Genomic DNA, 112,397 nt, shown 5'->3' with positions numbered 1-112,397 from the left:
AGCAACGGTTAAGGGTGCTTCCGCTTGGGTGATCGGGCGACCAACCACCAGGTAATCACTGCCAGCAATAATCGCCTGTGCCGGGGTCATGATCCGACGCTGATCTCCCTGCTCGGCTGAAGCGGGACGTATTCCGGGTGTCACCAGCGCAAAATCGCCTGTGACAGCCGCCCGAATTGCAGCAACCTCCTGTGCTGAGCACACAACACCGTCCAAACCACTGCTGTGCGTCAGCCTGGCCAATCGCACCACCTGCTCCAGCGGGTCGATATCCAGACCGACCTCGGCCAGATCACCCCGCTCCATACTGGTCAGAACGGTCACTGCGATCAGCAGGGTACTGGCACCATTGACCTTGTCCAGCGCCTCGCGCGAGGCCTCCATCATGCGCCGGCCACCGGAAGCATGCACATTGACCATCCACACGCCCAGTTCGGCTGCCGCCTGCACGGCATGTGCCGTTGTATTGGGGATATCGTGAAACTTCAGATCCAGGAACACATCAAAGCCAAGTTTCTGCAAGGCCTCTACGATGGATGGACCACAGCGCGTGAACAGTTCCTTGCCTACCTTGACGCGGCATAGTGCCGGATCAAGCTGTTGCGCCATCTGCAGGGCAGCCACCCGATCGGGATAATCAAGGGCCACGATGATTCTGTTGGTATCGAGGGTCATGCTCTTCTCTCTTATTCGCCTTCCAGTCCCTGGATCGGCCGAGTGCTACTCCACTGCTTGCAGGAGGGACACTGCCAATGCAGCGTACGACCGGCAAAACCGCAGTGGTTACATTGATAAACGGGCTTGCTTTGCTCCAGCTGGCCAGTCAGGCCGCGCAACACTGTCAGGCTTTGACGTGCACTGCTGGAACCATACTCAATATGCATGTCGATCAGGCGGTTAAAGCCCTTTATCGAGGGACGTTTCTTCAGCTCTTCTGTCAGAAAGACACCAGCCGCAAACACGTCCTTCTGGCTGCGAATGCGATCGGCCAGTGCAATGATTACACTGGCAGAGGGTGCCTTGCTGAGACAGGCACGCAGATAGCCTTCAAACTCTGCCAGCGAACCCAGCTCACTGTAGCAGCGCTGTAACAGCGGTATTGTTTCGGAAACCAGCAACACATCCTGTTCAAGTACCTGCTTGAGACTCTTGATCGCATGTCGCCAGCGCCCGGCCTCGATTTGAAGTTTCGCTCGTATAAGACTGGCTCTGGCACAATTCGGGTCATACAACAGGGCCTGACGCAGGAAGCGTTCGGCTTCGGCATCACCCTGCCGTGACAGGCGCTGAGCCAACTCACAGCAATAATGCGCAAGCTCATGCCTGATTTCGCGCAACTCCTGAGTCTGCAACTGGCTGGCGGTATCCAGTGCCTGCCGCCACTCACCCTCTTTTTCGTAAAGCTTGATCAAAAGCGTTTGCGCCTTGCGCTTCATCTCTTGACCGCCAGCCTGACGAATAATATCCGACAACAGGTTTTCAGCCCGATCGAGCAGGCCGATGGCATCATAGTCGCGCGCCAGGGCCATCTGGATACGCAAAAAGTCCTGCTGACTCAGGTCAGGCCGTGCAAGCAGCTTTTGGTGAATGCCGATCGCACGTTCAACATCGCCCTTGCGTCGAAACAGCTTCGCCAGAGTGAGGTGTGCCGGAATGGTATCGGAGTTGATTTCAAGGGCACGGATGAAGCTCTCGATCGCCTCATCGGTTTTTTCGCTGATCAGGTAATCGAGGCCGATGAAGTACTCGCGACTCAGATTAACCTTGCGTTCCTGCTCAAGCTGCGCCGAACGGTTTTGGGATCGCCCCAACCACCAGCCAGCTCCCACTGCCAGAAACAGGGGAACAATAAGCAGATAATCCGCACTCATTTCAGGTACTGTCTTTCAGGCCAGCCGTGCGCAACTGGTCCAGCTCCTTGCGAAAGGCAACCACCTTGCGTTGAGAAGAGTGGAGCCTCGTTTTAAGGGACAGAATGGTCAAAATGCTCAGCACAATGCCGCACAGGGCGCCCAGAACAAAAGTCGCAATCAACCAGAGTGACAGACTTGCCTGCGGCAGCTGAAAGAACACCAGATCAATGGTGACCTGATCTGTGTTGTGAATGGTGAACAGAATACCGACACCGATAACGATCAGCCCCAGCACTATGGTAATCAGGTTTTTAAGCCAGTTCACTCGTAATTCCTCTGCGTTGTACCGCCCCGGTACAAGAGATCAATAGCCGGTCTTGAGTCCTTCATTGACCTGATCTCTCAGTTCCTTGCCAGGCTTGAAGTGGGGAACGTGCTTGGCCGGCAAGGGTACCGCTTCGCCGGTTTTCGGGTTCCGCCCCATTCTCGGTGCCCGATAGTGTAACGAGAAGCTGCCAAAACCGCGAATCTCAATGCGCTCACCGGTAGAGAGTGCATCGGTCATGTGATCCAGCATGGTTTTCACTGCCAGCTCCACATCTTTCACAGACAGCTCAGGATGCGCGTCTATCAAGCGCTCGATCAACTCAGACTTGGTCATAACACCTCCGGTTGAGACCAGGTTCCGCACCCGGCCCCGGGTGCGGAGTCGAACTTGAGCCGTTGGCTCAGGAGTCCTGTTTTTTCATCTGTTCCTTGATCAGGTCACCGATGGTCTTCGGACCTGCGTCCTCAACCGGCTGCTCCTGAACGGACTTCATCGCCTGACGGGTCTGCTCCTGTTCCAACTGACGCACCGACAGGTTAAGTGTTCGGTTACGGCGATCGACACTCTGAACTGCCGCTTCGAGTTGATCACCTGATTTAAGCTCAGTAGTCAGATCAGCGATGTGGTCATGCGAAAGCTCCGCGACCTTGAGCACACCTTCAACACCCTCGGCAAGCTCTACCAAAGCCTGGCGCGGCGTTACCTCACGAATAGTACCCCTGACACGGCTGCCCTTCGGATGCTGATCGGCATACTCTGTGAAGGGATCGGAATCGAGCTGCTTGATACCCAGCGCAACTCGCTCACGCTCCGGATCAATCGACAGCACAACGGCTTCGACCTCATCCCCCTTGTTGTACGCCTTCATCGCTTCTTCGCCCGGCAGGTCCCATGACAGGTCGGAGAGATGGACCAGACCGTCAATGCCGCCATCAAGCCCGATAAAGACACCAAAATCGGTAATGGAGCGCACCCGCCCCTTGAGCCGGTCACCCTTGGCAAACTGACTGGAGAAGGCTTCCCAGGGGTTCGGCTGGCACTGTTTCATACCCAGTGATATACGCCGGCGCTGCTGATCGATATCGAGGATCATGACTTCGATCTCTTCCCCTACCTGAACTGCCTTGGAGGGGTGAATATTCTTGTTGGTCCAGTCCATTTCGGACACATGCACCAAACCTTCAACGCCGGTACTGATCTCCGCGAAGCAACCGTAATCGGTCAAGTTGGTAACCCGCGCCTTGACCTTGCTGCCAACGGTATATTCCTTGGTCAGCTGATTCCAGGGATCTTCCTGCAGCTGCTTCAGACCCAGAGAAACGCGCTTGCGCTCAGGATCGTATTTCAGCACCTTCACATCAATTTCATCACCGACGTTGAGTACTTCGCTCGGGTGCTTGACTCGCTTCCAGGCAATATCGGTAATATGGAGCAGGCCGTCGATACCACCCAGATCGATAAAGGCACCGTAGTCGGTAAGGTTCTTGACGATCCCTTTGACCACCAGGCCTTCTTCCATTTTTTCCAGCAGCTTTTCACGTTCCTTGCTGTAGACCTCCTCCAGCACGGCACGGCGAGATACCACCAGATTGTTGCTGCGCTGATCCAGCTTGACGATGCGGAACTCCAGTTCCTGACCTTCAAGGTGAGAGGTATCACGCAGCGGGCGAATATCTACCAGAGAACCTGGCAGGAAGGCATTGAGGCCATTGACCTCGACCGTGAGGCCACCACGCACCCGACCAACGATATGACCATGCACACTTTCGCCTGCCTCGTAGGCCTGCTCCAGCACTCCCCAGGACTCGGCACGCTTGGCACGCTCACGCGAGAGGACAGTCGAGCCAAAGCCATCTTCCAGTGCTTCGAGGGCAACACGTACCTCGTCACCCACCTTCAGATCGACTTCTCCCTTGTCATTACGGAACTGTTCCAGAGGGATAACCCCCTCGGACTTAAGTCCGGCATTGACGATCACAAAGTCATTCTCAATCGCCACAACAGTGCCGGTTACAATGGAACCCGGCGCCATATCCAGCTCTTTCAGACTCTCTTCGAACAGCTCCGCAAAACTTTCGCTCATTACTGATCCTTCCCAGGTTTCGGCTACATCAACGTAGGCCTCTGTGTCTTGCCTCATCCAATACGGCTTGTAACACCTCTTTAATGCTCATCAAGGTGGAATCCAGTATCACCGCATCCGGCGCCGGCTTAAGGGGCGCAACTGCACGATTCATGTCGCGTGCATCACGCGCCTTTATATCGTTCAATATATCACCAAGGCTAGCACCGGGTTCCTTGCTAATCAACTGCTTATAACGTCGTTGTGCACGCTCTTCGGCACTGGCATCAAGGTATATTTTCAAACCGGCCTGGGGGAACACCACCGTGCCCATATCACGACCGTCAGCCACCAGTCCCGGCGCAAGCGCAAAATCACGCTGACGGCTCAACAAGGCCTCACGCACGGGTCCCAGCGCCGCCACTACAGAAGCATCCTCTCCTACCCGCTCGTTACGGATGGCATGGGTCACTTCTTCGCCTTCAAGGATAATCTGAGTATCCCCCCCATCTGTCGCCTTGAAACGCACATCAAGGTGAGCCGCCAGTACTTCCAGCGCCTCTACATCATCCAGCTCAACCCCATGGTGACGGGCAGCCAAAGCGGTTACGCGATACAGCGCACCACTGTCCAGCAGGTGCCAGCCCAACTCGCGTGCCAGCAACTGACAGACTGTTCCCTTGCCCGACCCACTGGGGCCATCCACCGTAATGACGGCGGCCTGTTTTTCCTGGCTGGACATCAGCCCTCCTCCTTATGCACATTCAGACCCAGTCTTTGCATCAACTCGATCAGATCGGGGCATGCTGCCAACAAACAGCCGCCTCCGCCAATTTTGAGTGTATTTTTGCCGCAGAGCCCAGCCGCCAGCGCCGCCATGGCAACCCGGATCTGCCCATTCAACATGATCTCACCACCCTCGATGCACCCACCGGTTACTTCGATTCGGTCATTATCCAGCTTTAGCCGCACACCCAATTGCTGTAACAGCTGCGCTGTTTGCGCCACCGGATCTTCCTCCTTGCGACGCAATCCATCCAGCCCGGTAAATCGGCTGTGTCCCACTGCACAGGCTGCAGCCACCAACAACAGAGGTACCTCGTCGCTGGCCGTGGCAAGATCTGACAGATCCACTGTCACTGCAGACAGTGGCCGCCCCGCCTTGACATGAATATCGGCTACCGGTTCCCCTGCCTGGAGGTGCTGCTCAGACAGTGTAATGACAGCCCCCATGCGCTCAAGCACGCGCAGCGCACCCGCTCGACTGGGATTAATACCCACCCCTTTGAGCAGCAGGTCAGCCCCAGGGCTGAGACTGGCTACCAGCATGAACAGTGTCGCCCAGGACAGGTCGCGCGGAACTTCGATAGGTGTAGCTCGCAGCGATTGAGCAGGTTTAAGGCAGACCTCCCCGGCGTCACTGCTCATATCAACTCCAAGCGCTGACAGCATCCGTTCGGTGTGATCACGTGTCGCCACCGGCTCAACCACTCGGGTTTCACCTTCCGCCCACAACCCTGCCAGCAGCAGCGCTGATTTAACCTGTGCACTGGGCATCGGCAGGGTATAGCGAACACCCCGCAACCTGCGCCCCCCTTTTATTTTCAGTGGCGGGCAGCCGCCAATACCGGTTTCAATATCCGCCCCCATCAGGCGCAGCGGCTCCGCCACACGTGACATATTACGTTGACTCAGGGACTCGTCACCGAACAGCTCGGTATCGAACGGCTGAGCGACCAGCACACCCGCCAAAAGACGCATCGAGGTAGCCGAGTGACCCAGGTAGAGCGGCCCGGGTGGCGGTTTAAGCCCATGCAGGCCAACTCCGTAGATTCTGACCCTGCCCTGATGCGGACCTTCAATGACTACGCCCATATCACGCATTGCCTGCAACGTCGCCAGGCTGTCTTCACTTTCGAGAAAACCACTGATATCCGTTACGCCATCGGCTATGGCCGCAAGAATAATCGCCCTGTGTGAAACCGACTTATCACCCGGCAATACCAGTTCACCTACTGGTGCAGCATCACTGCTGACACGCAAGCTTACTCCAGCCGCATGATCATTCGATGAATAGGCTGACCCCGTCAGTAATCGGGTAAAGTGATCTCGAGCCGCCTTGGCTCGCGTGAAGATTCCCAGCATCGTCTGGCTATCGCCAGTGTCAATGGCACTGCGCAGACGAGTCAGACCGGTGGTATAACGATCAATCTGCGCCAGCACCGCACTTCGATTGGCAACACAGATGTCATGCCACATGGTTGGGTCGCTGGCAGCAATGCGCGTGAAGTCACGAAAGCCGCCTGCGGCATAACGAAAAATATCCAGATTTTCCTCTTCACGCGCCAGTGTATCGACCAACGAAAATGCCAGCAGGTGCGGCAAGTGGCTTGTTGCAGCCAGCACTTCATCATGCCGTTCAACTTCCATCTGCAATACTTCGGCACCTACCGCCTGCCACAGGCGTGCCAACTCAAGCGTGGCATTTGGATCGGTCTCGGGCAGCGGTGTTAGGATCACCTTATGTCGCTCGAACAGGTCAGCATCGGCAGCACGCACACCGCTTTTCTCGGCACCGGCAATGGGGTGCCCAGGAATAAAGGTCGGTGGCAATTGCCCGAACAGACGACGTGCGGCTGCTACCAGGCTTCCCTTGGTGCTGCCGACATCCGTCACCAGTGTGCGCAAACGCAGCCAGGGACGAATCTGTTCAAGCACACTTTCCATCGCCTTGACCGGAACGGCCAGGACGATCAGATCAGCCGCTGACACTTCCGCTTCAAGGTCAGTGGCAACACGATCAATCACACCCAGCTCGAGACCCAGCCGGCACTCCTCCTCACTGCGATCGGCACCCACGATTTCACGAACACAGGAACGAATCTTCAGTGCCTTGGCAAAAGAGCCACCTATCAGCCCCAAGCCAATGATCAGCACTCTGTCGAGCTGGTATTGCGACTTACCCGAGTAGTTCAGCACGCCAGCACCTGTTTGAGTGCCCGCAGGAACCGGTCATTTTCATTTGTCAGACCGATACTGATACGCAGATGCTGAGGCATCCGGTATCCGCCCAATGGCCGCACGATCACGCCTTCATGCAGCAGTGCCTGAAACAGGGGCTGGGCCGGGCGTGCCATATCGGCAGTGATGAAGTTCCCGAACGAGGGGATATAACCGACTCCAAGCTGTTTCAGCCCCTGCTCGAGCTGAGCCATTCCCCTGCGATTAAGCTCGACACTGCGAGCCAGGTAATCACCGTCATCAAGAACAGCCTCAGCAGCCGCAAGCGCGAGATGGGATACATTGAACGGTTGCCGTACACGGTTAAGCAGATCGGTAATCACTGTACTGGCGGCAGCAAAACCGACGCGCAGGCCGGCAAGCCCCCAGGCCTTGGAAAATGTTCGGGTTACCACCAGATTCGGGAACTGAGGCAGTAACTCCAGCCCATCCGGAAAGTCTCCAGCCTCAACATATTCCGTATAGGCTTCATCCAGCACGACAATGACATGCTCCGGCACGGCTGCCAGAAATGCTGTCAGCTCGTCACGCATCAAGGCGGTGCCGGTTGGGTTATTCGGGTTGGCAATGAAAATCAGGCGGGTACTTTCTGTAATGGCTTCAGCCATCGCCTGAAGATTGTGACCATAATCACGAGCGGGCGTGATGACCGCCTTGGCACTACAGGCCTGAGTCACAATGGGGTACACCGCAAAGGCGTATTCGGAGAAGATAACCTCATCTCCGGGTTGAAGAAAGGCACGCGCGATCAGCTCAAGCACGTCGTTGGAGCCGTTACCCAGCGTCAGCTGTTCTGGCATCAGTCCATAATATTGATGCAGCGCCGCCTTGAGACGAAAGCCATTACTGTCTGGGTAACGGGTAGCTTCGGCCAATGCTTTCTGTATAGCTTCAATCGCATACGCACTGGGTCCCAGCGGATTCTCATTGCTGGCAAGCTTGATGATATCGTGTATCCCCAGCTCACGCTCCAGCTCCTCAACCGGCTTGCCTGCTTCGTAGGGGTGCAACCCCTGTACTCCAGGTGTCGCCAGTGCCATAAAATCACATGACATCCCTTGGCATCCTTATACTGTATGAACTCAGAGCACCGCTTTCGGGTAGGATCCGAGAAATTTTACCTCGATATCGAGACCACCCAGTTCCGTCAGCAATTCGATAACTGCGGGATCTTCACGATGACCTTCGAAATCAATATAGAACAGCATTTTCCAGTCGTGCTCACCGCTGCTGCGTGTTTCCAGACGCGTCAGACTGATATTGCGTCGGTGAAAAGGCGACAAAAGATCATGCAGCACGCCAGGCTCATCACGGCAGATGAGCAACAGTGAGGTTTTGTCATCACCGCTGGGACCAATCGCTTCACGACCAACGACCAGAAAACGGGGGCAACGATCAGTGGCCTGCGCTGCCGCTTCGGGAGCCAGCTCCACTTCACCGCATATATACAGGCCGAAGCGGCGAAACAGATCCAGCGTATGCCGGATCAAACCGGCATCCTCACTCTCGATGGGGACAACAGCATAGTGAGCACTGCCCTGCTCCACCTCACTGAACACCTGCTCCAGGCTTGGCAACGCCTGACAATGAACAGCCTGCCCGAAATGCTTCTGCGCTGCCTGCTGCGTAAAGGTGCCTTCAGGACCGAGGAACACCGCACGCATCGGCTGCTCAAGCGCAAGGCAGACCGACATGATCTCGCGAAACAGGCGTGCAACGGCCTGATCGGGCAACGGCCCTTCGTTGCGGGCCATTACGGCTCTCAACACCTGCGCTTCACGTTCAGGTCGGTAAAATACCGGTGTCTCGCCCCCTTCGCGATAGCGCTCCTTCACTTCAGCCACGCCCTGTGCCAGCCGGGCGCGATCATTCAGCAGCTGGTGGATCTGACGATCCACCGTATCGATGCGATCACGCAACACCCGCAGTTCCGCTTCCTGCGCATCTGCCGCACCCTTGTCAGTCGCCTTCATACTCAGGCCTGCTCTTTTTCGAACCGCTGCATGAAGCCGATCAACGCATCCACCGCCGCTTCTGGTACCGCGTTATAGATGCTCGCCCGCATGCCACCAACAGAGCGATGCCCCTGAAGATTGAGCATTCCTTCTGCTTCTGCCAGTTCAAGGAAACGTTTTTCCAAAGCGGCATCGGCCAGCGTAAACGGCACATTCATGATGGAGCGGTTGTTGATCGCTACCGGATTGCCGTAGAAATCGCTGGCATCAATGGCCGCATAGAGCTTAGCGGCCTTGCGGCGGTTCAGTTCGGCCATCGCCTCTACACCGCCCTGGCGCTTGAGCCACTGGAACACCAGCCCGGCCAAATACCAGCCAAAGGTCGGCGGCGTGTTGTTCATGGAGTCAGCGTCAGCGTGGATCTTGTAGTCGTACATGCTCGGCGTACCCGCCAGCGTCTGGCCGATCAAATCTTCACGCACGATCACCACCGTCAGGCCAGCAGGACCAATATTCTTCTGTGCGCCGGCGTAGATCAGGCCAAAGCGGCTGACATCCACAGGGACAGACAGAATATCGGAAGACATATCAGCAACCAGTGGCACATCGCCGCAGTCGGGAATGTAGTCAAACTCGACACCACCAATGGTTTCGTTGGTGGTGTAATGCAGATAGGCTGCCCCAGGTGTCAGCTGCAGTTCTGACTGCGCCGGCGCCGAGGTGTAATTATTGCCTGCGGTGCTGGCAGCCACATTCACCTGTGCATAGCGCCGGGCTTCCTTGACCGCCTTGCCGGACCAGATGCCGGTATCGATATAGTCCGCGCAGCTCGCACCACGCAACAGGTTCATCGGCACCATGGCAAACTGGGCCGTTGCACCACCCTGCAGGAACAGCACCTTGTAGTTGGTCGGGATGCCCATCAGGTCGCGCAGATCCTGCTCGGCCTGGGCCGCAACGCCAACATACTCGTCACTGCGATGGCTCATCTCCATAATGGAGAGCCCCTGACCGTGCCAGTCCAGCAGCTCAGCCTGTGCCTGTTGCAGAACCTCTTCCGGCAGAGCCCCTGGCCCTGCACTGAAATTGTATTTACGTGTCATTTCAGCTTTGAATTCCAGTTAGATAAAGGGAATCAGGCATCACTGCCGGTATCATCAGCCTGAGTATCCTGCGCATCATCGGTAGCCTCTTTCGGTACCTCGGTGCGTGCTTCGGCACTGTCTTCTGCCGCTTCAAGATCCTCTTCGTCAGGCTCTTCAATACGCGCAATCCCCACCAGCGCCTCTTCTTCAGCCAGGCGGATCAGCATCACGCCCTGAGTGTTGCGGCCCAGACTTGAGATTTCACTGCTGCGCGTCCGTACCAGAGTGCCGCGGTTGCTGATCAGCATCACATCGTCGCCTTCGAACACCTGCACCGCACCGGCCAGCTGGCCGTTACGCTCGGTACACTGCATGGCGATCACACCCTGACCACCACGACCGCGCAGTGGGAACTCGTCCACACGGGTCTTCTTGCCGTAACCGTGCTCGGAAGCGGTCAGTACTTCGCCTCCTGCCTGCGGCACCATCAGGGCTATGACCTGGACATCATCATCCATGCGCACACCGCGAACACCGCGTGCCGTGCGGCCCATGGCGCGAACATCGTTCTCGTTGAAACGGATCGCCTTGCCGGCACTGGTCACCAGCATGACATCATCCTGACCACTGGTCAGAGACGCGCCGATCAGGCGGTCACCTTCCACAATATCCAGTGCAATCAAACCGGTACTGCGCGGACGCGAGAAGGCATCCAGCGGTGTCTTTTTCACGGTACCGTTGGCAGTTGCCATGAAAATGAATCGGTCAGGATCAAACGCCTGCACCGGCAGAATGGTGCTGATCCACTCGTTTTCGGCCAGTGGCAGAATGTTGACCACTGGGCGACCACGGGAGGCACGACTGGCCGGAGGAATTTCGTAAACCTTAAGCCAGTACACCTTGCCCATGTTAGTGAAACAGAGAATGGTGTCGTGGGTATTGGCAATCAGCAGGTGTTCGATGAAGTCTTCATCTTTCATTGCCGTCGCTGATTTGCCCTTGCCACCACGGCGCTGAGCCTGATAATCGGTCAGAGGCTGAGTTTTGGCGTAGCCGGCATGAGAGATCGTCACCACCATATCCTCTTCGGTGATCAGATCCGCCACGGTCAGATCCTGCATGGAGGCCTGAATCTCGGTACGGCGCTCATCGGCATACTCTGCCACCAGCGCTTCCAGCTCTTCGCGGATCACTTCCATCAGGCGCTCATAAGAGCCCAGGATATGCAGCAACTCGGCGATCTTATCCAGCAGCTCGCGATATTCAGCGATCAGTTTTTCGTGCTCAAGGCCAGTCAGGCGGTGCAGACGCAGGTCGAGGATTGCCTGGGCCTGAACCGGTGACAGGTAATAACGACCGTCGCGCATGCCATACTGGGGCTCCAGATCTTCAGGCCGGCAAGCGGTTTCACCTGCACGTTCCAGCATGTCGGTCACATTACCCGGCACCCAAGCGGTTGCGATCAGACGTTCTTTCGCTTCGGCAGGCGAAGGAGACTGCTTGATCAGTTCGATGACCGGATCGATATTGGCCAGCGCAATTGCCAGACCTTCCAGTACATGCCCACGTTCGCGTGCCTTGCGCAGTTCAAAGATGGTACGGCGGGTCACCACTTCACGGCGGTGACGAACGAAACATTGAAGAATCGTTTTAAGGTCCAGAATCTTCGGCTGACCATCAACCAGCGCCACCATGTTAATCCCGAACACACTTTGCAGCTGAGTCTGGGCAAACAGGTTATTGATGATCACTTCGGGCACTTCACCACGGCGCAACTCGATCACGATGCGCATGCCGTCCTTGTCAGACTCGTCTCGAAGCTCGCTGATTCCCTCTATTTTCTTCTCTTTGACCAGCTCAGCGATTTTCTCGATCAGACGCGCCTTGTTCAGCTGATACGGGATCTCGGTGATCACCAGCATCGGCCGGCCGTTTTTGGGATGGTCTTCGATATGGTGGCGCGCACGCACATAGATGCGGCCACGACCGGTACGGTAGGCCTGCAGGATACCGGCTCGACCATTGATAATGCCGCCGGTGGGGAAGTCAGGCCCCGGAATGAACTCCATCAGCTCATCGATACTGATATCCGGGTTATTGATCAACTCCAGGCAGCCCTTGACGATTTCGCCCAGGTTATGCGGCGGGATATTGGTCGCCATACCCACGGCAATACCGGACGAGCCGTTCACCAGCAAATTGGGAACCCGCGTCGGCAGCACGGCCGGGATACGCTCCGTACCGTCATAGTTGTCGACGAAATCAACGGTTTCCTTTTCCAGATCGGCCAACAGCTCATGGGAAATCTTGGCCATTCGGATTTCGGTATAACGCATGGCCGCAGCCGAGTCGCCATCGACTGAACCAAAGTTGCCCTGACCATCTACCAGCATGTAACGCATGGAGAAGTTCTGCGCCATACGCACGATAGTGTCGTATACCGCACTGTCACCATGAGGGTGGTACTTACCGATTACATCACCCACCACACGGGCAGACTTTTTGTAAGGCTTGTTCCAGTCATTGTTCAGTTCGTTCATGGCGAAGAGTACACGCCGATGAACCGGTTTAAGGCCGTCACGCACATCCGGCAGAGCACGCCCGACGATGACGCTCATGGCATAATCGAGATAGGACTGTTTCAGCTCATCTTCGATGTTGACTGGCAGAACTTCTTTGGCTAAATCACCCATTCGCTCAGCTTTCCTTGATCCGGTACCTGGGCACACCCTGATGGCGCGCTTTCAAACCGCGGGAGTATACCACAGCTGAGCGGATTTCACGCTAACCGGCCGACTCCCTGACAGGGATCAAGCATCATCGAGCATCTGCTGCAGCGCCTTGGGCAGGGCACTTCGGCGCTGACGAAGCAAAGGCTTGACCTTACGCTCCCAGACCTGCTCTGCCGTAGCCCCCTCCCAGCCCACGTGCGCCAGATACTCCTGCAAAAACAGGGGCTCATCGACACTCCCTCCCTGCTCTCGCCAGTCCAGCAACCAGGCTGAAAGGTGTAACAACGCAACCCGATCCTGCATCTCGGCTGGCAGTCGGCGCGGCTGAACAAAATCAGGGTAGTGCTGCAAGGCGATACTGCTCCAGACCGGCTCAGGCAGCTGCCAGGCCTTAAGCAGCTCAGCCCCCACCACACCGGGATGTATCTGACCAATCATCGCTTTGAAGGCCGGGTTTTGGCGCTGCAACAGTTCGATTACGATACGGCCCACGTCATGCAGCAGCGCGATGGTGGCCATTTCGGCGGGCCGCGCTCGACCACTGGCCTGTGCAAGGGCAAACACAAGATAGGAGAGCAAGAGCGCACGATGATAGCTGACACGAAAACGATCCGTATCCGGCAGGCTTTTGCGCATGCTTTCGGCCATGATGATCTGATATACACCCTCAAAGCCCAACAGACTCACCGCATGGCTCAGATCGGTAATTTTCTGGTCGAAATTATAGCGTGATGAATTGATCGCTTTCAGCAGAGTTGCCGTGAGGGAGGGGTCCTGGCGCACCAGCTCGGCAATCTGAGAGTGTGTTGTTTTTTCATCGAGCAGCCGATTAAGCAGCTCCACACTGGAAACCGGCAAGCGCGGTATACGGGCAATGATTTGCTGTACCGGCTCCGAACCTGCAAAGGCTTCAGCTGCATCGGCGGCAGAGGTAAACAGCACCGAAGACAGCCGTTCATAACGTTGCTGCGCCCGTCGATAATGATCCAGCAACTGCAGAAATCGCTCTGCGGCCGAGTGCTGCGCCATCTGCAACAGCACCAGCTGCGTGGATTCCTGCAGCTGACTGAACGCAGCATCATTCAACAGCAACAACTGCCCGTCACTCTGGGCCTGCACGCTGAAGCGAGACAGGATTGCTCCCTCAGCACCTACAAGATTCAGCGCCGTAGTCACTTCCAGACTGATCGCTTCTTCGGTTTCAGCGGGCGCCACGCGAACTGCACCCGACTGCACCAAAATATAACTGCTGGCCAGCTCCGGGTGCACCGCCAGCAGGTCATCACCGGCAGCAAAACGAACAACACTCGCCCGATTGAGCAGCTCCACCATGGCAGTCTCGGAGAGTTGCGCCCGTCCCGTCAGCAGCGGCGGTTGTTTCCGCACCTCTGATGCTCGAGGCTTGTCTTCTGCACCCGTATCATTTCGCTTCCAGAAACCGATCATCCTTTTACCCCCGGCGTGTATTCCCTGATGTATTGAAAGAGGTGAATTTCCGACCCTCAAACCATAGTGCTAGAATGCGGCATATCTGATTCTGGACGCAAGGGCAAAACTGATGAGTGACGAGCGTACGCCGAATATTGATCCGGCCGAGATTGCCAAATTCGAGGAGCTGGCCAGCCGTTGGTGGGATCGCAACAGCGAGTTCAAGCCTCTGCACGACATCAACCCTCTGCGGGTGGATTTTATCGATCGAATCGGCTCCCTGGCTGGCAAGACCGTTCTGGATGTGGGTTGTGGCGGCGGCATACTGTCCGAGGCAATGGCACACCGTGGCGCCGAGGTTACCGGCATCGACATGGGCGAAGCCCCACTCAAGGTTGCCAAACTGCATGGGTTGGAGAGTGGTGCCCGCGTCAGCTACCGTCGCATCACAGTCGAGGATATGGCCGATGAGATGCCCGCCAGCTTTGATCTGGTAACCTGCATGGAGATGCTGGAACACGTCCCTGACCCCGAGTCCGTGGTACGCGCCTGCGCCCGTCTGGTCAAACCCGGCGGGCAGGTGTTCTTCTCCACTCTGAACCGCAACCCCAAAAGCTACCTGTTTGCCATTCTGGGCGCCGAGCGCATGCTTAAACTGGTCCCTGATGGCACCCATGACTTCAACAAGTTCATTCGCCCGGCCGAGCTGGGTGGCTGGGTAAGGGGTGCCGGCCTTAACATGGGGGAGATGAGCGGTCTGGTTTACAACCCATTGACCAAGGTGTACCGCCTTGACCCGAATGATGTTGGCGTCAACTACATGCTGGCCTGCAGCCGGAGTCCGGAATAATGGCAACCATCGAGGCAGTGCTGTTTGACCTGGACGGTACTCTGCTCGACAGTGCTCGTGACTTCCACCGCATTATCAACCGCATGCTAAACGAAGCTGGGCGCGAGCCCATTGAATTCAATGAGTTGCGCACCCAGGTTTCCAACGGTGCCCGTGCCATGGTGATGCATGCGTTCAAGCTGAAGCAGGACGCGGATGCTTTTCCTGCGCTGCACCAGCAACTGCTCGATTACTATGGCACCGATACCTGCCAAGACAGCAGACTGTTTGACGAGATAGAGCCTCTGCTGAGCTGGCTGGAAGAAAGAGGGATTCGCTGGGGCATCGTCACCAACAAGCCACAGCGCTTCACCCTCACCTTGCTTGATAGCCTCAATCTGACCGAACGCTGTGCCAGCCTTGTCTGCCCGGAAGATGTCAACGCCAGCAAACCCGACCCAGAGGGCCTCTGGCTGGCCTGCCAACAGCTGGAGGTCGACCCGACCAGGTGCATCTACGTGGGTGATCACAGACGGGACATCGAAGCAGGTCACGCCGCAGGCATGATCACCGTTGCGGCAGCCTGGGGCTACCTGAACGCCGGGGAACAAGCCGAAGACTGGAACAGTCACTATATTTCACATCAGCCATCAGAGCTGCAGCCGCTGCTAAACTCATTATTGTCACAGGCTGAAAACATACTCCCGGAAAAGCCGGGGAGTTTAAGGAGCTAAGGATGTTTCACTACGATGCACCGGCCGACCTGCTCAGGGATCGGATCATTCTGGTTACCGGCGCCGGCGACGGAATTGGCCGTGCCGCTGCCTGGCACTACGCCAGACACGGCGCCACCGTGGTACTGCTTGGCCGCACCCTGGAAAAGCTTGAATCACTGTATGACGAAATCGAGAGCGCCGGTCTGCCCAAGCCCGCCATCGTACCCATGAATCTGGATACTGCGGTCGAGCATGATTATATCGAGCTGAGCAACCAGCTGTATGATGAGTTCGGCCATCTGGACGGGGTACTGCACAATGCCGGCATTCTTGGCATGCGCACCCCGATCGAGAACTATGATCCGGTTACCTGGGAAAAGGTCATGCGCATTAACGTACACGCCCCCTTCCTGCTGACTCAGGCGCTTTTACCATTGCTGCACAAGTCCAGCGATGCATCCGTGATCTTTACATCGTCAGGAGTAGGACGCACAGGCCGTGCCTACTGGGGGGCCTATGCGGTATCAAAGTTTGCGACCGAAGGGATGATGCAGGTACTGGCAGACGAGCTGGACAACGATCCAGCCATTCGGGTCAACGCCATTAATCCGGGCGCGACCCGCACCCAGATGCGCAGCTACGCCTACCCCGCCGAGCCACCCGAGACCAACCCCACCCCGGCTGAAATCATGCCGCTGTACCTTTACCTGATGGGACCGGACAGCAAGGGGGTCAATGGCCGCTCCATGGAAGCCCAGGGTCAGGAATCCGCCTGACCCCGGAACTCAGACCCGACGCCCGCGATTACCGGTGTTTCGCTTACCCACCGAGCGGGCCTTGGTTTTGCCACTGCGACGCTTCTCTTCCACCGCAGCAGGCTGCCCTTTGATCACCGCCTGACGCACTTTCTGGCGCTTGTACAGGCGCTGCTCTTTTTCTGCCTCATTTGGTGTCGGGCGATGGGTACGAGCGGTATCCAGCTCCAGCTCACGTGCCAGCAACTCAACCTCTTTGGGCGGCAGTTCACGCCAGGTGCCTACCTTGATATCGCTGGGCAGGAACACAGGACCAAAGCGCACCCGCTTGAGCCGGTTAACCTGCAGCCCCTGCGATTCCCACAAACGACGCACTTCACGGTTACGCCCTTCCATCACAACACAGTGATACCACTTATTGGCGCCTTCACCGTCGAAGTAACGCACATCAGTGAACCTGGCCATGCCGTCATCCAGCAAAACACCCTGCTTCAATCGCTCCAGCATGTCATCGTCCACATTCCCAAGCACCCTGACCGCATACTCGCGGTCGATCTGCATGGAGGGATGCATCATACGATTGGCCAGCTCGCCGTCAGTGGTAAAAATCAGCAGCCCCGTGGTATTGATATCGAGTCTGCCAATGGCAACCCAACGCCCCTGTTTGAGGGGAGGCAGATTATCGAAAACCGTCGTCCGCCCTTCAGGGTCATGCCGCGTACACACTTCACCCAGCGGCTTGTTGTAAATCAGAACACGACGCTCTGCCATCGAGGCAAAGGTCAGTGTGACCGGTTTGCCATCCAGAATGATTTTGTCAGCAGCGCTGACCCTGTCCCCCAGCTTGGCTGGCTGATCATTCAGGACAACACGACCTTCTTCTATCCAACGCTCCATCTCACGACGTGAGCCAAAACCGGAGCGCGCCAAAACCTTTTGCAATTTTTCATCTGACATTTTGACGTCTCTTTTCGGGGCACCTGACGACTGCCCTGTTGATATAAATCGGCGAAAAACCAAAAAAAGCCCCTTCGGGTTTCCCCGAAGAGGCTATCGCCACATGCATGATGCCCGATCAATCAACGGTGGGCAACTGCTCCTTGGTCAGATTATTCGCGTCCATATATTCACGGAAGGCAACCGGTGTACGGCCACGACCAGACCAAGCGTGCTCATTACCTTCGCTATCCTTAATAACGTATTTGGCCTTGACCGCTTTTTTACGCGCAACCGGCTCAACATTCTGCTTCAGCTCTTCCAGCCCAATACCGGCTTCGCGCATCAAACGCTGGATTTCTTCTACCTGATGCTTTTTGGCCTGCTGCTCCTGCTCTTCACGCAGCTTAGCCTCTTCAAGCTCCAAGCGAATATCGTTAAGGTCAGTAATAACCTTGTCGATTTCGGCCAGTGTCATCTCCTGGCAGTGCTTACGCAGAGAATTTTTGCGAGTCAGAATCTTGTTAAAATCAGTCATATTTTGCCGCCATAAATTAATTGAACAGGTGAATGTGCTTAATTATCGCTACAAAACTTTTTTTTTCAATACTGACAGCAAAAAATCCTATTTAAAATGTGAAGTATCAGCAGCCCCTTCACGCACAACAACCGGCACTTCATCGACCATATTAATCACACTGGTTGCTTCCATACCGCAATATCCACCATCAATGATCAGATCAACCTGATGTTGAAGCAGGTCTCGCATTTCGTATGGATCCGTCATTGGCAACTCCTCACCCGGCATAATCAGGGAGGTACTCATAATGGGCTCGCCAAGCTGGGATAAGAGCGCTGCAACGATCGGATTATTCGGTACACGAATACCGATCGTGCGACGCTTCGGATGCAGCAACCTGCGTGGCACTTCTGTAGTGGCAGGCAGGATAAATGTATACGCCCCAGGGGTATGCGCCTTCAAGAGACGAAAGGTCTGATTATCCACTTTGGCATAGGTACCTATAGAGGAAAGATCGTCGCATACCAGGGTAAAATTATGTTTATCATCCAACTGCCGAATACGCTTGATACGATCAACCGCCTTTTTATCTCCCAAATGGCAACCCAGCGCATAGGCACAATCAGTGGGGTAGATGACAACCCCGCCTGAACGAATAATCTCTACCGCCTGTTGAATCAGGCGTGCCTGGGGGTTTTCCGGGTGTATCTGAAAAAACTGGCTCATTTTCAAGCCTCCTGTCGAATCAGCACTGAACTGCTTCAGCGCCTGATAAAGTCATAAATAAGATGCCTGTCGCTTTCGACGGCAGGGAAACGGCCAAGTCGCGTCCAGGTCATATCCGGATTGTGAAAATCACTGCCGGACGAAATTTTAAGGTCAAGTGTATCCGCTATTCTCAACAACAGACCTACTTGGTCTCGGCTAACATTGGGACAACCAATCTCAATACCATCAATTCCAGACTTGGCAAGCTCAGCAATCAGCAACCTCAGCCTTGAAAAGGTTAAACTGTACTTTGTTGGATGGGCCAGAATGGAAAAGCCGCCGCTTTTGCGAATAATATCAATCGACTCAACGATATCCGGCCATTCCGCCTTCACATCACCGGGCTTGCCCTGTCCAAGATAACGATCAAACGCTTCATTCTCACTGCTTACAACTCCTGCCGCCAGCAATGCACGCGCAAAATGAGGCCTGCCGATTTGACCATCCCCTGCCTGTGCTCTGGCAAGTTCAATAATGTTATCCGGCACACCACGAGCAACCAGCTTGCGTGCGATTTTATCAGCTCTGGTAACACGCAACTCTGCCAGCCGGGCTTCATAGTCTTTCCAACCCGGGTAGTCAGGATCAATCCCCAAGCCCAGCAGATGCAGCACACGTCGATTCCACAGGCAGGTAAGTTCCACACCAGGTATCAACGTCAAGCCGGCATCGTTGGCCGCCTGCTGCGCCTCCGCAAGCCCTGCCAGCGTATCGTGGTCAGTCAATGCCATATACTCGACCGCTGCATCCACCGCCCTTGCAACCAGCTCTGACGGGGACAGTGCGCCATCAGATGCGGTACTATGCATGTGGAGGTCAAACCCTGGCAGGCGTGCCACTTTTGTGGACTCAGTCACGATAAGCTGTTTACCTCTGTTGAAATGAACCTTTCACCAACCATATTAGCGGCCCGATGAAACTATTACTCGACTTTCTTCCTGTCATTATATTCTTTGCGGTATATAAATTCAGTGGTGACATCATTTTGGCCACCGCTGTGCTAATTCCGGCCACGCTGGCCCAGATGGCATACACCTGGCTCAAGACTCATCGGATCGAGAAAATGCAACTGGTCACCCTTGGTCTGGTTGTGATTCTCGGCGGCGCCACTGTGTTACTGGACAACAAGGCATTCATTCAATGGAAGCCTACTGTTGTTAACTGGCTTTTTGCAGCAGCCTTCCTGCTAAGTCAGTTTATCGGCAAGAAACCCATCGTACAGCGCCTGATGGAGAGTAGCATCGAACTGCCATCCAAAGTCTGGAGCAATCTTAATATTGGCTGGATAGGCTTCTTCATTATTATGGGAATAGCCAACCTGGCGGTGGTCTACACCCTGAGCGAGGAAGCCTGGGTCAATTTTAAGCTGTTCGGCATGCTCGGCTGCACCCTCGTTTTTGTCATTAGCCAGGGCATTTATATATCCAGGCACATGCCCGAACAGGAAGAGAACAGCGGAGAAAGCTGATGTATTACGCTATCATTGCAGAAGATATTGAAAATTCACTTGAAGCCCGCATGGCCGCACGGCCTGAGCACCTTGCACGGCTGGAACAACTCAAAGGTGAAGGGCGTCTGCTGGTTGCAGGCCCCCACCCTGCCATTGACAGTCAAGATCCAGGGCCTGCCGGATTCACTGGAAGCCTCGTCATTGCAGAGTTTGCATCGCTTGAAGCCGCCCGCCAGTGGGCCGATGACGACCCTTACTGCAAGGCAGGCGTCTATCAAAAGGTGACTGTAAAACCATATAAAAAAGTTCTACCCTAAGCTAATATAGCTGTTAGCTGCATACCGGATTCAGGTTACGGCTGCTTAACGGACTCAAGTTGCCTGTATGGGTGCCGTTAAGGAAAAACCTGATTGAATGTTCTATACTTGTACACAATTAAAAAACATCCACCTGGCACACAAGGATATGATGATGAAGAAAATTGCAATTGCTGCTGGACTGGCGATGGCACTGGGTACCTCAGCTGCGGTACAGGCTCAGGTTCCGGGTTATGCCGTAAACTCTGATGATACCATCTGGCGCACCAGCTTCGGCGAATGCTGGCACACCGGTTTCTGGACTCAGGATCAGGCAGTAGAAGGCTGTGATGGCGCTGTTGCCAAAGCTGAGCCGGCCGCCCCTGAAGCCGCTCCGGTTGCCACCATGGCTGATGTTGAGAAGAAGTTCGCTCTGTACTTCGACTTCGACAGCACTCAGGTTGGTGATGTAAGCAACATCGTTAACTACATCGGTTCACTGGCCAGCCTCCAGAGTGTGAAACTGGTAGGTTACGCTGACTTCATCGGTTCAGCTGCCTATAACGAACAGCTGTCCAAGCGTCGTGCTGAAGCCGTTGCCGCCAAACTGGGTCAGGCCGGTGTTGACTCCAGCAAAATGACTATCGGTTACATGGGCGAGTCCGCTCCGGTTGCAAACTGCACCGGTCGTGGCGCAGAACTGATCGCATGCCTGCGTCCGGATCGTCGTGTAGACGTTGAAATCATGGGTCAGAAGCGCGCTCAGCAATAAGAACCCTTCTGCTCTAATAAAAAGCCGGCCTTTGTGCCGGCTTTTTTGTTGGATGCTGTCTGCCAGCGTTTATCCAACACCAACAAAAACGGCAGCCGAAGCTGCCGTTTCTAAATTCAAGCCATTACCCGATCAACCGACCCAGACACGCGCATTGCGGAACATGCGCATCCAGGCACCATCCTCGGACCAGTCATCCGGCGCCCAGGAGTTCTGCACACCACGGAAGACACGCTCAGGGTGCGGCATCATGATGGTGACGCGGCCATCCGGCGTAGTAAGACCGGTGATACCCAGAGGCGAACCGTTCGGGTTAGCCGGGTACACAGTGGTGGCATCACCACGGTTATCCACAAAACGCAGAGAGACTGTACCGGATTCATTCAGCATGCGCAGCTGCGCATCGTCTTCAAACTCGGCACGACCTTCACCGTGAGCAATCGCGATCGGCATGCGGGAGCCGGCCATGCCCTGCAGGAAGATGGACGGGCTGTCCTGTACTTCCACCATCGCTACACGGGCTTCGAACTGCTCCGATTGGTTACGCACGAAATGCGGCCAGAGATCGGCACCCGGAATCAGTTCATGCAGGTTGGACAGCATCTGACAGCCATTGCACACGCCCAGCGCAAAGGTATCTTCACGCTCGAAGAATGCGGTGAACTGCTCGCGCGCCACCGGGTTGAACAGAATGGACTTGGCCCAGCCCTCGCCAGCACCCAGAACGTCACCGTAGGAGAAGCCGCCACAGGCGACCAGACCACGGAACTGATCCAGCGTAATGCGACCGGACAGTATATCGCTCATGTGCACATCGATGGCATCGAAGCCGGCACGGTCAAAGGCTGCCGCCATCTCGACCTGACCGTTGACGCCCTGCTCACGCAGGATCGCAACCTTCGGACGCACACCGGAGGCGATCAGGTCGGCCGCCACGTCTTCGTTCTGGTCAAAGCTCAGGCTTACATTCAGGCCCGGATCTTCACGATCCAACAGACGATCAAACTCCTGCCGTGCACATTCGGAGTTGTCTCGCAGCGCCTGAATACGGAAGGAGGTTTCGCTCCACCAGCGCTGCAGCTGAATCAGATCGGCACTGTAGACCTCTTCGTCATCGAAGAAGCAGTTCAGCTGCAGATCTGGATTCAGCGTACCGATCACCTTGGCCACATCACCCAGGCCTGCCGCGTTCAGTTCGTTCAGCACGGTTTCCATATCGTCGCGACGGATCTGAATTACCGCACCCAACTCTTCGTTGAACAGGGCGGCGGCCAGCTCAGAGGTGTCTTCGGCCAGCAGATCCAGGTTCAGATCCACACCGGTACGACCGGCAAAGCCCATCTCGGCAACAGTGGCCAACAGACCGCCATCGGCGCGATCGTGGTAGGCCAACAGCAGGCCCTGCTCGTTAAGCTCCTGAATGGCGGTGAAGAAGTGGGCCAGCAGCTCGGCGTCATCCACATCAGGTACGCTGTTACCGACTTCGTTGTAGACCTGCGCCAGTGCCGACAGACCCATGCGGTTCTGGCCGTTGCCCAAATCCAGTAGGATCAGGTCGGTCTCACCCTTATCGGTGCGCAGCTGCGGCGTCAGTGTCTTGCGCGCATCCAACACCGGCGCAAAGCCGGAGATGATCAGCGACATTGGTGCAGTCACGCTCTTCTGCTCGCCGTTGTCATTCCAAACGGTACGCATGGACATGGAGTCCTTGCCCACCGGAATGGTGATGCCCAGCTCCGGACACAGCTCCATACCCACCGCCTTGACGGTGTCATACAGTTTTTCGTCTTCACCCGGGTGGCCGGCAGCGCACATCCAGTTGGCGGACAGTTTGATGTCGGACAGCTTACCGATACGAGCCGCGGCCAGGTTGGTGATGGTCTCACCGACCGCCATGCGGCCTGAGGCCGGTGAGTCGATCAGCGCCAGCGGGGTACGCTCGCCCATCGCCATCGCTTCACCGGCATAGGTGTCGTAGGACGCGGTAGTCACGGCACAGTCAGCCACCGGCACTTGCCAGGGACCAACCATCTGATCACGGGCAACGGTGCCGGTGATGGAGCGGTCACCGATAGTAATCAGGAAGCTTTTCGAAGCAACTGCCGGCAGTTTGAGTACACGTTCGGCTGCATCCGCCAGTTCGATTTCAGCGGTATCAAATTCAGGTACTTCGTAAGCCTTACGCTCAACGGTGCGGTGCATCTTCGGCGGCTTACCGAACAGCACACTCATCGGCAGGTCGACCGGCTTGTTCTCGAAGTGGGTATCACCCAGGGTCAGGTGGTGCTCTTCGGTAGCCTCACCGACCACGGCAAACGGGCAGCGTTCACGCTCACAGATCGCTTCGAAGCGGGCCAGATCTTCCGGCTTCACCGCCATCACATAGCGTTCCTGAGCTTCGTTACACCAGATCTCCAGCGGCGACATGCCCGGCTCGTCGTTATTGACGTTGCGCAGTTCGAAGTTGCCGCCACGACCACCATCCTTCACCAGCTCGGGGAAGGCATTGGACAAACCACCGGCACCCACGTCATGAATGAAGGCGATCGGGTTATCATCGCCCAGCTGCCAGCAGCGGTCGATCACTTCCTGACAACGACGCTCGATCTCCGGGTTGCCACGCTGTACGGAGGCGAAATCCAGATCGGCCGAAGAGCTGCCGGAAGACATGGAGGACGCCGCACCGCCACCGAGGCCGATCAGCATCGCCGGGCCACCCAGGCAGATCAGTTTGGCACCGACAGTGATTTCGCCCTTCTCCACATGGTCTTCACGGATGTTGCCCAGACCACCGGCGATCATGATCGGCTTGTGGTAACCGCGCACTTCATCGCCATTGGCACCTGGCACCTGCTGTTCGAAGGTACGGAAGTAACCGGTCAGATTGGGACGACCGAATTCGTTGTTGAACGCGGCACCGCCGATGGGGCCTTCGATCATGATATCCAGCGCAGACGCGATGCGCTCCGGCTTGCCATAGCCGGATTCCCAGGGCTGCTCGAAGCCTGGGATGTTCAGATCGGATACCGTGAAACCGGTCAGGCCCGCCTTCGGCTTGGAGCCACGGCCGGTAGCACCTTCATCACGAATCTCACCGCCAGAGCCGGTCGCGGCACCGGAAAACGGCGCGATGGCGGTCGGGTGGTTGTGGGTTTCCACCTTCATCAGAATATGGATCGCTTCCGGGTTGTAGCCATACTGGCCGGTGGCCGGATGCGGGAAGAAACGACCCGCCTTGCTGCCCACGATTACGGACGCGTTATCCTTGTAGGCAGACAGGACGTTTTCACCACCCAGGTTATAGGTGTTGCGGATCATGGCGAACAGGGAATGCTCCTGACGCACGCCATCAATATCCCAGCTGGCATTGAAGATTTTGTGACGGCAGTGCTCGGAGTTCGCCTGGGCGAACATCATCAGCTCTACATCGTTGGGGTTGCGCCCCAGACCGTTAAAGCTTTCAACCAGATAATCGATCTCATCGTCTGCCAGCGCCAGACCCAGCTCTACGTTCGCTTTGGCCAGGGCATCACGACCACCGCCGAGAATGTCGACCTGAGTCATGGTTCGTGGCTGTTCGTGGCGGAACAGGGACTGCGCCTGATCCAGGTCAGTCATCACCGCTTCGACCATGCGATCATGCAGCAGCTCGGCGATGTGACCGCGCTGCTCAGCAGTCAACGGCCGTTCGCTGCGCACATGGTAGGCGACGCCGCGCTCAAGGCGCTCGATTGCATTCAGGCCACAATTACGGGCAATATCCGTGGCCTTGCTGGACCAGGGCGAGATAGTGCCGGGACGCGGAACAACCAGGAAGAGTTCTCCGACCGGTTCTTCCGCACTGGCCTTGGGACCATAACGCAGGATACGATCTAGAACCTGAGACTCCTGTTCCTCCAGATCACGCTGCAGATCTGCAAAATGAGTGTATTCTGCGTATAGACCTGTAACGGACGAAACCTGCGACCGGATCGAGGAAAGCAGTTTGGCATGACGAAAAGACGAAAGAGCGGGAGCTCCACGCAGTACGAGCATGTTGATATCGAGCCTCTTGATTCTACCTGCAGACCAGGCATGGGAGAGCGAAAGAATGAAAGCTGATTTTACCCGATCGGGCGACCGAGATACAGAATAGCCGAGCCTATGTTTAAAGAGCGGAAATCACCCCACCTGCGCGAACTGATCTATTCGGGCGCTCTGATCAGTCTCACGCTCGTGCTCGCCATAATCGGGCTGAAAACGCCTACCCAGCTCGATGCGATTCGCAACAACGGTGTTCTGAGGGTAGCCACCACCAATACTCCCATGACCTATTTTATTCGCCGCTCCGAGCCGGCAGGGTTTGAATATGAACTTACCAAGGCATTTGCTGACCACCTGGGGGTGGAGCTTGAACTGGTCCTGCCATCCAGTTTCTCGGGGCTGTTTCAGGTCTTGCAGGAGCGTAACGCCCATTTGGCCGCTGCCAGCCTGACCGTCACCCGCGAGCGCCAGCAGCGCTTTGAGTTTTCGCCTCCCTACCGCCAAAGCGCACCCGTGTTGATCTACCGAGTACGACAGGGAAATCCGGCGCCCAAAACCCCGTTGGACCTTTACGGACGCAGCATCGGTGTCCTCAAAAGCTCAAGTTATGAAGAACTGCTGGATCAACTGCGACAAGAATTCCCCAAGCTGCGGTGGTTCAGTAACCCGGATGATACGGTTACCGACCTGCTCGACCGAGTCCATGAGGGCAGCCTCGACTACACCATTCTGGATTCAACCGTTTTTGATGCACAAAAATCATTCTATCCCGGCCTGAAAGCCGCATTTGAACTGCAACCACCCCAGCCCATCGCCTGGATGCTAAATCGCCATCATGACGGCACTCTCAAGGCAGCTTTGCAACAATGGTTTGCTCTGGAAGAAACAGCACAATTGATCAAAACCCTCGAGGAACGCTACTTTTCACGCACCAACCCGCTTAACTTCTTCGATACGGTTTCATTTCGGAGGGACCTGGAAGAACGTTTTCTACCACTTTACCCCTGGTTCCGTGAAGCAGCAGACGCAAGCGGGATCAATTGGCTACTGCTGGCGGCCATCGCCTATCAGGAGTCACACTGGAGAGCCGATGCCGTCTCACCCACAGGCGTTCGAGGCATTATGATGCTGACGCAGGCAGCGGCAGCTGAGGTGGGTGTTGATGACCGTACCGACCCGAAGCAAAGCATTCTCGGCGGTGCTCAATACCTGGTCAATGTGAAGCAGAAGATCCCTGAGCGGATCCCTGAGCCCGACCACACCTGGTTTGCACTGGCAGGCTACAACGTGGGGTTTGGTCATCTTGAAGATGCCCGCATCCTGACCCAGAAAGCCGGCAAGGACCCCGACAAGTGGCAACATGTCCGCGAATACCTGCCTCTATTGAGCAACCCTCGCTACTACAACCAAACGCGCTACGGCTACGCCCGAGGGCATGAGCCGGTGCAGTACGTCAGCAACATCCGCAAGTATATGGAGCTGTTGCGCTGGGAAGTGGAGACCGCCGGGGCACGCAACCTGAACCCGGACCTTGAAAGCGACAGCGATGCCGCTGACTCGAATGAAAGCAGCTCGGAAACACGCCCTCTGCCCTTGAGTAACCTGCCCAGCTCACTCTAAACCTGTGCTGTCTGGGATCTGGCCGCCTGTAACCTTGAGCCGTTTCTTTTGTGCTCTGCGCGAGCGGAAAAAATCACTGATCTGCTCACTGCATTCTTGTGCCAATACCCCACCCTGATACTCCGGACGATGATTGACCCAGGTCTGATCAAACACGCAGCCATTGCTTACCACAGCCCCTGCCTTGGGCTCAGTGGCACCAAACACAACCCTTGCAATACGTGCGTGAATGATGGCACCGGCGCACATAGTGCAGGGTTCGATGGTGACATACAGCTCGGCTCCCACCAGGCGATAGTTTCCCACCTTGTCTGCAGCATGCCTTAACGCCATGATTTCAGCATGAGCTGTCGGATCATGACTGCTGATCGGTCGATTCCAGCCTTCGCCAATCACAACGCCATCCAGCACCACCAGCGCTCCTACCGGCACTTCTCCCAGCTCGGCTGCACGCGCCGCGAGCACCTGAGCATGACGCATGAAAGCCTGATCCCGTGTTTCTTGGTCCATCTCGTTACTCTGCCTCACCGTCCCGTCTCGGCATTCATGCTGATCCCAACCGCCATAGAGCCGCATACCATACCCGTTTTCACATCAGACGTTCTCTTCGCCGCCTATTCCCACTTTATCACTAAAAATATAACTGTTGAGCCTGCCCTGCGGATATGAGATTTGTCCGAGCCGAGCAAACCGGGCACGATGTCGGCATGCGCTAATCTCAGGCAGAGTCTTTGCGCATGTCAGTCAGCAGGAAAAACACCAACACCGCCAGCCCCCCGATCAATGCGGCAGACGTCAGCAGCAGCACTGAGTGTGTGGTCGAAAAAGCCGCCTTGCCCGCAGCAACCAATGCGGCGGCCTGATCGTCGGAAAGCTGCCGCGCGACCAGATACGTATCGCCCATCGAAACCGCAGCCTGATCTGCGAGATCAGGGGATAACCCAGCAGGGGTCGTGAGGTTACGCCTGAAAATAACCGACATAAACACACCAAATAGAGTGATGCCGAGACCAGTGCCAAGCTCATACCCGGTCGCTTCCAGCGAACCTGCAGCACCGCCCTTACTTGCATCGACTGAGCCCATAATAGCGATGGATGACGCAGTCAGGCCGATACTCAGCGCTAAACCCAGCAGTGCCAACAGTAGCGGTACAATCACTCCCGGAGCATGAAAATTCTGCACGGCAAGCCAGCCCAGCGACAGCGCTGCGACGACCATCGACAGGCTGGCCACTGGCCGTAGTCCATACCGGGCAGATAGCCAGCCCGCAACCGGACCGCCCACTGCTGCCGCAGCCATGATGGGAATCATGAATATCCCGGCCTGAAGCGGTGTTTTGTCCAGGACGTATTGCAGCTCCTGCGCCAGAGTCAGTTCGACCCCGGCCAATGCGCCGCTGGCGACCACCGCCATGATGATGCCAGCGACGATGGCAGGGTGTGCCAATAAGGAAAGATCCAGCATCGGCGCAGCAGCGCGGAACTGCTTACGAGCAAACAGCACCAGCATTGCCAATCCGAAAGCCAACGTCAGCAACACCACTGCAAGGGGTTGCTTGCCACCAAAACCCGTCTTGGCCGCATACACCACCGCAATCATACCCATGACCAGCAGCAAAGCCTGACCAATCGGCCAATGACCGGGTACGGTCTGCTCCTGACGCGGCAGCAGTAGCCAGCAGGCCGGAGCTACAACGAGCATCAGAGGCACGTTGATCAAGAACACCGAGCCCCACCAGAAATGTTCCAGCAGCGCACCACCTATCAACGGGCCAACCGCCGCACCGGCAGCCCCCACCGTACCCCATAATCCGAGCGCCAGTCCTCGCTCCTTATCGTCCTCAAAGGTACGGCGGATAATGCCCAGCACGCACGGCATTATCATTGCCCCCCCCAACGCCAGCATAACGCGCGCACCAATCAGCATCTGTGCAGTAGGCGCAAAGGCCGTCGCGGCTGAGGCAGCCCCGAAGATCACCAAGCCGATCAGTAAGATGAGTCGGTTACCTACCCTGTCGGCCAGAGTACCCATAGGCACCAGCAAGCCGGCCATCAACAGCGGATAAATATCGATGACCCACAGCACTTGGTTATTTGTTGCTCCCAACGCCTGGGTTAACGTGGGGACCGCAACATGCAGAATGGTCATATCGAGAACAACCGGCAGGAATGCCAGCATTACTGCTATCAGAATCAGCCAGCGCCTGGGGTTTAGAAAGTAGTAAGACACAGGTTCACCCCTGATTTGCGCGTCATTTAAAATATAAATACAATCGTATTTAAAAAGATAATAGTGGGGGTAAACAAGAAAAACAATGGGCAGAAAACCAACTATTACCCGTGACGGGTTGCTGGATGTGGCCGAAGCACTTGTACGCGAACAAGGTGGTTCAGCGCTGACCATTGGTGCTTTGGCAAAGGCTGCAGGCATTTCCAAGGGAGGCATACAGTACTCGTTCTCCAGCAGAGATGAGTTGGTAAGCAGCCTAGTTGACCGCTGGACAAGTCGGTTCGATGCGATGCTGGACGAAACACCGACAAATGATCCGCTCGGCTTTGTTCGAAGTTACATTGAGGCAATGAGAACCGCACAAAAGGCTATGGATGCCAAGATTGCAGGCCTGATGGTCAGTTATCTGGAAAACCCTGAAAACTTAAAGGAAACACGCGACTGGTACCGGGGAATTTTTAACCGTATGACAGGCGCATCTTCAAACGCCCAAGCAGCCCGCGTTGCCTTTCTGGCCGTTGAGGGGTTATTCCTCTTGCGTATCAATGGCATTGACGAAGATGGTGATTGGACGAGTTTTCTAGATGATGTAGATGCAGTGCTAACGCGCCTGACGTGATCGTTCGAATCTCGGTCTTGCAGTGCGGACCCAGCATGGCATGCCTAAAGACATCAGGTGTATTGGCGAATAATTTGATCTACCAGAGCTTCCACCAATTGCCCTTAGCCTGCTCTGTGCTTCGAATGCTAGCCCAGCAGCGCAAGATCTATGCGAAATTCTGTACCATGAGACGATCAATCAGGTCGCTCCAGGCGGAATAAGACAGACCTACTAACCTGGCACTGCGCCATTCGATAATGCCTGATATGCTTCTCAATACCGAGGGGTCACCCACCCAGGGGCTGAGATACTGTTGGCAAGAATGCAGCACAGTGACCCTTTGAGCCTGAACCGGATCATGCCGGCGAAGGGACAGGTTTTGACACCTCATGCCTTCGCTGGCCTCGCAAACGAGGCTGACATGTTATCAACGACAGAGAACACCCCCACCATTCGACCAATCGCCGCTACGATTGCCGCCGTCTATCATAAAGAAAAGATACTCTTGGTACGCCGGGCCAACCCGCCGGACGCAGGCCGCTGGGGCTTCCCCGGAGGGAAAATAGAGGCTGGCGAATCGATTGAACTTGCCGCCGTCAGAGAACTATTGGAGGAAACCGGGGTGCAAGGTCGTGCACGTCAGGTATTCACGGCGGTGGACGCCTTCGACCAGGACGAAAGCGGCCGGATACATCAGCACTTCGTGCTGATTGCGGTCCTTTGTGAATGGATTGCCGGAGAGCCCGTAGCTGGAGACGATGCGCTTGATGCGAAGTGGTTTAGCCTCGACGAACTGACCGATGCCGGCCTTGCCCTGAGTCTCGATGTCGCCAAGGTCGCCCGTCAAGCAGCCGCTATCACCCTTGAACAAGCGAACGGCTCATGACCTCCAGTATTCTCACGATTGCTGGCACAGATACAGATGGCAGGCCTGCTTCAGCTTCTTTCAGGATCGGGATGATCTATTCTTCAGTGAATCGCTTCTTCATGTTCATCGTCCTTCTCTGTGATGAACATTACTGACAGCTTCATGGATTAGAAAGTGGGGAGCTGGTCACAACTACTTTAAACCTTGCATCCAGAACTGGCTGAGTTCAGTAGCAGAAATATGGGATGCCGGCAGCAGCGGCTCAGGTTGTTCAGAAAATATCTTCTTAGCTACCTGTCTTCCAACCAATTGGGCTGCAGAAGTTTTAACATTCCTCTGTTGATAGAAGCCTTGCAAAGCGACTTCCAGCTCATCGGTCTCCATCAGTAAGAGGGCAAGGTGCCATGCATCTTCCAGCGCCTGACATGCCCCCTGACCAGAGGTCGGCAAGGGAGCATGGGCCGCGTCCCCGATAATTATGACATTGTCTTGATGCCAATAGGGAAGAGGATCAATGTCATGAACAAAAATGCGATTAACCGATGCTCTATCACAGGACTGCAACACATTTTGCACTGGATCGGGCCAGTCCCGGAAACGCTGATTCAACTCCTCGTACCAATGGGCCCCGGACCGCTCCCTGTCGACAGCGGCGTTCCAGGCTCCTGCCCAATAGCACCACCCATCATTCACCGGGACAATTCCAAAACGCTCACCTAGACCGCGGAAGTCATGAATAGCGTTATCCAAAGCACCCTCTCGCTGCCTGCTCACTCCTACGACATTTACAAACCCGTGATAACGAGGAGTCACTTTCTCCGCATACAATGCCTGGCGCACGACCGACTTCATCCGCCCATCGGCCCCGACTACCAGGTCAAACTCCTGGCTCAACTTCGTCACATCCGCGGCTGTGATTGAGCAGTCAAACTTGATCTTCACCCCTAGGTCATCGAGCGCACCGGCCAGTAGACTCATCAGCTCACGCCGCAATACCGTCACACTGGGAAAGCCGCAGAGCGAGTTTACTGCCATGATATCGAACTCAGTTTGCAGGACCCCATGCCGGTCAAATTGACGCATAGTGCCTGGCGCGCCTCCCATACGCTTGACCTCCTTGTCCAGCCCAATCTGCTGCATGACAAACATGGCATTGGGCCATAGCGTAACACCAGCACCCATGGATGAGACAGTACTGCCACGCTCAAATAGGCTGACCTGACAGCCCCGTTTCATGGCGAGTATTGCCAGTGCTATCCCGGCAACACCGGCACCTACTATGGCAATTTTACTAGTTCTGATCATCGACTCTCTCCTGATTTATGCAACTTGATAGTGACTGTAATGAAACCCAAATTCATGATAAATATGATTTTATAGTTTTACTAATCTCATATTTTGGGATAACCAATGATAGAGAAAGTCGAAATTCAGTGGTTGCTGTGCTTCCAGGCTGTCTATGAAAGGCTGAGTTTTAAGCTCGCAGCTGAGCAACTACAGCTGCCAACATCCAATGTCAGTCGGCACGTCGCTTTGCTAGAACGACAACTTAATGTGCGGCTGCTGGAACGTACAACGCGTAGGATGACTCCAACAGCAGCCGGTAAGCAGCTGTATCGATCCATTACACCACTCACTCAAGCCATGGATCATACTTTGGAAGAGGTATCCCTATTTGGAGATTCCCTATCCGGCCACTTGAAGATCATTACACCAGATCTCCCATTCATGGCTGATATTCTCGCGGACTTTTGCATTCGACATCCTCAAATACAGCTCAGTTGTGACACCCAACTGGACCCAACAGACGGACTACTGGAAGGATTCGATTTGGTGTTACGTTTTGGACGTGGACCCCTGGAAGATTCTAGCTGGGTCGCCAAAGAAATCCTGCGATGGCCGAGCTGTGTGGTGGCTGCACCAGAACTTCTGAAACATCATCCATCGCCACAATCACTGGATGAACTGACCAAAGCCCCCTGTATTACCAGTATGTCGGTACTCCAAGGAACGCCTTGGCGGTTTAAACAGAACCAAACCGTCCAAGTTAGATCCAACTACAAGGTGAACAGTGGCCAAATGGCCAAGGCCGCTGCACTGAAAGGGCTTGGCTTCGCCATTTTGCCCCTTCATGCCTGTCAATCAGACATCGACAACGGATCCCTTGTTAAAATTGACTGTAACCGCGAACCAGAGGATTTAGTGCTATATGCGCTTTATTCCGGAAGAAAGTACCCACAGAGCAAAGTGAAGGCGTTTCTGGAACACCTGCAGTTAGCACTCGCTCATTTGAGTGTACACAAAAAAGAAGACACCTAACTGACTGAGCATCCGACATTGTGGACCGCGTGAAAAGAAATGCGGATGAAGTGCTTCATGGACAGAGTTCCTTTCCATGCAGCTGGATCCAACGATACTACACACGCCGACTCTACCCGTAATCGGTGCGAGCTCAATCGGATACAGCAGGAATTAGCTCATGCAGCGGACTTATTCGCTGCTTCCCCGCGAATTCAACTCCGAAGTGCGACACCCGCCTATGCAGCCTGAAGGTATTCTTGGAACACCATTTCTGGCTGCCTGAATCCGAGGCATTTACGCGGCCTCAGGTTTAACCTCTTCTCTGCCCACCGCACATCTTCATCCGTAATCAGCCTCAGATCCGTACCCTTCGGGATGAACTGCCGCAGCAGCCCGTTGAAGTTCTCGTTCAGTCCACGCTCCCATGAGGAGTACGGGTGTGCAAAGTAGAACTCCGCCCCCAGCGCTTCCGCTACGGCCTTGTGTTCGACGAACTCGCTGCCGTTGTCCGCCGTGATTGTATGTACATGGTCGGCATAGGGCATGAGCATATCGATGATCGCATCCCGCACGTCCGTAGCCCGCTTGGCGTCGACCCTGCGGACCAGATACAGGCGACTCTTGCGCTCCGCCAGCGTGACCAGCGCACCGCTACCATGCTTGCCCAGAACGGTATCGACCTCCCAGTCACCAAAGCGCTCTCGCGTGTCCACGATGGCCGGACGATCGTCGATCGAAATCGGCTCCGGGATGACCGCACGCTTGCTGTTGCTGCCCTTGCGGTACCGTTTGTGTCCTTGGGCGCAATGTCTTGTAGAGCTTGCCGCCACGGGCCTTATCGGCAGCGACATGACGGTATATCCACTCATGGCTTACCAGCAGACCAATGAGCTTGCCGATACCGCTGATCTGTTCCGGACTCCAGTGCCAGGACAACGTCAGCTCCACATACATGACGGTCTGCTCCGGCACTCTGTATTTGCGTGCCATGACTCGACGTGCGCGGCTTCTGGCATGTGCCTCCTCGGGCTCATACACCCCGTCATGACTGTTACGCTTCATCTCCCGGTAGACCGTGGAGCGATGAACATTAACTACAGTGGCGATCGCTGCCGGCGAATATCCCTGCGTAAGGAGAGCCGATATCTGGTATCGTTTCCCCTCGGTCAACTGCTGATAACTCATGGTGATACTTACTTTGACTTTGGCGAGCTGAAGCGTACCACCTTCGGCAGTTGGCCACCTCTCGCCGTTCAACCATGAGTGTCGCACTTATTATCTGAATTCCCGCCCTAGCTGATTGACTCATTGATGTATATTTTTCCCACACAACACTGCGCTCATCCTCGATCAATTTTTATTTATCTCAATGTCCTGTGAGCTATCCTGAATTAATAGTCACCGAAGAGCACCAATTCTTTTCCCATTTCTTTATTCGGTTTTTTACAGGAGCACCATCATGATTAATCCTTAACGGCGTTGCGAAAGCCAGCTCATCAGGAAAACAGTCACGGCTAATCGCCCCATAAACTTTTCCACCTGATTCAACAGTCACACAAACCAACATTCCGCATTTTCGACATTCATGAAATACGGCAGTCTTCGTTCCTTGCTGGACTTGGCCATAGAATGAAAAATCCCTTATGTGTATTTCCACGGCAGTGCCAGCCTGGAATACATACTGAGCATTGTGGGCTGTGCAATATTCACAATCACAAATGACGGGATGAACTTCGCTGGCACGGTCAAACTGCCACTCCACTTTCATATTCGTACATCTACAGTGCCCAATCACGCTGCCCCCTCCAAATCATTCCTTACAAATGGATCCCCGTACCAACTAGTCCAGACCTTCAGAGGAGCAAAGTGTCACGCCAACATTTTTCATATCTTTTTCTCCCTTGGGATAGAGCTGAGAAATCGCATCTGTGACCAGCATAATCCTGAAATCGCGCTCACAAAGTCGTTTTGTACATCGATGCTGATCAACGCACCGTGGTTTAGGTCAAGGTTGTGTAGCGATTCATTATTCTTTCCTGCTGACTCCTCAATTTTTATGATTGCAACATTGTCATGATAGTTGCCGTCATCGTCGCTACCGGTTTTTCTTCGCCATATTCCGAGCTGTACAATGCAGCTTCCACGACAGAAATTGTTTTGCCTGGCTTGACCACAGTTGCCTTCGCAACAAAGTTATCCCCCTTGGCTGGGCGCAACAGGTTTACCTTGAATTCCACGGTGAGCACATCCGCTCCTTGTGGCATCAGTGTAAATGCAGCATAGCCACAGGCACTGTCCAGAATAGTCGCGACAATGCCTGCATGGATATAGCCGTTTTGTTGCGTAAACTGAGATTGGAAGGGAAAGCGAATGGAGACGATTCCTGCCCCCTGGATACTCAGCTCCGCCTCCAGGGTTTGCATCACTACCTGGCGGCCAAAGCTCTCGAATGTCTTGGATTCATAGCCTGTATCTTGTGCTTCCACCTTGTATCTCCCTACCTAATTTTTATTTGAAAAATTACTGCGTTTGATTCGATGCCTGTCTCTCGAAAATAATGAATATACAAAAGAGAAAGGGTTTAATGTCGTCAATTCTCATCAGGCATAAAGATCAAGTCAGTCACCCCGAAGTCCACACCTTGTTGGGACAGCGCCGCTGTCACCTGTCCACGATGGTGGGTTTGGTGATTGAAGAAATGCACGATAGCCTGAGCGAAGTCCACACTCCGCTCGGTATTGCTCGACAAACTGACATAGTTCAAGCGTTCGGGCGGCGGGGATAACGCAAGGCTTTGTGCCCAAGCAATAATGTCCTTGTCAGTTTGCTGCCGAGCTTGTCGCAACTGGGCATAATCACCGAACAGCTCCTGGGTCAGGCTGTTCACTGTGACAGACTCCTTTTTGAATCGAGCCAGCCACATCAGGTCGCAAACCAGCAAGTGATTGAGGGTGTTGTAGATGGAGCCGAAGAACAAGCCGCACTCCGACCGGCGCTGCTCAGGGGGCAAGGTCTCCGCAGCCGAATACAGACCGCCATTTATCCATTGGTTGTAGCGAGCCATGTTGTTTGCGTAGCTGGCCAAGTCAAAGGTCATTGTCTTTTCTCCCCACATTCGTCATCAATCAAAGCCTGGTGGGCAACTGACAGACGCTGATATACAGGCCCAGGACACTGGGCGATCTGCCGACCATCGATTGTTTTAACTGGAATCAACCGCGCACCGCTACCGCAGATAAAACACTCCTCGGCAGTGTAAAGATCATAGCTGGTGAGGGACTGCTCGCAAGCCTCCAATCCTTGTTGAGACGACAGCTCCAAAATGGTTTCGCGGGTAATTCCTTCCAATGCACCGTCCTGAACTGGCGGCGTTAGCAGCGATCCCGCGTTGACGACAAAGATATTCTCGGCGCTGCATTCCGCCACATGACCAAACTGGTTGAGCAAAATTGCTTCATCAACTCCGGCGGCATTCGCTTCCGCCCTGGCCAAAACCGAATGCAGGTAATTCAGGGATTTGACCCTTGCATCCAGCCCCGTACCGACTGCTCGCCTGATACTGCTGGTGATCAGGCTAACCCCTTGGTTCCGGGCTTCATCACTGACCAACGACAGTGATGTCGGAATGATAAATACGTTGGGCGCAGTGCAATTAAGGGGGTTTAGTCCCATATCCCCCTCCCCCCTGGTCACCAGAATCCGCAGGTAACCGTCGGCCATGCCCGAGCGAGCGATACAAGCCATGACTGCTTCTGCGAGAGCATCATCGCTATAGGGAACAATGATCGCCAGTGCACTGAGGGAACAGCGCAGCCGCGCCAGGTGACGATCGAGCCGGAAAGGATACCGGTGATAAAATCGCAGTCCCTCGAAGCAGCCGTCACCGTATAGCAAACCGTGATCATAGATCGAAACAACTGCTTGATCAGCGCTCACAAGCTCACCATTCTTCCAGCAAGAATACTTCGTTTTTGTATGACACATGGGTTGGGCCTGCATCCGGTATCACCTCACAGAGTTGACGTTCTTGTGCTGCCTGAAAGATAACGATGCCATTGATGGTCTCATCCGGTTCAGGCTATTGAGGGAGCAATGCTGGAAGTGTAATCTTTCCAAGAAAAGGGTACAGATACAGTTTATATGAATTTAAACGGGTACAGATTTTGGACACTACACGCTTTCAACTCCATCGCTACGAGCAGCTTGCCGAACAGCTGACCCGGGAGATTCAGGCAGGACGCTACAGTCCAGGAGAAAAAATCCCCGGAACGCGTGTGCTGGCGGAAACCCATGGTGTCAGCATCAATACTGTCCTCCAGGCGCAAAAACTTTTGGAAAATCAGGGCATGATTGAAGCGGTTCCGCGCTCGGGGTTTTTCGTCAAATGGTGCGGCGAAGACTCCGCACTGCTAGTAAAAAAACCTGCCAAGGCCACGTTGAGACCAATATTGGTGAAGCGCCAGCGACTGGCGCTGGATTTGATCCAGGCCACTGGCAGCAAGACCATGGTGCAACTGGGAGCGGCCCTGCCCCACGAAAGCTGCTTCCCCGGGCAGGAGCTGCAACGAATCGCTGCCCGAATCAGTCGAGCCGACGGTACCGGATTTATGCGCTACGAAGTTCCGCCCGGATTGCCATCACTTTGCGAATCCCTGGCGCTGCGGATGCTGAGCTACGGCTGTGATGTGAGTGCCGCGGACATCCTCGTCACCAACGGCTGTCACGAAGCACTGATTATTGCCCTCAAGTGCGTGGCCGAACACGGTGATGTGGTATTGCTTGAATCCCCCACCTACTATGGTTTACTGCAGGTGATCGATACCCTGGGATTACGCGCGGTGGAAATCCCCTGCCACCCCGAGTCCGGCATGGACCTAGACAAGGTCGAGGACGCCTGCCGGCAGTGGGACGTAAAGGCCTGTATCGTCGTCAGCAACTTCAGCAATCCACTGGGGAGCTGCCCAGACAACAATCAAAAACAGGCGTTACTGTCACTGCTCAATAGCTTCGATGTGCCGTTGGTGGAAGACGATATTTATGGTGACCTTGCCTTCGACGGTCATCGCCCGGCCCCTTACAAACACTTCGACACGACCGGGGAGGTACTCTATTGCAGCTCTTTCTCCAAATCGGTTTCCCCAGGCCTGCGGGTAGGGTGGCTATCACCCGGTCGCTATACGGAGAAAGCCGCCTACCTGAAATTCACCCAGAATATTGCCAGCGCTACATTGAACCAACGGGTACTGGATGAATACCTGCGTAATGGCGGTATGGACAGGCATGTCCGGAAAATACGCCGCCGTTATGCCGTGAATATAGGACAATGTATTGACCTGATTAAGACAACGTTTCCACCCGGCACCCGCACCTCCCAACCTCGCGGCGGCTTTGTATTGTGGGTGCAGTTGCCTGGGGAGTTCGATACCACCGAGCTTTATCAAAAAGCACTGGAACACAATATCAGCATCGCCCCTGGATATTTATTTTCCAGCGATCAACGATTCAAACACCATTTCCGAATAAACTGCGCATTGCCGTGGGAATCGATGCTGTCCCCAGCCTTGCAAACACTGGGATGCTTACTGGATTGAGTGCGACAAGCAATACCATCACGGCAACTAGTAATCCAAAGCATCTACTTCCCGGGGACAGAAAATAAAATATTCTGGAGTGTAATCGGTTGTCGGTGACTTCATGAGGGATACCTGAGTGAGGTAATAGCTGCCATGGAGGGGGTAATATAAAGATTGATCAGTAGGTATCAAAAATTAATCGGCCGCTAGTTCAACGACCAACTCTCGTAGTCATCGGTGAGCTGTGTCACGCTCTCGGTGAGCATGCCAGATTTGCTCGAAACTAAATTTCGCCTGTTGCCGCTGAGGAAACCTTAAAATACTGTCCGGGACTGGTTGACCACTACAGATTTGCCACAGTACGTGGAAACACCTCCGCTTCCCTTCCGTCGAACCATCCGCCGACGTGAACTTCACCAGATGATCCCCTTGGCGGAAACAACCATCTACGATATGGAACGTCGCGGTGAATTTCCCCGTCGTTTCAACCTGACGCCCCGTTGCGTGGTGTGGGACCTGGAGGAAGTGGAAGCCTGGATCGAGGAGCGCAAACAGCAATCCCGCTCAGGCAAATCGTCCCCCGCTCCTGGGCCGGACGTGAACCAGCGTATTACCCGCCCAGTACGTTCTCGCAACCAATGAGCTGACGGCTAGGCCGTCAGCAACTCTGTATTATTCTGCCCACTCACCGGGTGCCGAATCGCCTCCTTGGTGACATTGACCTCCAGCACCACTCTCGCAGCCTCCAGCATTCCACTATCAATCCGGTAACCCCCGCGCGTTTTCAGCCAATCCAGCACCTCCGCCAGATGCCATATCGAGGCGCTACCTTCGTGAACCGGCATCGGAAACGTCGAGCGGTGGGCCAGCATGAGCTTGCGCATTGCCTGACGGGAAATCCCCACCACATCAGCCACATCCGTCAGACCGACCAGATCGGGCGAGGCTTCGATCAAACGCGCGGTGGGCACAGCGCTTTTGACATCGGCCAAAGCGGTCCGAACCGCCTCCACTGCACTGTCCGCCTCACGGGAGAACTCCAGAGCCAGGCGACCTGGCTGCCCGACACCGACAAGCGCGTCATCACAACCGGCGGCACCTAGGCGCTCCACCAGCGCGTCCGGGTCGCAGTCTTGCTCAGACAATTGGTATTTCAGTGTAAAGATATATTCCACGTCTCAATCCTCCGACTCCGTATCTTCCCGGCGCTGGTGAGTGGAGCACTTGTCCACCACCCTGCGCAGCGCCCGTGCGTGGCTGCCGGGATTTCTCGGTGTGCTCCACACACTGGCGATACAGAACTCACCACAGCGGCATTCATCGTCATTGTAGGGGCAGTAGATCTTGCCCCAGGCATGACTACCACCCACCTCGACTCGCCAGCCCTCCTCTTCAGCATGCTTGAGCGCCGCTTCAATTTCTTTCTTCGGATGCGATGATCGAGTCATTCCTTGTCTCCAGTATGGGCATGGCACCCAAGGTTGTCAAGTGACAACCTTGGGTTATGGAAAGTGTTCTGTTGGCCATGCCCAAACGACCGCAAGCCAACAATCACCATGACCACGACACTCATACCGATGCCTTTAATACAGGCACCGACATTGTCGACGGCATCAAGGTTGGAATGTAGCTACCCCCTTCCGCCCAAGCCTCAATCATATTGGCCCACTCTTGCATCATGTGCCGACGCTGCTCGGCATACTCCGCTTTGTTGTACACCGCCCGAGAGGAGCGACCGTCCTCGTGGGCCAAGGCCTTTTCAATCCAGTCGCGATTGAAACCGACTTCATTGAGCAGTGTGGAACCGGTACGGCGCAGGTCGTGAACGGTAAATGGTTCCAGCGGCAAGCCTTTTTCCCGGGCCCGCTCTGATACCTTCAAGGTCACTCGGTTCAGCGTGCCCATGGACATGCACTGGTCACCATCATAGCGAGCCGGAAACAGGTACTTGGATCCACCGGCACAGGTCTTGAGCGCCACCAGGATGTCGAGCGCCTGTCGGGACAGATAAACATTGTGAGGGAAGCGCCGCTTCATCCGCTCCTTGGGAATGCTCCATACCCCGGTCTCGAAATCCACTTCATCCCAGGTCGCCTTTAGCAACTCGGCCTTCCTCACCAAGGTCAGCAGGATCATGCGCAGCCCCAGGCGAATGGTCGGCGACGTGGGTATGGTATCCATCTCGTGGACCATCAGCCGGATTTCAGCGGGTGACAGCGCGCGGTCCTTGGGCGCAAAAGTGGCAATGGATGACGGCATCACTTCATCGGCCGGATTGGTCACTTTCTCGCCGTGCATGATGGCGTGTGCGTAGACCTGCTTGACAATATCGCGGACGTGGATAGCGGTTGCCGGTGCTCCGCGCTTTTTCACCTTCATACACAGGGCCCGGAGGTCGTCGGGTGTGATTTCAGCCAGCAGACGGTTCTTGAAGACCGGCAGGATGTCGCGGTCGATGATGTGCTTGCGCATGGACCTGGTGCTGTCAGCCATGCCGGAAGCTACCATCCACACCTCGGTGAATTCCGCGAAATTCCTGGCACGGGACAGGCGGCGTTTTTCCCGCTGTTTCTCCTGGGCAGGAGAATGCCCGTCGGCCACCGCCTTGCGGGCATCCAGCAGGCGCTCCCACGCCAGGGCCAGGGAAATACCACCCGGCCCGTATCGGCCCAGGGTGAGGGTTTCACGCCGGCCATTGAGACGGTAATCGTAACGAAAGGTGATGGTGCCTGTTTTCGAGACGGTCACATACATGCCGTCGCGGTCGGCGACCTTGTAGGTGGCGTCATTGGGCTTGAGTTTGCGTAGCGCTGTATCGGTCAACATATCAGGTTTCTCCTGTGTTTGCGGTTTGTTACCGTCAAGGGTCAGGAGCCCTGATGATATCCCTAAGTTCTTGATATCAAAAGAAGTCAGGGCGTAGTTTTACCGTCATGCCGAAAAAAGGCATGACGGTAAATGGGAGAGTCTTAATCCGGGGAATTCGCGATACCGTCGCTTTTACCGACAAATGTTCCTGCTTGCCGCCGGTAGCCACCGATAGGTAATGAGACGTAAATTTAGATAAATCATAAACTTACGTCATTTTTCCGATTGCAGCTGATAGTCCCTGAAAGACCTTATTTCACTCCCACTCAATCGTGGCCGGCGGCTTGCTGGAAACATCGTAGGTCACGCGCGAAACCTTGACGACTTCATTGATGATACGGCTGGATACGGTTTCCAGCAGCTCATAGGGCAGGTGAGCCCAACGGGCTGTCATGAAGTCGATGGTTTCAACGGCACGCAGGGCAATCACGTACTCATAGCGACGACCATCGCCCACAACACCCACGGACTTCACCGGCAGGAAGACGGCAAATGCCTGGCTGGTTTTGTGATACCAGTCGGCCTTGTGCAGCTCTTCGATGAAGATCGCATCCGCTTCACGCAGAATTTCTGCGTATTCCTTCTTCACTTCACCCAAGATACGTACACCAAGCCCCGGCCCCGGGAAGGGGTGGCGGTAAACCATGTCGTACGGCAGGCCCAGCTCCAGACCGATCTTGCGCACTTCATCCTTGAACAGTTCACGCAGCGGTTCAACCAGCTCAAACTTCATGTCTTCCGGCAGGCCACCCACATTGTGGTGCGACTTGATGACATGCGCCTTGCCGGTCTTGGAAGCGGCAGACTCGATCACATCCGGATAGATGGTTCCCTGTGCAAGGAAGCGGCAATCTTTCAGTTTTTCAGCTTCGTCATCGAACACTTCGATGAAGGTGTTACCAATGATCTTGCGCTTGGCTTCAGGATCAGCTTCGCCCAACAGGCGGCCCAGGAACTGATCTTCGGCATCGACACGGATTACGTTGACACCCATGTTACGGGCGAACATCTCCATCACCTGGTTGCCTTCACCCTTGCGCAGTAGACCGTTGTCCACGAACACGCAAGTCAGTTTGTCGCCTATCGCCTTGTGCAGCAAGGCTGCAACCACGGACGAGTCCACGCCACCCGACAGGCCCAACAGCACTTTCTGGTCACCGACCTGCTGCTGCACCTTTTCGATCAGGTCCTGAATAATATTCGCTGCCGTCCACAGTGCATCTGTGTTGCAGATCTCACGTACAAAACGTTCCAGAATGCGCAGACCCTGTTTGGTATGCGTCACTTCCGGGTGGAACTGAACACCATACAGGTTACGCTTGGGATCACACATGGCGGCAACCGGCGCAGAATCCGTGGCCGCAATCATGTGGAAGCCATCAGGCATTTCAGTCACCTTGTCGCCATGGCTCATCCAGACGTCCAGTGACAGAGTGCCGTTGTTTGCGATGTGGTCTTCAATACCTTCCAGCAAACGGCTCGGGCTATCAGCCAGACGCACACGCGCATAACCGAACTCACGCTTGTCGGAACTGGCGACTTTGCCGCCCAGCTGCTCGGCCATGGTCTGCATGCCGTAGCAAATGCCCAGCACCGGCAGACCCATGTCAAATACGCATGCCGGAGCCCGCGGTGAATCCAGTTCAGTGACGGACTCAGGACCGCCTGCCAGAATGATGCCGTTGGGGGCAAATTCACGAATCGCCGCCTCATCCATATCAAAGGCATGGATCTCGGAGTAAACCCCGATCTCGCGTACCCGACGAGCGATCAACTGGGTGTACTGGGACCCAAAGTCCAGAATCAGGATGCGTTGCGCGTGAATATCTTTGCTCATACTCAGTGACTCCACCGAATGCTGGCCGCCAGGCGGCACAAACAAAAAGTGGGGCAGTCCACCGCCCCACTTGTCAGTTAGATATTGGTTGTTCAGCCCACACGATAGTTGGGGGCTTCCTTGGTAATACTTACGTCATGTACATGGCTTTCCGTGATACCCGCGTTGGTGATGCGTACAAACTTGGGCTTGTTGCGCATCTCCTCGGTGGTGGCGCAACCCGTATAGCCCATCGAAGCGCGCAGACCACCCATCAGCTGATGCACGACACCCGCCATCGGCCCCTTACAGGGCACACGACCTTCGATGCCTTCCGGCACCAGCTTCTCGGCACCGTCTTTCGCATCCTGGAAGTAACGATCGGAAGAGCCTGTCAGGCCAGACATGGCACCCAAAGAGCCCATGCCACGATAGGATTTGAAGGCACGCCCCTGGAACAGCTCGACTTCGCCCGGCGCCTCATCAGTACCGGCGAGCATGGAACCGACCATTACCGCAGAGGCTCCGGCAGCAATCGCCTTGGAAAGGTCGCCGGAGAACCGGATACCACCATCAGCGATCAAGGGAACACCGTGCTCGCGCAGTGCAGCTGCCACATTGGCAATCGCCGAAATCTGCGGCACGCCCACACCGGCAACAATTCGTGTAGTACAGATGGAACCGGGACCGATACCCACTTTCACGCCATCCGCACCTGCTTCAGCGAGCGCAATGGCAGCTTCTGCCGTTGCGATGTTGCCACCCACCACTTGCACCTGCGGGAAGTTCTGCTTCACCCAGGCCACACGATCAATAACACCCTTGGAGTGACCGTGTGCGGTATCCACCACAATCATATCAACACCGGCTGCTACCAGAGCCGCCACACGATCAGGGGTTTCGGGGCCGGTACCCACTGCGGCACCAACGATCAGACGACCACGACTGTCCTTGGCAGCATAGGGGAACGCCTGAGCCTTACTCATGTCCTTCACGGTCATCATGCCGCGCAGAGCGAACTTGTCGTCAACCAGCAGGATCTTTTCGATGCGGTGCTTGCGCAGCAATTCGCGAATAACGTCAGGATCTTCGCCTTCGTTGGCTGTGACCAGTCGATCCTTGGGTGTCATGATAGTGGAAACTGTCGCATCCATATCATGCTCAAAACGCACATCGCGACTGGTAACAATACCCACCAGCTCGCCGTTATCTACAACCGGGAAGCCGGAGAAGCTCAGCTTGCGCGACAGCTCAATGATTTCGCGCACGGTGGTATCGGAACTGCAGGTAACCGGATCCAGCACAACGCCAGACTCGAACTTCTTGACCCGGCGCACTTCTTCGGCCTGCTGTTCGAGGGTGAGATTCTTGTGGATGATGCCGATACCACCTTCCTGTGCCATCGCGATGGCCAGACGGGATTCGGTAACGGTGTCCATGGCCGCCGAGACCAGCGGAATATTCAGTTCAATACCCTTGGTCAGGCGGGTCTTCAGTGAAACGTCCTTCGGGAGTACTTCCGAGTATCCCGGAACCAGCAAAACATCATCAAAGGTTAGCGCTTCTTCAACGATTCGCAACATACTGAACCAGCCCGTTTTCTGTGAAAAATTAAACAGGAAATTATACACAAAACCTGCGCAGACAACAATCAGCGATCACGATGGATGCCAGCCTTGCCGATGTCGTTTATCATGCCGGCATGAACCGATCTGAAGCCACACACTCTACCGCCATCAGCGTCAGTGAACTGAACCGTCAGGTGCGTTCACTGCTGGAAAATTCCTTCATGAGCCTGAGGGTCGAAGGCGAGATCAGCAACCTCGCCCGTCCTTCCTCAGGACACTGGTATTTTACGCTGAAAGATGACAAAGCGCAGGTACGCTGCGCCATGTTCCGCAACCGCAACCAACAGGTTCGCTTTCGCCCGAAAGAAGGGGACCAGGTGGTGATTCAGGCCAAGGTGAGCCTGTACGAAGGACGCGGAGACTTTCAGCTGATTTGTGAGCAGATGCAGGAAAGCGGACTGGGCAAGCTGCAGCTGGCTTTTGAAGCATTGAAACAGAAACTGGCCGGTGAAGGCCTGTTCGAGATCGGCCGTAAACGACCACTTCCCTCCCCTGCACGCCATATTGGCGTGATTACCTCCCCTACCGGGGCGGCGATCCACGACATACTGACCGTTCTGCAGCGACGCTGCCCGGCACTGCCGATAGCGCTTTATCCGGTCGCGGTTCAGGGTAACGAGGCTGCAGGCCAGATTGTACGCGCCATCGAACTGGCCAACCGTGATCAGCGCTGTGATGTACTGATTGTGGGTCGCGGCGGCGGCTCTCTGGAAGATCTTTGGCCCTTCAACGAGGAAACTGTGGCACGCGCCATTGCAGCCTCCCGCATACCTGTTGTGTCTGCGGTAGGGCATGAAGTCGACGTATCGATCAGCGACCTTGTGGCTGACTTGCGTGCACCTACGCCTTCGGCTGCGGCTGAATTAATCAGCCCGGATCAACAGGTGCAACTGCAGCATCTCGCAAGCCTGCAGCACCGCCTGCAGCGGCAAATGCATCTACAGCTGCAGCGCTGCCGTGAGCGTATGGATCACCTTCGACTCAGGCTGCGTCACCCCGGTGAACGCCTGCGTGAGCAGAGCCAACAACTCGACCAGCTGGAACTGCGTTTGCAGCGTGCGCTTCAACAGCAGCTGAACAGACGCCAACAGCGGCTGGATACTCTGGAACAGCGACTGCGTCAGGTTTCGCCATCTCGCATGCTGCAGCAAAAGGCACAGCAGCTGCAGCCACTGCAACAGAGGCTGCAGTCTTCCATTTGCCATTTGATTGAACGTCGCCAGCTCAAGCTGCAGGGACTCATGCGCGAATTGAACAGTGTCAGCCCTCTGGCAACACTGGAGCGTGGTTACGCCATTGTTCAGTCCAGCGATGGTACCGCCATTACTGCAAACACACAGGTCAAGTCGGGCGAGCAGATCCAGGCCCGATTGCACCGGGGTGCTCTGATCTGCCGCGTCGAGAAGATCAGCGACTGAAGCCCCGTCAAAGCTGCAGTTATGTTAGCATCGCCCTCTTTAACCAACCGAACGACAAGCGGGTTTAATATGTCTGAACAGGTATTCGAAACAACAGAACAGCGCGCCAGCTATGGCATTGGCCGCCAGATGGGTGACCAGCTGGCTCAGGGCAGCTTTGATGGTGTCGATGTGGAAGCGGTGATCACCGGTTTGCGCGACTCCTTTGGCGGTGAAGGCCTGCGGGTACCTGCCGAGCAGATTCAGGCCGCGTTCAACGAGATCACTCAGCGCATGCGCGAAGCTCAGGAAGCACAGGCGCGCGCAGCGGCAGCCAAGGGCGAAGCGTTTCTGGCAGACAACGCCAAACGTGAAGGTGTCGTGACGCTTGAATCAGGCCTGCAGTACGAAATCATCGAAGCCGGTGACGAAAATGGTGAAAATCCGACCGCCAGCAGCAAGGTGCGCACCCACTATCACGGCACTTTCATCGATGGCAAGGTGTTCGACAGCTCCTATGAACGCGGCCAGCCGGCCGAATTCCCGGTCGGTGGCGTGATCGCAGGCTGGACCGAAGCCCTGCAGCTGATGACCAAAGGGGCCAAATGGCGCCTCTATGTACCTTACCAACTGGCCTACGGTGCCCAGGGCTCTCCCGGTGGCATTCCGCCCTATTCAACTCTGGTATTCGATGTCGAGCTGATCGACATTCTGTGATCCTGTCGCCGCACGTAGCCAAGCATACGTGCGGCCTGCTCATTTCGGGTATTCATCATGCAACTGAATTTTCATCGCAGTGGCAAGGGAGCGCCGCTGGTCATTCTGCACGGCCTGTTTGGCACGCTGGAAAACTGGGGTGCCAAGATTAAACAGCTCAGTGAACACTTTGATGTCATTGCCGTCGATCTTCGCAATCATGGCCGCTCCCCACACGATTCGCGTATGGACTATACCGCCATGGCAGATGACGTGATCGAGCTGATGAACCGGCTGGGGCTTGAAAAGGTCAATTTGATGGGGCACTCAATGGGTGGCAAGGCCGCGATGCAGCTGGCGATGGATCATCCAGGCAAAGTCGAGCGGCTGATAGTGGTTGATATTGCCCCGGTCGAGTATCCACCACATCATAACGATGTGTTTGCAGGCCTTAAATGCATTAACCTGTCGCAGCTGAAAAGCCGACGCGAGGCTGACGATATACTGAGCCAGTATGTGAATTCAGAGGCAACCCGCGCATTCCTGCTGAAAAACCTCTACCGCAATGAAGACCGACATTTCGCATGGCGCATGAACCTGCCCGCACTTGAGCAGCAATATCGCCAGATAGCGGCTGCGCCCGAGGGCACGCCCTACGGAGGACCTGTTCTGTTCATCAAGGGCGGGGAGTCAGGTTATATCCAGGCAGAGCATCAGCAGGCCATTCTGTCACGCTTTCCTGCCGCTAACTTCAAGATTATCGCCGGTGCGGGACATCTGCCGCATGTCGAGAAACCTAGCGCATTTACTCGGCTGGTCGATAAATTCCTCAGACCTGATAACTGAAAAGAGTGCCGGGCGGATACATCCGAGCAAAAACACCGGCCTCAACCAGCTGCCGCTGCAGCCGCCCCATGGATTCTGCCTGCGCCTCACGCATCTCGGCGCGCCTCTCGTTACCGGCACCGTCTTCCTGACGCGTTTCAGCTGCGGCACCCGTTGTCTGCTCCGGTTCTTCACCGCTTTCTTCGCTCGCTTCACTCTCCTCCATTTGGGCCAGCTCAGCACGTGCTTCGGCGGCCATGGCACGAGCACTCGCTGCAACTCTATAGTCCTGAGACGAAGGTTCAGCCGGCGCCATCGCCGCACGAATAATCGCTTCCGCCTTCTCCAGGGTCGCACGCGGGTCTCCGCTGACGGCAGAGGTATCAATACTCACCTCACCGCCAACAGCATACATCTGGCCATCAGGGCCACGTTCGTAACTGTAGGAAACAGCACCGGTAATACCGGCGCCGGCAGCCTGATGCGCCATTTCATGCTGCCGTACCTCCCGGTCACGGGCGCTTAGCTGCTGTAAAACGCGCTGCTCCTGACGCTGCTCAACCGACTGTTGGCGTGAACTTGATCCAGTGTCTTTTGGAGTCGAGGATGAGCCTTGCGCAGTGTCGCTTGCACTGCCTGCCTGCGCTTGCGCAGACGAATCAGGCTGGCTTGCCCGGGTGGCAGGCTGTGAATAGGTGCCGGAAACAGGAACCGACGGGGGTGAGATACTGGAGAGTGCTGTGCTCATGGCAGAAGAGGGAGGATCACCCCTCCCTTCCTGTATCAGGCCATGGTATCGATCAGGTTACCCAGCACCTCATCCGTCGCATTAACCACCTTGGTAGCGGCAGCTTCGGTGGTTTCATTGACGGTAGAGTTGGCAACAGCCTGATTAATTTCACGCCCGGAAGCGACTTCTGCCAAGTCCGGACGACCGCTGCCCTGAGTGTCACCGGATACTTTCGGTGTGTTGTCCAGAGTACGGTTTACGTTGAACATGCCACTGTTCTGAGCTGATGTAATGTTCATGGGGCACCTTCCATTTTCAATTGCAGTTCAGGCGACAAAACAGCGCGCGTCAGGACCTTAGTATCCTGACGCTCGGTACGCCTTTGATTGCATCTGGTAGCAGTATAGAACAACTGCACCCATTGGTCACTTTTTACTCATCCAACAGTGGAATCAGATCAATATGGTCGGCAACTCGCTCTGGGTCAGGATCATCCAACCAGGGAATCCGCCCTAGCAGAGGCGCGCGGAACAGCCGCTCCAGCGTGGCCAGATTTTCATCCGGGCAACTCATGTCCGGGTCGATATGGTTGGCGACCCAGCCGGCCAGGCGCAGGCCATCGCGGGCGATCGCCTCGGCGGTCAGAATAGCGTGGTTGATGCAGCCCAGCTTCATCCCCACCACCAGGATCACATCCAGCTCCAGCAATTGTGGCAGCCGCGCCAGGCTTTCACGCATGCTCAGCGGCACGCGCCAGCCACCGGCACCTTCCACCAGCACCAGATCTGCCGGTTGCATCATGGTGCCACGGCAATAGGCCGCCAGTCGGTCGGCGGTCAAAACTCGCCCTTCCTGTTCGGCGGCAATGTGCGGTGCGATCGGTGGTTCGAAAGCGATCGGGTTGACCTGCTCATAACTCAGCTTGATGCTGGCAGCCTGTTGCAGCAGCAGCGCATCGGAGTTGCGCAGTCCATCCGGCGTCTGTTCACACCCGGCTGCCACCGGTTTCAGGCCTATGGTTCTCAACCCTCTGCGGCTTGCAGCCGTGAGCAGTCCGGTGGTCACCAGAGTCTTGCCTGCATCGGTATCGGTACCGGCGATGAAAAAGCGCTTTTTCACTGGGATTCCTTGAACAGTTCCAGATAATAAACTTCATAGGTAGCGGGAAGAGCACCATCGGCTTGACGCTGCCGTTCATAGGCGTCCAGCAGCCTTATCAAGCGTTGACGACTGCTCAGCCCTTGATCGCGACGACTGTTCACATTATGAGCACCCAACGCCTTGAGCTCGTGCATCAGCTCCTGCAGGCGATTGTAACGGAGCACCCTGTATTCAGTCTCGCACCGCGCCAATGTCAGGCCGGTGTTGTATGCCAGTAGCCGTTCGAGTGCTGTAAAGCAGTTCACATGCACATCGTCATCCACCGCTGCCCATGCCCGCTTCAGCTCATGCAGCGTATCCGGTCCCAACGTGGCCAGCAGACAACGACCGCCCGGTTTCAGCACCCGCGCCAGTTCGGTCATCAACCGGTCCGGCTGTTCGCACCACTGCACGGCAAGGCTGGACCAGATCAGCTCAATGCTGGCGTCCGCCAGTGGCAGTTGTTCGGCATCACCACAGAGATAGAATGCCCCCGGCACCGACCGCTGTTCGCGGGCAAAGGTGAGCATGCCATGGGCCAGATCCAGATGCAGCAGCGATGATTCTGGATAACACGCATGCAGATGCGGCGCGGCATATCCGGTGCCACAACCAAGATCCAGCAGGTTGCCTTCGACCTCCTCGGGCAGCCACTGCAGCAGACGGTCGGCGATAGCGCGCTGCAACTGAGCAACGGAGTCGTAACTCTCGGCCGCACGACTGAATGCCTGGGCAACCCTGCGTTTATCCCGCTGCATCGGCACCATCCACCTGGCGCACCAGCGCATTGAGCATGTTCAGCGCTTCATCGGCATGGCTGATAAAAGGCAAATGTGCACTCTGCGCCAGTACACTAACCTTCAGCTTCGGGCTCAATGCCTGTACCTGCTTCGCCAGACCTACCGGTACCAGCTGGTCTTCAGCACCCAATATCAGCTGGGCTGGGCAGTTCAGAGTGGCCAGGGCCGAGCGCAGGTCGGATTCCAGCAGCATCAGCGCTGATGCCAGTGCCTGAGGCTCCGCCGTTGCCATAACACCTTTAAGTCGTTTCAACTCATCACGGGCGCTGGCTGAACCACGCGTCTGCAGGGCGGCAAAGCGCTGCAGGGTTTTGGCCTCGTTGTACGCCAGTGACTCAACAAAGGCGTTGAATACGTCCGACGCCATGGCGCAGGACCAATCCTCACGGGCGACAAAACAGGGGTTGGCGGCAATCAGACTCAGACTTTTCACTTGTTCCGGCGCCTGTTCGGCACAGGCCAATGCCAGCTGTCCGCCAAGCGACCAGCCCACCCAGTGCGCCTGCTCGGGTGCGGCTTCAAACAGAGCCCCAACCACGGAGCCCAACGACATATCGCCTGCGGGTGCAGAACGTCCCAACCCCGGCAGATCAATCAGCGTTACACGATAACGCTCGGCCAGGCGGTCGGAAAAGTCACCCCAGATGCCAGAGTTCAGTCCCCAGCCATGCAGCAGCACCAGATCAGGGCCAGTGCCACGGGTTTCATGCCACAGACTCATGCCACGCCTCCGGTACGAACCTGATTCAGCGCTTCCAGCAAGCGATCCACCTGCTCTTCGCTGTGGGCCGCACTGAGGGTCACTCGCAGGCGCGAGCTACCAGCTGGGACAGTGGGCGGACGGATGGCACTGATAAAGATACCGCGTGCTTCCAGTGCGGCACTGATCCGCATCGCCTCACCGGCATCGCCGATCAGAATCGGCTGGATAGGCGTTGGCGAATCCATCAGCGCATAACCCAGCTGCTCACAGCCACTGCGAAAGCGCTGGATCAGCTGCGTCAGCTTGTCGCGGCGCCAGCTTTCGGACTGCACCAGCCTGAGACTGGCACGGGTGGCCTGAGCCACCGCCGGCGACATGCTGGTGGTATAGATGTAAGTGCGGGCAAACTGGATCAGGGTTTCGATCAGCACCTCGGAACCGGCTACAAAAGCGCCGGAGGTACCGAAGCCTTTACCCAGAGTGCCGATTAGTACCGGCACCTCTTCATTGCTCAGACCGAAGTGCTCGACGCAGCCGCCGCCCTTGGCGCCCAGACAGCCAAAACCATGGGCATCGTCCACCATCAGCCAGCCGTCATGCTCGCGGGTTACTCGACTCAACTCTGGCAGGTCGGCAATATCGCCATCCATGCTGAACACGCCATCAGTGACCACCAGCTTGCGGCGCGCTTCTGAGCGACTCAGCCGCTGAGCCAGGCTATCGGGGTCGTTGTGCAGGTAACGCTGGAAACGAGCACCACTGAGCAGGCCCGCGTCCAACAGGGATGCATGATTGAGACGGTCCTGAAACGCCGCATCCTGTTTGCCGATCAGGGCATTGACGGCACCAATGTTGGCCATGTAGCCGGTTGAGAACAGCAGCACCCGCTCACGGCCGGTAAATTCCGCCAACTCTTCTTCCAGCGCATGGTGAGCCTGCGAATGTCCGTTGACCAGATGAGACGCACCGCCGCCCACGCCGTAGGTATCGGCACCCTGCTTAAGCGCAGCGATCACCTCTGGGTGGTTGGCCAGCCCCAGATAGTCGTTGGAGCAGAACGCCAGATAGCGACGGCCATCAACGCTGACTTCCGGCCCCTGGGCCGACTCCAGCACTCGGCGCTGGCGATAAAGGTTATCCTGCCGCCGTACTTCAAGCGCGGCGGCCAGATCATTGAAGGACATGGATCTGCCTCAGTGCGCGACGGTGGCGTCGACGAACAGATCAGCATCCTGCTGGGCCTGAATCTCGGCGGCCAGTTTCTGCTCCTGGTCGGCATCGGAGTCTTCGATGCGCTGTTCCGGGCGAATACCCAGACGTTTGAACAGCTGCAGGTCGCGGTTGGTTTCCGGGTTTGGCGTGGTCAGCAGGCATTCGCCGTAGAAGATGGAGTTGGCACCGGCAAAGAACGCCATGGACTGCAATTCGTCGGACATCTGCTCACGACCGGCAGACAGACGCACATGGGATTTGGGCATCATGATACGCGCCACGGCGATGGTACGGATGAATTCCAGAGGGTCGAGGTCTTCCACGTTTTCCAGCGGCGTGCCCTGCACCTTCACCAGCATGTTAATCGGCACCGACTCTGGCTGCTGCGGCAGGTTGGCCAGTTGCATCAGCAGGCCATAACGATCCCTGGCAGTTTCACCCATGCCCAAAATGCCGCCGCTACAGATTTTCATGCCGGAATCACGTACATGCTGCAGGGTATTCAGACGATCCTCGTAGCTGCGCGTAGTGATGATCTTGTCGTAGAACTCCGGCGAGGTGTCCAGGTTGTGGTTGTAGTAATCCAGCCCCGCCTCGGCCAGCTGTTGCGCCTGCGTTTCCTGCAACATGCCAAGCGTCATGCAGGTTTCCAGCCCCATCGCTTTCACGCCCCTGACCATCTCGATTACGTAGGGCATGTCACGCTCGGTGGGGTGTTTCCAGGCCGCGCCCATACAGAAACGGGTTGAGCCGGATTCTTTCGCCTGCCTGGCCTTGTTCAGCACCGCTTCGACTTCCATCAGACGCTGTTTTTCCAGACCGGTATTATAGTGGGCGCTCTGCGGACAGTATTTGCAGTCTTCCGGGCAGGAGCCGGTCTTGATCGACAGCAACGTGCTGACCTGTACCTCATTGGGATTGAAGTGCTGGCGGTGTACGCTTTGAGCCTGAAACAGCAGATCATTCATCGGCAATTCAAACAGGGCGCGTACTTCCTGTTCGGTCCAGTCGTGGCGCACTTCAGCCTGGCTTAGCATAACTCCAATCCCCTTGTGACATAATCATGGGACATGCACGGATCGCATATCAATTCCCAGCATCTTAATTAGACAGAAGGAACTGTCAACCTATGTTTAAATACATAATCAACAGCTGTTTATATAATACACAGAAGTGCTCGCTTTGCGGTGCGTCAGACCACCGGTTTCACGGCCTGTGCGAAGGCTGCCACGCAGACCTGCCGTGGTTGATACATGCCTGCCCTCGTTGTGCTCTGCCTCTTCCCCGCCACCTGTCCGGCCTGTGCTCACATTGCAGCAATGAACTGCCAGCCTTTGACAAGGTACAGGCCGCTTTCACCTATTCATTCCCACTCAGCCAATTAATTCCGGCGATCAAGTATCACCGCCAGCCTGCGCACCTGGGGTGGCTGGCGGCCACGCTCAGCGATTTTATTCGCCAGCGTCACGAGGGCCGCTGGCCAGATGCATTGATACCGGTCCCAATGCACCCCTTCAGCCAGATATACAGAGGCTACAATCAGGCCGAGCTGCTGGCACAAAGATTGAGCCATCAATTACACATTCCGCTTCAGCTCAGCCTGCGCAAGCATCGTCGAACCCCCAAACAGATGTCGCTCAGTCTTGAAGCCAGGCGCCGTAACCTGCAAGACTCATTTACTGTGCGCTCAACCGCTCCTGAGTACGTTGCACTGATCGACGATGTCATGACCACAGGTACCACCGTATCAACATTGGCGCGACTGCTGCGTGAGCATGGCTGTAAACGGGTCGATGTCTGGGTTCTGGCAAGAACACCCGAGAACCGTTAAAAGCCGATAAGCATAGGATTCGGCTACCGATCCATATCGACGGATGTCCGGGTTTTTGCTAGCTTGAAGCTTATTTTCTGCCTGGATGGAAAGGCGATGACATTTGAAATGCTGGGACAGCTGTTTGGTGGTATCGGTCTTTTTTTGCTGGGCATGCAACTGCTCACCAATGGCCTGAAACAGGCAGCCGGGCGCTCCTTGCGCGCAGCACTTGAAATGGCAACAGGCTCACGACTGCGAGGGCTTGTATCAGGTACACTGATTACTGCACTGGTTCAGTCATCCAGCGCCGTAACCGTCGCGACCCTGGGGTTCGTGAACGCAGGCCTGCTGACACTGACCCAATCGGTTTCGATCATCTATGGCAGTAATATCGGTACCACCATGGTCGGTTGGCTGGTGGCACTGATCGGCTTCAAGTTCAAGATCAGCGCCTTTGCGTTACCCATGATCGGGCTCGGCATGGTGCTGCGCATTACAGGCAACAACAATCGGCTGGGCCATATCGGTACCGCAGTGGCCGGCTTTGGCATCTTTTTTATCGGCCTGGATTTCCTGCGCGAGGCGTTCGACGGCCTGAGTTCTTCGGTTCCCCTTGCCGAGCTGGGTGCAGGCCCGTTGGCACTGGCGCTGTTTGTTTTGGCCGGTATTGTGATGACCTTTCTGATGCAGGCCTCCGCCGCCGTCATTGCGATCGCGTTGTCGCTGGTGTACACGGGCAGCATTTCTCTTGCGGCAGCCGCTGCACTGGTTATCGGCGCCAACGTGGGGACCACAACCACCGCCCTGCTGGCGTCCATTGGCGCCACATCCAATGCCAAGCGAATCTCAGCGGCACATGTCATTTTCAACCTGCTGACAGGGCTGGTCGGTCTGACGCTGCTGATGCTGCTGGGGGGCTTCCTCAACCGGTTGGACCCGGCCCAATTTGATCTGGTTGCGTTACTGGCGATGTTCCACACCTTGTTCAATTTACTGGGGGTACTGCTGATGTGGCCTCTGACCGACCGCATGGTCACGTTTCTGAAGCAACGTTTCCGCACCCAGGAAGAAGATGAAGCAACGCCCCAGTATCTGGACAAAAACATCATCACGACCCCCTCCCTCGCGGTTGAAGCGATTAATATGGAGCTGGCCCGCGTCAGCCGTATCTGCAGTCGAATGGCTCGTGAAGCGATCAGCGCTGAACGCGGCGCTGCCACTCGGCTGCAACAACAGTCCGACAGCGTGAACCTGCTGATCAGCCGTATTGGTGACTTCAACCAAGAGCTGGCACGACAGAACCTGAGTATTGAGATCAGTGAAACGCTGCCAATCTCACTCAGGGTTGCGCGCTACTTCAGTGAAGTCGCACGCCTGTCAGCGCGCCTTCCGGAATACTACCCTGTACTGGAGCAGCTCAAGGACCCCGGTGTGCGCACGAGCGTGCAGGAGTTTCAGCAGGCGGTCATCCATCTCATCGACGCCTGTGAAGTGCGCGAAGATCAGGCCATTCAGGGCTACGAAGCACACCAGATGATGCGCCAGGTACAGCGTGAATATCAGTACCTCAAGGGCAGCCTGCTGAACCAGACCATTTCCAGCCTGCTGAACACGGCTGACTCTGTTGCACTGATGGATGCTCTGAGCCACATTCATCGTCTGGCCGAGCAGGCCGAGAAAGCATCGCGTCACTGGAGCAGTACAACGCCGGTACAGAAACGAGCACCACTGGTTGAGGCGGCCTGATCGGGTATACTGCCGGCTGAATCCTGCGGAGTAGACGATGACCGTCCCACACAGCCACAGCATGACACCGATCGGCTTTATCCACAGCCCGTTTGACCAAAAGTTCGGCATCCCGCGCCAGCCGGGGCTGGCCTCTATTCGCGCCCGAATTGAACTGGTTCCCCCCTATTCAAATCCTGAATCGGTACGCGGGCTGGAGCAGTGCAGCCATATCTGGCTGCTGTTCCTGTTCAGTGCAACCTCAGACCAGGGCTGGAGCCCCACTGTGCGGCCACCTCGACTGGGTGGCAACCAGCGTCTGGGAGTATTTGCCACCCGCTCACCGTTTCGCCCCAACCCCATAGGCCTGTCGCCTGTCCGTCTGTGCAGTATCGAGCAAAGCGGAGATAGGGTCTGGCTGGAAGTGGAAGGGGCAGACCTGCTTGACGGAACTCCCATTCTCGACATCAAACCCTACCTTCCCTACGCCGACAGCCTGCCTGAGGCGGAATTTGCTCTGGCGTCACGCATCGAGCGGTTAACACTTCCTGTGCATTTCAGTCAGTCGGCGCAACAGGCTTGCCAGATTCATGCAGGCCGCCTTGGCCAGCCACTGGCGCGACAGATCACCGAAGTCCTGCTGTGTGACCCGCGCCCGGCTTACAGGAAACAGGATGAGGCAAGAGAATACGGTATCAGCCTGTATGGTCTGAACATTCGCTTTCGTATCACGCGGGACCGGGTCGATGTAAACAGTATCACCCTTCAGACTGATCAGGATTGATCCCGACTGATTACGGCCCTAGAATATTAGAACAAACTAAATAAAGGAGCCGCCGCCATGACCGAGCAGCCCAGCTCAACGCTGTCTGCCCCGCAACGCCTGCAGCACTTCCCCATTGCGTTGATTGCAATGGTAATGGGACTCGGAGGCCTCACGCTAAGCTGGCAGAAAGCAGCCTACACACTGGGGATGTCACCACTTGTCGGACAGATCCTGCTGGTAGTAACTGCCTGTGTATTGCTGATGATTACCAGCATCTACCTGCTCAAAACCGTGCGCTTCAGCTCTGAAGTGATAGATGAGTTCAACCACCCGATCAAAATCAGTTTCTTTCCGGCTTTTTCAATCAGCCTGCTGCTTATCGCCACCGCCACCCTGGAGCTTTCACCGGGTCTCTCACGCTATCTGTGGATCAGCGGTGCCATCATTCATCTGCTGCTGACGCTGCATGTGATGAGCCAGTGGATACACCACTCTCGGTTCAAGGTTCAGCACAGTACGCCTGCCTGGTTTATCCCTGTTGTGGGGAACATCGTCGCGCCGATTGCCGGTGTACAGCACGGCTACACCGAAGCCAGCTGGTTCTTCTTCAGCATCGGTCTGCTTTACTGGCTGGTACTGAAAACACTGATTTTCAACCGGGTGCTGTTTCACGACCCCTTGCCTGAAAAAATGCTGCCAACACTCTTCATCATGATCGCACCGCCTGCGGTTGGCTTTGTCTCCTACCTGCAACTGAATCAGGGAGTGGTCGACAGCTTTGCACGTATTCTCTACTACAGCGCGATGTTCATTACGCTGCTTCTTTTTACCCAGCTGCCGCGTTTTTCACGCATTCGTTTTTTCATCTCCTGGTGGGCCTACAGCTTCCCACTGGCAGCATTTTGCATCGCGACCCAAATCATGTTGATGAAGACAGGCAGTGAGTTTTTTCTGCTGCTCTCCTGGCTTTCACTGATTGTGGTGACATTTGTAGTCTGTCTGCTGCTGCTCAAAACCCTGCGCGCAATTACCAGCGGTGCTCTGTTCCAACCGGACTGAGCCCGGGAAGAGGATGCTTTGTGCCCGTCAGCAACGGGTGCTAAGCTGACTCTAAGCTCTCCTTAATGGATCTTGAGCCATGAAGGGCCGAACTATGCGCAAGGGTCTTTATGTATTACTGCTTTCCGGCCTTTTCCTGCTGACAGTGCTGTTCCTGCATCAGGTCCGCCAGGACAGGGTGCAACAGTATCTGGAGCACGCTTCCACTCTGCTGCAGGCAACCTATGACGCCAGCCTGGAGCGATACGCGCTGGCAATGGATACATTTTATGCGGATCTGACCCGCCAGCCTGAACTGATTCACCTGTTTGATCTCGGCATCAATGCCGATAATCATTCAGAGCGCGCACTGCTGAGAGAAGAGCTGTATCAACGACTACTCCCACACTATCAGGACCTGGTGCGACGCGGCATTTCTCAATGGCAGTTCCACCAGGCAGATGGCACCAGTTTTCTACGTTTCCATGCTCCCGGCGTTCATGGTGACTCTCTGGCCGAAATAAGGCCTTCACTTCGACGCCTGCAGGAGCAGCCCAAGGCCTGCTACGGTTTCGAGGTAGGACGCTTTTTCATTGGTTTCCGCTTCATTCAGCCACTCATGCTCGATGGCCAGATGATCGGCAGCATGGAAACAGCCGTTTCCTTTGCCCGTATCCGCCAGACACTGGCATCCCTTTCGCCACGTCAAACCTTCATCTTCCTGCTTGAGCGCAGTACCGTAGAATCGGTGCTGGTAGGTGGCCCTCAGGATCGGCTGCAACCAGCACTGATCAGCCCGGATTTCCTGCTCCATACTGACAGTCTGAATGATGCCCTGAACCAAGAGCTGCCACTGGAAACTCTGCGTCATTCGCTTGCTGCCCAACCCGGCATCCGCCAGCAGCTCAAGACAGGAAAGCCCTTTGCAACAGCCACTTACCATCAAGGTACCGGCTATGCAGTCGCGTTTATTCCGGTACAAACACTGACCGGAGGACTTGGGGGGTACATCCTGTCTATTCACCCGGCACCGCTCCTGACCGGCCTGCAATGGGAATTTTACACCATGCTGGTGGTCAGCCTGCTGGTCACCCTCCTGCTGGGCTCAATGCTGCTTCATCTTCACCAGCAGCGGCATGCCATTCTGGTACAGAAATACCGGCTGGATGCCATCGGGGCTGCTGTTGGCGAAGGCATCTATGTTCTGGACAGGGAGGGTCGGACTCTATACGTCAACAGGGCTGTCAGCCGATTGACCGGCTATAACGAACAGAAGCTGTATCAGGAAAACCTGCATCAGCTGTTGCATCAACATGAAGAGAATGACCTGTCACTGCAGCAGTGTCCGATTTTCTCAAACGCGATCAAGGGTATTACCTACGAAGGTGATGAGCAGTTCAAAACCCGAACCGGAGAACTTCTGCCGGTTGTCGTGACCAGCCAGCCAATGATTGAACGTGGGCAAATAACCGGGGTTGTTACCGTATTCCGCGATATCAGCGACCGTAAGGAAGCGGAACGCAAACTACTGGCCACTACCGACTCCCTGACCGGCTTGAGCAACCGGCGCGCTTTTCTGGAGCGGCTGCATGAAGAGCAACGCCTGAGCCGACGCCTGGGCCACCCCAGCAGCCTGTTAATGATCGACTTCGACCATTTCAAACGGATAAACGACGAATATGGCCACAACACCGGCGACCTGGTATTGCAGCACTTTGCCAGCCTTGCTCGAAGCTGCCTGCGCGAAACTGATTCGATTGGTCGTCTAGGAGGTGAAGAATTTGCCATCCTGCTGCCCGGCACCGGCCTTGAGGGTGCCGTACAGCTGGCAGAACGACTGCGTCACCTGCTTGAGCTGACCCCTACCGAAACGGCGGATGGTCTGATCCCCATGACGCTCTCCATCGGCGTCACCACACTCAATGCCAGTGATACCGGCAGCTCCGAGTTGCTGAGCCGAGCAGATGCAGCTCTGTATCAGGCCAAAAGCGGTGGCCGCAACCGAATTGAAGTGCGCAACTAGTCCTGCGAGAGGTTGCAGCCCGCTGCAAAGACCGCTCTAATGAGCTCCCTCACACCAGTTCCCAGGAGTGGAGATCAGCATGCGCGGCCCTGATACAGAACAGCTTGCCTTTGACAGTCAGCATATCTGGCACCCCTATTCGTCCATGATCAACCCGCCACAGATGTTCCCGGTGGAGTCCGCTTCGGGCGTACGCCTGCGCCTGACAGACGGGCGTGAACTGATCGATGGCATGGCCTCCTGGTGGTCAGTGGTCCATGGTTACAATCATCCGGCTCTGAACCAGGCCGCGCATGAGCAGATCGATCGCATGTCCCATGTGATGTTCGGTGGTCTGACACACTCACCCGCTATTGAGTTGTCACGCAAACTGGTCGAGATGACACCCGAAGGCCTGGAGCGTGTTTTTCTGGCCGATTCCGGCTCGGTTTCCGTCGAAGTCGCGCTGAAAATGGCGATCCAGTACTGGCATGCCCGAGGCAAACCGGAAAAGCACCGCATGATCAGCCTACGCAACGGCTACCATGGCGATACCTTCGGTGCCATGTCGGTGTGCGACCCTGTCAACGGCATGCATGAACTGTTCAGTGGCGTGTTGGCACAGCAGCTGTTTGCCCCTCGCCCGGAGACCCCCTTTGATGGCGGCTTTGCAGCCACCGATATCACAGAGCTCGAACGCCTGCTGGCCCAGCACCATGGTGAGCTGGCAGCACTGATTCTGGAACCCATTGTTCAGGGCGCCGGTGGAATGCGCTTCTACTCCCCCGAATGGCTGCGCCAGGCACGGGCGCTCTGCGACCAGTATGAGGTGCTGCTGATTGCCGACGAGATTGCCACCGGATTTGGTCGCAGCGGCGAGATGTTTGCCTGCAACCATGCCGGCATCAGCCCCGATATCATGTGCCTTGGCAAGGCCCTGACCGGCGGCTACATGACGCTGGCCGCCACGCTGGCCACAGCGGAGATTGCGCATACCATCTCTGCAGGAGGCGCTGGATGCTTCATGCACGGACCCACCTTCATGGCCAACCCGCTGGCCTGCGCCGTGGCACTGGAAAGCCTGAATCAACTCGAACAACAAGACTGGCACTCTCAGGTACAGCGCATTGAATCAGGCCTGAAGCAGGGACTCGAGCCCGCTCGTGCTCTGACCAGCGTAGCCGATGTAAGAGTGCTGGGCGCAATCGGCGTAATCGAGCGTCATGAACCGGTTTCACTGGCCCAGGTGCAGCCCATGTTTGTCGACCGGGGCGTGTGGGTACGCCCATTTGGCAGGCTTGTCTATGTCATGCCAGCCTATATCATGTCAGATGCAGATCTTGCTACCCTCACCGCTGCCATGGTCGCGGTGATGCAGGAACTGGATCGGCTGTAAGCAACTTTCAGGAGAGTGCACGAAATGGCCCGGATCAAACTGGATATGCCGGACAATTACTTGTTCAGCACCGAATTGTGTGTCCGTATCAGCGACATCAACTATGGCGGCCACATGGGCAATGATGCCGTGCTGTCGATGGTACATGAGGCCCGCCTGCGCTTCCTCAAGCATTACCACTACGCCGAGTTTGATGTAGAAGGGGCGGGGATCATCATGACCGACTCTGCCATCGTTTATAAGGCGGAGAGCTTCCATGGTGATCGCGTGCAGGTGGATGTAACGGTGGCCGATTTCAACAAGTACGGCTGCGATCTTTACTATCTGCTGAGCAACAAGGACACGGCGGTAGAGATTGCGCATGCAAAAACCGGCATCGTGTTCTTCGATTACACCGACCGCAAGGTAGTTGCCGTGCCTGAAGGCTTTCGCAACAAGATGCTCAGGGAGTCCTGAGCATCACCCTACTCACCATCATCGTAGTTGTAGTTGATGTGTGAAAGATTCTCGAAACGGGTGTACTGCCCTATAAACGCCAGACGAACCGAACCGATGGGACCGTTACGCTGCTTGCCGATAATGATTTCAGCGGTTCCCTTGTCCGGGCTGTCCTCGTTGTATACCTCATCACGATAGATGAACATGATCACGTCGGCGTCCTGCTCGATAGCGCCGGATTCACGCAGGTCCGAGTTCACCGGACGCTTATTGGGACGCTGTTCAAGGCTTCGGTTCAACTGCGACAGCGCCACCACCGGGCAGCTCATCTCCTTGGCCAGGGCTTTCAAGGATCGGGAAATCTCTGATATCTCCTGGGTACGGCCTTCACTTTTACCCGTTTTAAGGGTCATCAGCTGCAGGTAATCGACCATGATCATGGCAAGATCACCGTGCTCACGCACGATACGTCGTGCACGGGTACGCATCTCGTTGGGACTGATACCGGGCTGGTCATCAATAAACAGCGGCTTGTTCTTGAGCATATTGACCGCAGTCGTCAGCTTGGGCCAGTCATCCTCTTCAAGCTGACCGTTACGTACCTTGGTCTGATTGATACGACCAAGCGATGAAAGCATACGTGTCACCAACTGGTCGGCGGGCATCTCCAGCGAGAACACCAGCACCGGCTTCTCAGTTGCCATCAGAGCATTTTCGACCAGGTTCATGGCGAAAGTGGTTTTACCCATTGAGGGACGCGCTGCCACAATCACCAGGTCCGACTTCTGCAGACCACCGGTACGATCATCCAGGTCATCGAAGCCGGTGGTGACCCCCGTGAGGGAGTCCGCATTGTTGAAGAGTTCATCAATCCGGTCCACCGCACGCTTAAGCAGCGGATTTACCCCCTCGGGGCCTCCCTGATTGGGTCGATTTTCCGCAATTTGGAAGATTTTCTGCTCGGCTTCGTTGAGGATTTCATCAGAGGCGCGACCGCCGGGATGAAATGCACTGTCGGCGATCTCGTTGGCTACGCTGATCATCTGACGCAGCAGTGAACGGTCACGCACAATCTCGGAGTAGGCGCGGATATTCGAGGTACTGGGGGTGTTGCGGGCCAGCGTGACCAGATACTCCAGACCACCCGCATTTTCCAGCTCGCCGGTGCGGTCCAGCTCTTCCGACAGAGTGACCACATCGATCGGCCGGCCTTCATCGATCAGCTTCTGCATGGTACGGAAGATCATGCGATGATCGCCGCGGTAGAACTGATCTTCCAGCAGTACTTCCGAGACCGTATCCCAGGCGTTGTTGTCCAGCATCAGGCCGCCCAGAACCGACTGCTCGGCCTCAATCGAATGGGGTGGCTGCTTGATCTGTTCCAGCACCTCGTCGTTCAGATCTGCCATTTCCACCGGATCACGTCTCCTGAGCTATACAACATCGTCATTTTTGAACATAAAAAAAGCACTGCGCAGTATATACCACGCAGTGCTTTTCCTTAACCGGATTGCAGAGCGAAATTATTCGCCGGCAATAACCAGCTTGATGGTCGCGGTCACTTCAGGGTGTACCTGAATGTCGACGTCGAACTCGCCAACGTGACGGATCGCACCTTCCGGCAGACGTACTTCGCTCTTGTCGGCCTGAACGCCGGCAGAGCTCAGTGCTTCCGCGATATCACGGGTGCCGATGGAACCGAACAGTTTACCCTCGTCACCAGCTTTGGTGACCAGAGACAATTCCAGTTCGTTCAGCTGTTCGGCGCGAGCCTGGGCCTGAGCCAGCTTGTCAGCAGCGGCTTTTTCCAGTTCGGCACGACGCTCTTCAAACTTGGCGACATTATCAGCGGTAGCCGGTACGGCTTTACCCTGAGGAACCAGGTAGTTACGGCCAAATCCCGATTTAACGGCGACCTTGTCACCCAAATTACCCAGTTTACCGATATTTTCGAGCAGAATAACTTCCATCTCGTAAAACCTCTTGTTCTGCAAAGGCTGCAGTCTTGAATCCCGGCTGCTGCACGCAACCTCCGGGCAGCAGCATTAAACGAGTCTGGCAGCACTGTGTGCTGCCTACGGCTGTATCAACCGACGCTTAAACGTCGTGGCTGTCGGTGTACGGCAGCAGAGCCAGGTAGCGGGCGCGCTTGATAGCAGTAGCCAGCTGACGCTGATAGCGTGCCTTGGTGCCAGTGATACGGCTCGGAACGATTTTGCCGGTTTCAGTGATGTAGCCTTTCAGGGTATCCAGATCCTTGTAGTCGATCTGTTTTACGCCTTCAGCGGTGAAACGGCAGAACTTGCGACGACGGAAAAAACGTGCCATCTGAACTTCTCCAATAAATAGGGTTAACGATTACTCTTCAGCAGCTTCTTCATCAGAGCTGTCATCGGCAGAACTGTTGTCCTGCTTCTGCTCTGTGCGCTCTTCGCGACGCGGCTTGCGCTCTTCGCGAGACTCTGCTGCCTTGATCGGAGAAACTTCAGTGACCGCTTCATTGCAACGGATCACCATGTTACGCAGCACAGCGTCGTTGTAACGGAACATGCTGGACAGTTCGTCCAGGATGTCCTGAGTCGTTTCAACATTCATCAGCACATAGTGTGCCTTGTGTGCATTGTTGATCGGGTAAGCCAGCTGACGACGGCCCCAGTCTTCCAGACGGTGAATCTGGCCCTGAGCACCTTCGATCAGAGTCTTGTAGCGCTCGATCATCGCCGGAACCTGCTCGCTCTGGTTCGGGTGAACCAGGAATACGATTTCGTAATGACGCATTTTTGCTCCTTACGGTTTCACAGCCTTCAAGTCACCCGCCGAATGCCGGTGGTTGAAAGCAAGGAGTTGAACAAATAAAAAGGACGCAAAATTCTACTTCAGCGCCCTTCAAGAAACAAGTGATAAAACGGGTTTATTCCACGTCCACAATTTCAAAGCTGTGGCTGATTTTCACCCCTCCACGCTCAAGCATCAGCGATGCCGAGCAGTACTGTTCGGCGGACAGGCGAACCGCACGTTCTACCGCAGCAGGTTTCAGCTTGCGGCCACTGACAATGAATTTGACATCAATTTCGGTAAAGACCGAAGGCACTTCGTCCGAGCGCTCGGCACTGATTTCAGCCACGCAAGCGGTCACATCCTGACGCGCCTTGCGCAGAATGCCCACCACATCAACACTGGTACAACCGCCCAGACCGGTCAGCACCAGCTCCATGGGCCGCGGCCCCTGCTGGAGATCCTTGTCGATTACCACTTCAAAACCGGAACCGGTGGTCGCCTTGAAACGATCATCGCCATCCCAGTTAACACTGACATTCATGCTCATACTGCCTGTTTCCTCACAATGCGTTAGTGTGCAGCGCTGAAAAAGCGCGCCAGCTGCTGTCCTGGATCGTCTGCCCGCATGAACGCCTCACCGATCAGGAAAGCGTTGATCTGCCGGGCCTGCATGGCAGCCACGTCATCCGGCGTCAGAATGCCGCTCTCGGTCACGATAATGCGATCTGACGGGATGCGATCGAGCAGCTGGAAGGTGTTTTCAAGACTGACATCAAAGGTGTGCAGATCACGGTTATTAATCCCAACCAGACGGGTGTTGAGCGGCAGAATACGCTCAAGTTCCTCTGCATTATGCACCTCAATCAGCACATCCATGCCAAGCTCATGGGTCAGCGTGGTCAAGTCGGACAACTGCGCATCGGTCAGGGCCGCAACAATCAGCAGAATACAGTCAGCCCCAAGTGTGCGGGCTTCGTAGATCTGATAGGGGTCCACGATAAAATCCTTGCGGATGACCGGCAATGAACAGGCGCTGCGTGCCTGCTGCAGGTATTCGTCCGCCCCCTGAAAGAAGTCTACATCGGTCAGTACCGACAGGCAGCTGGCACCGCCCCGCTCGTACGAAGCGGCAATTTCGGCCGGCTCAAAGGGGTCTCGAATCACGCCCTTTGAAGGGCTGGCCTTTTTGATCTCGGCGATCACTGCAGGCTGACCCGATGACAGCGACGTTGCCAGCGCATCCGCAAACCCGCGCGGATCTGACGCACTGCCTTGCTGATCGGCAATACGCTGTTTCAGGTCTGCAATCGATACCCGTGCACTGCGCTCAGCCACTTCTTCATGCTTGCGAGCGATGATCTTTTTCAGAATTGTGGGTGTATCATTCATTATTCAGTTTTCCCCAGCTGCTGACTGAACGCGGCCAGCTGCTTCATTTTATCCAGTGCTACGCCCGAACGTATGGCTTCCAAAGCCTGCTCGACACCGGCCTGGTGTGTATCCGCCTGCCCGCTAAGATATACGGCTGCGCCAGCATTCAGTGCCACCATGGCAGCGGCCTTTCGTGCCACCGGCTCATCCGAACCACTCAACGCCAGCTGAATCAGGGCCAACGACTCCGAGGGACTGTTCACACTCAGACCGATCAAGCTCTGACTGTCGATGCCCACATCTTCAGGTGACAAGCTGTATTCCGTAATCTTGCCATTTTGCAGCTCCGCAACCTGCGTCTGGGTGGCCAGGCTGATTTCATCCAACCCATCCTTTGCATGCACCACCATAATGTGTTCAGCCCCCAGTTGCTGCATCACTTCCGCCATGGGGCGACAGAGCTTGGGCGTGAATACGCCGATCACGCCGCGGGTCGCGCCAGCCGGGTTGGTCATGGGGCCCAGTATGTTGAACAAAGTCCGCATACCGAGCGCACGGCGGGCACCGATCGCATGCTTCATGGCACCGTGGTAGCCAGGCGCAAACATGAAGCCGATACCAACTTCATCGATACAGCGTGCGACCTCATCGGCGCCCAAATCCAGATTGATACCGGCCTGCTCCAGCAGGTCAGCGCTGCCGCTGCTGGAAGAAACACCACGATTGCCGTGTTTGGCAAGCTTGACACCACAGGCCGCCGCGACAAAGGCACTGGCCGATGACACGTTGAACAGGTTGGCGCCATCGCCACCGGTACCAACAATATCAACCAGGGGGCCTACGGCCGGACGTACCGGTGTGGCCAGGTCACGCATCACCTTGGCAGCCGCGGTAATTTCATCAATCGACTCACCCTTCATCCGCAGGCCAACCAGAAAGCCGGCAATCTGGGACTCACTGCACTGCCCGGTCATTACCTGACGCATGACGTCTTCCATCTCCTCAAAACCGAGGTCGATATGGTCGACAATGCGTGCCAGCGCTTCCTGAATATTCATCCAATGCCTCCTGTTAGTATGCGATTCAACGCCGCTGAATAAAGTTTTCCAGCAGTGCATGTCCCTGTTCAGTCAGAACGGATTCGGGATGAAACTGCACCCCGTACAGTTCAAGCTCTCGATGCCGCAGCGCCATGATTTCGTCAGGCTCGCCATCTGCGGTGGTCGTCCATGCCGTCATTTCAAGACAATCCGGCAGGCTCTCGCGGCGCACAACCAGAGAATGGTAACGCGTCACCTCAAGCGGCTGCTTAATACTCGCAAACAGGCCTTTACCACGATGCTCGATCAAAGATGTTTTGCCATGCATGACCTGACGCGCCCTGACGACCTCAGCCCCGAACGCATGACCAATACACTGATGCCCAAGACAAACCCCCAGAATCGGCAGATGTCCGGCAAAATGACGTATGGCAGCAACCGAAATACCCGCTTCAGCCGGTGTACAAGGACCGGGGGATATCACCATATGGGTGGGCGCAAGGGCTTCAATCTGTTCCAGCGTAATCGCGTTATTGCGATGCACCTGCACTTCCATCCCCAGCTCTTCGAGGTAGCGGACAACATTCCAGGTAAAACTGTCGAAGTTATCGATCATCAGCAGCACTGCTTTTGTAACCCCCTGCTTAACCAATACGTTTTCATAACAGCCGCTGACCTCTATCCGCGTTTGCCATAGCAGACAAAAACGAATTGAACACTTTGAGCAATAATACATTACAGGGATGTAATAGCGAACTGGTACATATCACTGCAACCCGAGCCCCTGCTGATCCCTGGCGCTTTCTATTTACGTGAAAATGGGCCTATAGTGTCTGTATGAAATCACGACGGGCAATGAGAAGGATTATTCATGCCTCATATTACTGCTTTTATACAGCGGGTGGTTGATGCCCGAGACCCTGATATCGCGAGTCATCAAAGTCGGTTGAGGTCCTATGCAGAGGGTTTTGCAAAGCACCTGTCCCTGAATAGGGATGATACCTACACACTGGCCTACGGCGCTGAAATTCATGATATCGGCAAGCTTTCGATCAGCGAATCGATTTTACACAAACCTTCTCGCTTGACTCATGCCGAATATCTGCTTATCCAGCAACATACCCGGCTTGGAGCAGAGCTTATCCAGCCACTGTCACTTGATGACCAGATTGTAGCGATCGTTTTGCATCATCATGAAAATTTTGATGGCAGTGGATACCCGGCCAGGCTATCGGGTGAAAAAATCCCTCTACTGGCCAGAATCGTCCGAATTATCGACTCATACGATGCCATCACTGAAGATCGGCCTTACCATAAGGGTGCCCAACCTGCGGACGCAATTGCCATGATGCATTCGGATGCTCATTGGTATGACCCTGACCTGCTGAGAGAGTTTACGGCGTTCATATCCATTACGTAGAGCGGAAGCGAGTCATGCGCCAAGCCAAATCATGTTGCTCTCAGGCTCACCTTTACCTGCAGCCCTCCGAGTTCTGAAGCGGCAAAAACCAGCTCTCCATCGTAGCTTTCTGCCACCGCGCGACAGATAGACAGACCCAAACCGCTGCCATTGGCCTGCTCATCCAGACGCACACCACGCTCAGACAACCGCAGCAAATCGGCATCATTCACACCCTTACCATCATCTTCGACCAGTATTGACCACAGGTGGATATTATCCTTATCGGGCTGTATGTGAAGTTGTACACGCCGACAGGCATGACGCCAGGCGTTATCCAACAGGTTGCCGAGCAGCTCCAGCATGTCATCACGATCAAAAGGGATCGCCCCGGGCGGCAATTCGGATTTAAAATCGATATCATCTCGGCCGATACGCTGAAGCAGGCGCACCAAATGCGTCACTTCATCTTTTGGCACAAATTGCCTTCCCGGCCCCGGCGCACCGGCAATCCGAGCCCGACGCAGCTCCCGATCAATACGTTGATGCAGCTGCCGATACAGTCGCAGCAACTGTGCACTCTGTTCAGGGTCAGGATGCTGCCGTGCAAGCCACTGCAACTCTTGTAACGGATGCTTGAGTTCATGTGCCAGATTGCCCAGCGCCATCCGCGAGCGACTTGTTTGCTCACCTGAACGGCGCAACAGTTGGGTGATGGTTTCCACCAAGGGCACCACTTCTTGAGGTATCTCAGCCGGAAACTCAACCTCGGCACCAGCCTGCTGTCGCGCGAGGCTCTGGCGCAAAGGCTCAAGACGGGCAAATCCCGAACGCAGCACACGCCTTTGCAGGATCAGCAACAATGGCAGACTCAACAGCAACAGCAGCAGAAGCCCTGCTTCAAATTGACGCTGTTCCTGCTGCAGGTCCGCAATATCTTCAGCTATCCAGAGCGAAAAGCCCTGCCCCTGTTTACTGAACCCCTGTTCTCTGATCAACCACTGCTGATCACCGACCCCGGGCTTGAGCTCACTGTGGCTGACACCCACTGGCATCATTCGAGTTGAGGTTTCCAAATCCCAAAGAGAGCGTGAGCGCAAGGTCATTGTGTCACTTGCAAGTACATAATAGTGCCCCGAGTGGACCCGCTGATACACTTGCGGCAATGTCGTCTCATTCAACTGCCAACGGCCATCGGCCCCACGCTCCAATGCCGCAATGAGGCTCTCGGCATCATGCTCCAGGCGACTGAGGACAAAATTCTGGGTCAAATGGCTGACACTGATGTGTACCAACATCAGCAGTCCGCTCATGACCAACAACAGCACCAGCAGGAGCTGCCGCCGAATCCGCCACTCAAGCGAGCTACTCGTGGCCACCTGATTTCGACTCATGAGCCGCTCTCAGGCTGACTCGGCATCACATACCCCTGACCACGCCGGGTCAGGATGCAGCGTTTGCCAAAACGCTGACGCAAACGGTTGATGTAGACCTCAATCACGTTGCTGTCACGCAGATCTTCCTCTTCGTAGACATGCTCGCTCAGCTCGTTCTTGGACAGCACCCTGTCAGCGTTAAGCATCATGTAACGCAGCAGGCGGAATTCTCGACCGGTCAACGGATGCTCCAGCCCCTTCTGATCACGTACCAGCTGAAGATCATTGTCCAGCTCCAGCCCCGCCACTTGCAGACGACTGCTGGCATGACCGTGATGACGGCGGACCAGCGCCTCAAGACGCGCCAATAACTCTTCGGTGTGGAAAGGTTTGCCCAAATAATCATCTGCACCGGCCTTGAGCCCATCCACGCGCTCATGCCAGGCGTCACGTGCCGTCAGTACCAGTACCGGCATATCCAGACCTGCGTTTCGCCAGTTTGCGAGCACTTCAAGGCCCGGCCTGCGAGGCAGGCCCAAATCCAGAATAACGGCATCAAAATTTTCCTCCCGCCCAAGAAACTCACCATCCTCGCCATCATGAGCGGTTTCAACGGCAAAACCTGCCTGCTGCAGCCGAGGCTTGAGCTCCGCCGCAAGTCGAACATCATCTTCAACCAGAAGAATTCGCATGCTCAGTCCTCGATCTCTTCCTTGATAACAGCGCCACTGGAGGCATCCAGGTAAAACTCACGTACCACACCATCCTTACCCAGCACCTCAATTTCATAGACCAGACGTCCATCCTCCTCTTCGAGCTCTACATCAAGAAGATGTCCATTCAACCGTTCTGGATGCAGTAATATCAACTCAGACAAGGGCCGGATCTGCCCGGACAACATCAGACGACGCGCTTCATTTTGATCAAGATCACGACCGGCCAGGGCTACAGGTGACAGCACTATTGTCAGCCCCATCATGTATGGCAGCAGAATGGCAAACAGGCCTTTCATTGTGTCACCTCCAGCAATTTGTTGAGACCTTCTCAACTCACGTCAACCTCACCCGGCGCACGCTTACGTCCTGTGATCATCGATTTAACCAGACTCTCGCGGTGACGAACACTGGCCAGAACAACACCGGCCACATGCACCCCCGCAAGCATAAGCATCAGATTGGCCAGCAACTCATGACTCTCTTCGACCCACTCCTCACCCCACAACAGATCCGTGTAAAGCCAACCGGTGAGTGTCAATAGACCCATGCCCAGCAGCAAGGCCACAACCATGATACCACCTGCCGGATTATGCCCCAGGTAACGCGCCTCGCGCCCCTTCAACATATCCGACAGATATCCTGCAACAACTTTTGGATCACGCACAAACTGCCGGAATCTGGCATAACGGGGACCGAAAAGCCCCCATATCAACCGGAAAGCGATCAATGTCGCAGCTGTATAGCCTGCTATTTCATGCAGGTCCTGCCATTCATCCGCACTGGCCCAGGCCACTGCAAAGCAGAGCACCAGTGACCAGTGAAACACCCGCACCAGAGGATCCCAGACCTTTACAGTGGCATTCATTATGAGTTCCTCAGTCGTCCAGTTCCATTTTGACCATATCGAAAGTCTTGGGATCGAAGTAAGCCTCTACACGACGCTGCTTCTCGTCATAGCCATAGATTTCATAGCAGCCGTCATCGATCTTGAACTTTTTGATCTCCCATCCCTTGGCTTCAATGGCAGCACGGAAGGCCTCCTCAGTTTGCCATTCATCCTGTGGCACATCACATTTGTCACCAGCCATGGCCACACCGGAGACGGCAGCGGTGGAAAGGATCAGGCTCGCAATCAGCTTTTTCATCAGGTTTCTCCTGTCTGTGTTGGTTTACAGGGGTCACTGTACTCGGGCTGGCTGAAACCAAACTTAAAGCATCGACTTTTTTCCACAGGACTTCTTAAGGCTGCTTTAATAAGCTCTGTGCATAGTCAGCAGTGATACAGAATCACGAGCAGGTCCGGGAGATCAGGGTGCAGAATCATCATCACGACAGCCACAAGGACTCACAGACGGAAGAAAAACGCGCTCGATTACCCCTCTCTGCACGTTTTCTGTTGTTTGCCATCAGTATTCTGGTCTTGAACGGTTATCTCTTGTCACACAAGACTGACAAAGTCATCGAGCAGGCGTTTTTGGCCCAGGCCGACCAGAAAATACATCTGCTGCTGGATCAGATTCGACGCAATGTTGAACAGGAGCGGATCGCACTGACCGACGCTGCACTGGCCGCCGAGGTGGATTATCTAAACCGCCATAGCGACTTTGGCTGGCAGCTGCATATTCAGGATCTCTACGCCTTTGATGCCAACGGCGACATTATTGCTCACAGCCAGGCCCAGCGGGGCCAAAAGGCACTTCAACCAGGCTCCACTTATTATCGGGTCATTCATGACCGGCAGCCATCACTTGGAGAATCCCGAGAACACCACACAGACAGCGGCTTCATTAAGGCGGATTATCTATTGCCGATGACCCTGCCTGGTGGCGCCATTGCGGGCATTGAGGCCGAGGTCGATATTACCGGCCTGAAAAAAGCGATCAGCAGTTTCGATGGCCCTTTCGAGCAATCCATGTGGAATACCATTTTGATCAGCAGTCTGCTGATGCTGCTGTTCCTCGGCGGTTTGATCCATTTTCGGCTCACGGGTCCGATACAGCGACTTCATCGCTGCGTACAGGCACTTTCCCGTGGAGAGCTGGACAGCCGTGTCAGCGTGACGACCCGTGACGAGATGGGACAGCTGGCATCCGGCGTCAACCACCTGGCCGAGAGTATTCAAGAATTACTGCGCGAGCAGGAAAGAACCTACATGGCGACGCTAAGTGCACTGGCCCAGGCACTGGAAGCCAAGGACCCCTATACCGCCGCTCACTCAGGCCGCGTCTCACGTTATGCCGTCAAACTGGGCCAGCAGCTGGGTCTGGAGACCGACCAATTGGCCCTGCTGAAGAAGGGAGCCCTGATGCACGATCTGGGCAAGATCGGCATTCATGACACCATTCTCAACAAACCCTCTGCTCTCACCGATGCCGAATACCAGGAGATGAAAAAACACCCGGTGATGACCGCTGCCATCATGAAGCCGCTGAAACGCTTCAGCGCCTTTGCCGAGATTGCTGCCTGGCACCATGAGCGCTGGGACGGGACCGGCTACCCCGATGGACTCAAGGGCGACGAGATTCCACTGCTGGCACGCATCGTCGCAATTGCCGACACCTGGGACGCCATGACCGGTGACCGCATCTATCGCCCCGGAATGCCCGTCACGAAAGCCTTGAATATTCTCGAGTCCGAGCAGGATCAAGGGCAGTTTGATCCTGAGCTGATACGGGTGTTCATTGCCATGATTCGTCAGGAACAGCCTGAGGATGCCCCTTCGGCAGCCGAATACTCGTCTCGACCAAACACCTCTGTGTGACGCGAGCGAGGCTTTCACGTCCTCTTCACTCTGTGGCAGGCATCATGCCAGTCCCCTCTACAGTGGCGGTTGTTACAGCATGAATTCCAGCCTTCCAGGCCGCACAGGCCTCATATGCTCAGCCCTTACGGCGCTGGCATGCGCCATGGTGGCGACCCTGATCATCCACCGTTTTCAGCTTGACCTGACACTGGCCCAATGGATTTATGCGCTGGAAGGTCATGAATGGACCCTGAAGGAGCACTGGCTGTTCAGTGAGTTACTCCATCAACGCGGTCGGCAGCTCAGCATTGCCTTGCTTCTGCTTTGCCTCATCCTGTTGTTGGCCAGTGGCATTCATCCACGGCTGCGACCTTACCGAAGAGTTTTGGCCTATCTGGTCATTTCGCCACTGATTGCCAGCGGAGTGATTCTGCTGGGCAAACGCTCCCTTGGCGTTGAATGTCCCTGGAGCCTGCAACCTTTTGGAGGCGATGTACCTTACTCACCCTTGCTGCAGCAGCTTTTCAATCACGGTAGCGGAAGCTGCTTTCCCGCCGGACACGCCAGTGCCGGGTATGCCTGGCTTGCGCTCTATTTTGCGGCGGCAACTGTCCAGCCACGGTGGCGATATGCCGCACTTGCCCTGGCACTGGGGCTCGGCCTGCTGTTCGGGACCACTCAGCAGCTGCGAGGCGCACATTTTCTGTCACACGATATCTGGAGTTTTACACTGTGTTGGTCGATCAACGCCCTGCTGGCGGCGCTGATGCTGGCACCCAGGCGCGATTGCAGCCTTCACCCCGACAGCTCTATGATGCAATTAAAATCAGTAAGCGAGCGTCTGCCCAATGTCTCAGATTTCCGTTCTACTAGCCGATGACGATCCTGGCATTCTTGAGGCGATCGCCGACTTTTTAAGCTGGCGCGGCATCAGTGTTGACTGTGCCCGTACCGGCGAGCAGGCACTCGAACTGTCCAGGCAACAACATCATGACGTACTGGTGCTTGATGTCATGATGCCCGGCATCAGTGGTTTTGCGCTCTGTCAGCAGCTGCGTCAGCTGGGCGTCACCACCCCGATTCTGCTGCTGACAGCTCTCGATCAAGTGAGTGACAAGGTCACCGGTTTTTCCGCCGGTGCCGACGACTACCTGGTCAAGCCCTTTGCCATGGACGAGCTGGTTTGTCGCATTGAAGCCTTGAGCCGACGCGTATCACGTCAACAACTGCGCCTGCTGCATTTCGGTCCACTGGAACTGGATGTGGAACAGCAACAGGCACGGCGCGATGAAGTACCGCTGCAGCTGACCCCTCAGGGCTTTACTCTGCTGCGCCACCTGATCGCACATGCTCCCCGCGTCGTCAGCCGTCGCGAGCTTGAGCAGGCCATCTGGGGAGACGAGCCCCCGGACAGTGATGCGCTGCGGTCACTGCTGTATCAGTTGAGAACCCAACTCGACAAGCCGTTCGACTCCGCAATGCTGCACACCCGCAGGGGAAGCGGTGTGTATCTACAACTTCCAGATGCCCCCAACACCACAGAAACGCCATGAAATTCACAACTCGCATCATTCTGATTACCGGACTCTCCACTCTGCTCTTGACCAGCCTGTACTGGCTGGCGGGCTGGCACCTGGTCGAAAGTATTGAGGATGCCAACCGGGCAGCCATTCTCGAATACATGGCCAGTCAGCCAGAACTCCAGCAAACGAGTATTGAGCAATTGCTGGACGAAACCAATTCATCCGAATTGATGGAACGAGCGCTCGTAATTGGAGGAATTCTACTGTTTTCGCTTGGAGCCATGGGCATCACTCTACTGCTGGTCTGGCAACAGACACGCCCCGTGCGGGAGTTGATGCAAGCAATTGAAGCGGTTGATCCTTCTTCGCCACAGATGACGCCCCTGCCCCGCAAGGATGAACTGGGCGAAATGAGTCAGCGCTTTGCCCAGCTGTTACGGCGCATTGATGGCTTTATTCAGCGGGAACAGAACTTTACCCGCTTTGCCAGTCACGAACTGCGCTCCCCCCTGACCGTGATACATGGCTCGCTGGATCTGTTGCAGGAGATGTCGAGAGATCACACCAATCCCGCCGAGAAACGGGCGTATCAACGGATCGCCCAAGCCGTCAATCGAATGGAGCAGTTGACCGACTCCTTCCTTTGGCTGTCCCGTGAACAGCCTTCAGAGCATTGCAAAGTCGACAGCCACATGCTGCAGCAGCTGATCAACCAAAGTGACCATTCGGGACTTGAGCTGCAGCTGCAGATTGGACCAGTACTGGACTGGTCCATTCACCCCTTCATATTGTCAGTCATACTCGACAACCTGTTGGGCAATGCGCGCCGCCATGGTACAGGGGTACTGACACTTGAGGCGGATATTCACTCACTGATCCTGACCAACCCAGTAGCAACTGCAGGCCCAGAAAACAAGCAACAGGGCTTTGGCTACGGCCTGCCAATCATTGCCCAACTATGTGACAAGGCCGGAGCACATTTTTGTTACCACCAGGATGCTCGGCAGTTCCAGGCCCAGATCGAGTTTCAGCCATCAGCCTTCCTGGCCGACTGAGTGTGTACTGTCGCGAGACTCCGCTGCCCATTACGACAAGGCGCAAACAGATCCAGCTCTGTCTGGTAGACTGATGTACTGACCTGCATCAGCCCCAACAGAGAGTGAGCCAGGAAGTCATGGCTGAGTGGTTTGTCACTGTTTGCCTTGAGACACTGCCAGTCAACACCATGCTCCTGCTGGAACCCGGCTGACAGCCAGGTGATCAGAGGCACCTGCTTTTGCTCTTCTGGCGCCAGCAGCCAAGGCATACCATGCAAGTAGAGGTTATTCTCACCCAACGACTCGCCATGATCCGAGACATAGAGCATGGCGGCGTTAAGCTGCTCTTGCCGCTGCAACAGCTCGATCACCCGTGCCAACAGATGGTCGGTATAGCGAATGGTATTGTCATAGGCGTTGACGATATCGGTCTGAACACAGGTCTGCAGCTCGCTGCTTTGGCAGACCGGTGTGAAGTACTGATAGTTCTCAGGGACGCGTTCAAAATACGCCGGCCCATGACTGCCCTTCTGATGCAGTACGATCACCGCAGGCCCGTTAATCTCCTCCAGCTGCTGCTGCAACCCAAACAATAACTGATCATCGAAGCATTCCTCTTCCGTACAGTCGTGCCCCGGATTGAGCTGCTCCGCCTCGATCACCGGAATGCGTGCACACACACCCTTGCAGCCGGAGTTGTTTTCACGCCAACGTACAGAAACACCTGCATGCTGCAAAATATCCAGCACATTGCTCTGATAGGCCACCTGCTCATCGTCATATCGTTCTCGCTGCTGCAGCGAGAACATACAGGGCACCGACACAGCTGTACTGGTACCGCAGGATTCCACATCCGTAAAGCTCACCACCGGCAGGCGCTCCAGCTCGGGCGTGGTATTTCGCGCATAGCCGTTGAGGCCAAAGTTCATGCTGCGTGCCGTCTCACCCAATACCACAATCAGCACATCAGGCTTTTGCGCTTTCGCGGATACAGTCTGAAACCCGGCTGATTCAAGTCGAGCGTCCAGCCCCAGCGGCTGAAAGACACGCTTGGAGGCATCATAGGCTCCACTGAGGTATCGCCCTGTGTAGTACAGGTAGCTGGACGGCAGCGCCAGATTGCGGATCTCACGGTGATTGCGAAACAGCGAGGAATAGTCCTTATACAGCAGTGCTGCATTCAGCCCGATCAGGAGCAGGCAGCTGAGCAGACTGATGGTTTGCCCCACCAGAATCCGCTTAACCGGCTGGGGCTTGATCCTGATCCACAGCAGCAACAGGGACGGCAACACGCCTTTCAACAACAAGTTAAGCAACATGGCACCGGTGACCAGATCCCTCACTTCTGCCGGGTCGGTCTCGAACAGATTTTGCACCATGGTCTTGTCAATCACGATGCCATAACTGTCCATGAAATAACCGACCTGCGCCGTGCTCAGAAGCAGAAACACCGCCACCGGCTTAATCAGTCGTGGCCAGCACAACAAGCCCAGAAACAGCTGAATCACCGCCAGCAGAAACAGTAAAAAAGCTGCGGCAAAAAACCACTTGTGTACGGCATCAGCATACTGAAGCGATAGAATCAGGCGCCAGAGCGATCCGTTATAGAACAACCCCAACAACAGTGCCACCAGCCAGCCCAGCTGAACGGCGCTCAGCCGGGGACGAGGCAAGTAAGACAGTTTTGAAAACAGGCGAACAAGCATGGCTATGTCCTGAAGATTTATCAGACCTGTAGCATGCTCTGTACTGTGTGAGGCTAACGTGAAAACAGGCTCGAATCAGGCCCCAACATCCGTATTGGTGTTCAGTAACTCCAGCTCCCCTCTTGTCTGCTCCTTCAGTTGGTGCAGGCATTGCTCCAGCGGCTCCGCTTCACCCTGCAAAGTGGCCAACACCTGTTGCTGATACTCTACCTCAAGTGCCAGCCCGGCCTGCTCGGCCAAACGGCGCACCAGTGCTTCATGCGCATGCTCAAACCGGATCTGCGCCTGCGCCTGAGGCTTGACCTCGACATATTCGACCTGCTGCAGCGGCTCGCTGATCGCCTGGCTGTAGGCGCGTACCAAACCACCTGCACCCAACTTGATACCACCAAAGTAACGCACCACCGTGGCCAGCACGTAATCCAGCCCTTTGTGCTGCAGTACATTCAATATCGGGCGGGCCGCCGTGCCCGAAGGCTCGCCGTCATCGGACTGACGCACCTGCCCGGCCACCAGCATCGCATAGCAGATATGCCGCGCTTCCGGATGCTGCCGCCAAAGTTCGGCCACCCGCTCAAGTCCGGCCGCATGGGAGTGGATCGGCTCAATACAGCCGATAAAGCGTGACTTCTTGATCTCGATCTCGCTGTGTACCGGTTCGGCCAGGGTTTTGTAACAGGTCATGAGCAACGCAGGTCCTCGATTGTTAGGTCCACGCGGGATGATAGTACATCGCACGGTCTTCTGTCCGGTCGCGGGCAGCGCCCCGCCTGCGTTGCTGGTACACTTCGCAGGCCCGAACTGCCAAGGATTATGACCATGCCCGACCTCTCTCAGCTGCCGATCGACTCACTGCTGCCAGAGATCGTTGCCACCCTTGAGCAACAGAACGAACTGATTCTTGAAGCCGAACCCGGTGCGGGCAAAACCACACGCGTGCCACTTGCACTGCTGGACCAGCCCTGGCTGGCAGGACAGAAAATCATCCTGTTGGAACCACGACGACTTGCGGCCAAGGCTGCAGCCCAACGACTGGCACAGCAACTGGGTGAGCCGGTCGGCAAGCGTGTTGGCTATCGTGTTCGGCTCGAAACACGCATCAGTGAGGCCACCCGCCTGGAAGTGGTCACCGGCGGGGTGCTGGTGCGCATGCTGCAGGAAAATCCGGGGCTTGAGGGCATAGGGTTGTTGATTCTGGATGAGTTTCACGAGCGCAGCCTGGATGCCGACCTCAGTCTGGCACTGGCACTGCAGGGGCGGGAGCTGCTGCGCGAAGGGCCTCCACTCAAACTGCTGCTGATGTCGGCAACCCTCGAGCACTCGACATTGTCTGCACGGCTCGGCGGCGCACCTGTGGTGCAATCCAGTGGCCGCAGCCATCCGGTGGAGATCATCTGGTCCGCCCGCAGTCGCAGCGACGAGCCGATCGAGCCTCGCATCGCAAAACTGGTGGCACAGGCACTGCAGCAGCACGCCGGCAGCCTGCTGGTGTTTCTGCCGGGACTGGCCGAAATTCGCCGCACTCAGGCACTGCTGGAACCGCTGCTGGAACAGTATCCCGAGCTGCTGCTGACCCCGTTGCATGGTGAGCTGCCGCTGGATCAGCAGCAACAGGCGATACTGTCACCACCCCGGGGCCAGCGCAAAGTGGTACTGGCCACCGCCATCGCGGAAACCAGCCTGACCATTCAGGGCATAGAAGCGGTCATCGACTCCGGGCTGAGTCGACAGGCGCGTTTTGATCCCGCCAGTGGCATGACGCGTCTGTTCACCACCCGCGTGTCGATGGCAAGCGCCACTCAGCGTGCAGGCAGGGCTGGACGCCTGGGGCCAGGCACCTGCTATCGGCTTTGGTCCGAAGTCCAACACAGTGAGCTTGAACCCCAGACACGCCCGGAAATTCTTCAGGCCGACCTGGCACCACTGGCACTGCAACTGCTGAACTGGGGCGTGAACGATCCAGCCGAACTGATCTGGCTGGAGCCACCGCCTGCGGCCACATTCAGTCAGGCAATACAGCTGCTGATGCAGCTGGAGGCGATTGAAGCCCCCGCCCCCAACCAGTTACGTCTGACCCGCAGAGGCGAGCGCATGGCCGAGCTGCCGACTCACCCCCGTCTTGCCCACATGTTGCTATGCGGTGCGGAAAACGGCCTGCTGCCATTGGCGGCAGACCTTGCGGTACTGCTGACCGAGCGAGACCCGCTGAATACTCAGTCCGCCGACCTGCGCCAGCGGCTTGACTGGTTGCACAGTACAGGCCGCGAGCCACATCGGCGCAGACTGCAGCAGCTTGCAAGCCAGCTGCGCAGCAGCTGCAGCGATATTACCTGCCAGCTGGACAGCGACAGCCCGGATCAGCCCCACTGGATCGGCTATCTGGTTGCCTGCGCCTACCCTGACCGGATCGCGCGGCAGCGTGAACCCGGCTCTGCACAATACCGTCTAAGCCAGGGGCGCGGGGTTACGCTGGCCGAACAGGACCCGTTGCGCAAACATGAATGGCTCGCGATCGCCACACTCAGCAGCCACAATGGACGCGCTTCGGACAGAATCAGACTGGCCAGTGCCCTGGCCCCCTCGCTGTTCGAAAGTCAGTTAAAGGATCTCAAACGAACTGAAGAGGTCGTCGAGTGGGACAGCCGACAGGACAGGTTTGTGGCTGAACGGCAGGTGTGCATCGGCAATCTGGTGTTGAGCCGAACACAGCTACAGGAAGTAACGGTGGAGCACAGGCGCAGAGCCATTGTGTCGCTGCTGCAGCGTGAAGGGTTACTGCGGCTGAGCTTTACACCTGAAGTCGAGCAGTTCAGGGCACGAGTGGCGTTTGCCGCCAGCCAGGACAGTGATGCCCAGTGGCCCGACCTGTCCGATGCAGGGCTGCTACAGACGCTGGAGCAATGGCTGTCGCCCTGGCTGGATACTGTTACTCGACAGGACGATCTGACTCGGCTCGATCTGCTGTCGATTTTTCGCAGCCGGCTGGACTGGCCACAACAGCAGTTGCTGGATCAGCTCGCCCCCGAACGGATATCCGTTCCTTCAGGCTCCAGCTATCGAATCGACTACAGCCAGTCGCCCCCGGTACTGGCGGTAAAATTGCAGGAGATGTTTGGCTGCCTTGATACTCCCCGTGTAGGCCACGGGATTCCCCTCACGCTGCACCTGCTGTCGCCGGCACAACGACCGCTACAGGTGACATCCGATCTGGCCGCATTCTGGGCTGGAAGTTACCGGGAGGTGAAGAAGGAGATGAAGGGACGCTATCCAAAACACCCCTGGCCGGATGACCCTGCCAACGCAGCGCCGACTCGATACACCAAACGACGTCAGCCGTCTTGAAATAGGGAAGGAAGGAAAGGTGCCGGCAGCGAAGCTACCGGCAGAGGGGGTCAGCTGCGAACGATGGACACGTCTTCAGCTTGCAGGCCTTTGTCGCTTTCACGCACGCTGAAGCGAACTTTCTGACCTTCGTTCAGAGAGCGGTGACCACGGCCACGGATGTTGCGGAAATGAACAAACACATCATCACCATTTTCACGCGTGATGAAACCGAACCCCTTGGACACGTTGAACCATTTAACGCTGCCGATTTCACGACCGTCGTTCTCGTCACCTTCGTCATCATCCTGCTCTGAAGCATCGGAAAACGGACGAGCTGTCCGCGCCGTGGCGGCAGAACCCGCAGGCTGCCAGGCACTGGCCAGGGTTACAAGCAGAACCACAACAGCGATGATAGCCAAAACCGGCACGGTAAAGCCTATCTCGATATCTGCAAAGCGCTGCAGCAGAAAAGGAATAATAAACGCAGCCAGAACACTGGCCAACACACTCTTGATTAACTGATTACCACTCATTGATCTTCTCTGTTTATTAACTGAATGTTTATGCAATATAAGATGCGCAGATTTTGGAAGACGCGCATTGAAGCTCGTCAGATATACTCTATTCGTCATTTTTTTTCAATGGCTTAAGCCGGACAGGCTTTCTGACAGAGGGACCTATGAACTATCCTATGGACCCCGTCCAAACAGCAAGGAGGTCATTATGGCCGACAACGATACCCTGGCAGAGCTGGAATCACGCATCGCTTTTCAGGAAGACGCCATCGACAAGCTGAGTGAAGTCGTGGCGCGGCAGGAAATGGATCTGGAAAAACTGACGCGAATGGTCAAAATTCTGCACGGCCAGCTGCGTGAACTCGGCGGCAGTGAAGAAGCGCCCGCAGCCGATGTACCGCCGCCCCATTACTGAGAACTCTGGGCTCCACCCAACGCTCGCAGGGCATAGATGTCATAGCGGCTGGACTTGCCTTCCAGCGAGTAGGAAGGCTTTTGACCCGTGATGGCAGGCGCCTTTCGGGCGCGTTTGACCACCACCCGACAGCGCGCAGCCTCTAGCGCCGCCGCCAGCAACTCGGCATCATCGGTATCCTGGCCGACCAACTCTCTGAAAGCCAGCATCTCTTTCTTGACCTGAGCCTTCTTGTCCGTATGCGGGAACATGGGATCAAGGTAGACCAGGTCTGGCTGTTGCTGCTCAGGACACTTCTGCAGCCAGATACGCCCGTCAGCCCGCTCCAGCGTCATCCGCTGCAGCGTTTCGGCCAGCTCAGGCACACTGATGGCCTGTTCCAGCCCGGCTGCCAGAAGTGCATGCACAACCGATGAGCGTTCCAGCATGTGTACCTGACAGCCCAGCGTCGCCAGCACAAAGGCATCTCGCCCAAGGCCTGCAGTCGCATCAACAATGGTTGGGCGTATGCCTGACTTGATACCGCAGGCCCTGGCGATCAGCTGGCCCGTACCGCCGCCAAACTGACGCCGATGCGCAACTGCACCGGACACGAAATCGGCCCTGACAGGTCCCGGGCGTTTTGGCCCGGTCGCGTAAAGCGCCAGCCCCTGCAAGTCAAACAACAGCACCTGCTGCCAAGGCTCGGCAGAGGCCAGATCAGGAGACGCAACACAGGGAAGACCAAGCTCAAGCGCCAATGTTTCTGCTTTTGCCCTGCCGTCCTCATACTGCCAACCTACGGCCAGATTCACACCAGCCCCCCGGGGCCTGCCAACCAGACCAACAAAAGCACAACCCCCAACGCCAGCCGATACCAGACAAACGGCATCATACCAACACGATCCAGCCATTTGAGGAACAGGTGGATACAGGCCAGCGCGCTGAGTCCGGCAACCAGTGTACCGACACCAATTTGCAGCCAGTGAGCACCACTGCCCTGCTCAGAAAGCCGCGCAACCTGCAGCACTCCGGCACCAAATATGATCGGGATTGACAACAAGAATGAAAACCGCGCAGCACTCTGACGCTCGAACCCCAGCATTAAAGCCGCCGTAATGGTGATTCCTGAACGCGAGGTACCGGGTATCAGGGCCAATGCCTGCGCCATACCAATCATGACAGCATCGCGTCGCGTCAGCTCACGAATTCCGCGACATTCCTGCCGGCGACTGTCAGCCCAGCCCAACAAAACGCCAAAAATCAGCGTAGCAGCCGCTATCACCAGTATCGAGCGACCATACTGTTCGATCAGGCCTGCAAACATGAGCCCGCTGAACATAGCGGGCAGAGTCGCCAGCACCACCAACCAGGCCAGCTTGCCTTCGGCATCGCACGGCCCACCCAAAGAACGCCCCCAGGCCATGGCCATACCGCTGACCTCTCGACGGAAATAATAGACAACCGCCAGCAGAGTGCCGACATGAACGCCGACATCAAACGCCAGCCCCTGATCCTCCCACCCCAGCAACTGGGAAGGCAGAATCAGATGCGCCGAACTGGAGATGGGCAGAAACTCCGTCAGCCCCTGAATCACGGCCAGGCAAAAGGTATGCAGCCAGTCACTGAAGTTCACTGCTGATCCTTTTTCTTCCAGGCAACCTGATCGCGCAGATAAACTGGGCGCGCATCATCCGGCGCCATGGCTGCTCCCTGCTTGAACACTCGCTGAGCCAGCTGTGCCATCGCCGAGGCCTGCGGGTAGACCTCCGCTTTGATCTCACGAACCTGACGCACCAGCTCTTCCGGCATCCGCTCACGATAACACCAGCCACTGCCCAACCCGACAAAAGACCGGACAGGGCTTTCCGGCGGCAGGTGGATCTGTGCCGGGGCACATACCTGTTCCTCGACCAGTGCAACCGGCTCACCGTCCTGCCACTGCCATGCACACCAGTAGACCTCGTCCATGCGAGCGTCCAGCACCGTCAACTGCGAGCAGCTGTCTTCACCTTCTGCCCAGGCGATCGCCTTCAGGGTTGAAACCGGCACCACCGGCAGATCTGCTGCCAGCGCCAACCCCTGAGCGGCTCCGGTCGCAATGCGAATGCCGGCGAAAGAGCCGGGGCCACGGCCAAAGGCGATGGCATCCAGACTGTTCAAAGCCACACCGGCTTCAGCCAGCAGCTCTTCAACCATCGGCAACAACAGATGGGTATGGCGGCGCGGCTCGATGACAAAGCGATCAGTCAACTGATCACCCAGCAGCAGCGCCGCTGAACAGGCATCGGTAGAGGTATCCAGGGCCAGTATCTTGGACATAGTCTTCTCGGTCGGTCAAAAACGGGGCTATTGTAATCAGCTGGAGTGAACAAATCACCCGCCCTGAATCAGCGCCTCACCCCAGCGTGGCAACAGTGCTTGTTCGAGCCCAAGTTGCGACAGGATACGCGCCACTACAAAGTCCACCATATCTTCGACACTTTGTGGGCGATGATAGAATCCGGGGCTGGCCGGAATGATGACACTCCCCATGCGAGTCAGCTTGAGCATATGCTCCAGATGGATCTCGGAATAAGGCGCCTCGCGGGGTACCAGTATCAGCTGCCTGCGCTCTTTCAATGCCACATCTGCCGCCCGCTCGATCAGGTTATTGCTGGCACCACAGGCGATGGCCGACAGGGTACCGGTACTGCAGGGACACACAACCATGGCAGAAGGCGCACCCGAACCGGACGCCACCGGAGCCATCCATTGTTCGCGCCCGAACACACACAGCTGACCTGCCATGGCGCCGTACTGCTCAGTCAGAAAGTGTTCCATTGCATCGGGCGATCCTGGGAGTTTGAGGTCGGTCTCGGTTGCGATCACAACCTGGGCTGCTTTCGACACCATTAACAGCACTTGCTGGTTCTGCGCCAACAGGCACTGCAGAAGACGCAACCCATACTGAACACCGGATGCGCCGGTAATGGCCAGCGTCACACGCCCAGCAAAACCACTGTCAGAGGACATGAATCGACTCCCGCTGCTCCAGCGCCTTCAGCAACTTCTGGTGAATACCGCCAAAGCCGCCATTACTCATGATCACGACCTGCGCACCGCGCGGCAATTCGCTTGCCAGACGGTTAACAAGCGGACATATTTCCGTTTCCAGCCGTGCCGGGACAGGGCTCTGTGCCACCACTTCATCCAGCGACCAGTCCAGCCCTTCCGGCTGATACCAGTACACCTGATCCGCCATGGCGGTTGCTTCGGCAAGCTGTGCCTTGTGGGCACCCAGCCTCATGGTGTTGGAGCGCGGTTCAATCACGGCCACCACTGCCTGGCGTTTGCCCACACGGGCACGCAGCCCCTCCAGCGTGGTCTGAATTGCACTGGGGTGGTGCGCAAAGTCGTCATACACGGTGATCCCGGCCACCTCGCCCAACCGCTCCATTCGCCGCTTGACACCGCCGAACCGGCTCAGCGCTTCAATCGCATGCTCTGGCTGAACGCCAACATGACGTGCCGCCACCAGTGCATTAATCGCATTGCTCACGTTGTGCAGGCCGGTCAGTGACCAGCACACTTCGCCCAGACTCTCGCCCTGGTGCTGAACGGAAAAGTGACTGCCATCTTCGCTCAGAAGCTGAGCCGACCAGCTGGCACGACGATCAAAGCCAGTCAGTACTCGCTCACTCCAGCACCCCATGTCGATTACATCATCAAGCGCTGCCGAATCTGCCGGCATGATAACCTGTCCGGTGGCGGGCAAGATCCGCATCAAGTGATGGAACTGGCGCTGAATCGCCGCCAGATCAGGAAAGATATCCGCGTGGTCGAACTCAAGGTTATTCAGAATCAGGGTGCGGGGGTGATAGTGCACAAACTTCGAACGCTTATCGAAAAAGGCAGTGTCGTATTCGTCCGCTTCAATCACAAAGAAAGGGGTTTCTCCGATACGGGCAGAGGTTTCAAAGTTGAGCGGCACGCCGCCTATCAGAAAACCGGGCGACATGCCCGCCTGTTCAAGAATCCAGGCCAACATGGTAGCGGTCGTGGTTTTACCATGGGTACCGGCTACCGCCAGCACCCAGCGGTCGGCCAAAAGATTGTCGTGTAGCCACTGAGGACCCGAGGTGTAGCGCAAATTATGCTCCAGCACATGCTCAACACAGGGGTTGCCGCGACTCATGGCGTTGCCGATGACCACCATATCGGGGGCCGGCTCCAGTTGCACCGGATCGTAACCCTGGATCAGCTCAATTCCCTGCTGCTCCAGCTGCGTGCTCATGGGTGGATAGACATTCGCATCCGAGCCGGTGACCCGGTGCCCCAGCTGTTTGGCCAGTATCGCCAGCGACCCCATGAAGGTACCGCAAATTCCGAGAATATGGATGTGCACCCGGATGCTCCTTTTCTTGTTCTGAATGCATCGCATCATATCAGCTTGGCGCTACGAAAACCGCACCGGAAACGATCTGTTCTTATGCAAAATCCATCAGGATAGCGTACAATTCAGCGCGTCTTTCCCATCGGATCAAACAAAGGCCGAATTCACAGATGCAGCTGCTCAGCAACTACCTGAAACACCACGACACCGACCTCGAACTCGTTGAACTGATCGACACACTGATGATCGCCTGCAAGGAGATCGCACTGCAACTGCGAGAGGGCGCTCTGGCCGGTATTCTCGGCACCACCAATGACACCAACGTTCAGGGTGAAACCCAGAAGAAGCTGGATGTCATTTCCAACGACGTGCTGAAAAAGGTGCTGCTCGACAATCCTCTTGTCCGCGGCCTCGCGTCTGAAGAGGAAGACGACCCTGTCTTCGGCAACCCAAATGGTCGCTTCCTGGTGACTTTCGACCCTCTGGACGGCTCTTCCAACATCGACATCAATGTTTCCGTGGGCACCATCTTTTCCATCCTTGAAGCCCCTGAGGGCGCCACGGATGATAATGTGGACATGTTCCTGCAGGCAGGTCGCAAACAGGTGGCTTCCGGCTATGTACTGTACGGTCCTTCAGCGGTTCTGGCACTGACCACCGGGCATGGCGTCAATATGTTTACCCTTGCTCACACCGGTGATTTCCTGCTGACTCGTGAAAACGTCAAGATCCCCGAAGAAACCAAAGAGTTCGCCATTAACATGTCGAACCACCGCTTCTGGGAACCTTCGATGCGCAACTATGTTGACGACCTGCTCAAGGGTGCCGAAGGCCCCCGTGGCAAGAACTACAACATGCGCTGGATCGCCTCCATGGTGGCCGAGGTGCATCGTGTCCTGACCCGTGGCGGTATTTTCACGTACCCTTGGGATTCACGCGAACCCGCCAAGCCCGGCAAGCTGCGCCTTATGTACGAAGGCAATCCGATGAGCCTGCTGATCGAGCAGGCCGGTGGCATCTCCAGCACATGTTACAGCGACATACTGGATATTCAGCCTGACCACATCCATCAGCGCGTATCCGTGGCGCTGGGTTCACGCGAAGAAGTCGAGACGCTGCTGCAGTACCACTGCGACTGCTGAACAGGCGTTTCACCTGTAAGTCGTATTCCGGCGGGCTGCTGGGCAGTTTATACTGCGGCCCGCTATACGTTCTGTCCTTGTAATCGATAACAGGAAAACAGCTCATGAGCTTCGAGAAAGTCCCTGCCGGCAAAGATCTGCCGAATGACATCTACGTGATCATCGAAATCCCGGCGGAAAGCTCCCCGGTTAAATACGAGATCGACAAAGACGCTGATGCGATCTTCGTTGACCGTTTCATGGCTGCCCCGATGTTCTATCCGGCCAACTACGGCTACATCAACAACACCCTGGCAGACGATGGCGACCCTCTGGACGTACTGGTGCTGACCCCGCACCCGGTGATGACCGGTTCCGTGATTCGCTGCCGTCCGGTTGGCGTACTGAACATGACCGACGAAGCCGGCGGTGATGCCAAACTGGTTGCCGTTCCGCACGAGAAACTGAGCCAGGCGTACAACGATATTCATGATGTTGACGATATTCCTCAGCTGACCCGTGACCAGATCGCCCACTTCTTCGAGAACTACAAAACCCTCGAAAAGGGCAAGTGGGTCAAGGTTGAAGGCTGGGCCAACGCCGACGCCGCGCGCGCCGAGATCGTGAAGTCTGCCGCTGCATACGAAGCTGCCAAGTAAGACTTGCCTCCGGGGAGATGTGCCATCACATCTCCCCACCCTCCCCACATCAATCCTCGCCCCACCTCTCTTTTCCACCCGACCTGTTCTGATACACTGGCTCCTGTCTTTTACCAACTACCAACCGACCCATAGCAACCGACAGAGAAGCCGATGAAGTTTTCAGGTACCGACCGCTACGTTGCCACCGACGATCTGCAGATGGCCGTCAACGCCGCCATCACCCTGCAACGACCGCTGCTGGTCAAGGGCGAGCCCGGCACCGGCAAGACCATGCTGGCTGAAGAGCTGGCCACCGCACTGGGCAAGCCTTTGCTGCGCTGGCACATCAAGTCCACCACCAAGGCTCAGCAGGGCCTGTACGATTACGATGCCGTTTCCCGCCTGCGTGATTCTCAGCTGGGTGACGATCGCGTGCATGATATTCGCAATTACATCCGCAAGGGGATGCTGTGGCAGGCGTTTGAAGCTGACGAGCAGGTCGTACTGCTGATTGACGAGATCGACAAGGCCGATATCGAATTCCCCAACGACCTGCTGACCGAACTCGACAAGATGGAGTTTGATGTGTATGAGACCGGTGAACGCGTCCGTGCCCGTCAACGCCCCATCGTGATCATCACCAGTAACAACGAGAAGGAGCTGCCGGACGCCTTCCTGCGCCGCTGTTTCTTCCACTACATTGCCTTCCCGGACAAGGACACCCTTCAGTCCATCGTCGATGTGCATTTCCCGCAGATTGAGCAGACGCTGGTGCGCGAGGCACTGGAAATATTCTTCCGCCTGCGCGAAGTCCCCAGTCTGAAGAAAAAACCGTCAACATCAGAGCTGATTGACTGGCTCAAGCTGCTGCTTGCTGACCGCATTCCGGCTGACGTGCTGGCCAATCAGGACCCATCCAGCGCCATGCCTCCGCTCTATGGTGCGCTGCTCAAAAACGAGCAGGATGTACACATGCTGCAGCGCCTAGCCTTCATGGCGCGCCGTGAGGCTCGCTGATGCTGATCGACCTGTTCACTCAGCTGCGCAAGGGACAGGTGCCGGTTTCCCTGCGTGAGCTGCTTGACCTGATCGGCGCACTGGAACAGCAGGTTGCCTGTCTGGACGTGAATGACTTTTACCTGCTGGCCCGCGCCTGTATGGTCAAGGACGAAAAGTACTACGACCGCTTTGACCGTGCCTTCGGGCAGTATTTTGCCGGACTGCAGGCACAGGGGGATATTACCGACGCCTTGATCCCCTCGCACTGGCTGGACAGCGAATTCATCAAGCAACTCAGTGACGAGGAAAAGGCACAGATCGAGGCACTGGGTGGTCTGGACAAGCTGCTGGACACACTGAAGCAACGCCTGGAAGAACAGGGTGAACGCCATGCCGGTGGCAACAAGTGGATCGGCACCGGCGGTACCTCTCCATTTGGTCACAGCGGCTATAACCCGGAAGGGGTTCGAATCGGTGGCGAGAGCAAACACAAACGTGCAGTGAAAGTCTGGGAGCAGCGCCAGTTCCGCAATCTGGATGACAGCGTGGAGCTGGGCACGCGCAATATCAAGGTTGCCCTGCGCAAACTGCGCAAGTTCGCCCGCACCGGCGCCGCCGACCTGCTTGATCTGGATGACACCATTCGCTCAACGGCGCGCAATGCCGGCCTGCTGGATTTGAAAATGGTGCCGGAGCGGCACAACGCCGCCAAGGTACTGCTGTTTTTGGATGTAGGCGGCTCCATGGACCCGTTCATCCGCACCTGCGAAGAGCTGTTCTCGGCTGCGCGCACCGAATTCAAGCACCTGGAATACTTTTACTTTCACAACTGCGTATACGAAAAGGTCTGGCGCGACAACCGTCGCCGTTACGACGAAGCCATACCAACTCTGGATGTACTTCACACCTACGGCCGTGATTACCGGGTAATCTTTGTGGGTGATGCCGCCATGTCACCCTATGAACTGCTGGATCGCTATGGCAGCGTGGAGCACATGAACGAGGAGCCGGGGCAACTCTGGCTGCAGCGGATACTGGATACCTGGGACAAGGTAATCTGGCTGAACCCCTCATCTGAGCGCTACTGGCAGTACACCCAGAGCACGCAGATGATTCGGCAGCAGGTCGAGGGGCATATGTACCCACTGACACTGGAAGGGCTGGAGGCCGGTATCCGCTACCTTTCGCGTTGATACCGGCCGGCAGGATCAGTCGCGGGCGTGGTGTACCATGTCCTCGACCACTTCCTGCTCTTCGTGAAGATCATCATCCACCTGCTTCGACTGCGGCAGAACAAGATTCAGAATGATCGCCACCGCACCACAGAGGCTGACGCCCTGCAGGCTCAGATCGCCCTGCCCCATTGCCATGCCACCAATGCCGAACACCAGCGTGGTGGCCACAATCACCAGATTCCGTTGCTCGGCCAGATCTACATGAGCCTTGATCAGAGTGTTCATCCCCACCGCGGCAATGGAGCCGAACAGCAGGATCAGAATACCGCCCATCACCGGCGCCGGAATGGTCTGCAGCGCCATGCCAAACTTGGCAATGAACGCCAACGCAATGGCGACGATTGCGGCCCAGACCATGATCACCGGATTGAAAGCCTTGGTTAGCATCACCGCACCGGTCACTTCGGAGTAGGTCGTGTTGGGCGGGCCACCGAACAGCGAGGCCGCAGCGGTGGCAAGGCCATCGCCAAACAGGGTCCGGTGCAGCCCCGGCTTGCGCACGTAGTCCTTACCGGTCACGTTTGAGATCGCCAGAATATCGCCTACATGCTCAATGGCCGGTGCCAGCGCCACCGGGATCATGAACAGGATCGCCTGCCAATGGAACTCGGGCATCACGAATGCCGGCATGGCCACCCAGCGTGCTTCGGTGATCGGGCTGTAATCCACCATCCCACTAAAGTGGGCCACGGCGTAACCTGCCACCACACCCGACAGAATGGGCAGCAGGCGGAAGATGCCATGAGCAAACACAGCCACGATAAGGGTGGTCACCAGCGCACTCATGGAAACCAGCATCGCCTGCTCATAGGGGAACAGCTCAAGCGAACCATCCCCGCTCTTGCCCATCGCCATATTGACCGCAATCGGCGCCAGACCCAGGCCGATGATCATGATGACCGGCCCTGTTACCACTGGTGGCATGATTCGGTGCAGAAAACCGACCCCCTTGAGCTTCACCGCTAGTGCCAGCAGCATGTAGACACCACCGGCAGCCATCAGACCGCCCATCGTAGCCGCCACACCCCAGTTCTGTACTGAGTAGGTAATCGGGGCGATAAAAACAAACGAGGATGCCAGAAAAATCGGTACCGTGAGCCCGGTTACCAGATGAAACAGCAGTGTCCCAATCCCGGCGGTAAACAGCGCCACACTCGGATCCAGACCCGTCAACAACGGCATCAATACCAGCGCACCGAATGCCACGAACAGCATCTGCGATCCGGCCAGCATGGTGCGCCAATGCAATGCGCCTTTACGTTCAGGAACGGGTTGCATATTCGACTCTCCTATTTGGTGCCGAAAATCTTGTCACCGGCGTCACCCAGCCCAGGCACAATATAACCCTGCTCGTTCAGGCACTCATCCACTGACGCGGTAAATATATCCACATCCGGGTGTGCGGCCTGCACCTTCTCAATTCCTTCAGGGGCCGCTACCAGCACCAGCGCGCGAATACTGCTGCAGCCGGCCTTTTTCAACAGATCGATGGTCGCGATCATGGAACCACCCGTTGCCAGCATGGGGTCCACGATCAATGCCATGCGTGACTCAATGTCGCTGGCCAGTTTTTCAAAATAGGTGACCGGTTGCAGAGTTTCTTCATCCCGATAAAGCCCTACCACCGAAATCTTGGCGCTGGGGACCAGTTCCAGCACCCCATCCAGCATGCCAAGCCCTGCTCGCAAAATGGGTACTACGGTAATTTTCTTGCCCTTGATTCGCTGCCCGTTGACCGGACCACACCAGCCCTGCAGGGTATACTCTTCCAGCTCCAGATCCTTGGTCGCTTCGTAGGTCAGCAAGCAACCAACCTCGGCTGCCAGCTGGCGAAAACCGCGGGTACTCTTGTTACTGGAGCGCATCAGGCTCAGCTTGTGCTGTACCAGCGGATGGTGGATTTCATGAACACTCATGGCAGGGCAACCTCATCGGCGGAGCCGCACGTTTGAACCAACGTCCGGCTTGACAAAAAATTCAGGGCAAGACTAACGAATGATCCGCCTGATGTCATCCACGCCCACGGCCTGATATTGCTCAGACAGCAAAACCTGAGTACCCTTGCTCACTTTTTTTACAATCCGGTCGCCAGTGGCGGCCATCAGCCATTGCCGGAGTGGTTCCATGAGCACTATCGATTCCGAAGAGATCAAGCGCGTCTACATCGAGGCTGACCTGCTCCACAGCCAGGCCGAGGTGGAAGCGGCAATCAGCAACATGGCTGCCGACATTACCGCCGAACTTCATGACCGCGAACCGGTCATTTTTGCGGTCATGAATGGTGGTCTGGTGATTGCGGGCCAACTGCTGACCCGGCTCAACTTCCCGCTGGTGGCCAGCTACCTGCACGCCACGCGCTACCGCAATACCACATCCGGCCACGAGCTGGAATGGAAGGTGCCGCCAATGGTCGAGTTCAAGGACCGCCCGGTACTGGTAGTGGATGACATTCTGGACGAAGGCCATACCTTGGCCGAAGTGATGGACTACCTGAAGGCGGAAGGTGCTGCATCAGTACAGTGTGCCGTGCTGGTTGACAAGCGCCATGACCGCAAGGCCCGCCCGGGGTTCAAGGCCGATTTTGTAGGGATCGAGATCGAGGATCGCTACATTTTCGGCTATGGCATGGACTACAAGGGTTATTGGCGCAACGCGCCTGGCATCTTCGCAGTAAAGGGGATGTAATCTACGCTTGCCATCCCGTCCTGTCTGGTTACAATGCGGGGGTACGAAGAAAATTTACAGGGTTTGCATGACGGAATTAGTCATTCTCGCGCTGTCGGCCACGGCAATTTTTACCTGGCTGCTGCGTTTGAGACGCAAATCGCTCGCCGCACGGGATAGTGCCGCTCAGCGCGACTGCGTATTCATGAGTGATGGTCGGGTTATTGCGCCGGACAAATAAGCGGTATCCGGCAATTTATCCCAGGCGATATCGACAAAACGGAGCCACAAGGCTCCGTTTTTTTATGCTCTGAACAAACACAAACCGTCAGACCTTTTCCAACTCCTCGAACAGCTGCACAAACTCCTGTGTCAGCTTGTGGGCGGGAGCCATATGGATCAAAGGTTTCGCTTCGTTATGAGATTCTTTCATCTTGACCGAGGCCGACAGCCGAGTGGTTAGCACCGGCAGCGATTCGGCCAGCAGCCCTTCAACAATCTTGCGGGGCAAGGAGGCGCGGGGCTGATACTGATTCACCACAATGCCTTCCACTTCCAACCGTTCGTTATGGTCCGCCCGCGTTTCACGCACATTATTCAGCAGGTTATAGAGTGCCTGACGCGCAAACTCATCGCAGTCAAACGGGATCAGGCAGCGTTCAGCTGCAACCAGCGCCGACAGTGTAAAGAAGTTGAAGGCCGGCGGTGTATCGATATAGATGGCATCAAACGCATCCCCCAGCTCATCGAGCGCATCACGCAGTTTGTAGATCTTGTGCTTGCTCTCAAGTTTCGACTGCAGATCACCCAGCTCCGGATGTGCCGGCAGAATCGACAGCCCGGCAAAGGGTGTCGGGTGAATGAAGGCTTCAGGCGCCTTGGGCTTGAGCTGGAAACTCAGCGTCTGCTCAAAAAAACCGTAGGCATCGGTATCCGGCTGGTTGGCATCATCCCCCAGCAGGTAATGGGTGGAGTTACACTGAGGGTCAAGATCAATAACCAGTGTCTTGAGTCCCCGGCTGGCACTGATCGCTGCCAAATTGACTGTAATACTGGATTTGCCAACACCACCTTTCTGATTGAATACCACTCTACGCATGAGTCTTCTCCGCTCCTAACCCTGAGCAAGCAGGTCACGCAGATCAATAATGGCTGCGTTGGCCCGTGATATATAAGACGCCATCACCAGTGAGTGATTGGCAAGAAAACCAAACTCGGTACCATTCAGCACCATTGGGCTCCACAAGGTTGACTGAGTCGATTCCAGCTCACGGATGATCTGGCGCAGGCTTGCACGCGCGCCCTTGCGGTCCAGTGCTTCGCCGAAATCCTGTTCGACCGCTTCGAGCAGATGCAGAAGCGCCCACGTAGTCCCCCTGGCTTCATAGAACACATTGTCTATCTCAAGCCAGGGAGTTCTTACATCAATTTCAGTATCCGACACGGTTGACTGGCGCGCCCCGGTTTCGCCTGCCAGGTCGGTATTCACACGGCGCTGGCCAACACTGGCGCTGAGCCGTTGCGACAGACTGCCGAGCCGAGTGGAAACATCGCCCAGCCAGTCACGCAAATTGTCTGCACGGGCATAGAACTGGGCATTACTCTGGTTTTCATCCGACAGCCTGTCTGCATAATCCTGCAGCAGGTGGATCGCCTTGCGATACTCACCTTCAGTTGACGGCAGTATCCAGCTGTTGTTATTGAAGTGCAGTAGTGGTTCAGCCTTGGCCAGAGCCGGGTCCTCTGTCGATTGAGACTGGGACCGACTCATGCTTTTGCGCAGTGAGCGCCCCATATCACGCATCTGTACCAGCACCCCAAACTCCCAGGCTGGCATGTTATCCAGCCAGATGCCCGGTGGCAGACGGTCATTACTCAAATATCCCCCCGGCTTGTCCAACAGGGTATTGCCCAGAGTGATCAGCGTTGCAACCGTATGAGTACCGGTAACAGGCTTACCCGTTGTCGTCTGTGCACTTGCCTCGCGGACCACATCGAAGCGATCTGGTTCGCTGCTCCACCAGACGCCAACACCCAGTGATACCAGCAGCCAGATAATCAGCACCAGCAATACCAGCTGCAGCTTGCGCGCGGTCGCAAATCGGTCCCAGATTCCAAGCCAGATGCGCTCAAGTCGTTCCACTCGTGTCTCCTGCCATTTCATCTATTCAGGGGCCGCTGGACGCAGCCTCCATGTTGCATTGCACTATGGACAATTCGGCGGTTGCGGTCAATCGTGCAGCACGCTGACGCTGAAGCGGTGATTATCACCGGCTATCGCATATATAAGGCTAACTTCGGCAAACTCGCCGCTAACAGACGAAAATCCGACGGCCAGCATAGACAGGCATTTAACTTTCATGCACACTAGTCGACCTTGGTTTTAACCCATGGCAACTGAGTTTCGACGGGGCAAATGCATGGCACATATTCTGGTTCTGAATGGTCCAAACCTGAATCTGCTCGGCACCCGAGAACCCGGCATCTATGGCTCCACCACACTTGCCGATATCGAGGCATCGATTGTCACTCAGGCCACGGCGCTGGGACATTCAGCCGAGTGTTTCCAGAGCAATGCCGAAGCCGCCCTGATCGATCGTATTCATCAGGCACCGGCACAAGGCACCGGTTTCATTATTATCAATCCGGCCGCCTTTACCCACACCAGTGTCGCACTGCGTGATGCCCTGCTGGGCGTGGACATACCCTTTATTGAAGTGCACCTGTCCAACGTGCATGCTCGCGAGCCCTTCCGCCAGCACTCCTACCTGTCCGACAAGGCAGTAGGGGTCATCTGCGGCCTTGGTGCTGAAGGCTATCGTTTTGCCCTTGAAGCGGCCCACAGCCGTTTGCTGCAAGGCTGAACCGCAACGGACAGGTTCGTACCCTTTAACAACATTGAATTCAGAGAAGCCTTCAAAGCATGGATATTCGCAAAGTCAAAAAACTGATCGAGTTGCTGGAAGAGTCAAACATCAACGAAATCGAGATCAAGGAAGGCGAAGAGTCTGTCCGTATCAGTCGTGGCGGCAGCCAGGTAATCGCGGCCCCCGCCCAATACGCAGCACCGGCACCCGTTGCGGCTCCGGCACCCGCTGCAGCCGCCCCGGCTCCCGAAGCACCGGCCGAGGCGGCCCCATTGGGCCATGCCGTACGCTCACCGATGGTTGGCACTTTCTACCGCTCTCCGTCTCCCACCTCAGGACCTTTCGTTGAAGTGGGACAGAGCGTGAAAGCAGGGGATGTTATCTGCATCGTGGAAGCGATGAAGATGATGAACCAGATCGAAGCTGACAAATCCGGTGTAGTCGAAAGCATTCTGGCCGAAGATGGCCAACCGGTCGAGTTCGACCAGCCGCTGATCACCATCGCCTGATTGCTGACCAAGGATTTTCACTATGCTGGATAAAGTGCTGATTGCAAACCGTGGTGAGATCGCGCTGCGTATCCTCCGCGCCTGCAAGGAGCTGGGCATCAAGACCGTTGCCGTCCATTCGGTGGCTGACCGCGATTTGATGCATGTGCGCCTCGCCGACGAAGCCGTGTGCATCGGCCCTGCCCCGTCCACCCAGAGCTACCTCAACATTCCGGCAATCATCAGTGCCGCCGAGGTAACCGACTCTGTGGCGATTCACCCCGGCTATGGTTTTCTCGCCGAGAACGCGGACTTTGCCGAGCAGGTAGAGCGTTCTGGCTTTACCTTCATTGGTCCGCGCGCCGATACCATTCGCCTGATGGGTGACAAGGTATCCGCCATCAATGCAATGAAGCTAGCGGGTGTACCAACCGTGCCGGGATCTGACGGACCCCTGCCTGACGATGCTGAAGCTGTCTACAAGATCGCCCGTCGCATCGGCTACCCGGTGATCATCAAGGCTGCAGCCGGTGGCGGTGGTCGCGGCATGCGCGTGGTGCATACCGAAGCGCACCTGGGTAACGCGGTACAGGTGACCAAATCCGAGGCCAAGGCGGCTTTCGGTGATGAAACCGTGTACATGGAAAAATTTCTCGAGAAGCCGCGCCATGTTGAAGTACAGGTACTGGCCGACGGTCAGGGCAATGCCATTCACCTGTACGACCGCGACTGCTCCATGCAGCGCCGTCACCAGAAGGTTGTCGAGGAAGCACCGGCACCGATGATTGATGAGGCCGCTCGCGCCAAGGTTCTCAAGGCCTGCGTCGACGCCTGTATCGAGATTGGTTACCGCGGTGCCGGTACCTTCGAGTTTCTGTATGAAGATGGCGAGTTCTTCTTCATCGAGATGAACACCCGTGTTCAGGTCGAGCATCCGGTGACTGAAATGGTAACCGGTGTTGATATCGTCAAGGAACAGCTGCGCATTGCAGCCGGCCTGCCTCTGTCATACAAACAGGAAGACATCAAGCTGCGCGGCCACTCCATTGAGTGCCGTCTGAACGCGGAAGACCCCAAAACCTTCATGCCCAGTCCCGGCAAAGTGACTCATTTCCATGCGGCAGGCGGTAATGGCATTCGCGTTGATTCACACCTGTACAGTGGTTACAGCGTACCGCCCCATTATGACTCACTGATCGCCAAGCTGATCACTTTTGCGGATGACCGCGAAACGGCACTGGCGAGAATGAAGAGCGCACTGGACGAAACGCTGATCGAAGGGATCAAGACCAACATTCCGCTGCATCAGGATATTGTTCGCGATACCAACTTTGCCCGTGGCGGCGTGAACATCCACTACCTTGAGAAAAAGCTCGGCCTCTGAGTCTTTCTCGACAACAGCCGGCTGAATCCGGCTGTTGTCACCCTCCCCCCTTTTTGCCTGACACTGCCAACCACCTGCCAGACACCATTGACGTGCGCTGGATCAGCAAACACCGGATTTTACCCGTCGCAGTTTTAGGACATACTACTGATATCAAACAGATGGAGTCTCTGCATGCCTTGGCTACAGATTAAAGTTGCCACTTCACCCGAGCAGGCCGAAACCTACGAGGACCTGCTGCTGGCCGCCGGCTGCGCAGCCGTCACCTATCAGGACGCCGCCGACCAACCGATTTTTGAACCTGATCTGGGAACCACGCCTCTGTGGAGTCACACCATCGTTACAGGCCTGTTCGCGGCCGAGCATGACTTGCGTGAAACATTGCAGCTACTGGCCAAGGCTCAGAAAGACGCCTTTGCCGACGCCGGCACACTGCCCGAGTTCAAGGCCGAAATTCTGGAGGACAAGGACTGGGAGCGAGAATGGATGGATCATTATCATCCAATGCAGTTCGGTCAGCGCCTTTGGGTATGCCCCAGTTGGCGCGAAGCACCCGAGCCTGATGCCGTCAACCTGATGCTTGACCCAGGCCTTGCCTTCGGTACCGGCACCCACCCGACAACCGCGCTTTGTCTCGAATGGCTGGACGGACAGGAACTGAACGGAGTGCAGGTGATCGACTACGGCTGCGGCAGCGGCATTCTGGGCATTGCCGCCCTGCTGCTCGGAGCGCGCCACGTCATGGCCGTGGATATCGATCCTCAGGCACTCACCGCCACCGCTGACAACCTGGCCCGCAACAAGCTGCCAACAGAACGACTCAACGCCTACCTGCCCCTTAATGCTCCCAAACTGCAGGCGGATGTTCTGGTAGCCAATATTCTGGCAGGCCCTCTGTGTGAGCTGGCCCCAACGCTTGCCGAGCGCGTTTGCCCGGGAGGACGCATCCTGCTGTCTGGCCTGTTATCGCAGCAGGCAGATGAGCTAATATCCACCTACAGTCAGTGGTTTGAAATGGATGCTCCGGGTGAACGCGAGGGCTGGATCCGCCTCAGTGGTACCCGCAAGCAGGAGAGCTGACCCTTGATCATAACGCGCTGCCCCAACTGTCATGCCCGCTTTCGCGTGACCGAAGGCCAGCTCAAGCTGGCCGAGGGGCAGGTGCGCTGTGGTGCCTGCCTGAGAGTTTTCAGCGCCCCCCAACACGAAGTCAGCTCGTTCAAGCCCGAGCAAAACAGCCCCGCCGACGAACACCTTGAAACCTCGATCAAGGCTGTAAATGAGCCTTCAAAGGCACGCCCGGATACCACTTCCGCTTCGACTGATATTCCGATTGCTGCAGCCGAACCTGTCAAGGCACCGCCCCCTGTCGGTATCGATGCAGATCAAGCTCGTGCAGGAAGCACGGCCGCCCTGCCGCTGATCGCGGAGCCGCTTCAGTTGGCCAAAGTCGAGAACGAACGCAATCCGATTACCACCGCCTTCCTGCTGCTGGGTATTTTGCTGACACTGGCTGTATTTCTGTCGCAGCTGATCTGGTTTGAGCGTGCTCGACTTGCTCAATACCCGCAGCTACAGAGTATTTACTCCATGTTGTGTCATCAGATCAGCTGTGATCTCGACAGTGCTCATGCGCTGAGTCAGATCCGAAACCACAGCCTGCATGTTCAACCTCACCCACGCTTCGCCGATGCACTTAAAGTTTCCATCGTACTCGAAAACATGGCCCCCTTTCCCCAGCCATGGCCGGCGCTTCAGCTGCGCTTTACAGACTTGAAAGGACGAGAAGTGGCTAAGCGCACGTTTCAGCCGGGCGAATACCTTGATACCCGCAGCCTGTCTACTGAACAGATGATGCCTGGCCAACCGATGCAGATCGAGCTGGAACTTGCTTCACCAGGACGCCGTGGTGTCAGTTACGAGCTTTCCCTGCTGGCCCCGACTCACGAGCCCTGATAACAGATCATTTTTTCATCAGAAACGGTTGGACGCAGCAAGCCGAAGGAGTATCATTGGCCGCCTTCCGAAAGTAAGCCCCCGGTTTGCCGCAACTGCAGCAAACGTGAGTTTCCTTTATCTTTCTGACAGGACGCAGCATGTTCAGGATCGGCCCATACAGCATTGACAGTCGGGTGATTCTGGCCCCCATGGCCGGGGTGACGGACCGCCCGTTCCGCCAGCTGTGTCGCCGCCTGGGTGCCGGACTCGCAGTGTCCGAAATGGTCACATCCGACAGCCGTCTCTGGCACACCCGAAAATCCAGCCTGCGTCTTGATCACACGGGTGAACCCGAGCCGCGTTCTGTTCAGATTGCCGGCGGTGATCCCGACATGTTGGCTGAGGCTGCTCGCTTGAATGTCGCGAACGGTGCTCAGATCATCGACATCAACATGGGTTGCCCCGCCAAAAAGGTATGCAACAAGGCCGCAGGCTCTGCTCTGCTGCGGGACGAGCCACTGGTACAAGATATTCTGCAGGCAGTTACCGCAGCCGTAGACGTACCGGTTACGCTCAAGATCCGCACAGGCTGGTGCCCTGACACGCGCAACGCGATTCGCATTGCCCGCCTTGCCGAACAATCCGGCATTGCGGCACTGGCCATTCACGGTCGCACTCGGGCCGATGGCTATCGCGGAGAGGCCGAGTACAGCACTATCGCCCGAGTACGTGACGAAGTCAGTATACCGTTGTTTGCCAATGGTGATATCGACTCACCACGCAAGGCACGGCAGGTACTCGAGCTGACCGGTGCTGATGCAGTGATGATTGGCCGTGCGGCACAGGGTCGCCCCTGGCTGCCCGGCCAGATTGATCATTTTCTGCGCACGGGCACGGAGCGCCCTGACCCATCTGCCCAAGAGCAAGAGCAGATTTTGACCGAGCACCTGCTGGCACTGTATGCGTTCTACGGCGACTATCTCGGCGTCAGGATCGCACGCAAGCATGTGGGCTGGTATCTGCAAACAGCAGAGGGCAACCGGGACTTTCGGCAAGATTTCAATCAACTAGAAACAGCACATGATCAGGTGAGTGCCGTGGCCGCTTTTTTTGCGTCCCGGCTGGCAGCCGCCTGATCCCTGGATTGGGTACAGAAGTACAGTGGATACCAAAGACTTGAAACAGACTAAACCCGGCACACAGACGCAGATCCCCCAACAGACCCTGCGTGACACCGTGCACCAGTCACTGACCAGCTATTTCAAACAGCTGGACGGCCAGCCTGTTACCGATGTCTATCAGATGGTTCTGTCCGAAATCGAGGCACCGCTGTTCGAGAGCGTGATGGCCTACACCAAGGACAATCAGACCAAGGCGTCAGAGGTACTGGGCCTCAACCGTGGCACCCTGCGCAAGAAGCTCAAGCAGTACGGTCTGCTGTAACTGAATTCATTTCGAACTGGAACGCTTACCATGTCTGAACAGAACACCAAAGCCGTCCGTCGCGCCCTGATCAGCGTGTCTGACAAGACCGGCATCGTTGACTTTGCTCGTGCACTCAGTGCCGAAGGCGTCGAGATCCTGTCCACTGGCGGCACCTACAAACTGCTGTGTGACAACAATATCCCGGCGATTGAAGTCTCGGATTACACTGGCTTCCCTGAAATGATGGATGGTCGCGTCAAGACCCTGCACCCCAAAGTGCATGGCGGCATTCTGGGCCGTCGCGGCACCGATGATGCCATCATGAGCGAGCACGGCATTCAGCCGATCGACATGGTTGTGGTTAACCTTTACCCGTTCGCCGCTACCATCGCCCGCCCTGACTGCGATTTGCCGATGGCTATCGAAAATATCGATATCGGTGGCCCGACCATGGTGCGTTCCGCCGCCAAGAACCACAAGGATGTTGCCATCGTCGTCAATGCATCCGACTACGACAGCATTATCGCTGAGCTGAAATCTGACAACGGCCTCGGCTTCAAAACCCGCTTCGATCTGGCTGTGAAAGCATTTGAACACACCGCTGCCTACGACGGCATGATCGCCAACTATCTGGGCGCCATCGTCGAAGGCGACGAGGAGATGCCGGCCGACTTCCCACGCACTTTCAACACCCAGTTCATCAAGGCACAGGACATGCGCTACGGCGAGAACCCGCACCAGCGTGCGGCCTTCTACGTTGAAGCCAACCCCGGCGAAGCCAGTGTGGCAACCGCCCGTCAACTGCAGGGCAAAGAACTATCGTTCAACAACGTGGCTGATACCGATGCAGCACTGGAATGTGTCAAACCGTTCCAGGAACCGGCCTGCGTCATTGTCAAGCACGCCAACCCCTGTGGAGTTGCTGTCGGCAACGATATTCTGGAAGCCTACAATCGTGCCTTCCAGACTGACCCCACTTCAGCGTTTGGGGGCATCATCGCGTTCAACCGCGAGCTGGATGGCAAGACTGCCCAGGCGATCGTTGACCGCCAGTTTGTGGAAGTGATCATCGCCCCGAGCGTTACACAGGAGGCCTCTGATATTGTCGCCGCCAAACCCAACGTGCGCCTGCTCGAATGCGGCCAGTGGGATAAAGAACGCAAACACAGCTTCGACTACAAGCGTGTTAACGGCGGCCTGCTGGTGCAGGACCAGGATCTGGGCATGATCGACGCCTCTCAGCTGAAGATCGTCACCCAGCGCCAGCCCACTGAACAGGAGATCCGTGACCTGTTGTTCTGCTGGGAAGTGGCCAAGTACGTCAAATCCAACGCCATCGTCTACGCCAAGAACGGCCAGACCATTGGCATTGGCGCCGGTCAGATGAGTCGCGTCTATTCTGCCAAGATCGCCGGCATCAAGGCCGCTGACGAAGGTCTGGAAGTACCCGGCTCCGTTATGGCGTCTGATGCGTTCTTCCCGTTCCGTGACGGCATCGATGCCGCTGCAGCGGCGGGTATCACTGCAGTGATCCAGCCCGGCGGCTCCATGCGCGATCAGGAAGTGATCGACGCTGCCGATGAGCACGGCCTTGCCATGGTATTCACCGGCATGCGTCACTTCCGTCACTAAACAAGGGGAATCGAACATGAATATTCTGGTTATCGGTTCCGGCGGTCGCGAGCACGCACTGGCCTGGACCGCGGCTAAAGATCCTGCAGTCGAATGCGTATATGTCGCTCCCGGCAACGCCGGTACGGCCATTGAGCCCAAGCTGGAGAATGTGGATATCGACGTGATGCAGATCGATGCACTGGTCAACTTCGCCCGCGACAACGCGGTAGCGCTAACCATCGTCGGTCCTGAGGCACCGCTGGTAGCCGGCATCGTTGATCGTTTCCGCGCAGCGGGTCTTGCGATCTTTGGTCCGACCGCCGGTGCGGCTCAGCTCGAAGGTTCCAAGGCGTTCACCAAGGACTTCCTGGCACGTCATGAGATTCCGACGGCGGAGTATCAAAACTTCACCGAGATCGAACCTGCGCTGGCCTATGTGCGCGAGAAAGGCGCCCCGATCGTGGTCAAGGCCGACGGCCTGGCTGCCGGCAAGGGCGTCATCGTGGCGATGACCCTGCAGGAAGCTGAAGACGCCATTCGTGACATGCTGGCCGGCAACGCCTTCGGTGATGCAGGCAGCCGCGTAGTAGTTGAAGAGTTCCTCGATGGGGAGGAAGCCTCCTACATCGTCATGGTCGACGGCGACAATGTGCTGCCGATGGCCACCAGCCAGGACCACAAACGTGTTGGCGATGGCGACACCGGTCTGAATACCGGCGGTATGGGTGCCTACTCTCCGGCACCGGTAGTAACCGCCGAGATCGATCAGCGTGTAATGGACGAAGTGATCATGCCGACCGTGAACGGTATGAAGGCGGAAGGCAACCAGTATACCGGCTTCCTTTACGCCGGCCTGATGATAATGGCCGACGGTACACCTAAGGTAATCGAGTACAACTGCCGTTTCGGTGATCCCGAAACTCAGCCAATCATGCTGCGCCTCAAGTCTTCACTGGTAGAACTGTGCCAGGCGGCGCTGGACAGGAAGCTGGACCAGACCACTGCCGAATGGGATGAGCGCAAGTCCGTTGGGGTCGTCATGGCGGCCGGCGGCTACCCGGGCGACTACGCCAAAGGCGATGTGATCAGCCTGCCGGAATCCTGCCCGGAAGGCAGCAAGATCTTCCACGCCGGCACCCAGCTGGATGACAAGGGCAACGTCGTCACAGCCGGGGGGCGTGTGCTCTGCGTCACCGCACTGGGTGACAGTGTGACCGAGGCTCAACAGTGCGCCTACGCACTGCTGAAGCAGGTCAGCTGGAAGGATGCCTACTTCCGTACCGATATCGCTTACCGTGCGATTGCACGCGAAAACACCTGATATTTCACGCCAATGTTTCAACAGCCGCCTTCGGGCGGCTGTTTGCGTTGCAGAGGTTTTATAACGATGAGTACAGAGATCTGGATTGCACTGCTGGGCACCGCCCTGCTGATCAGCCTGTCTCCCGGTGCCAGTGCCGCCACCGCCATGGGCGCAGGTCTGACCTATGGTGTCCGCGGCGCCTGCTGGAGCACGCTTGGGCTTGTCAGCGGCTATGGCGTACAGATTATGGTGGTATCTCTTGGGCTTGGCAGTCTGATTGCCACCTCACCGGAGCTGTTTTCCATCCTTAAATGGATCGGTGTAGTGTATCTTATCTGGCTCGGAATCCGTTTCTGGAGACAGCGCGCATCAGGTGAGGTGGAGTCGCTTGCGTTTGCGCCTCGTCACAGCCGCTTCCTGCAGGCGTTGCTGGTCAACATTACCAACCCAAAAGGTCTGGTTTTTCTGCTCGCGCTGATCCCCCAGTTCATCGATCCCGCCCGGCCGCAGCTGCCCCAGCTAATTACTATTAGTGCTACACTGATGGCAGCCGAAGCCTGCATCATGACCGGATACAGTGGCTTGGCATCGGGCCTGCGGCAGCAATTCGCTCACCCCATGGCCATGATCTGGCAGCAGCGGCTGGCAGGCAGTGCACTGATCGCCGCGGGACTGGCGCTTTCGGTGGCCACTCTCTGATTTAATGGAACGACCGGCATGACAGGATGGCAACGGATACTGACTGGGCTAGGCCTGCTGGCTCTGCTCTAGGGGTGCAGTCTGATGAAACGACATGACTCCCCTGAGCAGAGCGGCTACTGCCTGCGGGCTGGACAGGAGCAGGCATTTGATTGCTCAGCACCTGCCCTGGAGGTAAACCAGGTACGTGACCCTCTGCAACCCCGCACCCACTTTACGGATGAAGAGCTGTTCTCCCTTCTGTCGGAGGTTAAACGCTGGCTGGAACGTGAGCGACTGATCGCAGCCGGCGAGCCCGTCCCACCTCACCTGTTGCCCCAAGAGGCACCAGCCGCACCGCCTGCCCCCGTCTCACCGACCGGTTCACCTCTCTGGCCGCGTGTACTGGAAGCGCTTTCGCACTGATTCTTCGCACTGCAACACGGATCCAATTCATCCTTGCCGATCGCTCTGTCAGCGGGCCTGAAAGTGTCTTTGTGCATCTGCACATGCCGCACCCAATCACTCTAAATCACTGATCCTCAAGCTGTACTTTGCCCAGAGCTGTGCTATTCAGAATGTAAGGGGTGGTGCTGTCCACAAGACTCAAGGTCACCCATTCACATACGTTTTCCCTGACGCCCCAGTGCGGAGGACCCCGTCATGTTGAAGCAGATGGAAAACGCCGGTCTGACCGACCTCCACTTCGGCCTGGATCCGGCTACCGGTCTAAAAGCCATTATCGCGATTCACTCCACAGCGCGCGGCCCGGCCATCGGCGGCTGCCGTTTTATCCATTACACTCGTGAGCAGGATGCCATTACCGATGCACTTCGACTTGCCCGTGGCATGAGCTACAAGGCCGCCTTGGCCGACTTGCCCCACGGCGGCGGCAAGGCGGTGATTATCAAGCCGGAAGGCGCGTTTGACCGAGCCGCATTGATGCAGGCCTTCGGTCGCATGGTGGATCAGCTGGGCGGGCGCTATATCACCGCCATGGACAGCGGTACCGAAGTCAGCGACATGGATGCCATCGAAACCACTACCCGCTTTGTCAGCTGTACAAGTGCCAGCGGCGATCCCTCTCCACATACGTCACTGGGTGTATTCGAGGGCATCAAGGCTGCAGTTATGCATCAGCTTGGCAAGGACAGTCTGGCAGGGCTCAGCATCGCCATTCAGGGGCTTGGCCATGTGGGATACGCACTGGCACAGCGCCTGCACCAGGCCGGCGCCCAGCTCTACGTCGCCGATATTGAGCGCGAACGGACCGATCGCTGTGTGCGTGAATTCAACGCCCGAGCCGTTGCAACCGAGGCGATCTACGATACCGGTGCGGATATTTTCAGCCCCTGTGGCCTGGGCGCCACCCTCAACAGCGACACCATCCCTCGCCTCAACTGTCGCATTGTTGCCGGCTGTGCCAACAACCAGCTGGCGACCGATGAGGACGGCAACCGCCTGCGTCAGCGAGGAATTCTGTATGTGCCTGACTATGTGCTCAATGCCGGTGGATTGATTCATGTTGCCATGCATCATGCCGGTCGCTCCGCTGATGAGCGTGATGCCAAGATTCGTGAAATTGCAGCAACCCTCACTCATCTCTTTGCAGAAGCCGACCGTACCGGTCAGTCAGTGCACCATGTCGCTGACCTGCACGCCGAATCGCTGTTGCAGGCGGCCGGTGAGGTACAGCTGACTCATCAGCACCAGGAGGTGCAGCATGCATGAGATACGCTATCACGGCGAAATTCATCTGACCCGTTACCTGGCTCCGGACGGCACACCTGTGGGTGGCATGCCTGAGTGGGCGCAGGGCAGTGATCCCTGGTGCCACTATTACCGCCAGATGGTGCTCGCTCGGCAGTTTGATGCCAAGGCGATCAGCCTGCAGCGTACCGGCCAGCTGGGTACCTATGCCTCTCTGCTGGGTGGCGAGGCCATTGATGTGGTTTGTGGAGCACTGATGCAGCCGGAAGACGTGCTGGTACCCTATTATCGCAACCATATTCTGCAGATGATGCGCGGCGTTCCCATGCAGGATGTGCTGCTGTACTGGGGTGGTGACGAGCGCGGCAGCGCTTCACCGGCCATGCGCAAGGACCTTCCCAACGCAGTCCCCATCGCCACCCAGTGCCTGCATGCATGCGGCGTGGCCACGGCACTCAAGTTGCGTCAGCAGCCACAGGCCGTACTCACCATGATCGGGGATGGCGGCACCTCCAAGGGTGATTTTCTGGAAGCCATCAATGTGGCCGGTGCCTGGCAGCTGCCGGTGGTCTTCGTGATCAACAACAATCAGTGGGCCATCTCGGTGCCTCGTGCCAAACAGTGCATTGCGCCGACACTGGCTCAGAAAGCGATCGGTGCCGGTATCCGCGGCGAGCAGGTGGACGGCAACGATGCCGTTGCCCTGCATGAAGTGGTCGGCCAGGCATTGGCACGCGCCCGCAACGGAAAGGGCCCCACATTGATTGAAGCGGTCAGCTACCGACTCTCCGACCATACCACAGCCGATGACGCCACCCGTTACCGTTCGGCAGAAGAGTTGAAACAGGCTTGGGCACGAGACCCCCTGCCTCGTCTGCGCACTTGGCTCCACAGCCAGAATCTGTGGGACGAACAGCAGGAGCAGCGCTGGCAGGAAGAGGCCAAGGGGATGATCGGAAAGGCGGTCGATGCCTACCTGGCCATGCCGCCACAGGCGATTGATGATCTGTTTGATTATCTCTATGCAGAATGCCCGCCGGGGCTGCAACGGCAGAAAGAAGAGATGCGTCAGAAGCGGCAGGGAGGAGAGGATCATGAGTGACAATGCCATTACCCTGCTGGATGCCGTTAATCTGGCACTGGCACGCGCTATGGAAGATGACCCTAACGTAATTTTGCTGGGCGAGGATATCGGCACCAACGGCGGCGTGTTTCGTGCCACTGCTGGCCTTCAGGATCGCTTCGGTGAACGCCGCGTGATCGACACGCCGTTGGCCGAAACCATGATTGCGGGTCTCAGTGTCGGCATGGCCACCCAGGGCATTCGGCCCGTCGCTGAAATCCAGTTCATGGGCTTCATCTTTCCGGCCTTTGAACATCTGGTTGCCCATGCCGCCCGCATGCGCCACCGCACCCGTGGCCGCCTGAACTGCCCCATGGTACTGCGGGCGCCGTTCGGCGGCGGCATTCATGCCCCCGAACACCATTCGGAAAGTACCGAAGCCCTGCTGGCACACATCCCCGGGTTACACGTCGTGGTGCCCTCGTCCCCCGCTCGTGCCTACGGTTTGCTGCTGGCCGCGATTCGTTGTGACGACCCGGTTGTCTTTCTGGAACCAAAACGGATCTATCGCGCCAGCAAAACACTGGTGGAAGACGATGGACAGGCTCTGCCGCTGGATACCTGCTTCACCTTGCGCGAAGGAGAGGACATCACTCTGATCAGCTGGGGGGCCGCCGTCACGGAAACCCTTGCCGCTGCCCGCCAGCTGGCAGAGAACGGTGTCAGTTGTGAAGTGATCGATGTCGCCACCCTGAACCCGATCGACCATGACACCCTGATCGCATCGGTCAGCAAAACCGGCCGCTGTGTCATTGTGCATGAAGCACCGCGGCACGGCGGCCTGGGAGGAGAAATTGCCGCCACTCTGGCCGAACAGGCACTGCTTTCGCTCAAGGCTCCGCCACGCCGTGTCACCGGCTATGACACCGTCATGCCCTATTACCGTAATGAACAACTCTACTTGCCAACCACGGCTGACATTGTTCAAGCCGTGCAGGAAACGCTGGAGTACGCCTGATGAAATATTTCAAGCTGCCCGATCTGGGCGAGGGTCTGCCCGAAGCGGAAATCGTGGAATGGCATGTTCGTGAAGGAGACAGCATCAAGACCGATCAGATCATGGTATCGGTGGAAACGGCCAAGGCGATCATTGAAGTCCCTTCGCCCCAGGATGGGGTGATTGCGCACCTGTTTGGTGCAGAAGGTGACACCATTCACACCGGTGAGCCTCTGGTCGAGTTTGCGGATGAGGACGACAGTGACAGTGGTACCGTTGTGGGCGAACTGAGTCGACACCAGGGCAGTGACAGTCAGCGCGAAGAGTTCATTATCGGGGCCGCTCCCAGCAGTCGCCAGGCGGCATCCGCCCGAGTAACACCCGCTGTACGCGCCTTGGCTCAGCGCTTGAATGTGTCACTGGATACGCTGCGCGGCAGCGGTTCACAAGGCGCTGTCACGGCACAGGATGTGGAACATGCTGCAAGCCTTGATCGTTCATTGGGCGCGCCAGAGGCCCTCCGCGGCGTACGCAAACAAATGGCACGGACCATGGCGCAGTCCCATGCCGAAGTGGTACCGGTCTCGTTGTGTGAGGACGCCGACATCGACCACTGGCCGGCCGGTACCGACATTACCATGCGACTGGTTCAGGCCATTGCGGCTGCCTGCAAGGCCGTTCCCGAGCTGAATGTCTGGTTTGATGGCCATCAGCTGGCACGGCGGGTACATCAGAAAATCGATCTTGGCGTGGCCGTGGATACCGAGCAGGGACTGTTCGTACCGGTCCTGCGTGATATCGGCAACCGGTCTGTCGAAGACCTTCGCGAAGGGCTGAACCGGCTTCGTGCCGATGTCAAGTCTCGCTCCATTCCACCGGCAGAGATGCAGGGCGCCACCATCACCCTCAGTAACTTCGGCACCCTGGCCGGACGCTATGCCAGCCCGGTTGTGGTCCCCCCTCAGGTCGCCATTGTAGGTGCAGGTGTGATTCGATCAGAGCCGGTTGCCATTGATGATCAGGTCGTCGTACACAAGGTGATGCCCCTGTCACTGACATTCGACCATCGTGCCGCCACCGGTGGCGAAGCGGCGCGATTTATGCAGGCACTGATTATGTCGCTGCAGGCCTGAGCCGTTTGTCGCGATGCAACGTATGACAATTCAGATGGTCAAATCAGACAGGAGGACAGGACCGCTGGATGACAGGTGCGACCAGCTTTTTTAGGTCGCACCTCACTTGACTCTCCGTAATCTGAACTACACTGAAATCACTGGAACGCTTCGCCGGTTTGGCCAATAAGCGTTTGAATTTTCAGTGGGTAGCGTAACGTACAGGAAGGTGAGCATGAGTATCTTCGAGCACTATAAGGCACGTTATTCGGCCATCCTGCAGGAAGAGATGAGCCTGCAGGAGTATCTCAACCTGTGTCGGGAAACCCCAAAGGTATACGCCAATGCTGCCGAGCGCATGCTGGATGCGATCGGTGAACCCGAGGTGATCGATACCGCACTGGACCCTCGCCTGAGCCGCATCTTTTCAAACAAGGTGATCAAGCGCTACCCTGCTTTCAGCGAGTTCTACGGCATGGAAGAAGCGATTGAGAGTATCGTGTCCTACTTCCGCCATGCAGCTCAAGGGCTCGAAGAGAAGAAACAGATCCTGTATCTGCTCGGACCTGTTGGGGGTGGTAAGTCATCGCTGGCGGAGCGTCTCAAGCACTTGATGGAGCATATCCCCTTCTATGCGATCAAGGGCTCACCGGTATTCGAGTCACCGCTGGGACTGTTCAATCCGGAAGAAGACGCCGAAATACTGGAGCAGGAGTACGGCATCGCCCGTCGCTACCTGCGTGGCATCATGTCCCCCTGGGCCGTGAAACGTCTGCATGAATACGGTGGTGATATCACTCAGTTTCGGGTGGTGAAACTGCATCCGTCCATTCTGGATCAGGTGGCAATTGCCAAGACCGAACCGGGTGACGAGAACAACCAGGACATCTCAAGCCTTGTCGGTAAGGTGGACATTCGCAAGCTGGAAGAGTATCCACAGCACGACCCGGATGCCTACAGCTTCTCTGGCGCCCTGTGCCGTGCCAACCAGGGGATTATGGAATTCGTCGAGATGTTCAAGGCACCGATCAAGGTGTTGCATCCACTGCTGACTGCCACTCAGGAGGGCAACTACAACAGCACCGAGGGCATGGGTGCCATCCCCTACGACGGCATTTTGCTGGCCCACTCCAACGAATCGGAATGGCAGAGTTTCAAGAACAACAAGACCAACGAAGCGTTCATTGACCGTGTGTATATCGTCAAGGTGCCCTATTGCACCCGAGTGAACGAAGAGATCCATATCTACGAGAAACTGCTGGAAAACAGTTCCCTCAATGCCGCTCCCTGTGCACCGGATACCCTGCACATGCTGGCCCAGTTCACTGTCCTGTCACGCCTGAAGGAGCCTGAAAACTCCAGCATCTACTCCAAGATGCGCATCTACAACGGCGAGAACCTCAAGGACACCGATCCACGCGCCAAGTCGATGCAGGAGTACAAGGACTCCGCCGGCGTCAACGAGGGTATGGACGGTCTCTCAACCCGATTCGCCTTCAAGATTCTGTCCAAGGTGTTTAACTTCGACGCCATCGAGGTAGCGGCTAACCCGGTCCACCTGATGCATGTACTGGAGCGTGAAATCAGTCAGCAGCAGTTCCCGACCGAGACCCAGGAACGCTACATAGGCTTTTTGAAGGAATATATCGCGCCCAAGTACATCGATTTCCTTGGCAAGGAGATCCAGACCGCCTATCTGGAATCCTACTCCGAGTACGGGCAGAACATTTTCGATCGCTATGTCACCTATGCCGATTTCTGGATTCAGGATCAGGAGTACCGTGACCCTGAAACCGGTGACATTCTCGATCGCCAGGCGATCAACGAAGAGCTTGAGAAGATCGAAAAGCCGGCGGGCATCAGCAACCCGAAAGACTTCCGCCACGAGATCGTCAACTTTGTACTGCGCGCCCGGGCCAGCAACAACGGCAAAAACCCGGCGTGGAACAGCTATGAGAAAATGCGTTCCGTGATCGAGAAGAAGATGTTTGCCAATACCGAAGATTTGCTGCCGGTGATCTCCTTCAATCCGAAAGCTTCTTCGGACGATCAGAAAAAACATGGCGAGTTTGTGAAACGGATGATCGAACGCGGATACACCGAGAAGCAGGTTCGCCTGCTGTCCGAATGGTACATCCGCGTCCGCAAATCGCAGTAACCGGGCACCAGGAGCCGTACCCTGATGGAACTGACCCGGCAGTTGCCTGGCAACTGCCGCATGGGAGCCTGAAACATGAGTTACATCATAGACCGCCGAGAGAACGCCAAGAAAAAAAGCACGGTAAACCGTCAGCGTTTTCTGCGCCGCTACAAACAGCACATCAAACGTGCCGTTGAAGACGCCATCCATGATCGCTCCATCAAGGAGATCGACCAAGGCGGACAGGTCACCATTCCTCGACGTGACATCTCCGAGCCGGTCTTCCACCACGGTGAAGGTGGATTGCGGCACAAGATTTTCCCAGGCAACAAGGAGTTTGTCGAAGGCGACGAGTTCAAACGCCCCGAAAGCGGTGGTGGCGGTGGCGCCGGTCAGGGAAAAGCCAGCAATCAGGGTGAAGGCGAGGATGACTTTACCTTCACCATCAGCCAGGAAGAGTTCCTCGACTTCATGTTTGAGGATCTTGAGCTGCCCTGGATGGTGCGCAAACAGCTCAAGGATGCCACCTCGTTTGAAACCCGTCGTGCCGGCTTCACCAGCAGCGGATCACCGGAGAAGCTGCATATTGTGCGCTCGTTGCGGGCCGCTCATGCCCGTCGCATCGCGCTGACCGACAAGAACGTACGACAGCAGATTCGTGCCCTGCGCAAGGAGCTGTGGGCGCTTGAAGACACACCACCCTCCGTTGAAAAAACAGAGAAGATCACCGCCTTGCGTGAGCAGATCACTCAGCTTGAAAAAGGCTCTCGCAAACTGCCGTTTCTGGATGACTTTGACCTGCGCTACACCAACCTCGTGCGAGTGCCCTTGCCTTCCAGCAAGGCGGTCATGTTCTGCATCATGGATGTATCCGGCTCCATGACGCAAAGCGTCAAGGATATCGCCAAGCGTTTCTTCATCCTGCTCTATCTGTTCCTGAACCGGAACTACAAGCAGATCGATGTGGTCTTTGTGCGCCACCACACCCATGCCAAGGAGGTGGATG

114 protein-coding genes, 1 pseudogene and 1 riboswitch (2 of these 116 cut by a window edge) are annotated in these 112,397 nt (G+C 56.3%); of the genes and pseudogenes, 52 read left to right on the top strand and 63 right to left on the bottom strand.

Annotated elements, in window-relative coordinates:
• The 12 genes from pyrF to ABIE61_RS06505 form a co-directional block, all read right to left on the bottom strand.
• Nucleotides 1-675, bottom strand: the 5' portion of a protein-coding gene (pyrF, locus tag ABIE61_RS06560; RefSeq protein WP_354407816.1) for an orotidine-5'-phosphate decarboxylase. 39 nt of this gene lie to the left of the window's left edge; only the first 675 of its 714 coding nucleotides appear in the window; it begins with the start codon at nucleotides 673-675; the stop codon falls past the left edge of the window.
• Between the two features lie 11 nt (nucleotides 676-686).
• On the bottom strand, nucleotides 687-1,871 hold the full coding sequence (lapB, locus tag ABIE61_RS06555) for a lipopolysaccharide assembly protein LapB (protein WP_091825616.1): 1,185 nt from the start codon (nucleotides 1,869-1,871) through the stop codon (nucleotides 687-689).
• Between the two features lies 1 nt (nucleotide 1,872).
• A complete protein-coding gene (locus tag ABIE61_RS06550) occupies nucleotides 1,873-2,178 on the bottom strand; it encodes a LapA family protein (protein WP_091825613.1) in 306 nt (101 codons plus the stop codon).
• 39 nt (nucleotides 2,179-2,217) lie between these two features.
• On the bottom strand, nucleotides 2,218-2,514 hold the full coding sequence (locus tag ABIE61_RS06545; RefSeq protein WP_091825610.1) for an integration host factor subunit beta: 297 nt from the start codon (nucleotides 2,512-2,514) through the stop codon (nucleotides 2,218-2,220).
• Nucleotides 2,515-2,581: 67 nt separating this feature from the next.
• Nucleotides 2,582-4,264, bottom strand: a complete 1,683-nt coding sequence (gene rpsA / locus ABIE61_RS06540; protein ID WP_206840481.1) for a 30S ribosomal protein S1 — start codon at nucleotides 4,262-4,264, stop codon at nucleotides 2,582-2,584.
• Between the two features lie 28 nt (nucleotides 4,265-4,292).
• Complete coding sequence (gene cmk / locus ABIE61_RS06535; RefSeq protein ID WP_091825605.1) at nucleotides 4,293-4,985, bottom strand: (d)CMP kinase; 693 nt, start codon at nucleotides 4,983-4,985, stop codon at nucleotides 4,293-4,295.
• On the bottom strand, nucleotides 4,985-7,222 hold the full coding sequence (locus ABIE61_RS06530; protein WP_354407810.1) for a bifunctional prephenate dehydrogenase/3-phosphoshikimate 1-carboxyvinyltransferase: 2,238 nt from the start codon (nucleotides 7,220-7,222) through the stop codon (nucleotides 4,985-4,987). The genes cmk and ABIE61_RS06530 overlap by 1 nt, the downstream gene beginning before the upstream one ends.
• The gene (gene hisC, locus ABIE61_RS06525; RefSeq protein ID WP_206840476.1) at nucleotides 7,216-8,319 is read right to left on the bottom strand and encodes a histidinol-phosphate transaminase; all 1,104 of its coding nucleotides are present in this window, start codon (nucleotides 8,317-8,319) and stop codon (nucleotides 7,216-7,218) included. The genes ABIE61_RS06530 and hisC overlap by 7 nt, the downstream gene beginning before the upstream one ends.
• 27 nt (nucleotides 8,320-8,346) lie before the next feature.
• On the bottom strand, nucleotides 8,347-9,237 hold the full coding sequence (gene pheA, locus ABIE61_RS06520; RefSeq protein ID WP_354407808.1) for a chorismate mutase: 891 nt from the start codon (nucleotides 9,235-9,237) through the stop codon (nucleotides 8,347-8,349).
• Between the two features lie 2 nt (nucleotides 9,238-9,239).
• Nucleotides 9,240-10,322 (bottom strand): 3-phosphoserine/phosphohydroxythreonine transaminase, encoded by a 1,083-nt coding sequence (serC, locus tag ABIE61_RS06515; RefSeq protein WP_354407807.1) that lies wholly within the window; start codon nucleotides 10,320-10,322, stop codon nucleotides 9,240-9,242.
• 32 nt (nucleotides 10,323-10,354) lie between these two features.
• Nucleotides 10,355-12,997 carry a DNA gyrase subunit A gene (gene gyrA, locus ABIE61_RS06510; protein ID WP_354407804.1) on the bottom strand — a complete coding sequence of 881 codons (2,643 nt, stop codon included), beginning with the start codon at nucleotides 12,995-12,997 and terminating at the stop codon, nucleotides 10,355-10,357.
• A gap of 117 nt (nucleotides 12,998-13,114) precedes the next feature.
• A complete protein-coding gene (locus tag ABIE61_RS06505) occupies nucleotides 13,115-14,482 on the bottom strand; it encodes an HDOD domain-containing protein (protein ID WP_354407802.1) in 1,368 nt (455 codons plus the stop codon).
• Between the two features lie 112 nt (nucleotides 14,483-14,594).
• Between ABIE61_RS06505 and ubiG the strand changes: the two genes are divergently transcribed.
• Genes ubiG through ABIE61_RS06490 form a run of 3 tightly spaced genes read left to right on the top strand, consistent with a single transcriptional unit; the run spans nucleotide 14,595 to nucleotide 16,785 of the window.
• The gene (gene ubiG, locus ABIE61_RS06500; protein WP_354407799.1) at nucleotides 14,595-15,314 is read left to right on the top strand and encodes a bifunctional 2-polyprenyl-6-hydroxyphenol methylase/3-demethylubiquinol 3-O-methyltransferase UbiG; all 720 of its coding nucleotides are present in this window, start codon (nucleotides 14,595-14,597) and stop codon (nucleotides 15,312-15,314) included.
• Entirely contained in the window at nucleotides 15,314-16,027 is a 714-nt protein-coding gene (locus tag ABIE61_RS06495; RefSeq protein WP_354407797.1) for an HAD family hydrolase, read from the top strand. Before ubiG ends, ABIE61_RS06495 begins: the two co-directional genes overlap by 1 nt.
• A gap of 2 nt (nucleotides 16,028-16,029) precedes the next feature.
• On the top strand, nucleotides 16,030-16,785 hold the full coding sequence (locus ABIE61_RS06490) for a YciK family oxidoreductase (RefSeq protein ID WP_354407794.1): 756 nt from the start codon (nucleotides 16,030-16,032) through the stop codon (nucleotides 16,783-16,785).
• 9 nt (nucleotides 16,786-16,794) lie between these two features.
• Here the strand turns inward: ABIE61_RS06490 and rluB are convergent, their stop codons facing one another.
• The 4 genes from rluB to ABIE61_RS06470 all read right to left on the bottom strand — a co-directional run bounded on the left by rluB (nucleotide 16,795) and on the right by ABIE61_RS06470 (nucleotide 19,845).
• Nucleotides 16,795-17,721 carry a 23S rRNA pseudouridine(2605) synthase RluB gene (gene rluB, locus ABIE61_RS06485; RefSeq protein WP_354407793.1) on the bottom strand — a complete coding sequence of 309 codons (927 nt, stop codon included), beginning with the start codon at nucleotides 17,719-17,721 and terminating at the stop codon, nucleotides 16,795-16,797.
• 118 nt (nucleotides 17,722-17,839) lie between these two features.
• Nucleotides 17,840-18,238 carry an H-NS histone family protein gene (locus ABIE61_RS06480; protein WP_091825576.1) on the bottom strand — a complete coding sequence of 133 codons (399 nt, stop codon included), beginning with the start codon at nucleotides 18,236-18,238 and terminating at the stop codon, nucleotides 17,840-17,842.
• 87 nt (nucleotides 18,239-18,325) lie between these two features.
• Nucleotides 18,326-18,946, bottom strand: coding sequence for an L-threonylcarbamoyladenylate synthase (locus ABIE61_RS06475; RefSeq protein ID WP_206840460.1), 621 nt, complete (start codon nucleotides 18,944-18,946; stop codon nucleotides 18,326-18,328).
• A 35-nt stretch (nucleotides 18,947-18,981) separates the two neighbouring features.
• Complete coding sequence (locus tag ABIE61_RS06470; protein ID WP_242530132.1) at nucleotides 18,982-19,845, bottom strand: PHP domain-containing protein; 864 nt, start codon at nucleotides 19,843-19,845, stop codon at nucleotides 18,982-18,984.
• 56 nt (nucleotides 19,846-19,901) lie between these two features.
• Between ABIE61_RS06470 and ABIE61_RS06465 the strand changes: the two genes are divergently transcribed.
• The 3 genes from ABIE61_RS06465 to ABIE61_RS06455 all read left to right on the top strand — a co-directional run bounded on the left by ABIE61_RS06465 (nucleotide 19,902) and on the right by ABIE61_RS06455 (nucleotide 21,506).
• Entirely contained in the window at nucleotides 19,902-20,456 is a 555-nt protein-coding gene (locus tag ABIE61_RS06465; protein WP_091825566.1) for a septation protein A, read from the top strand.
• Complete coding sequence (locus ABIE61_RS06460; protein ID WP_354407788.1) at nucleotides 20,456-20,755, top strand: YciI family protein; 300 nt, start codon at nucleotides 20,456-20,458, stop codon at nucleotides 20,753-20,755. Before ABIE61_RS06465 ends, ABIE61_RS06460 begins: the two co-directional genes overlap by 1 nt.
• A 154-nt stretch (nucleotides 20,756-20,909) precedes the next feature.
• Complete coding sequence (locus ABIE61_RS06455; RefSeq protein WP_091825562.1) at nucleotides 20,910-21,506, top strand: OmpA family protein; 597 nt, start codon at nucleotides 20,910-20,912, stop codon at nucleotides 21,504-21,506.
• Nucleotides 21,507-21,638: 132 nt separating this feature from the next.
• Here the strand turns inward: ABIE61_RS06455 and purL are convergent, their stop codons facing one another.
• Nucleotides 21,639-25,541 carry a phosphoribosylformylglycinamidine synthase gene (gene purL / locus ABIE61_RS06450; RefSeq protein ID WP_354407785.1) on the bottom strand — a complete coding sequence of 1,301 codons (3,903 nt, stop codon included), beginning with the start codon at nucleotides 25,539-25,541 and terminating at the stop codon, nucleotides 21,639-21,641.
• A 108-nt stretch (nucleotides 25,542-25,649) separates the two neighbouring features.
• On the opposite strand from purL, the gene mltF reads away from it, so the two are divergent.
• The gene (mltF, locus tag ABIE61_RS06445; RefSeq protein ID WP_354407782.1) at nucleotides 25,650-27,149 is read left to right on the top strand and encodes a membrane-bound lytic murein transglycosylase MltF; all 1,500 of its coding nucleotides are present in this window, start codon (nucleotides 25,650-25,652) and stop codon (nucleotides 27,147-27,149) included.
• Here the strand turns inward: mltF and tadA are convergent.
• Entirely contained in the window at nucleotides 27,141-27,659 is a 519-nt protein-coding gene (gene tadA / locus ABIE61_RS06440; RefSeq protein WP_354407779.1) for a tRNA adenosine(34) deaminase TadA, read from the bottom strand. The two genes, mltF and tadA, sit on opposite strands and share 9 nt — an antisense overlap.
• A 208-nt stretch (nucleotides 27,660-27,867) precedes the next feature.
• Nucleotides 27,868-29,379, bottom strand: coding sequence for an MFS transporter (locus tag ABIE61_RS06435; RefSeq protein ID WP_354407776.1), 1,512 nt, complete (start codon nucleotides 29,377-29,379; stop codon nucleotides 27,868-27,870).
• An 85-nt stretch (nucleotides 29,380-29,464) separates the two neighbouring features.
• Between ABIE61_RS06435 and ABIE61_RS06430 the strand changes: the two genes are divergently transcribed.
• Nucleotides 29,465-29,998, top strand: coding sequence for a TetR/AcrR family transcriptional regulator (locus ABIE61_RS06430; protein ID WP_354407774.1), 534 nt, complete (start codon nucleotides 29,465-29,467; stop codon nucleotides 29,996-29,998).
• A gap of 254 nt (nucleotides 29,999-30,252) precedes the next feature.
• Nucleotides 30,253-30,371: riboswitch (TPP riboswitch) on the top strand.
• Nucleotides 30,372-30,401: 30 nt separating this feature from the next.
• Nucleotides 30,402-30,866, top strand: a complete 465-nt coding sequence (locus tag ABIE61_RS06425; RefSeq protein ID WP_354407771.1) for an NUDIX hydrolase — start codon at nucleotides 30,402-30,404, stop codon at nucleotides 30,864-30,866.
• A 174-nt stretch (nucleotides 30,867-31,040) separates the two neighbouring features.
• Here the strand turns inward: ABIE61_RS06425 and ABIE61_RS06420 are convergent, their stop codons facing one another.
• Nucleotides 31,041-32,153 (bottom strand): FAD-dependent monooxygenase, encoded by a 1,113-nt coding sequence (locus ABIE61_RS06420; RefSeq protein ID WP_354407769.1) that lies wholly within the window; start codon nucleotides 32,151-32,153, stop codon nucleotides 31,041-31,043.
• Nucleotides 32,154-32,258: 105 nt separating this feature from the next.
• Between ABIE61_RS06420 and ABIE61_RS06415 the strand changes: the two genes are divergently transcribed.
• Nucleotides 32,259-33,167, top strand: coding sequence for a LysR family transcriptional regulator (locus tag ABIE61_RS06415; protein WP_354407766.1), 909 nt, complete (start codon nucleotides 32,259-32,261; stop codon nucleotides 33,165-33,167).
• 218 nt (nucleotides 33,168-33,385) lie between these two features.
• On the opposite strand, the pseudogene ABIE61_RS06410 reads toward ABIE61_RS06415, so the two are convergent.
• From ABIE61_RS06410 to ilvE, 5 genes and pseudogenes are all read right to left on the bottom strand, one after another.
• A pseudogene (locus tag ABIE61_RS06410) lies at nucleotides 33,386-34,334 on the bottom strand (IS30 family transposase).
• 196 nt (nucleotides 34,335-34,530) lie between these two features.
• Nucleotides 34,531-34,917 (bottom strand): hypothetical protein, encoded by a 387-nt coding sequence (locus ABIE61_RS06405; RefSeq protein ID WP_354407763.1) that lies wholly within the window; start codon nucleotides 34,915-34,917, stop codon nucleotides 34,531-34,533.
• 286 nt (nucleotides 34,918-35,203) lie between these two features.
• Nucleotides 35,204-35,635, bottom strand: coding sequence for a PaaI family thioesterase (locus ABIE61_RS06400; RefSeq protein WP_354407762.1), 432 nt, complete (start codon nucleotides 35,633-35,635; stop codon nucleotides 35,204-35,206).
• 104 nt (nucleotides 35,636-35,739) lie between these two features.
• The gene (locus ABIE61_RS06395) at nucleotides 35,740-36,246 is read right to left on the bottom strand and encodes a DinB family protein (protein ID WP_354407760.1); all 507 of its coding nucleotides are present in this window, start codon (nucleotides 36,244-36,246) and stop codon (nucleotides 35,740-35,742) included.
• A complete protein-coding gene (gene ilvE, locus ABIE61_RS06390; RefSeq protein WP_354407757.1) occupies nucleotides 36,243-37,148 on the bottom strand; it encodes a branched-chain-amino-acid transaminase in 906 nt (301 codons plus the stop codon). The genes ABIE61_RS06395 and ilvE overlap by 4 nt, the downstream gene beginning before the upstream one ends.
• Nucleotides 37,149-37,312: 164 nt before the next feature.
• Here ilvE and ABIE61_RS06385 point away from each other — a divergent pair, with 164 nt between their 5' ends.
• Together ABIE61_RS06385 and ABIE61_RS06380 are read left to right on the top strand one after the other, a co-directional pair.
• Complete coding sequence (locus ABIE61_RS06385) at nucleotides 37,313-38,740, top strand: aminotransferase-like domain-containing protein (RefSeq protein WP_354407756.1); 1,428 nt, start codon at nucleotides 37,313-37,315, stop codon at nucleotides 38,738-38,740.
• Nucleotides 38,741-39,058: 318 nt separating this feature from the next.
• Nucleotides 39,059-39,364, top strand: coding sequence for a helix-turn-helix transcriptional regulator (locus tag ABIE61_RS06380; protein WP_502915047.1), 306 nt, complete (start codon nucleotides 39,059-39,061; stop codon nucleotides 39,362-39,364).
• A gap of 8 nt (nucleotides 39,365-39,372) precedes the next feature.
• Here ABIE61_RS06380 and ABIE61_RS06375 read toward each other — a convergent pair whose 3' ends face one another.
• The 5 genes from ABIE61_RS06375 to guaB form a co-directional block, all read right to left on the bottom strand.
• Complete coding sequence (locus ABIE61_RS06375) at nucleotides 39,373-39,897, bottom strand: helix-turn-helix transcriptional regulator (protein ID WP_354407754.1); 525 nt, start codon at nucleotides 39,895-39,897, stop codon at nucleotides 39,373-39,375.
• A gap of 3 nt (nucleotides 39,898-39,900) precedes the next feature.
• Nucleotides 39,901-40,170, bottom strand: coding sequence for a hypothetical protein (locus tag ABIE61_RS06370; protein ID WP_354407751.1), 270 nt, complete (start codon nucleotides 40,168-40,170; stop codon nucleotides 39,901-39,903).
• Between the two features lie 121 nt (nucleotides 40,171-40,291).
• The gene (locus ABIE61_RS06365; protein WP_354407749.1) at nucleotides 40,292-41,548 is read right to left on the bottom strand and encodes a tyrosine-type recombinase/integrase; all 1,257 of its coding nucleotides are present in this window, start codon (nucleotides 41,546-41,548) and stop codon (nucleotides 40,292-40,294) included.
• A gap of 298 nt (nucleotides 41,549-41,846) precedes the next feature.
• Nucleotides 41,847-43,427, bottom strand: coding sequence for a glutamine-hydrolyzing GMP synthase (gene guaA / locus ABIE61_RS06360; protein ID WP_354407747.1), 1,581 nt, complete (start codon nucleotides 43,425-43,427; stop codon nucleotides 41,847-41,849).
• A gap of 92 nt (nucleotides 43,428-43,519) precedes the next feature.
• A complete protein-coding gene (gene guaB, locus ABIE61_RS06355) occupies nucleotides 43,520-44,989 on the bottom strand; it encodes an IMP dehydrogenase (RefSeq protein ID WP_091825478.1) in 1,470 nt (489 codons plus the stop codon).
• An 80-nt stretch (nucleotides 44,990-45,069) separates the two neighbouring features.
• On the opposite strand from guaB, the gene xseA reads away from it, so the two are divergent.
• From xseA to ABIE61_RS06340, 3 genes are all read left to right on the top strand, one after another.
• Nucleotides 45,070-46,452 carry an exodeoxyribonuclease VII large subunit gene (gene xseA / locus ABIE61_RS06350; protein WP_502915046.1) on the top strand — a complete coding sequence of 461 codons (1,383 nt, stop codon included), beginning with the start codon at nucleotides 45,070-45,072 and terminating at the stop codon, nucleotides 46,450-46,452.
• 69 nt (nucleotides 46,453-46,521) lie between these two features.
• Nucleotides 46,522-47,148, top strand: a complete 627-nt coding sequence (gene bamJ, locus ABIE61_RS06345) for a BamJ family beta-barrel-assembly machinery protein (RefSeq protein ID WP_091825476.1) — start codon at nucleotides 46,522-46,524, stop codon at nucleotides 47,146-47,148.
• A gap of 57 nt (nucleotides 47,149-47,205) precedes the next feature.
• A complete protein-coding gene (locus ABIE61_RS06340; RefSeq protein ID WP_354407745.1) occupies nucleotides 47,206-47,973 on the top strand; it encodes an alpha/beta fold hydrolase in 768 nt (255 codons plus the stop codon).
• On the opposite strand, the gene ABIE61_RS06335 is transcribed toward ABIE61_RS06340, so the two are convergent.
• The 7 genes from ABIE61_RS06335 to bioB form a co-directional block, all read right to left on the bottom strand.
• A complete protein-coding gene (locus tag ABIE61_RS06335) occupies nucleotides 47,957-48,700 on the bottom strand; it encodes a putative metalloprotease CJM1_0395 family protein (protein WP_354407743.1) in 744 nt (247 codons plus the stop codon). The genes ABIE61_RS06340 and ABIE61_RS06335 overlap by 17 nt on opposite strands.
• A gap of 35 nt (nucleotides 48,701-48,735) precedes the next feature.
• On the bottom strand, nucleotides 48,736-48,981 hold the full coding sequence (locus ABIE61_RS06330; protein WP_091825468.1) for a hypothetical protein: 246 nt from the start codon (nucleotides 48,979-48,981) through the stop codon (nucleotides 48,736-48,738).
• Between the two features lie 133 nt (nucleotides 48,982-49,114).
• Complete coding sequence (gene bioD, locus ABIE61_RS06325; RefSeq protein ID WP_354407741.1) at nucleotides 49,115-49,801, bottom strand: dethiobiotin synthase; 687 nt, start codon at nucleotides 49,799-49,801, stop codon at nucleotides 49,115-49,117.
• Nucleotides 49,798-50,580, bottom strand: a complete 783-nt coding sequence (gene bioC / locus ABIE61_RS06320) for a malonyl-ACP O-methyltransferase BioC (RefSeq protein WP_354407739.1) — start codon at nucleotides 50,578-50,580, stop codon at nucleotides 49,798-49,800. Before bioC ends, bioD begins: the two co-directional genes overlap by 4 nt.
• Nucleotides 50,567-51,343 (bottom strand): pimeloyl-ACP methyl ester esterase BioH, encoded by a 777-nt coding sequence (gene bioH, locus ABIE61_RS06315; RefSeq protein WP_354407738.1) that lies wholly within the window; start codon nucleotides 51,341-51,343, stop codon nucleotides 50,567-50,569. Before bioH ends, bioC begins: the two co-directional genes overlap by 14 nt.
• A complete protein-coding gene (gene bioF / locus ABIE61_RS06310; protein ID WP_354407736.1) occupies nucleotides 51,340-52,509 on the bottom strand; it encodes an 8-amino-7-oxononanoate synthase in 1,170 nt (389 codons plus the stop codon). The genes bioH and bioF overlap by 4 nt, the downstream gene beginning before the upstream one ends.
• Before the next feature lie 9 nt (nucleotides 52,510-52,518).
• Entirely contained in the window at nucleotides 52,519-53,574 is a 1,056-nt protein-coding gene (bioB, locus tag ABIE61_RS06305) for a biotin synthase BioB (RefSeq protein WP_206840428.1), read from the bottom strand.
• A 92-nt stretch (nucleotides 53,575-53,666) separates the two neighbouring features.
• Here bioB and ABIE61_RS06300 point away from each other — a divergent pair, with 92 nt between their 5' ends.
• The 7 genes from ABIE61_RS06300 to ABIE61_RS06270 all read left to right on the top strand — a co-directional run bounded on the left by ABIE61_RS06300 (nucleotide 53,667) and on the right by ABIE61_RS06270 (nucleotide 61,733).
• Nucleotides 53,667-54,368 (top strand): ComFC family protein, encoded by a 702-nt coding sequence (locus ABIE61_RS06300; protein ID WP_354407734.1) that lies wholly within the window; start codon nucleotides 53,667-53,669, stop codon nucleotides 54,366-54,368.
• A 96-nt stretch (nucleotides 54,369-54,464) separates the two neighbouring features.
• On the top strand, nucleotides 54,465-56,096 hold the full coding sequence (locus tag ABIE61_RS06295) for a Na/Pi cotransporter family protein (protein WP_206840424.1): 1,632 nt from the start codon (nucleotides 54,465-54,467) through the stop codon (nucleotides 56,094-56,096).
• Between the two features lie 37 nt (nucleotides 56,097-56,133).
• On the top strand, nucleotides 56,134-56,859 hold the full coding sequence (gene tsaA, locus ABIE61_RS06290; RefSeq protein ID WP_242530126.1) for a tRNA (N6-threonylcarbamoyladenosine(37)-N6)-methyltransferase TrmO: 726 nt from the start codon (nucleotides 56,134-56,136) through the stop codon (nucleotides 56,857-56,859).
• A 57-nt stretch (nucleotides 56,860-56,916) separates the two neighbouring features.
• The gene (locus ABIE61_RS06285) at nucleotides 56,917-57,900 is read left to right on the top strand and encodes an SLAC1 anion channel family protein (protein WP_206840421.1); all 984 of its coding nucleotides are present in this window, start codon (nucleotides 56,917-56,919) and stop codon (nucleotides 57,898-57,900) included.
• Nucleotides 57,901-57,979: 79 nt separating this feature from the next.
• Nucleotides 57,980-59,902, top strand: coding sequence for a diguanylate cyclase (locus ABIE61_RS06280; RefSeq protein ID WP_354407730.1), 1,923 nt, complete (start codon nucleotides 57,980-57,982; stop codon nucleotides 59,900-59,902).
• Between the two features lie 79 nt (nucleotides 59,903-59,981).
• Complete coding sequence (bioA, locus tag ABIE61_RS06275) at nucleotides 59,982-61,277, top strand: adenosylmethionine--8-amino-7-oxononanoate transaminase (RefSeq protein ID WP_206840418.1); 1,296 nt, start codon at nucleotides 59,982-59,984, stop codon at nucleotides 61,275-61,277.
• Nucleotides 61,278-61,301: 24 nt separating this feature from the next.
• A complete protein-coding gene (locus tag ABIE61_RS06270; RefSeq protein ID WP_091825436.1) occupies nucleotides 61,302-61,733 on the top strand; it encodes an acyl-CoA thioesterase in 432 nt (143 codons plus the stop codon).
• Between the two features lie 8 nt (nucleotides 61,734-61,741).
• Here the strand turns inward: ABIE61_RS06270 and dnaB are convergent, their stop codons facing one another.
• From dnaB to ABIE61_RS06230, 8 genes are all read right to left on the bottom strand, one after another.
• Nucleotides 61,742-63,124, bottom strand: coding sequence for a replicative DNA helicase (gene dnaB / locus ABIE61_RS06265; RefSeq protein ID WP_091825783.1), 1,383 nt, complete (start codon nucleotides 63,122-63,124; stop codon nucleotides 61,742-61,744).
• 114 nt (nucleotides 63,125-63,238) lie between these two features.
• Complete coding sequence (gene rplI, locus ABIE61_RS06260) at nucleotides 63,239-63,685, bottom strand: 50S ribosomal protein L9 (protein WP_091825433.1); 447 nt, start codon at nucleotides 63,683-63,685, stop codon at nucleotides 63,239-63,241.
• Nucleotides 63,686-63,812: 127 nt separating this feature from the next.
• Nucleotides 63,813-64,043: a 30S ribosomal protein S18 gene (rpsR, locus tag ABIE61_RS06255; protein ID WP_091825431.1), complete on the bottom strand. Its 231-nt coding sequence runs from the start codon at nucleotides 64,041-64,043 to the stop codon at nucleotides 63,813-63,815.
• A gap of 30 nt (nucleotides 64,044-64,073) precedes the next feature.
• Nucleotides 64,074-64,493 carry a 30S ribosomal protein S6 gene (gene rpsF / locus ABIE61_RS06250; protein WP_091825429.1) on the bottom strand — a complete coding sequence of 140 codons (420 nt, stop codon included), beginning with the start codon at nucleotides 64,491-64,493 and terminating at the stop codon, nucleotides 64,074-64,076.
• A gap of 133 nt (nucleotides 64,494-64,626) precedes the next feature.
• The gene (locus ABIE61_RS06245) at nucleotides 64,627-65,034 is read right to left on the bottom strand and encodes an OsmC family protein (protein ID WP_354407859.1); all 408 of its coding nucleotides are present in this window, start codon (nucleotides 65,032-65,034) and stop codon (nucleotides 64,627-64,629) included.
• A 29-nt stretch (nucleotides 65,035-65,063) separates the two neighbouring features.
• The gene (gene trpC / locus ABIE61_RS06240; protein ID WP_354407724.1) at nucleotides 65,064-65,882 is read right to left on the bottom strand and encodes an indole-3-glycerol phosphate synthase TrpC; all 819 of its coding nucleotides are present in this window, start codon (nucleotides 65,880-65,882) and stop codon (nucleotides 65,064-65,066) included.
• Entirely contained in the window at nucleotides 65,882-66,922 is a 1,041-nt protein-coding gene (gene trpD / locus ABIE61_RS06235; protein WP_091825421.1) for an anthranilate phosphoribosyltransferase, read from the bottom strand. Before trpD ends, trpC begins: the two co-directional genes overlap by 1 nt.
• Nucleotides 66,923-66,947: 25 nt before the next feature.
• On the bottom strand, nucleotides 66,948-67,529 hold the full coding sequence (locus ABIE61_RS06230) for an anthranilate synthase component II (protein WP_354407722.1): 582 nt from the start codon (nucleotides 67,527-67,529) through the stop codon (nucleotides 66,948-66,950).
• 246 nt (nucleotides 67,530-67,775) lie between these two features.
• On the opposite strand from ABIE61_RS06230, the gene ABIE61_RS06225 reads away from it, so the two are divergent.
• Entirely contained in the window at nucleotides 67,776-68,324 is a 549-nt protein-coding gene (locus ABIE61_RS06225; RefSeq protein WP_354407720.1) for an HD-GYP domain-containing protein, read from the top strand.
• Nucleotides 68,325-68,353: 29 nt separating this feature from the next.
• Here ABIE61_RS06225 and ABIE61_RS06220 read toward each other — a convergent pair whose 3' ends face one another.
• The 5 genes from ABIE61_RS06220 to ABIE61_RS06200 are packed head-to-tail and all read right to left on the bottom strand — an operon-like array spanning nucleotide 68,354 to nucleotide 71,540.
• Nucleotides 68,354-69,697 (bottom strand): sensor histidine kinase, encoded by a 1,344-nt coding sequence (locus tag ABIE61_RS06220; RefSeq protein WP_354407719.1) that lies wholly within the window; start codon nucleotides 69,695-69,697, stop codon nucleotides 68,354-68,356.
• Nucleotides 69,694-70,371, bottom strand: coding sequence for a response regulator transcription factor (locus tag ABIE61_RS06215; protein ID WP_354407717.1), 678 nt, complete (start codon nucleotides 70,369-70,371; stop codon nucleotides 69,694-69,696). The genes ABIE61_RS06220 and ABIE61_RS06215 overlap by 4 nt, the downstream gene beginning before the upstream one ends.
• A gap of 2 nt (nucleotides 70,372-70,373) precedes the next feature.
• On the bottom strand, nucleotides 70,374-70,691 hold the full coding sequence (locus ABIE61_RS06210) for a PepSY domain-containing protein (RefSeq protein WP_354407715.1): 318 nt from the start codon (nucleotides 70,689-70,691) through the stop codon (nucleotides 70,374-70,376).
• A 32-nt stretch (nucleotides 70,692-70,723) separates the two neighbouring features.
• The gene (locus ABIE61_RS06205) at nucleotides 70,724-71,260 is read right to left on the bottom strand and encodes a cytochrome b/b6 domain-containing protein (protein WP_354407713.1); all 537 of its coding nucleotides are present in this window, start codon (nucleotides 71,258-71,260) and stop codon (nucleotides 70,724-70,726) included.
• A 10-nt stretch (nucleotides 71,261-71,270) separates the two neighbouring features.
• Nucleotides 71,271-71,540, bottom strand: a complete 270-nt coding sequence (locus ABIE61_RS06200) for a PepSY domain-containing protein (RefSeq protein ID WP_091825405.1) — start codon at nucleotides 71,538-71,540, stop codon at nucleotides 71,271-71,273.
• Between the two features lie 167 nt (nucleotides 71,541-71,707).
• On the opposite strand from ABIE61_RS06200, the gene ABIE61_RS06195 reads away from it, so the two are divergent.
• From ABIE61_RS06195 to ABIE61_RS06180, 4 genes are all read left to right on the top strand, one after another.
• A complete protein-coding gene (locus ABIE61_RS06195) occupies nucleotides 71,708-73,156 on the top strand; it encodes an HD domain-containing phosphohydrolase (RefSeq protein ID WP_354407710.1) in 1,449 nt (482 codons plus the stop codon).
• 79 nt (nucleotides 73,157-73,235) lie between these two features.
• Nucleotides 73,236-74,018 (top strand): phosphatase PAP2 family protein, encoded by a 783-nt coding sequence (locus ABIE61_RS06190; RefSeq protein ID WP_354407707.1) that lies wholly within the window; start codon nucleotides 73,236-73,238, stop codon nucleotides 74,016-74,018.
• Nucleotides 73,987-74,691, top strand: a complete 705-nt coding sequence (locus tag ABIE61_RS06185; protein ID WP_354407705.1) for a response regulator transcription factor — start codon at nucleotides 73,987-73,989, stop codon at nucleotides 74,689-74,691. The genes ABIE61_RS06190 and ABIE61_RS06185 overlap by 32 nt, the downstream gene beginning before the upstream one ends.
• Entirely contained in the window at nucleotides 74,688-75,716 is a 1,029-nt protein-coding gene (locus tag ABIE61_RS06180; protein WP_354407703.1) for a sensor histidine kinase, read from the top strand. The genes ABIE61_RS06185 and ABIE61_RS06180 overlap by 4 nt, the downstream gene beginning before the upstream one ends.
• On the opposite strand, the gene ABIE61_RS06175 is transcribed toward ABIE61_RS06180, so the two are convergent.
• Entirely contained in the window at nucleotides 75,689-77,404 is a 1,716-nt protein-coding gene (locus ABIE61_RS06175) for a phosphoethanolamine transferase (RefSeq protein ID WP_354407701.1), read from the bottom strand. The genes ABIE61_RS06180 and ABIE61_RS06175 overlap by 28 nt on opposite strands.
• A 75-nt stretch (nucleotides 77,405-77,479) precedes the next feature.
• Nucleotides 77,480-78,088, bottom strand: coding sequence for an IMPACT family protein (locus ABIE61_RS06170; RefSeq protein WP_206840391.1), 609 nt, complete (start codon nucleotides 78,086-78,088; stop codon nucleotides 77,480-77,482).
• A 135-nt stretch (nucleotides 78,089-78,223) separates the two neighbouring features.
• Between ABIE61_RS06170 and hrpB the strand changes: the two genes are divergently transcribed.
• Nucleotides 78,224-80,746, top strand: a complete 2,523-nt coding sequence (hrpB, locus tag ABIE61_RS06165; RefSeq protein ID WP_354407698.1) for an ATP-dependent helicase HrpB — start codon at nucleotides 78,224-78,226, stop codon at nucleotides 80,744-80,746.
• Nucleotides 80,747-80,796: 50 nt separating this feature from the next.
• Here the strand turns inward: hrpB and ABIE61_RS06160 are convergent, their stop codons facing one another.
• A complete protein-coding gene (locus tag ABIE61_RS06160; protein WP_354407697.1) occupies nucleotides 80,797-81,261 on the bottom strand; it encodes a cold-shock protein in 465 nt (154 codons plus the stop codon).
• Nucleotides 81,262-81,451: 190 nt separating this feature from the next.
• Between ABIE61_RS06160 and ABIE61_RS06155 the strand changes: the two genes are divergently transcribed.
• Complete coding sequence (locus ABIE61_RS06155) at nucleotides 81,452-81,658, top strand: SlyX family protein (RefSeq protein ID WP_091825386.1); 207 nt, start codon at nucleotides 81,452-81,454, stop codon at nucleotides 81,656-81,658.
• On the opposite strand, the gene ABIE61_RS06150 is transcribed toward ABIE61_RS06155, so the two are convergent.
• Genes ABIE61_RS06150 through mpl form a run of 5 tightly spaced genes read right to left on the bottom strand, consistent with a single transcriptional unit; the run spans nucleotide 81,652 to nucleotide 86,024 of the window.
• Nucleotides 81,652-82,452 carry a class I SAM-dependent methyltransferase gene (locus ABIE61_RS06150; RefSeq protein WP_354407695.1) on the bottom strand — a complete coding sequence of 267 codons (801 nt, stop codon included), beginning with the start codon at nucleotides 82,450-82,452 and terminating at the stop codon, nucleotides 81,652-81,654. The two genes, ABIE61_RS06155 and ABIE61_RS06150, sit on opposite strands and share 7 nt — an antisense overlap.
• A complete protein-coding gene (locus ABIE61_RS06145) occupies nucleotides 82,449-83,273 on the bottom strand; it encodes an undecaprenyl-diphosphate phosphatase (protein WP_206840383.1) in 825 nt (274 codons plus the stop codon). Before ABIE61_RS06145 ends, ABIE61_RS06150 begins: the two co-directional genes overlap by 4 nt.
• A complete protein-coding gene (gene tsaB / locus ABIE61_RS06140) occupies nucleotides 83,270-83,959 on the bottom strand; it encodes a tRNA (adenosine(37)-N6)-threonylcarbamoyltransferase complex dimerization subunit type 1 TsaB (RefSeq protein WP_206840382.1) in 690 nt (229 codons plus the stop codon). The genes ABIE61_RS06145 and tsaB overlap by 4 nt, the downstream gene beginning before the upstream one ends.
• A gap of 54 nt (nucleotides 83,960-84,013) precedes the next feature.
• A complete protein-coding gene (locus ABIE61_RS06135; RefSeq protein ID WP_206840379.1) occupies nucleotides 84,014-84,652 on the bottom strand; it encodes a flavin prenyltransferase UbiX in 639 nt (212 codons plus the stop codon).
• Nucleotides 84,642-86,024 carry a UDP-N-acetylmuramate:L-alanyl-gamma-D-glutamyl-meso-diaminopimelate ligase gene (gene mpl, locus ABIE61_RS06130; protein ID WP_091825372.1) on the bottom strand — a complete coding sequence of 461 codons (1,383 nt, stop codon included), beginning with the start codon at nucleotides 86,022-86,024 and terminating at the stop codon, nucleotides 84,642-84,644. The genes ABIE61_RS06135 and mpl overlap by 11 nt, the downstream gene beginning before the upstream one ends.
• A 158-nt stretch (nucleotides 86,025-86,182) precedes the next feature.
• Here mpl and ABIE61_RS06125 point away from each other — a divergent pair, with 158 nt between their 5' ends.
• From ABIE61_RS06125 to ABIE61_RS06110, 4 genes are all read left to right on the top strand, one after another.
• Nucleotides 86,183-87,154, top strand: a complete 972-nt coding sequence (locus ABIE61_RS06125) for a class 1 fructose-bisphosphatase (RefSeq protein ID WP_091825369.1) — start codon at nucleotides 86,183-86,185, stop codon at nucleotides 87,152-87,154.
• A 104-nt stretch (nucleotides 87,155-87,258) separates the two neighbouring features.
• The gene (gene ppa, locus ABIE61_RS06120) at nucleotides 87,259-87,792 is read left to right on the top strand and encodes an inorganic diphosphatase (protein ID WP_354407690.1); all 534 of its coding nucleotides are present in this window, start codon (nucleotides 87,259-87,261) and stop codon (nucleotides 87,790-87,792) included.
• Nucleotides 87,793-87,945: 153 nt separating this feature from the next.
• Entirely contained in the window at nucleotides 87,946-88,791 is an 846-nt protein-coding gene (locus tag ABIE61_RS06115) for an AAA family ATPase (RefSeq protein ID WP_091825363.1), read from the top strand.
• Nucleotides 88,791-89,966, top strand: a complete 1,176-nt coding sequence (locus ABIE61_RS06110; protein ID WP_354407687.1) for a vWA domain-containing protein — start codon at nucleotides 88,791-88,793, stop codon at nucleotides 89,964-89,966. Before ABIE61_RS06115 ends, ABIE61_RS06110 begins: the two co-directional genes overlap by 1 nt.
• Nucleotides 89,967-89,981: 15 nt before the next feature.
• On the opposite strand, the gene ABIE61_RS06105 is transcribed toward ABIE61_RS06110, so the two are convergent.
• The 3 genes from ABIE61_RS06105 to ABIE61_RS06095 all read right to left on the bottom strand — a co-directional run bounded on the left by ABIE61_RS06105 (nucleotide 89,982) and on the right by ABIE61_RS06095 (nucleotide 92,134).
• The gene (locus ABIE61_RS06105) at nucleotides 89,982-91,286 is read right to left on the bottom strand and encodes a uracil-xanthine permease family protein (RefSeq protein WP_354407685.1); all 1,305 of its coding nucleotides are present in this window, start codon (nucleotides 91,284-91,286) and stop codon (nucleotides 89,982-89,984) included.
• Nucleotides 91,287-91,297: 11 nt separating this feature from the next.
• Nucleotides 91,298-91,924, bottom strand: coding sequence for a uracil phosphoribosyltransferase (gene upp / locus ABIE61_RS06100; RefSeq protein WP_354407683.1), 627 nt, complete (start codon nucleotides 91,922-91,924; stop codon nucleotides 91,298-91,300).
• 72 nt (nucleotides 91,925-91,996) lie between these two features.
• A complete protein-coding gene (locus tag ABIE61_RS06095) occupies nucleotides 91,997-92,134 on the bottom strand; it encodes a hypothetical protein (protein WP_354407681.1) in 138 nt (45 codons plus the stop codon).
• Here ABIE61_RS06095 and ABIE61_RS06090 point away from each other — a divergent pair.
• Together ABIE61_RS06090 and ABIE61_RS06085 are read left to right on the top strand one after the other, a co-directional pair.
• Nucleotides 92,133-92,693, top strand: a complete 561-nt coding sequence (locus ABIE61_RS06090; protein WP_354407679.1) for a hypoxanthine-guanine phosphoribosyltransferase — start codon at nucleotides 92,133-92,135, stop codon at nucleotides 92,691-92,693. The genes ABIE61_RS06095 and ABIE61_RS06090 overlap by 2 nt on opposite strands.
• A gap of 67 nt (nucleotides 92,694-92,760) precedes the next feature.
• Nucleotides 92,761-92,913 carry a hypothetical protein gene (locus ABIE61_RS06085; RefSeq protein WP_175527616.1) on the top strand — a complete coding sequence of 51 codons (153 nt, stop codon included), beginning with the start codon at nucleotides 92,761-92,763 and terminating at the stop codon, nucleotides 92,911-92,913.
• Between the two features lie 87 nt (nucleotides 92,914-93,000).
• On the opposite strand, the gene ABIE61_RS06080 is transcribed toward ABIE61_RS06085, so the two are convergent.
• Nucleotides 93,001-93,771 (bottom strand): ParA family protein, encoded by a 771-nt coding sequence (locus ABIE61_RS06080; RefSeq protein WP_354407676.1) that lies wholly within the window; start codon nucleotides 93,769-93,771, stop codon nucleotides 93,001-93,003.
• A 15-nt stretch (nucleotides 93,772-93,786) separates the two neighbouring features.
• Nucleotides 93,787-94,815, bottom strand: coding sequence for a DUF2333 family protein (locus tag ABIE61_RS06075; RefSeq protein ID WP_354407673.1), 1,029 nt, complete (start codon nucleotides 94,813-94,815; stop codon nucleotides 93,787-93,789).
• A 277-nt stretch (nucleotides 94,816-95,092) separates the two neighbouring features.
• Between ABIE61_RS06075 and aroQ the strand changes: the two genes are divergently transcribed.
• From aroQ to ABIE61_RS05990, 17 genes are all read left to right on the top strand, one after another.
• Nucleotides 95,093-95,536, top strand: coding sequence for a type II 3-dehydroquinate dehydratase (gene aroQ / locus ABIE61_RS06070; RefSeq protein ID WP_354407671.1), 444 nt, complete (start codon nucleotides 95,093-95,095; stop codon nucleotides 95,534-95,536).
• Nucleotides 95,537-95,595: 59 nt separating this feature from the next.
• Nucleotides 95,596-96,048 (top strand): acetyl-CoA carboxylase biotin carboxyl carrier protein, encoded by a 453-nt coding sequence (accB, locus tag ABIE61_RS06065; protein WP_354407668.1) that lies wholly within the window; start codon nucleotides 95,596-95,598, stop codon nucleotides 96,046-96,048.
• Nucleotides 96,049-96,070: 22 nt separating this feature from the next.
• On the top strand, nucleotides 96,071-97,411 hold the full coding sequence (gene accC / locus ABIE61_RS06060; RefSeq protein WP_091825338.1) for an acetyl-CoA carboxylase biotin carboxylase subunit: 1,341 nt from the start codon (nucleotides 96,071-96,073) through the stop codon (nucleotides 97,409-97,411).
• 174 nt (nucleotides 97,412-97,585) lie between these two features.
• On the top strand, nucleotides 97,586-98,491 hold the full coding sequence (prmA, locus tag ABIE61_RS06055; RefSeq protein ID WP_354407665.1) for a 50S ribosomal protein L11 methyltransferase: 906 nt from the start codon (nucleotides 97,586-97,588) through the stop codon (nucleotides 98,489-98,491).
• A gap of 3 nt (nucleotides 98,492-98,494) precedes the next feature.
• Nucleotides 98,495-99,367 (top strand): DUF3426 domain-containing protein, encoded by an 873-nt coding sequence (locus ABIE61_RS06050; protein WP_354407662.1) that lies wholly within the window; start codon nucleotides 98,495-98,497, stop codon nucleotides 99,365-99,367.
• A gap of 140 nt (nucleotides 99,368-99,507) precedes the next feature.
• Nucleotides 99,508-100,485 carry a tRNA dihydrouridine synthase DusB gene (dusB, locus tag ABIE61_RS06045; RefSeq protein ID WP_354407659.1) on the top strand — a complete coding sequence of 326 codons (978 nt, stop codon included), beginning with the start codon at nucleotides 99,508-99,510 and terminating at the stop codon, nucleotides 100,483-100,485.
• 25 nt (nucleotides 100,486-100,510) lie between these two features.
• Nucleotides 100,511-100,792: a DNA-binding transcriptional regulator Fis gene (gene fis / locus ABIE61_RS06040; protein ID WP_091825326.1), complete on the top strand. Its 282-nt coding sequence runs from the start codon at nucleotides 100,511-100,513 to the stop codon at nucleotides 100,790-100,792.
• Nucleotides 100,793-100,822: 30 nt separating this feature from the next.
• A complete protein-coding gene (purH, locus tag ABIE61_RS06035) occupies nucleotides 100,823-102,406 on the top strand; it encodes a bifunctional phosphoribosylaminoimidazolecarboxamide formyltransferase/IMP cyclohydrolase (protein WP_091825323.1) in 1,584 nt (527 codons plus the stop codon).
• Nucleotides 102,407-102,422: 16 nt separating this feature from the next.
• Nucleotides 102,423-103,709, top strand: a complete 1,287-nt coding sequence (gene purD / locus ABIE61_RS06030; protein ID WP_354407656.1) for a phosphoribosylamine--glycine ligase — start codon at nucleotides 102,423-102,425, stop codon at nucleotides 103,707-103,709.
• 66 nt (nucleotides 103,710-103,775) lie between these two features.
• Nucleotides 103,776-104,390, top strand: coding sequence for a LysE family transporter (locus ABIE61_RS06025; RefSeq protein ID WP_091825317.1), 615 nt, complete (start codon nucleotides 103,776-103,778; stop codon nucleotides 104,388-104,390).
• An 84-nt stretch (nucleotides 104,391-104,474) separates the two neighbouring features.
• The gene (locus ABIE61_RS06020) at nucleotides 104,475-104,795 is read left to right on the top strand and encodes a hypothetical protein (protein WP_206840328.1); all 321 of its coding nucleotides are present in this window, start codon (nucleotides 104,475-104,477) and stop codon (nucleotides 104,793-104,795) included.
• Between the two features lie 237 nt (nucleotides 104,796-105,032).
• On the top strand, nucleotides 105,033-106,100 hold the full coding sequence (locus ABIE61_RS06015; protein WP_354407651.1) for a Leu/Phe/Val dehydrogenase: 1,068 nt from the start codon (nucleotides 105,033-105,035) through the stop codon (nucleotides 106,098-106,100).
• Nucleotides 106,093-107,181, top strand: a complete 1,089-nt coding sequence (gene pdhA, locus ABIE61_RS06010) for a pyruvate dehydrogenase (acetyl-transferring) E1 component subunit alpha (RefSeq protein ID WP_206840324.1) — start codon at nucleotides 106,093-106,095, stop codon at nucleotides 107,179-107,181. The genes ABIE61_RS06015 and pdhA overlap by 8 nt, the downstream gene beginning before the upstream one ends.
• A complete protein-coding gene (locus ABIE61_RS06005) occupies nucleotides 107,174-108,160 on the top strand; it encodes an alpha-ketoacid dehydrogenase subunit beta (protein WP_354407648.1) in 987 nt (328 codons plus the stop codon). Before pdhA ends, ABIE61_RS06005 begins: the two co-directional genes overlap by 8 nt.
• On the top strand, nucleotides 108,160-109,272 hold the full coding sequence (locus tag ABIE61_RS06000; RefSeq protein WP_091825304.1) for a dihydrolipoamide acetyltransferase family protein: 1,113 nt from the start codon (nucleotides 108,160-108,162) through the stop codon (nucleotides 109,270-109,272). The genes ABIE61_RS06005 and ABIE61_RS06000 overlap by 1 nt, the downstream gene beginning before the upstream one ends.
• A gap of 214 nt (nucleotides 109,273-109,486) precedes the next feature.
• Nucleotides 109,487-111,409 (top strand): PrkA family serine protein kinase, encoded by a 1,923-nt coding sequence (locus tag ABIE61_RS05995; protein WP_206840313.1) that lies wholly within the window; start codon nucleotides 109,487-109,489, stop codon nucleotides 111,407-111,409.
• A gap of 75 nt (nucleotides 111,410-111,484) precedes the next feature.
• A protein-coding gene (locus ABIE61_RS05990) for a YeaH/YhbH family protein (RefSeq protein WP_091825299.1) crosses the window boundary here: on the top strand, nucleotides 111,485-112,397 show its 5' portion. The gene runs 386 nt beyond the window's last position; the window shows 913 of its 1,299 coding nt (coding positions 1-913); the start codon lies at nucleotides 111,485-111,487; its stop codon lies beyond the right edge, outside the window.

The sequence above is a fragment of the Marinobacterium sp. MBR-111 genome, from assembly GCF_040547585.1.
GTDB lineage: Bacteria > Pseudomonadota > Gammaproteobacteria > Pseudomonadales > Balneatricaceae > Marinobacterium > Marinobacterium iners.
The sequence above is the reverse complement of the archived record's forward strand: the minus strand, read 5'-3'. Positions and strand labels throughout refer to the sequence as shown.

What these genes read in the sequence shown, in the direction of transcription:
- ABIE61_RS06460 (WP_354407788.1), top strand. Translation starts at nt 20,456, where the DNA reads ATGTATTACGCTATCATTGCAGAAGATATTGAAAATTCACTTGAAGCC.
- tsaB (WP_206840382.1), bottom strand. Translation starts at nt 83,959, where the DNA reads ATGTCCAAGATACTGGCCCTGGATACCTCTACCGATGCCTGTTCAGCG.
- ABIE61_RS06295 (WP_206840424.1), top strand. Translation starts at nt 54,465, where the DNA reads ATGACATTTGAAATGCTGGGACAGCTGTTTGGTGGTATCGGTCTTTTT.
- ABIE61_RS06000 (WP_091825304.1), top strand. Translation starts at nt 108,160, where the DNA reads ATGAAATATTTCAAGCTGCCCGATCTGGGCGAGGGTCTGCCCGAAGCG.
- ABIE61_RS06175 (WP_354407701.1), bottom strand. Translation starts at nt 77,404, where the DNA reads ATGCTTGTTCGCCTGTTTTCAAAACTGTCTTACTTGCCTCGTCCCCGG.
- ABIE61_RS06105 (WP_354407685.1), bottom strand. Translation starts at nt 91,286, where the DNA reads ATGCAACCCGTTCCTGAACGTAAAGGCGCATTGCATTGGCGCACCATG.
- ABIE61_RS06420 (WP_354407769.1), bottom strand. Translation starts at nt 32,153, where the DNA reads ATGATCAGAACTAGTAAAATTGCCATAGTAGGTGCCGGTGTTGCCGGG.
- cmk (WP_091825605.1), bottom strand. Translation starts at nt 4,985, where the DNA reads ATGTCCAGCCAGGAAAAACAGGCCGCCGTCATTACGGTGGATGGCCCC.
- ppa (WP_354407690.1), top strand. Translation starts at nt 87,259, where the DNA reads ATGAGCTTCGAGAAAGTCCCTGCCGGCAAAGATCTGCCGAATGACATC.
- ABIE61_RS06205 (WP_354407713.1), bottom strand. Translation starts at nt 71,260, where the DNA reads ATGAATGCCACTGTAAAGGTCTGGGATCCTCTGGTGCGGGTGTTTCAC.
- bioF (WP_354407736.1), bottom strand. Translation starts at nt 52,509, where the DNA reads ATGTCCTTCAATGATCTGGCCGCCGCGCTTGAAGTACGGCGGCAGGAT.
- purH (WP_091825323.1), top strand. Translation starts at nt 100,823, where the DNA reads ATGTCTGAACAGAACACCAAAGCCGTCCGTCGCGCCCTGATCAGCGTG.
- mltF (WP_354407782.1), top strand. Translation starts at nt 25,650, where the DNA reads ATGTTTAAAGAGCGGAAATCACCCCACCTGCGCGAACTGATCTATTCG.
- trpC (WP_354407724.1), bottom strand. Translation starts at nt 65,882, where the DNA reads ATGAATGATACACCCACAATTCTGAAAAAGATCATCGCTCGCAAGCAT.
- ABIE61_RS06110 (WP_354407687.1), top strand. Translation starts at nt 88,791, where the DNA reads ATGCTGATCGACCTGTTCACTCAGCTGCGCAAGGGACAGGTGCCGGTT.
- tsaA (WP_242530126.1), top strand. Translation starts at nt 56,134, where the DNA reads ATGACCGTCCCACACAGCCACAGCATGACACCGATCGGCTTTATCCAC.
- guaB (WP_091825478.1), bottom strand. Translation starts at nt 44,989, where the DNA reads ATGTTGCGAATCGTTGAAGAAGCGCTAACCTTTGATGATGTTTTGCTG.
- rplI (WP_091825433.1), bottom strand. Translation starts at nt 63,685, where the DNA reads ATGGAAGTTATTCTGCTCGAAAATATCGGTAAACTGGGTAATTTGGGT.
- ABIE61_RS06225 (WP_354407720.1), top strand. Translation starts at nt 67,776, where the DNA reads ATGCCTCATATTACTGCTTTTATACAGCGGGTGGTTGATGCCCGAGAC.
- purL (WP_354407785.1), bottom strand. Translation starts at nt 25,541, where the DNA reads ATGCTCGTACTGCGTGGAGCTCCCGCTCTTTCGTCTTTTCGTCATGCC.
- ABIE61_RS06425 (WP_354407771.1), top strand. Translation starts at nt 30,402, where the DNA reads ATGTTATCAACGACAGAGAACACCCCCACCATTCGACCAATCGCCGCT.
- hisC (WP_206840476.1), bottom strand. Translation starts at nt 8,319, where the DNA reads ATGTCATGTGATTTTATGGCACTGGCGACACCTGGAGTACAGGGGTTG.
- ABIE61_RS06155 (WP_091825386.1), top strand. Translation starts at nt 81,452, where the DNA reads ATGGCCGACAACGATACCCTGGCAGAGCTGGAATCACGCATCGCTTTT.
- gyrA (WP_354407804.1), bottom strand. Translation starts at nt 12,997, where the DNA reads ATGGGTGATTTAGCCAAAGAAGTTCTGCCAGTCAACATCGAAGATGAG.
- ABIE61_RS06545 (WP_091825610.1), bottom strand. Translation starts at nt 2,514, where the DNA reads ATGACCAAGTCTGAGTTGATCGAGCGCTTGATAGACGCGCATCCTGAG.
- ABIE61_RS06085 (WP_175527616.1), top strand. Translation starts at nt 92,761, where the DNA reads ATGACGGAATTAGTCATTCTCGCGCTGTCGGCCACGGCAATTTTTACC.
- dnaB (WP_091825783.1), bottom strand. Translation starts at nt 63,124, where the DNA reads ATGGCAGATCTGAACGACGAGGTGCTGGAACAGATCAAGCAGCCACCC.
- ABIE61_RS06300 (WP_354407734.1), top strand. Translation starts at nt 53,667, where the DNA reads ATGTTTAAATACATAATCAACAGCTGTTTATATAATACACAGAAGTGC.
- trpD (WP_091825421.1), bottom strand. Translation starts at nt 66,922, where the DNA reads ATGAATATTCAGGAAGCGCTGGCACGCATTGTCGACCATATCGACCTC.
- ABIE61_RS06220 (WP_354407719.1), bottom strand. Translation starts at nt 69,697, where the DNA reads ATGAGTCGAAATCAGGTGGCCACGAGTAGCTCGCTTGAGTGGCGGATT.
- ubiG (WP_354407799.1), top strand. Translation starts at nt 14,595, where the DNA reads ATGAGTGACGAGCGTACGCCGAATATTGATCCGGCCGAGATTGCCAAA.
- serC (WP_354407807.1), bottom strand. Translation starts at nt 10,322, where the DNA reads ATGACACGTAAATACAATTTCAGTGCAGGGCCAGGGGCTCTGCCGGAA.
- ilvE (WP_354407757.1), bottom strand. Translation starts at nt 37,148, where the DNA reads ATGCAGGCCCAACCCATGTGTCATACAAAAACGAAGTATTCTTGCTGG.
- hrpB (WP_354407698.1), top strand. Translation starts at nt 78,224, where the DNA reads ATGCCCGACCTCTCTCAGCTGCCGATCGACTCACTGCTGCCAGAGATC.
- bioB (WP_206840428.1), bottom strand. Translation starts at nt 53,574, where the DNA reads ATGCTAAGCCAGGCTGAAGTGCGCCACGACTGGACCGAACAGGAAGTA.
- guaA (WP_354407747.1), bottom strand. Translation starts at nt 43,427, where the DNA reads ATGAGCAAAGATATTCACGCGCAACGCATCCTGATTCTGGACTTTGGG.
- xseA (WP_502915046.1), top strand. Translation starts at nt 45,070, where the DNA reads ATGGATGCCAGCCTTGCCGATGTCGTTTATCATGCCGGCATGAACCGA.
- lapB (WP_091825616.1), bottom strand. Translation starts at nt 1,871, where the DNA reads ATGAGTGCGGATTATCTGCTTATTGTTCCCCTGTTTCTGGCAGTGGGA.
- rpsF (WP_091825429.1), bottom strand. Translation starts at nt 64,493, where the DNA reads ATGCGTCATTACGAAATCGTATTCCTGGTTCACCCGAACCAGAGCGAG.
- ABIE61_RS06005 (WP_354407648.1), top strand. Translation starts at nt 107,174, where the DNA reads ATGAGTGACAATGCCATTACCCTGCTGGATGCCGTTAATCTGGCACTG.
- accB (WP_354407668.1), top strand. Translation starts at nt 95,596, where the DNA reads ATGGATATTCGCAAAGTCAAAAAACTGATCGAGTTGCTGGAAGAGTCA.
- ABIE61_RS06095 (WP_354407681.1), bottom strand. Translation starts at nt 92,134, where the DNA reads ATGGAACCACTCCGGCAATGGCTGATGGCCGCCACTGGCGACCGGATT.
- bioC (WP_354407739.1), bottom strand. Translation starts at nt 50,580, where the DNA reads ATGCAGCGGGATAAACGCAGGGTTGCCCAGGCATTCAGTCGTGCGGCC.
- ABIE61_RS06215 (WP_354407717.1), bottom strand. Translation starts at nt 70,371, where the DNA reads ATGCGAATTCTTCTGGTTGAAGATGATGTTCGACTTGCGGCGGAGCTC.
- ABIE61_RS06025 (WP_091825317.1), top strand. Translation starts at nt 103,776, where the DNA reads ATGAGTACAGAGATCTGGATTGCACTGCTGGGCACCGCCCTGCTGATC.
- ABIE61_RS06125 (WP_091825369.1), top strand. Translation starts at nt 86,183, where the DNA reads ATGCAGCTGCTCAGCAACTACCTGAAACACCACGACACCGACCTCGAA.
- ABIE61_RS06160 (WP_354407697.1), bottom strand. Translation starts at nt 81,261, where the DNA reads ATGAGTGGTAATCAGTTAATCAAGAGTGTGTTGGCCAGTGTTCTGGCT.
- accC (WP_091825338.1), top strand. Translation starts at nt 96,071, where the DNA reads ATGCTGGATAAAGTGCTGATTGCAAACCGTGGTGAGATCGCGCTGCGT.
- ABIE61_RS06395 (WP_354407760.1), bottom strand. Translation starts at nt 36,246, where the DNA reads ATGACCTTTGACTTGGCCAGCTACGCAAACAACATGGCTCGCTACAAC.
- ABIE61_RS06285 (WP_206840421.1), top strand. Translation starts at nt 56,917, where the DNA reads ATGACCGAGCAGCCCAGCTCAACGCTGTCTGCCCCGCAACGCCTGCAG.
- ABIE61_RS06490 (WP_354407794.1), top strand. Translation starts at nt 16,030, where the DNA reads ATGTTTCACTACGATGCACCGGCCGACCTGCTCAGGGATCGGATCATT.
- rpsR (WP_091825431.1), bottom strand. Translation starts at nt 64,043, where the DNA reads ATGGCACGTTTTTTCCGTCGTCGCAAGTTCTGCCGTTTCACCGCTGAA.
- tadA (WP_354407779.1), bottom strand. Translation starts at nt 27,659, where the DNA reads ATGGACCAAGAAACACGGGATCAGGCTTTCATGCGTCATGCTCAGGTG.
- ABIE61_RS06090 (WP_354407679.1), top strand. Translation starts at nt 92,133, where the DNA reads ATGAGCACTATCGATTCCGAAGAGATCAAGCGCGTCTACATCGAGGCT.
- ABIE61_RS06455 (WP_091825562.1), top strand. Translation starts at nt 20,910, where the DNA reads ATGAAGAAAATTGCAATTGCTGCTGGACTGGCGATGGCACTGGGTACC.
- ABIE61_RS06080 (WP_354407676.1), bottom strand. Translation starts at nt 93,771, where the DNA reads ATGCGTAGAGTGGTATTCAATCAGAAAGGTGGTGTTGGCAAATCCAGT.
- rluB (WP_354407793.1), bottom strand. Translation starts at nt 17,721, where the DNA reads ATGTCAGATGAAAAATTGCAAAAGGTTTTGGCGCGCTCCGGTTTTGGC.
- bioH (WP_354407738.1), bottom strand. Translation starts at nt 51,343, where the DNA reads ATGAGTCTGTGGCATGAAACCCGTGGCACTGGCCCTGATCTGGTGCTG.
- bioA (WP_206840418.1), top strand. Translation starts at nt 59,982, where the DNA reads ATGCGCGGCCCTGATACAGAACAGCTTGCCTTTGACAGTCAGCATATC.
- ABIE61_RS06465 (WP_091825566.1), top strand. Translation starts at nt 19,902, where the DNA reads ATGAAACTATTACTCGACTTTCTTCCTGTCATTATATTCTTTGCGGTA.
- ABIE61_RS06495 (WP_354407797.1), top strand. Translation starts at nt 15,314, where the DNA reads ATGGCAACCATCGAGGCAGTGCTGTTTGACCTGGACGGTACTCTGCTC.
- ABIE61_RS06340 (WP_354407745.1), top strand. Translation starts at nt 47,206, where the DNA reads ATGCAACTGAATTTTCATCGCAGTGGCAAGGGAGCGCCGCTGGTCATT.
- ABIE61_RS06405 (WP_354407763.1), bottom strand. Translation starts at nt 34,917, where the DNA reads ATGAAAGTGGAGTGGCAGTTTGACCGTGCCAGCGAAGTTCATCCCGTC.
- ABIE61_RS06185 (WP_354407705.1), top strand. Translation starts at nt 73,987, where the DNA reads ATGTCTCAGATTTCCGTTCTACTAGCCGATGACGATCCTGGCATTCTT.
- ABIE61_RS06180 (WP_354407703.1), top strand. Translation starts at nt 74,688, where the DNA reads ATGAAATTCACAACTCGCATCATTCTGATTACCGGACTCTCCACTCTG.
- ABIE61_RS06480 (WP_091825576.1), bottom strand. Translation starts at nt 18,238, where the DNA reads ATGACTGATTTTAACAAGATTCTGACTCGCAAAAATTCTCTGCGTAAG.
- ABIE61_RS06430 (WP_354407774.1), top strand. Translation starts at nt 29,465, where the DNA reads ATGGGCAGAAAACCAACTATTACCCGTGACGGGTTGCTGGATGTGGCC.
- ABIE61_RS06135 (WP_206840379.1), bottom strand. Translation starts at nt 84,652, where the DNA reads ATGTCCTCTGACAGTGGTTTTGCTGGGCGTGTGACGCTGGCCATTACC.
- ABIE61_RS06330 (WP_091825468.1), bottom strand. Translation starts at nt 48,981, where the DNA reads ATGAACATTACATCAGCTCAGAACAGTGGCATGTTCAACGTAAACCGT.
- prmA (WP_354407665.1), top strand. Translation starts at nt 97,586, where the DNA reads ATGCCTTGGCTACAGATTAAAGTTGCCACTTCACCCGAGCAGGCCGAA.
- rpsA (WP_206840481.1), bottom strand. Translation starts at nt 4,264, where the DNA reads ATGAGCGAAAGTTTTGCGGAGCTGTTCGAAGAGAGTCTGAAAGAGCTG.
- ABIE61_RS06170 (WP_206840391.1), bottom strand. Translation starts at nt 78,088, where the DNA reads ATGACCTGTTACAAAACCCTGGCCGAACCGGTACACAGCGAGATCGAG.
- ABIE61_RS06335 (WP_354407743.1), bottom strand. Translation starts at nt 48,700, where the DNA reads ATGAGCACAGCACTCTCCAGTATCTCACCCCCGTCGGTTCCTGTTTCC.
- ABIE61_RS06365 (WP_354407749.1), bottom strand. Translation starts at nt 41,548, where the DNA reads ATGTTGACCGATACAGCGCTACGCAAACTCAAGCCCAATGACGCCACC.
- ABIE61_RS06475 (WP_206840460.1), bottom strand. Translation starts at nt 18,946, where the DNA reads ATGAGCCAGTTTTTTCAGATACACCCGGAAAACCCCCAGGCACGCCTG.
- ABIE61_RS06370 (WP_354407751.1), bottom strand. Translation starts at nt 40,170, where the DNA reads ATGACTCGATCATCGCATCCGAAGAAAGAAATTGAAGCGGCGCTCAAG.
- aroQ (WP_354407671.1), top strand. Translation starts at nt 95,093, where the DNA reads ATGGCACATATTCTGGTTCTGAATGGTCCAAACCTGAATCTGCTCGGC.
- ABIE61_RS06270 (WP_091825436.1), top strand. Translation starts at nt 61,302, where the DNA reads ATGGCCCGGATCAAACTGGATATGCCGGACAATTACTTGTTCAGCACC.
- dusB (WP_354407659.1), top strand. Translation starts at nt 99,508, where the DNA reads ATGTTCAGGATCGGCCCATACAGCATTGACAGTCGGGTGATTCTGGCC.
- ABIE61_RS06200 (WP_091825405.1), bottom strand. Translation starts at nt 71,540, where the DNA reads ATGAAAAAGCTGATTGCGAGCCTGATCCTTTCCACCGCTGCCGTCTCC.
- ABIE61_RS06015 (WP_354407651.1), top strand. Translation starts at nt 105,033, where the DNA reads ATGTTGAAGCAGATGGAAAACGCCGGTCTGACCGACCTCCACTTCGGC.
- ABIE61_RS06190 (WP_354407707.1), top strand. Translation starts at nt 73,236, where the DNA reads ATGAATTCCAGCCTTCCAGGCCGCACAGGCCTCATATGCTCAGCCCTT.
- ABIE61_RS06505 (WP_354407802.1), bottom strand. Translation starts at nt 14,482, where the DNA reads ATGATCGGTTTCTGGAAGCGAAATGATACGGGTGCAGAAGACAAGCCT.
- upp (WP_354407683.1), bottom strand. Translation starts at nt 91,924, where the DNA reads ATGAGTGTTCATGAAATCCACCATCCGCTGGTACAGCACAAGCTGAGC.
- pheA (WP_354407808.1), bottom strand. Translation starts at nt 9,237, where the DNA reads ATGAAGGCGACTGACAAGGGTGCGGCAGATGCGCAGGAAGCGGAACTG.
- ABIE61_RS06210 (WP_354407715.1), bottom strand. Translation starts at nt 70,691, where the DNA reads ATGAAAGGCCTGTTTGCCATTCTGCTGCCATACATGATGGGGCTGACA.
- ABIE61_RS06415 (WP_354407766.1), top strand. Translation starts at nt 32,259, where the DNA reads ATGATAGAGAAAGTCGAAATTCAGTGGTTGCTGTGCTTCCAGGCTGTC.
- pdhA (WP_206840324.1), top strand. Translation starts at nt 106,093, where the DNA reads ATGCATGAGATACGCTATCACGGCGAAATTCATCTGACCCGTTACCTG.
- ABIE61_RS06115 (WP_091825363.1), top strand. Translation starts at nt 87,946, where the DNA reads ATGAAGTTTTCAGGTACCGACCGCTACGTTGCCACCGACGATCTGCAG.
- ABIE61_RS06020 (WP_206840328.1), top strand. Translation starts at nt 104,475, where the DNA reads ATGAAACGACATGACTCCCCTGAGCAGAGCGGCTACTGCCTGCGGGCT.
- ABIE61_RS05995 (WP_206840313.1), top strand. Translation starts at nt 109,487, where the DNA reads ATGAGTATCTTCGAGCACTATAAGGCACGTTATTCGGCCATCCTGCAG.
- bamJ (WP_091825476.1), top strand. Translation starts at nt 46,522, where the DNA reads ATGTCTGAACAGGTATTCGAAACAACAGAACAGCGCGCCAGCTATGGC.
- purD (WP_354407656.1), top strand. Translation starts at nt 102,423, where the DNA reads ATGAATATTCTGGTTATCGGTTCCGGCGGTCGCGAGCACGCACTGGCC.
- ABIE61_RS06245 (WP_354407859.1), bottom strand. Translation starts at nt 65,034, where the DNA reads ATGAATGTCAGTGTTAACTGGGATGGCGATGATCGTTTCAAGGCGACC.
- ABIE61_RS06280 (WP_354407730.1), top strand. Translation starts at nt 57,980, where the DNA reads ATGAAGGGCCGAACTATGCGCAAGGGTCTTTATGTATTACTGCTTTCC.